Source organism: Lactobacillus rodentium, assembly GCF_003423665.1.
Taxonomy (GTDB): Bacteria; Bacillota; Bacilli; order Lactobacillales; family Lactobacillaceae; genus Lactobacillus; species Lactobacillus rodentium.
In genome coordinates, this window is sequence record NZ_BFBY01000001.1 from 171,083 (window position 1) to 257,325 (window position 86,243).

75 protein-coding genes, 1 other RNA gene and 1 other annotated feature (1 of these 77 cut by a window edge) are annotated in these 86,243 nt (G+C 34.9%); of the genes, 66 read left to right on the plus strand and 10 right to left on the minus strand.

The window, feature by feature from the left end:
• The 13 genes from rplK to LrDSM24759_RS00975 form a co-directional block, all read left to right on the plus strand.
• Positions 1–175, plus strand: the final stretch of a protein-coding gene (gene rplK / locus LrDSM24759_RS00915) for a 50S ribosomal protein L11 (RefSeq protein WP_117117543.1). The gene continues 251 nt to the left of window position 1, outside the view; the window shows 175 of its 426 coding nt (coding positions 252–426); the start codon falls outside the window, past its left edge; its stop codon occupies positions 173–175.
• A 100-nt stretch (positions 176–275) separates the two neighbouring features.
• Positions 276–968 carry a 50S ribosomal protein L1 gene (gene rplA, locus LrDSM24759_RS00920; RefSeq protein ID WP_117117545.1) on the plus strand — a complete coding sequence of 231 codons (693 nt, stop codon included), beginning with the start codon at positions 276–278 and terminating at the stop codon, positions 966–968.
• 134 nt (positions 969–1,102) lie between these two features.
• A complete protein-coding gene (locus LrDSM24759_RS00925) occupies positions 1,103–1,747 on the plus strand; it encodes an amino acid ABC transporter permease (RefSeq protein WP_117117546.1) in 645 nt (214 codons plus the stop codon).
• A 1-nt stretch (position 1,748) separates the two neighbouring features.
• Positions 1,749–2,387, plus strand: a complete 639-nt coding sequence (locus tag LrDSM24759_RS00930; RefSeq protein ID WP_281271446.1) for an amino acid ABC transporter ATP-binding protein — start codon at positions 1,749–1,751, stop codon at positions 2,385–2,387.
• Positions 2,387–3,169 (plus strand): amino acid ABC transporter substrate-binding protein, encoded by a 783-nt coding sequence (locus LrDSM24759_RS00935; RefSeq protein ID WP_117117550.1) that lies wholly within the window; start codon positions 2,387–2,389, stop codon positions 3,167–3,169. Before LrDSM24759_RS00930 ends, LrDSM24759_RS00935 begins: the two co-directional genes overlap by 1 nt.
• Positions 3,170–3,203: 34 nt before the next feature.
• Positions 3,204–3,327, plus strand: a sequence feature (ribosomal protein L10 leader region).
• 41 nt (positions 3,328–3,368) lie between these two features.
• Positions 3,369–3,869 carry a 50S ribosomal protein L10 gene (rplJ, locus tag LrDSM24759_RS00940; protein ID WP_117117551.1) on the plus strand — a complete coding sequence of 167 codons (501 nt, stop codon included), beginning with the start codon at positions 3,369–3,371 and terminating at the stop codon, positions 3,867–3,869.
• Between the two features lie 42 nt (positions 3,870–3,911).
• Positions 3,912–4,274, plus strand: a complete 363-nt coding sequence (rplL, locus tag LrDSM24759_RS00945) for a 50S ribosomal protein L7/L12 (RefSeq protein WP_117117553.1) — start codon at positions 3,912–3,914, stop codon at positions 4,272–4,274.
• 110 nt (positions 4,275–4,384) lie between these two features.
• A complete protein-coding gene (locus tag LrDSM24759_RS00950; protein ID WP_117117555.1) occupies positions 4,385–5,215 on the plus strand; it encodes an Rpn family recombination-promoting nuclease/putative transposase in 831 nt (276 codons plus the stop codon).
• Positions 5,216–5,295: 80 nt separating this feature from the next.
• Positions 5,296–5,535 (plus strand): hypothetical protein, encoded by a 240-nt coding sequence (locus tag LrDSM24759_RS00955; RefSeq protein ID WP_117117557.1) that lies wholly within the window; start codon positions 5,296–5,298, stop codon positions 5,533–5,535.
• A gap of 414 nt (positions 5,536–5,949) precedes the next feature.
• A complete protein-coding gene (locus tag LrDSM24759_RS00960) occupies positions 5,950–10,155 on the plus strand; it encodes a mucin-binding protein (protein WP_117117559.1) in 4,206 nt (1,401 codons plus the stop codon).
• 364 nt (positions 10,156–10,519) lie between these two features.
• A complete protein-coding gene (locus tag LrDSM24759_RS00965; protein WP_117117561.1) occupies positions 10,520–12,712 on the plus strand; it encodes a mucin-binding protein in 2,193 nt (730 codons plus the stop codon).
• Positions 12,713–13,050: 338 nt separating this feature from the next.
• Positions 13,051–16,086 (plus strand): mucin-binding protein, encoded by a 3,036-nt coding sequence (locus LrDSM24759_RS00970; RefSeq protein ID WP_117117563.1) that lies wholly within the window; start codon positions 13,051–13,053, stop codon positions 16,084–16,086.
• 92 nt (positions 16,087–16,178) lie between these two features.
• A complete protein-coding gene (locus LrDSM24759_RS00975) occupies positions 16,179–17,042 on the plus strand; it encodes an ion transporter (RefSeq protein WP_117117565.1) in 864 nt (287 codons plus the stop codon).
• A gap of 45 nt (positions 17,043–17,087) precedes the next feature.
• Here the strand turns inward: LrDSM24759_RS00975 and LrDSM24759_RS00980 are convergent, their stop codons facing one another.
• A complete protein-coding gene (locus tag LrDSM24759_RS00980) occupies positions 17,088–17,315 on the minus strand; it encodes a hypothetical protein (RefSeq protein ID WP_117117567.1) in 228 nt (75 codons plus the stop codon).
• A gap of 104 nt (positions 17,316–17,419) precedes the next feature.
• Between LrDSM24759_RS00980 and LrDSM24759_RS00985 the strand changes: the two genes are divergently transcribed.
• From LrDSM24759_RS00985 to LrDSM24759_RS01090, 22 genes are all read left to right on the plus strand, one after another.
• Positions 17,420–18,034 carry a class I SAM-dependent methyltransferase gene (locus tag LrDSM24759_RS00985; protein ID WP_117117569.1) on the plus strand — a complete coding sequence of 205 codons (615 nt, stop codon included), beginning with the start codon at positions 17,420–17,422 and terminating at the stop codon, positions 18,032–18,034.
• 15 nt (positions 18,035–18,049) lie between these two features.
• A complete protein-coding gene (tadA, locus tag LrDSM24759_RS00990) occupies positions 18,050–18,559 on the plus strand; it encodes a tRNA adenosine(34) deaminase TadA (protein ID WP_117117571.1) in 510 nt (169 codons plus the stop codon).
• A gap of 12 nt (positions 18,560–18,571) precedes the next feature.
• Positions 18,572–18,666, plus strand: an RNA gene (ffs, locus tag LrDSM24759_RS00995) — signal recognition particle sRNA small type.
• Between the two features lie 54 nt (positions 18,667–18,720).
• Positions 18,721–20,568, plus strand: a complete 1,848-nt coding sequence (gene dnaX / locus LrDSM24759_RS01000; RefSeq protein WP_117117573.1) for a DNA polymerase III subunit gamma/tau — start codon at positions 18,721–18,723, stop codon at positions 20,566–20,568.
• Between the two features lie 27 nt (positions 20,569–20,595).
• Positions 20,596–20,925: a YbaB/EbfC family nucleoid-associated protein gene (locus LrDSM24759_RS01005; protein ID WP_117117575.1), complete on the plus strand. Its 330-nt coding sequence runs from the start codon at positions 20,596–20,598 to the stop codon at positions 20,923–20,925.
• Between the two features lies 1 nt (position 20,926).
• Positions 20,927–21,526 (plus strand): recombination mediator RecR, encoded by a 600-nt coding sequence (recR, locus tag LrDSM24759_RS01010; protein WP_117117577.1) that lies wholly within the window; start codon positions 20,927–20,929, stop codon positions 21,524–21,526.
• A complete protein-coding gene (locus tag LrDSM24759_RS01015; protein ID WP_117117579.1) occupies positions 21,523–21,762 on the plus strand; it encodes a YaaL family protein in 240 nt (79 codons plus the stop codon). The genes recR and LrDSM24759_RS01015 overlap by 4 nt, the downstream gene beginning before the upstream one ends.
• Before the next feature lie 106 nt (positions 21,763–21,868).
• Positions 21,869–22,507 carry a dTMP kinase gene (gene tmk, locus LrDSM24759_RS01020; RefSeq protein ID WP_117117582.1) on the plus strand — a complete coding sequence of 213 codons (639 nt, stop codon included), beginning with the start codon at positions 21,869–21,871 and terminating at the stop codon, positions 22,505–22,507.
• A gap of 15 nt (positions 22,508–22,522) precedes the next feature.
• Positions 22,523–22,843 (plus strand): cyclic di-AMP receptor DarA, encoded by a 321-nt coding sequence (gene darA, locus LrDSM24759_RS01025; protein ID WP_117117584.1) that lies wholly within the window; start codon positions 22,523–22,525, stop codon positions 22,841–22,843.
• Positions 22,843–23,691, plus strand: a complete 849-nt coding sequence (locus LrDSM24759_RS01030; RefSeq protein ID WP_117117586.1) for a DNA polymerase III delta subunit-related protein — start codon at positions 22,843–22,845, stop codon at positions 23,689–23,691. Before darA ends, LrDSM24759_RS01030 begins: the two co-directional genes overlap by 1 nt.
• A 32-nt stretch (positions 23,692–23,723) precedes the next feature.
• Entirely contained in the window at positions 23,724–24,071 is a 348-nt protein-coding gene (gene yabA, locus LrDSM24759_RS01035) for a DNA replication initiation control protein YabA (protein WP_117117588.1), read from the plus strand.
• Between the two features lie 2 nt (positions 24,072–24,073).
• Entirely contained in the window at positions 24,074–24,931 is an 858-nt protein-coding gene (gene rsmI, locus LrDSM24759_RS01040) for a 16S rRNA (cytidine(1402)-2'-O)-methyltransferase (protein WP_117117590.1), read from the plus strand.
• A 9-nt stretch (positions 24,932–24,940) separates the two neighbouring features.
• Entirely contained in the window at positions 24,941–25,672 is a 732-nt protein-coding gene (locus LrDSM24759_RS01045) for an acyl-[acyl-carrier-protein] thioesterase (RefSeq protein ID WP_117117593.1), read from the plus strand.
• A 42-nt stretch (positions 25,673–25,714) separates the two neighbouring features.
• Positions 25,715–26,230 carry a folate family ECF transporter S component gene (locus tag LrDSM24759_RS01050; RefSeq protein WP_117117595.1) on the plus strand — a complete coding sequence of 172 codons (516 nt, stop codon included), beginning with the start codon at positions 25,715–25,717 and terminating at the stop codon, positions 26,228–26,230.
• 16 nt (positions 26,231–26,246) lie between these two features.
• Positions 26,247–26,990 carry a tRNA (adenosine(37)-N6)-threonylcarbamoyltransferase complex dimerization subunit type 1 TsaB gene (gene tsaB, locus LrDSM24759_RS01055; RefSeq protein WP_117117597.1) on the plus strand — a complete coding sequence of 248 codons (744 nt, stop codon included), beginning with the start codon at positions 26,247–26,249 and terminating at the stop codon, positions 26,988–26,990.
• Positions 26,974–27,528: a ribosomal protein S18-alanine N-acetyltransferase gene (gene rimI, locus LrDSM24759_RS01060; protein ID WP_117117599.1), complete on the plus strand. Its 555-nt coding sequence runs from the start codon at positions 26,974–26,976 to the stop codon at positions 27,526–27,528. Before tsaB ends, rimI begins: the two co-directional genes overlap by 17 nt.
• A 1-nt stretch (position 27,529) precedes the next feature.
• Entirely contained in the window at positions 27,530–28,582 is a 1,053-nt protein-coding gene (gene tsaD, locus LrDSM24759_RS01065) for a tRNA (adenosine(37)-N6)-threonylcarbamoyltransferase complex transferase subunit TsaD (protein ID WP_117117601.1), read from the plus strand.
• A gap of 109 nt (positions 28,583–28,691) precedes the next feature.
• The gene (locus tag LrDSM24759_RS01070) at positions 28,692–29,324 is read left to right on the plus strand and encodes a hypothetical protein (RefSeq protein WP_117117603.1); all 633 of its coding nucleotides are present in this window, start codon (positions 28,692–28,694) and stop codon (positions 29,322–29,324) included.
• A 237-nt stretch (positions 29,325–29,561) separates the two neighbouring features.
• On the plus strand, positions 29,562–30,851 hold the full coding sequence (locus LrDSM24759_RS01075; protein ID WP_117117605.1) for an adenylosuccinate synthase: 1,290 nt from the start codon (positions 29,562–29,564) through the stop codon (positions 30,849–30,851).
• Positions 30,852–30,854: 3 nt separating this feature from the next.
• Positions 30,855–32,150, plus strand: coding sequence for an adenylosuccinate lyase (purB, locus tag LrDSM24759_RS01080; protein WP_117117606.1), 1,296 nt, complete (start codon positions 30,855–30,857; stop codon positions 32,148–32,150).
• Between the two features lie 104 nt (positions 32,151–32,254).
• On the plus strand, positions 32,255–33,592 hold the full coding sequence (locus tag LrDSM24759_RS01085) for a ClC family H(+)/Cl(-) exchange transporter (protein WP_117117608.1): 1,338 nt from the start codon (positions 32,255–32,257) through the stop codon (positions 33,590–33,592).
• Positions 33,593–33,693: 101 nt separating this feature from the next.
• Positions 33,694–43,431 carry a mucin-binding protein gene (locus tag LrDSM24759_RS01090; RefSeq protein ID WP_117117610.1) on the plus strand — a complete coding sequence of 3,246 codons (9,738 nt, stop codon included), beginning with the start codon at positions 33,694–33,696 and terminating at the stop codon, positions 43,429–43,431.
• A 90-nt stretch (positions 43,432–43,521) separates the two neighbouring features.
• Here LrDSM24759_RS01090 and LrDSM24759_RS01095 read toward each other — a convergent pair whose 3' ends face one another.
• Entirely contained in the window at positions 43,522–45,450 is a 1,929-nt protein-coding gene (locus LrDSM24759_RS01095; protein WP_117117612.1) for an ABC-F family ATP-binding cassette domain-containing protein, read from the minus strand.
• A 199-nt stretch (positions 45,451–45,649) separates the two neighbouring features.
• Here LrDSM24759_RS01095 and LrDSM24759_RS01100 point away from each other — a divergent pair, with 199 nt between their 5' ends.
• The 20 genes from LrDSM24759_RS01100 to trxA all read left to right on the plus strand — a co-directional run bounded on the left by LrDSM24759_RS01100 (position 45,650) and on the right by trxA (position 68,098).
• A complete protein-coding gene (locus tag LrDSM24759_RS01100; RefSeq protein WP_117117614.1) occupies positions 45,650–46,285 on the plus strand; it encodes a redox-sensing transcriptional repressor Rex in 636 nt (211 codons plus the stop codon).
• Between the two features lie 212 nt (positions 46,286–46,497).
• The gene (gene groES, locus LrDSM24759_RS01105; protein ID WP_117117616.1) at positions 46,498–46,782 is read left to right on the plus strand and encodes a co-chaperone GroES; all 285 of its coding nucleotides are present in this window, start codon (positions 46,498–46,500) and stop codon (positions 46,780–46,782) included.
• A gap of 25 nt (positions 46,783–46,807) precedes the next feature.
• Positions 46,808–48,439 carry a chaperonin GroEL gene (gene groL, locus LrDSM24759_RS01110; RefSeq protein WP_117117618.1) on the plus strand — a complete coding sequence of 544 codons (1,632 nt, stop codon included), beginning with the start codon at positions 46,808–46,810 and terminating at the stop codon, positions 48,437–48,439.
• A 148-nt stretch (positions 48,440–48,587) separates the two neighbouring features.
• Positions 48,588–49,025: a GNAT family N-acetyltransferase gene (locus LrDSM24759_RS01115; protein WP_117117620.1), complete on the plus strand. Its 438-nt coding sequence runs from the start codon at positions 48,588–48,590 to the stop codon at positions 49,023–49,025.
• A 98-nt stretch (positions 49,026–49,123) separates the two neighbouring features.
• On the plus strand, positions 49,124–51,709 hold the full coding sequence (gene mutS / locus LrDSM24759_RS01120; protein ID WP_117117622.1) for a DNA mismatch repair protein MutS: 2,586 nt from the start codon (positions 49,124–49,126) through the stop codon (positions 51,707–51,709).
• On the plus strand, positions 51,709–53,604 hold the full coding sequence (gene mutL, locus LrDSM24759_RS01125) for a DNA mismatch repair endonuclease MutL (RefSeq protein ID WP_117117624.1): 1,896 nt from the start codon (positions 51,709–51,711) through the stop codon (positions 53,602–53,604). Before mutS ends, mutL begins: the two co-directional genes overlap by 1 nt.
• A gap of 4 nt (positions 53,605–53,608) precedes the next feature.
• Positions 53,609–54,187, plus strand: coding sequence for a Holliday junction branch migration protein RuvA (gene ruvA, locus LrDSM24759_RS01130; RefSeq protein WP_117117626.1), 579 nt, complete (start codon positions 53,609–53,611; stop codon positions 54,185–54,187).
• A gap of 55 nt (positions 54,188–54,242) precedes the next feature.
• Positions 54,243–55,232, plus strand: coding sequence for a Holliday junction branch migration DNA helicase RuvB (gene ruvB, locus LrDSM24759_RS01135; protein ID WP_117117693.1), 990 nt, complete (start codon positions 54,243–54,245; stop codon positions 55,230–55,232).
• A 63-nt stretch (positions 55,233–55,295) separates the two neighbouring features.
• Entirely contained in the window at positions 55,296–55,700 is a 405-nt protein-coding gene (gene yajC, locus LrDSM24759_RS01140) for a preprotein translocase subunit YajC (protein WP_117117628.1), read from the plus strand.
• A gap of 96 nt (positions 55,701–55,796) precedes the next feature.
• Positions 55,797–57,245, plus strand: coding sequence for a glucose-6-phosphate dehydrogenase (gene zwf, locus LrDSM24759_RS01145; protein ID WP_117117629.1), 1,449 nt, complete (start codon positions 55,797–55,799; stop codon positions 57,243–57,245).
• Entirely contained in the window at positions 57,245–58,363 is a 1,119-nt protein-coding gene (gene dinB, locus LrDSM24759_RS01150; protein WP_117117631.1) for a DNA polymerase IV, read from the plus strand. Before zwf ends, dinB begins: the two co-directional genes overlap by 1 nt.
• 58 nt (positions 58,364–58,421) lie before the next feature.
• Complete coding sequence (locus LrDSM24759_RS01155) at positions 58,422–59,387, plus strand: DHH family phosphoesterase (RefSeq protein ID WP_117117633.1); 966 nt, start codon at positions 58,422–58,424, stop codon at positions 59,385–59,387.
• Positions 59,371–60,750 carry a DEAD/DEAH box helicase gene (locus tag LrDSM24759_RS01160; protein WP_117117635.1) on the plus strand — a complete coding sequence of 460 codons (1,380 nt, stop codon included), beginning with the start codon at positions 59,371–59,373 and terminating at the stop codon, positions 60,748–60,750. Before LrDSM24759_RS01155 ends, LrDSM24759_RS01160 begins: the two co-directional genes overlap by 17 nt.
• 240 nt (positions 60,751–60,990) lie before the next feature.
• Positions 60,991–63,639 (plus strand): alanine--tRNA ligase, encoded by a 2,649-nt coding sequence (gene alaS / locus LrDSM24759_RS01165; RefSeq protein WP_117117637.1) that lies wholly within the window; start codon positions 60,991–60,993, stop codon positions 63,637–63,639.
• 60 nt (positions 63,640–63,699) lie between these two features.
• On the plus strand, positions 63,700–63,957 hold the full coding sequence (locus tag LrDSM24759_RS01170; protein WP_117117639.1) for an IreB family regulatory phosphoprotein: 258 nt from the start codon (positions 63,700–63,702) through the stop codon (positions 63,955–63,957).
• A complete protein-coding gene (gene ruvX / locus LrDSM24759_RS01175) occupies positions 63,957–64,391 on the plus strand; it encodes a Holliday junction resolvase RuvX (protein WP_117117641.1) in 435 nt (144 codons plus the stop codon). The genes LrDSM24759_RS01170 and ruvX overlap by 1 nt, the downstream gene beginning before the upstream one ends.
• Positions 64,388–64,699, plus strand: a complete 312-nt coding sequence (locus LrDSM24759_RS01180; protein ID WP_117117643.1) for a DUF1292 domain-containing protein — start codon at positions 64,388–64,390, stop codon at positions 64,697–64,699. Before ruvX ends, LrDSM24759_RS01180 begins: the two co-directional genes overlap by 4 nt.
• Before the next feature lie 51 nt (positions 64,700–64,750).
• Entirely contained in the window at positions 64,751–65,293 is a 543-nt protein-coding gene (locus tag LrDSM24759_RS01185) for a CvpA family protein (RefSeq protein WP_117117645.1), read from the plus strand.
• A 45-nt stretch (positions 65,294–65,338) separates the two neighbouring features.
• Complete coding sequence (locus LrDSM24759_RS01190) at positions 65,339–67,702, plus strand: endonuclease MutS2 (protein WP_117117648.1); 2,364 nt, start codon at positions 65,339–65,341, stop codon at positions 67,700–67,702.
• Between the two features lie 84 nt (positions 67,703–67,786).
• Positions 67,787–68,098, plus strand: a complete 312-nt coding sequence (trxA, locus tag LrDSM24759_RS01195) for a thioredoxin (protein WP_117117649.1) — start codon at positions 67,787–67,789, stop codon at positions 68,096–68,098.
• A 34-nt stretch (positions 68,099–68,132) separates the two neighbouring features.
• Here the strand turns inward: trxA and LrDSM24759_RS01200 are convergent, their stop codons facing one another.
• Positions 68,133–68,531, minus strand: a complete 399-nt coding sequence (locus tag LrDSM24759_RS01200) for a YslB family protein (RefSeq protein ID WP_117117651.1) — start codon at positions 68,529–68,531, stop codon at positions 68,133–68,135.
• 96 nt (positions 68,532–68,627) lie between these two features.
• On the opposite strand from LrDSM24759_RS01200, the gene murI reads away from it, so the two are divergent.
• Together murI and LrDSM24759_RS01210 are read left to right on the plus strand one after the other, a co-directional pair.
• Positions 68,628–69,419 carry a glutamate racemase gene (gene murI, locus LrDSM24759_RS01205; RefSeq protein ID WP_117117653.1) on the plus strand — a complete coding sequence of 264 codons (792 nt, stop codon included), beginning with the start codon at positions 68,628–68,630 and terminating at the stop codon, positions 69,417–69,419.
• Between the two features lie 11 nt (positions 69,420–69,430).
• Positions 69,431–70,066 carry an XTP/dITP diphosphatase gene (locus LrDSM24759_RS01210; protein ID WP_117117655.1) on the plus strand — a complete coding sequence of 212 codons (636 nt, stop codon included), beginning with the start codon at positions 69,431–69,433 and terminating at the stop codon, positions 70,064–70,066.
• 44 nt (positions 70,067–70,110) lie between these two features.
• Here LrDSM24759_RS01210 and LrDSM24759_RS01215 read toward each other — a convergent pair whose 3' ends face one another.
• On the minus strand, positions 70,111–70,953 hold the full coding sequence (locus tag LrDSM24759_RS01215; protein ID WP_117117656.1) for a mechanosensitive ion channel family protein: 843 nt from the start codon (positions 70,951–70,953) through the stop codon (positions 70,111–70,113).
• A 121-nt stretch (positions 70,954–71,074) separates the two neighbouring features.
• Here LrDSM24759_RS01215 and LrDSM24759_RS01220 point away from each other — a divergent pair, with 121 nt between their 5' ends.
• Positions 71,075–71,506, plus strand: coding sequence for a DUF948 domain-containing protein (locus LrDSM24759_RS01220; RefSeq protein WP_117117658.1), 432 nt, complete (start codon positions 71,075–71,077; stop codon positions 71,504–71,506).
• A 23-nt stretch (positions 71,507–71,529) separates the two neighbouring features.
• The gene (locus LrDSM24759_RS01225) at positions 71,530–71,868 is read left to right on the plus strand and encodes a DUF1269 domain-containing family protein (protein WP_117117660.1); all 339 of its coding nucleotides are present in this window, start codon (positions 71,530–71,532) and stop codon (positions 71,866–71,868) included.
• Between the two features lie 81 nt (positions 71,869–71,949).
• Here LrDSM24759_RS01225 and LrDSM24759_RS01230 read toward each other — a convergent pair whose 3' ends face one another.
• Positions 71,950–73,059, minus strand: a complete 1,110-nt coding sequence (locus LrDSM24759_RS01230; protein WP_117117662.1) for a M24 family metallopeptidase — start codon at positions 73,057–73,059, stop codon at positions 71,950–71,952.
• Positions 73,060–73,197: 138 nt separating this feature from the next.
• On the opposite strand from LrDSM24759_RS01230, the gene LrDSM24759_RS01235 reads away from it, so the two are divergent.
• Positions 73,198–74,196 (plus strand): substrate-binding domain-containing protein, encoded by a 999-nt coding sequence (locus tag LrDSM24759_RS01235; protein ID WP_117117664.1) that lies wholly within the window; start codon positions 73,198–73,200, stop codon positions 74,194–74,196.
• Positions 74,197–74,245: 49 nt separating this feature from the next.
• Here LrDSM24759_RS01235 and LrDSM24759_RS01240 read toward each other — a convergent pair whose 3' ends face one another.
• The 3 genes from LrDSM24759_RS01240 to LrDSM24759_RS01250 all read right to left on the minus strand — a co-directional run bounded on the left by LrDSM24759_RS01240 (position 74,246) and on the right by LrDSM24759_RS01250 (position 79,865).
• A complete protein-coding gene (locus LrDSM24759_RS01240) occupies positions 74,246–76,969 on the minus strand; it encodes a transglycosylase domain-containing protein (RefSeq protein ID WP_117117666.1) in 2,724 nt (907 codons plus the stop codon).
• A 94-nt stretch (positions 76,970–77,063) separates the two neighbouring features.
• Complete coding sequence (pepV, locus tag LrDSM24759_RS01245) at positions 77,064–78,461, minus strand: dipeptidase PepV (protein ID WP_170133345.1); 1,398 nt, start codon at positions 78,459–78,461, stop codon at positions 77,064–77,066.
• Positions 78,462–78,479: 18 nt separating this feature from the next.
• On the minus strand, positions 78,480–79,865 hold the full coding sequence (locus LrDSM24759_RS01250; RefSeq protein WP_117117670.1) for a glycerophosphodiester phosphodiesterase: 1,386 nt from the start codon (positions 79,863–79,865) through the stop codon (positions 78,480–78,482).
• Positions 79,866–79,967: 102 nt separating this feature from the next.
• Here LrDSM24759_RS01250 and LrDSM24759_RS01255 point away from each other — a divergent pair, with 102 nt between their 5' ends.
• Genes LrDSM24759_RS01255 through LrDSM24759_RS01275 form a run of 5 tightly spaced genes read left to right on the plus strand, consistent with a single transcriptional unit; the run spans position 79,968 to position 83,627 of the window.
• On the plus strand, positions 79,968–80,300 hold the full coding sequence (locus tag LrDSM24759_RS01255) for a hypothetical protein (RefSeq protein ID WP_117117672.1): 333 nt from the start codon (positions 79,968–79,970) through the stop codon (positions 80,298–80,300).
• A complete protein-coding gene (locus LrDSM24759_RS01260; RefSeq protein WP_117117674.1) occupies positions 80,293–81,684 on the plus strand; it encodes a bifunctional metallophosphatase/5'-nucleotidase in 1,392 nt (463 codons plus the stop codon). The genes LrDSM24759_RS01255 and LrDSM24759_RS01260 overlap by 8 nt, the downstream gene beginning before the upstream one ends.
• Complete coding sequence (locus LrDSM24759_RS01265) at positions 81,677–82,249, plus strand: YutD family protein (protein ID WP_117117676.1); 573 nt, start codon at positions 81,677–81,679, stop codon at positions 82,247–82,249. Before LrDSM24759_RS01260 ends, LrDSM24759_RS01265 begins: the two co-directional genes overlap by 8 nt.
• A complete protein-coding gene (locus LrDSM24759_RS01270) occupies positions 82,249–83,025 on the plus strand; it encodes a TIGR01457 family HAD-type hydrolase (protein WP_117117678.1) in 777 nt (258 codons plus the stop codon). Before LrDSM24759_RS01265 ends, LrDSM24759_RS01270 begins: the two co-directional genes overlap by 1 nt.
• Positions 83,022–83,627 (plus strand): TIGR01906 family membrane protein, encoded by a 606-nt coding sequence (locus LrDSM24759_RS01275; RefSeq protein WP_117117680.1) that lies wholly within the window; start codon positions 83,022–83,024, stop codon positions 83,625–83,627. The genes LrDSM24759_RS01270 and LrDSM24759_RS01275 overlap by 4 nt, the downstream gene beginning before the upstream one ends.
• Positions 83,628–83,638: 11 nt before the next feature.
• Here LrDSM24759_RS01275 and LrDSM24759_RS01280 read toward each other — a convergent pair whose 3' ends face one another.
• Together LrDSM24759_RS01280 and LrDSM24759_RS01285 are read right to left on the minus strand one after the other, a co-directional pair.
• Positions 83,639–84,289 carry a VTT domain-containing protein gene (locus LrDSM24759_RS01280; protein ID WP_117117682.1) on the minus strand — a complete coding sequence of 217 codons (651 nt, stop codon included), beginning with the start codon at positions 84,287–84,289 and terminating at the stop codon, positions 83,639–83,641.
• Between the two features lie 30 nt (positions 84,290–84,319).
• A complete protein-coding gene (locus LrDSM24759_RS01285; protein ID WP_117117684.1) occupies positions 84,320–85,270 on the minus strand; it encodes an NAD(P)/FAD-dependent oxidoreductase in 951 nt (316 codons plus the stop codon).
• A gap of 102 nt (positions 85,271–85,372) precedes the next feature.
• Between LrDSM24759_RS01285 and LrDSM24759_RS01290 the strand changes: the two genes are divergently transcribed.
• Positions 85,373–85,738, plus strand: coding sequence for a S1 RNA-binding domain-containing protein (locus LrDSM24759_RS01290; protein WP_117117694.1), 366 nt, complete (start codon positions 85,373–85,375; stop codon positions 85,736–85,738).
• The last annotated feature ends 505 nt before the right edge of the window (positions 85,739–86,243 follow it).

The window sequence follows — 86,243 nt, forward strand, 5'->3', positions numbered from 1 at the left end:
GGTTGACAAGGGTTCTGGTGAACCTAACACCAAGAAGGTTGCTAAGGTTACTAAGGCTCAAGTTAAGGAAATCGCAGAAACCAAGATGCAAGATCTAAACGCTGCAGATGTTGAAGCTGCTATGCGCATGATTGAAGGTACTGCTAGAAGCATGGGCTTCGAAGTAGAAGACTAAAAAAGTTTCTAGGAACGTCGGATCGTTAATCAAAGTTAACGAATCAAGGTGGGAGAGTTTGAGAGAACTTGTTTGACCACATTTGCAAGGAGGAAATCACATGCCAAAGCATGGTAAAAAATATTTAGAAGCAGCAAAAAAAGTTGATCCAACTAAATTTTATTCAGTAGATGAAGCAATGAAGTTAGCTAAAGAAACTTCATACGCAGACTTTGACGCAACTATTGAAGTTGCATACAACTTATCAGTTGACCCTAAGCAAGCTGACCAACAAATTCGTGGTTCACTTGTTTTACCTAACGGTACTGGTAAGACTCAAAAGGTTATTGTATTTGCTGAAGGTCCACAAGCAGAAGCTGCTAAGAACGCAGGTGCTGACGAAGTTGGTTCAGATGAATTAGTAGAAAAAGTTCAAAACGGTTACTTAGACTTTGACGTTGTTGTTGCAACTCCAATGATGATGGCTAAAGTTGGTCGTTTAGGTCGTGTATTAGGACCTAAGGGTTTAATGCCTAACCCTAAGACTGGTACTGTTACTATGGACGTTGAAAAGGCAGTTAACGATATTAAGGCTGGTCAAGTTGAATACCGTGTTGATAAACAAGGTTTAATTCATGCACCAATCGGTAAGGCTTCATTTGAAGCTGACAAGTTAGCTGAAAACTTTAACGCTTTACGTGACGTTATTGTACGTGCACGTCCTGCATCAGCTAAGGGTCAATACATTAAGAGTGTTGCCGTATCAGCAACCTTTGGCCCTGGTATCCACTTGGATCCATTAAACTTAGACTAATTAAGTTTAAAGAATATTTAAAAGAACTCGCTTTTGCGGGTTCTTTTTTATTTGAGATAGGTTGCCAAGTTTTGCTAGCTTATAATAAAATATTATCTTAGTTGTATTACTATTTGATTTTTGAAGAGGTTCCAGTGATTAATTATATTATTAGTATATTGCCATCACTTTTTTCCGGTGCATGGCTAACATTAGAAATCTTTTTTTGGACTACAGTTTTGGCAATCCCTTTGGGAATTGTTGTAGCCCTTGGTTTATTATCTAAAATAAAACCTCTCGAAGTAATTCTGCGCTTCTATATTTGGATTATGCGGGGGACACCACTCTTATTACAATTAATTTTTATTTTTTATGGTTTACCAACAATTGGAATCGTTTTTCCCCGTTATGAATCAGCTTTAATCGCTTTTGTTATAAATTATGCAGCCTATTTCGCTGAAATTTTTCGTGGTGGGTTACAAGCTATTCCTAAAGGTCAAGTTGAAGCGGGCCAAGTTCTGGGCCTATCATCTTGGCAAAGGTTCCACCGCATTATCCAGCCGCAATTATTTAAGATTGTTTTACCTTCAATAGGTAATGAATTAATTAATTTAGTGAAAGACTCAAGTTTAGTGTATGTAATTGGACTATGGGATTTATTACGAGCTGGTAATGTTGCTACTGCTCGCGATGTTTCATTAGTTCCCCTGGTTTTAGTTGGTATCTTATATCTTGTTTTAACAGGACTACTCACTTATATTTTGGGCGTAGTGGAGAAGAAGTATAATGTCTGGAAATAAAATTTTAGAATTAAAAAATATCAATAAATCATTTGGCTCACGTAAAATCATTCAAGATTTGAATTTAGAGCTAGATAAGGGTGATATTTTAAGTATTATTGGACCATCTGGGGCTGGAAAGACAACCTTATTACGTATGATCGCAGGTCTAGAGACAGCGGATAGTGGTCATTTTTACCATGATGGTCAAGAATTTGATCCTACTGATCGGAGTAAGCATGTAGTAGGAATGGTTTTTCAGGATTTTAATCTTTTTCCCAATTTGACAGTAATGGATAATATTACTCTGGCTCCTGTTAATGTGAAAGGGTTAAGTAAAAAAGATGCTGAAGTTGCAGCACAAAGAATTATTGACGAACTTGATTTAAATGAAGTGGTCAATTTATATCCTTATCAGCTTTCCGGTGGTCAAAAACAGCGGGTTGCCATTGCACGAGCACTAGAAATGCAACCAGCAATCCTTTGCTATGATGAGCCTACATCTGCACTTGATCCAGAACTAGTGGGTAAAGTTAAAGAAATCTTTTTCAAGTTAAAACAAAATGGGATTACCCAAATAGTAATTACTCATGACCACCAATTTGGTAAAGAAGTTGCAGATAAAATTTTGGAAGTAAGTAAGTTTAAAGGGGAGCAATAATGAAGAAGAAATTCCTCTACTTAATTTTATTTTTCTGTAGCTTAACCTTATTAACAGCTTGTAGTGAAAGAACTAATTCCTGGCAGGCAATTAAGGAACGTAAAACTTTGGTTATCGGAATAGATGATAGTTTTGTACCCATGGATTTTCGCGAAAAAAATGGCACCTTAGTGGGATTTGATGTTGATCTCGCAAAGGCGGCTTGCAAGAAGTTAGGCTTAAAGGCACAATTTCAACCGATTGACTGGGATATGAAAGAAACGGAATTACGTAATGGTACGATTGATGTAATTTGGAATGGTTATACCAAAACAAAAGCGCGCGCTAAGAAAGAGAACTTTACAAGACCGTATTTAACTAATGAGCAAATCTTGGTAACACGGAAGAATGAGGGCATCTCAACTTACAAAGAGATGAAAGGAAAAATTTTAGGAATGCAAACGGGCTCTTCTGGAGCCGATGATTTTGACGCTTATCCTAAAGTACTTAAAAGCCGTGTGAAAAATACAGTCCAATATGATAACTATAATGATGCCTTTCTGGACCTCAAGGCAGGAAGAATTAACGGTCTCTTAATAGATAGTGTATATGGTGATTATTACTTAAAGCATACCAAAAATGGTCAAGATTTTAGTAAAACAGCACTACCTTATCCTAATGAAGAATTTGCGGTTGGTGTTAGCAAGAAAAATACAACTTTAACTAAAAAGCTAAATCAGGTTCTTGATCAATTAGAAAAAGATGGGACTATCAAACGTTTAGAAAAGAAATGGTTCAATTAGTTATTGACTTTTATCCTGATCCCTAGTAAAGTAGTTATCGAAGTAAATTCTACCTAAGACTCGGGTGGCGAAAGCCTCAATATCCCGCCGAGGCCAGAAAAAGAATGAGTTTTATAACTCTACGTCTCTTTTTGGCGTAGAGTTTTTTTATTTCGGCAGATAGAATTTATCTGAATAATTAATTTTGGAGGTGAATTCATTGAGTAAAGCTGCTATTGCTGCAAAAGAAAAACTTGTCAACGATTTCGCTGAAGAACTTAAGACTGCTAAGGCTATCTTAGTAATTGATTACTTAGGTTTGACTGTTGATCAAGTTACTAACTTGCGTAAGGATCTTCGTGATTCAAACGTTAAGATGAAGGTTATGAAGAACACTTACTTGAGACGTGCTGCTGAAAAGGCTGGTATCGAAGGATTAGAAGATACTTTTGTAGGTCCAACTGCTATTGTCTACACTGATGATGCAGATGACATTACTGAACCTGCTCGTATTGTTTCTAAGTACGAAGATGATATCGACGTATTATCAATTAAAGGTGGTATGCTCGAAGGCAAGGTTGCAAGCCAAGACGAAATCAAGAAGCTTGCTTCTATCCCAGGTCGCGAAGGTTTACTTTCAATGCTTCTTTCTGTATTGCAAGCACCTGTTCGCAACGTTGCATATGCTGTTAAGGCTGTTGCAGATTCTAAAGACGAATAATAATTTCGTAAATTTAAACTATATTTTTGGAGGAAACTTATAATGGCTTTAGATACTGAAAAGATTATCGATGCTTTAAAAGATGCATCAATTCTTGAATTAAACGACTTAGTAAAGGCTATCGAAGATGAATTTGGCGTTTCAGCTGCTGCTCCAGTTGCAGCTGCAGGTGCTGCTGGTGGTGACGCTGGTAAGACTGAATTTGACGTTGAATTAACTGACGTTGGTCAAGAAAAAGTTAAGGTTATCAAGGTTGTACGTGACATCACTGGCCTTGGTCTTAAGGATTCAAAGGACCTTGTTGATGGTGCTCCTAAGAATCTTAAGGAAGGCGTTTCTGAAGACGAAGCTAACGACATCAAGGCAAAACTTGAAGAAGTTGGTGCTACTGTAACTGTTAAATAGTTATAGCCTTTCTGATAAAAGCTCCCCGTTTGGGGAGCTTTTTTTTGTTTTGAAATAAAACCACCTTATTTTTCGTAATTATTATTAGTAATTATGAAAAGGAGAGTTTTATGGTTAAACCTTATTACGGTTTTACTAATGATGTTGTCTTTGGTTGGGTTATGGATAATAAAGAGTTTTGTATGTATTTAATTCAGATTATTATTCCAGAACTCAAGATTAAAGATATTGAATGTGTAAATCGTCAACATGATGTTAGCACACCAGATGCTAGTAGAGATGTCCGCTTAGATATTTTAGTAAAGGACACAGAAGATAGGCTATATGATATTGAGATGCAAGTGGCTAAGGAACAGGATTTAGGAGCCAGAATGCGATATTATCAGTCTAAAATTGATAGTTATGCATTACGCAAGGGAAAAAGCTTCCATGAATTAAAAGAAAGCTATGTTATTTTCTTGTGTGATTTTGATCCTTTCGGCTTTGGTAAATTGCGTTATAGTTTCTCTAATTATGAAGATGAATTAGGTAAAGAATGTAAGTTGAATGATAAAAGCCAGCGTATTATTATTAATTCAAAGGGAAATAATCAGAAGATTAGTAAAGATCTACAGGCTTTAGTAGATTTGATGAATGGTAGACCGAAGAAATTAAATAAGCATTTTGATTATGCGATTAAGGAAATAGAGAAAATCAATGCAAGTTCGGAGAAAAGGAGAACGATCATGACGTTTGAAGAAAAGCTGAATGAAGTAAGATATGAAGGGATGGAAAAAGGTATAGCTGTAGGTGAAAGAAAAGGTAAAGCTGATGCAACTGTAGAAGCTTATTTCAAACTAGGACAAGATAGACAAGCAGCCCTCTCTGCAGTTAAAAAGCTAAATTTGATTTCAGATCAAGAAGCAGAAGAACTAGTGAATAAAGTTTATGGTGACAATTAACTTCTATTTAAGAGGAATTTGATTATGCTATTAAGGAAATAGCAAAAATCAATGCAAGTTCGGAGAAAAGGAGAACGATCATGACGTTTGAAGAAAAGCTGAATGAAGTAAGATACGAAGGGATGGAAAAAGGTAAGGCAGAAGGTATAGCTGTAGGTGAAAGAAAAGGTAAAGCTTTAGGCAAAACCGAAGCAGTTGTGGAAACATATTATGATCTAGGACAGGATAGACAAGCAGCCCTGTCTGCAGTTAAAAAGCTAAATTTAATCTCAGATCAAGAAGCCGAAGCACTAGTGAATAAAGTTTATGGCGAAGAGTAAATCTTAATTTAAATAAATATTTTAATTAATCAACTTATATATTGGAATAAAACAAGTACGAGAAGTAGAGTTATGAATTACTTCTCGTTTTTTTATGGATGTATTTATGCAGTAATGCGTAAAAGATGTAATTTAATAACATATATATTTAAAATAATTGCTATTATTAAAAAATAAAAAACAACGTAAAATAAATAAATTTTAAAAGATTATTTAGGGTTATTTTGGGGTGATGTTATGTTAGCCCGGCGCTGTAATAATAAATAAAAAAAGGTAACTTAAATTACACTTACTGATTTCATAATATTTAAGACTTTAAAAGCCGTTATTTTAAAAATGTTGCTATAAAAAATAACGTGAGTTATATTTAAATAGCTTATTAAATTATTAGACATTATAAATCGGAGGATAAAAATGGTTTCAAAAAATAATAAAGTGAAAAAATTTGAACAAAGTGCTCAACGTCAAAATCACTTTAGTATTAGAAAACTAACTGTAGGTGCTGCCTCAGTATTATTAGGTACCTCATTATACTTTGGTACCCAAACTAGCCAAGCACATGCTGCAGTTAATAGTGAAAGTGATGTTAAGGCTACTCAAGTTGCAAAGAGCGCAGCTACCGAAAGTTCAGCAGCTGCAGCTAAATCTAGCGCTGCAAACTCAGTTACTACTTCAAGTGCAGCAAGTTCAGCAGTATCAAGCGCAGCTAGCTCAGCAGTATCTAGCGCAGCAAGTCAAGCAAGTTCAGCAGCTTTAAGTAGCGCTGCAAACTCAGTTGCCACTTCAAGTGCTGCAAGCAAAGATACTGAAACTACTACTTTAAAAATTGAAACTAAAAAGGATGCAAATAAAGTTGATGCTAAGAAGCTTGTAAAGGCTGTAAAAGAAAGTAAAGCAGCAACTACAGATTCAACTTCAGGAGTAAACCCACTTAGTGTGTTAGAAGATTACGATGATGATAACTGGGATGGTACAGAAGATCCAGGTCAACCAGGTGAAGATGGTATTCCAGATGTATGGCAAAAGAACTATCACGTTAAAGTTACGATGATTAATGCTTTAACTGGTGAAGTGATGGATCCGATGACAAGTGGAGATCCAAACTTCTTCGAAGGTCTATCATTTAATAAAGATAATTGGAACAACACGCATTTAACTCCTGATCAAATTACTAAAATAGCAAAACCTGAGAACAACACAGGGATTTATAATGACGAGGGATTGGCAATTAAAGCTTGGACTAACTTTTCTAATTTTGCACCAAGTGGTTGGAAATTATTAAATCCTGAAGAAGTTACGAAATATTTCCAAGTTACTCCAAAAAATATTGTTGCTCCAGAAGATATTCAAGATATGTTGAACTGGGGTCAGGCTCCGGGAGAGAATTCAGCATATATCACTGCTAAGAAGGATGAACTCATCCTGAAAACGATGAATGATGTCGATATGACACTCTATTATGCCCCAATTTCTCCAATTGAAATTAAATATGTTGCTGAAGAACAAGATGAAGCTGGTAATCCTGTTGAAAAAACTTTAGTAACGTATAATGTTGATTCTAGTCAATTAAATATTGATACTAATCAATTTGGCGATTTACAATTCTACCCAATCAATGAAGATTATGAACAAGCATCAAAAGAATACTCTGGGCTTATCAATGAAGATGGGTATCCTGCGGCTAAGATAACTAGCGCAACTTCTCCAATTAATGCTTATGCCCTAGATATTCCAGGTTTTGAAATCGTTGGCAATCCAACATGGTCTGGTGTGGATACTCAAACCGTTACAAAGGATGGTACTAACCCATTAGTAGTTACCTTTAAATACAAGAAAACAAGTCAAAATGAAGACTCTAAGAGTTTGAACGGTGGAACCCTACTTCCTGATGATGAAAGTGTAAACTTTGAGGGCACTTTGGGCTCTATTAGCTATGACAAGTATGAGAATTATAAAGAGAAGTTCAATTCATCTGCAACTTTAAACGAAAAATATCCTGGCTTAGAAGAAGCTCTGCAATCTCAAGTTGAGACATGGAAAAATCAGGGGTATTCTGTATTGGCTAATACAGGTTCCTCTGCCTACAAGGGTACTGATGTTATTCCAAGTAGTATAGGGAAGGGAAACACTTATGTAGTACCTAATCGGGGTGTTAAAGTTCGCTATGTAGATCAAGATGGTAACCAGTTAGCAGATGATGTCATTTTAGCAAGTAATCCACATAACCCAGATCAAACTAATCAAGGTGTAAATCCAACTGAATACTGGTATCCAGAAGGTGACTGGACTGCTCCTAAGAAGAATATCACTGGCTATCACTTATCAAAGACTTATGGTGAAGATCACGGTAAATTCATGCCATGGGCTTACGAAGTAACTTTTGAATATGCAAAAAATGAAAGCAATGTTCCAGGAGACGCACCTACTGTCACTAATCCAGAAGCTGCAGTAATCACTGTAAATTACATTGATCAGAGTGATAATAATAAGGTTTTAGCTTCTGAAAAATTAGCCGGTGCAGATGGCTCAGCTATTGATACCAATAGTGTAGACACTAAGATTACTGATTACGAAAACCAAGGTTATGTATTAGTATCAAATGGCCTTACTGAAGCAGGTAAGGACTTTACTGCAGATAACAATGGTAAGACTTACGATGTTATCTTCAAGCATGGAACTACTCCTATTAATCCAAATCACCCAGGTATCCCAGGTGAACCAATCACCACTCCAGAAGGTCCTAAGTACCCAGAAGGTACTTCAAAAGAAGACCTTGAAAAGACAGTAACTCGTACTATTACCTATGTAGTTAATGGTGAAGCACAAGATAAACCATTTGTTGCACCTGAGACAGTAACTCAAAATATTAAGTTTACTGCTGAAGGAACTATTGATAATGTAACTGGTAACTTAGTAACTGTTGATGCAGCAGGTAATATCACAAGCCAAGATGGTAAGTTAACTTGGACTCCAGAAGAAGGTACTTTAAAAGCTGTAAACTCACCAGTAGTAAATTACTACCACGTAGTGAGCGTTAGTGCAGATTCTAAAGACAACGTAAATGTTGATGCAGCTACTGTTAACCATGATAGTAATAACATCAATGTTGTTGTAACTTACGCACCAAATGGACACATTATTCCAGTAGATCCAAATGGACATGAAATTCCAGATGTACCACCTACTGATTTACCACCATATCCAACTGATCCAACTAACCCATCAAAGGTTGTACCAAATGTGCCAATTCCAGAAGTTCCTGGATATGTACCAGACAAGCCAAATAAGGATCACAATGTACCAACTCCACCAAACCCAGGTGATAATGTAAAAGTTCCTTACATTAAGAAGGAAACTGCAACAGTACCACCATTAGAAGAAAATAAACCAGAAGCAGTAATCGGAAGCGTAACTTACATTGACGATACTACTGGCAAGACTTTATCAACTGCAACTATTGCAGGTGGAATTGGTGAAAAGATTACTTACACCACTACTGCAACTATTACTAAGTATGAAAACGAAGGTTATGACTTTGTATCAAGCAACTTCGTTAATGGTGATGAAGTATTTGAAAAGACTGGTAATAAATTTGAAGTCCACTTCAAGCACGGTATTGAACCAATTAATCCTAACCATCCAGGTAAGCCGGGTGAACCATTGAATCCTGATGATCCAAATGGTAACGGACCTAAGTACCCAGCTGGTACTGATGAAAAGAGTCTTAACAAGACAGTAACTCGTACTATTACCTATGTAGGTGCTGGGGATAAGACTCCTAAAGAAGTTGTTCAAAGTGTTAACTTTACTGCAAGTGGTGAATTAGATAAAGTAACTGGTAAATGGATTAAAGAATTAACTTGGACTCCAGACCAAAGCACTTTAGCTAGTGTAAGTACTCCGGTAGTAGCTAGTTATCATGTGGTGAGTGTGAGTGCAGATTCTAAAGATGGTGTAAATGTAGATAGCATTTCTGTTAACCATGATAGTAAAGACAGTAAAGTGATTGTTGTTTATGCTGAAAATGGACATATTATCCCAGTAGATCCAAATGGTAAGCCAATCAAGAATGTACCAACTCCACCATACACAACTGATCCACATAACCCAGCAAAGGTTGTACCAAATGAACCGGTTCCAGAAATTCCTGGTTACACTCCAACTCAATCAACTGTAACTCCACCAAATCCAGGCGAAGATACTCCGGTAATTTACGTACCAACTACTCCAACAACTCCAACTGATCCAAATCCAACTCCGGAACCACATCCAGAACCAAACCCAGATACTGATGTTCCAGATATTCCAGCTCCAGAAGTACCAAGTGTAGATGTACCAATGCCACATCCACAAACTCCTGAAGTACCAGAAGAACCAGATGAAACCCCAGCACCACACGCAACTACTCCAGAAACTCCAGTTTCAGAAGACGAAGGTGAAGTACCAGTAGTTCACGCAAGTGAAGTGAAGGATAATGACGATGTGCCAATGCCACACGCAGCACAAGAAACATTACCACAAACTGGTGAAAAGACTTCAGTCATGGCAGTAATTGCCGGAGCATTTGCTTCAGTATTAGGTATCTTCGGTTTAGCTAGCCGCAGAAAAGAAGATAAATAATTAAGCTAATTAAATAAATAGATCTAATCATCTAAAAAAAGAGATTCCTAGAGGGAATCTCTTTTTTTGATCGTATAAATATATTCTACATAATTTAATTTTATGAAAAAATAAAAAACTACGCGATTTTGATATTTTTTAAAAAAATCATATCAATGAGGTTATATCTATGTTATCTAAAATTGGTTTTAAAGTCCTTTATCAATAAAGATTATGGTTATATAACTTATCAACCCAGCTTAAACATATTGATATATAAATAAAGTAGCCGTTATTTTAAGACTATTGCGTTTCAAATAACTAATGTTATATTTAATATATGCTTATTAAACTATTAGATATCGATTAAGACGGAGGATAAAGAATGTTATCAAAGAATAATAAAGTTAAGAAAATGGAACAGGCCGCACAACGTAATAATCACTTTAGTATTAGAAAGTTAACTGTTGGCGCTGCTTCAGTATTATTAGGTACTTCATTATATTTTGGTGCACAAACAAGTCAAGTTCACGCTGATACGGTCAAGAACGATGATCAAGTTACCGCAGTAGTTGATAAGGCTAATGAAGATAAAGTAGAAGACAACAAAGACAACACTTCTACTAAAGAAGTTGTATCTGATCAAAAAGATGTGGTTAAGGATAATACTGCCGCTCAAGAAAACAAAAATCAAGATCAACCAAAGGCTGATAATCAAAAGTCTCAGGATTCTCAAGACTCAAAAAAGACAGAAACTAAATTACAAGATCAAACTAAAACTTTAGTTGATACAAATAAAAAAGAAACCGAAACAACTGCTCAAACTAATCAAAACCAAACTTATCATATTAAGGTTACAGCATGGAATGATGCTACTGATTCTCTTTTAACCTCTATTCCTTCTGATCGTAGTTGGAATTACTATTTTAAAGATGGGGTTTATGAAGTAGATGCTAAGAAGAAAACTATTCTTTATAACGTTAGTGCTGCACCAACAGGTTATAAATTAATGAATCCTGATGAAGTCCTTCAAAACTTTACTTTGGATAAGACTATCTTATATCCAGCTGGTCATGATGTAGATATTACTTTGCATTATGCACCACTTTCTCCAGTGCAAGTTCAATATGTAGATGAAGATAATAACGAAGTTTTATCAACAACAAGTTTCACTGCAACTTCATCATCTAGTGAAAGTCTTGCCCACGCTAACGGAGTTATTTCATCTGCTGCAACTTCAAGATTTACAGTTGATGCTATCGATATTCCTGGTTATGAATTGGTTTCTGAACCTGAATATGTAGGTTACTTTGATCAAACTCAAACAAAAGGTAATAAGAATCCAATTATTGTTCAATTTAAATATAAAAAAGTCTCTAAAAATGATAATCCTAAGAAGATTTCTTCAGGTGCTAATGTAGACGGCCAATGGTTTGGACCAAACTGGGAAAGTTTACCAGGTGGTTTTAAACTTCCATTCCATTTTGAAAATGGAGTTGCTTACTATAACGCCGATCTTGATCAAAAGGTTCAAAATTTAATTAGTGGATATGAAAAACAAGGCTATTCATATGTAGGAACTGTTAATTATCATAAGAGCAATGAAGTTTATAACTCAGGTGAAACTGGAACCTTTTATAATTTGATTCCAAATAAACCGGTTACTGTTCATTACGTAGACGAAGCTGGTAATAAATTACATGATCCAACTGTGGTTGAAAGCAATGTAAACAATCCAGATCAAACTAATAACGGGATTGACTACAAGAATTATTGGCATGCAGCAGGACAATGGACTGTGACTCCTATGGATATTGATGGTTATGCATTGACTAAGACTTATGGTGCAACAACTGGTAAGTATACTGCATATAATTATGATGTAACCTTTGTTTATACTAAGAAAGAATCTGCAACAGTGCCACCACTAGAAGAAACTAAGCCAGAAGCTGCAATTGATGTCATTAAATATATTAATGATACTACTAAGGAAACTATGGCAGAAGTTAAGGTTGCAGGCAAAGTAGGAACTAAGGTTGATTACTCAACTGAAGCAACTATTGCTCAATACGAAAAAGATGGTTACAAGCTTGTTTCAAGCAACTTTGAAAACGGTAAAGAAGTATATGTAAAGGGTGGTCAAACATTTGAAGTACACTTTACTAAAGCTGCTGAACCAGTTGTACCAACCACACCAACTGATCCAAATCCAACTCCGGAACCACATCCAGAACCAAATCCGGATACTGATGTTCCAGATATTCCAGCTCCAGAAGTACCAAGTGTAGATGTGCCAATGCCACATCCACAAACTCCTGAAGTTCCAGAAGAACCAGATGAAACACCAGCACCACACGCAACTACTCCAGAAACACCAGTTTCAGGAGATGAAGGCGAACTACCAGTAGTTCACGCAAGTGAAGTGAAGGATAATGAAGATGTGCCAATGCCACATGCAGCACAAGAAACATTACCACAAACTGGTGAAAAGACTTCAGTCATGGCAGTAATTGCGGGAGCATTTGCTTCAGTATTAGGTATCTTCGGTTTAGCTAACCGTCGTAAAGAAGATAAGTAATTAATAAAGTAGTTAGAAAAAAGAGATTCTTAGAGGAATCTCTTTTTTATTTTGTAAAAATCTAAAATTCACAATCAAAAATAAAAAAATAAGAAATGACACTAATTTAAAATTTTTTATAAAAATATTTTTAAGTTTAAATGACTATGTTATTTAAAACTTACCATTAGTACATGCATAAAACGGAATATATGTTATCAAAACAAAAAAAGCAGTCCATAATGGGTATTAGCTCAACATTAATGATGTTATTTTAAAAGCGTTGCTTTACTAATTTTGAATGTTATATTAAATATATGCTTATTAAATTATTAGACATTATAAATCGGAGGACAAAGATGGTTTCAAAAAATAATAAGGTGAAAAAGTTTGAACAAAGTGCTCAACGTAACAATCACTTTAGTATTAGAAAATTAACAGTTGGGGCTGCTTCAGTATTGTTGGGAACTTCCCTTTACTTGGGTACCCAAACAAGTCAAGCTCATGCAGCTGAAGTTAAAAAAGATGAACAAGTTACAGCTGTAACTAATAATGAAGTTGATAAGGATCAACTGGATGCTGCAGAAACTACTGCACAATCATCTGCCGCCAATACTTCAACTCTTAGTGAGACTTCTACTAAGCTTAATAAGGTAAGTCAATCTACTAATGAAAAGAGTACTAAGGATGTTGCTCAGTCTGAAACTTCACATGATGATAATGCAGTAGCCGCTGCCAAGGCAGCTCAAAATAATAATGATGAAGATAAAACTTCAACTAATAAAGCTCCTGAAAAGCAATCATATCAAGTTAATATTAGCTTTTGGAATGATGTAACCAATGCACCATTAACTTATACTGGAAAATTACCTGCAACTAACGGTAGTTTTAATCAAGAAGTAAAAGTTAGTGATCCGGTAGGTATTTTGGGAATGGCCCCAACTGGATATAAGTTATTGAACCCAGAAGCTATTACCTCTAACTTTAAGATGAAAGGTAATGTGGCTTATTTAGATGGTCATGATGTTGATATTACTTTACACTACGCACCACTTTCACCAGTTTATGTAGAATATGTAAATGAAGAAAACGGTAAAGTTTTATCTACTACAGGAGTAGGTTCAAATACTTCAAGTAGTCAAAGTATTGCTAATGCTGCGGGCGATATTATGTATCCAGGAACTTCAAAATTCTTAGTTCATGCTATTGATATTCCTGGCTATGAATTAGTTTCTGATCCTGAATATCTTGGTTACTATGATCAAGTTCAATCAGCAGATAATGCAAATCCTATTATTGTCCAATTTAAATATAAGAAGATCACTAATAATGAAGATCCCAAAGATATTAAGGATGGAGCAAGTGTAGATGGCCAATGGTTTGGCCCAGTGTGGGAAAAATTACCTGGTGGAGTTAATGCTACCGGTATATATGGTGTAACTTACGGAGAAGAAAATGGTGATCTTGAAGCTAAATTTCAAGCTATGATTGATCGCTATCAAAGACAAGGTTATACCTATGTTGGAACTTTTAATTATCATAAGAATAGTGATTACTTCAACTTTAACGAAGCTGGAATTTCAGTTAACTTAATTCCTAATAAACCTGTCAAAGTTCATTATGTTGATGAAAATAACAACGAAATTCAACCTTCAATAGAAGTTGCTCAAAATCCTAATAATCCAGATCAAACTAATAATGGTATTGATGAATCAAATCACTGGCATCCAGAAGGACATTGGTCAGTAGAAGCTAAAGATATTCCTGGCTATGTTTTAACCAAAACTTATGGTGCTACTAGTGGTAGTTTTGTTCCTTATGAGTATAATGTGACTTTTGTTTATACTAAGAAAGAAACCAAGGTTCCAACTACTCCACCTGTAGATAACAAAGAAGTAGCCGGCACAGTATTGTATATCGATGATACTCTTCCTAAAGATAAACAAATTTTGTCAAGTGATACTTTTACTGGTGAAGTAGGTCAAAAGATTGACTATAGTACTGCAGCAACAATCAAAGACTATGAAAATCAAGGCTATAAATTAGTTTCAAGCGATTACAAAAACGGTGATGAAACATTCACTAATGGCAGCAATGTCTTTAAAGTGATTTTCACGCATGACATTGTACCAGTAAATCCAAATAATCCAGGTAAACCGGGCCAACCACTTAATCCAGATGATCCTAATGGTAACGGTCCTAAGTACCCAGAAGGCACTTCAAAGGCAGACCTTGAAAAGACAGTAACTCGTACTATTACATATGTAGGTGCTGGAGATAAAACTCCTAAAGAAGTTGTTCAAAGCATTAACTTTACTGCAAGTGGTGAATTAGATAAAGTAACTGGTAAATGGATCAAGAATTTAACTTGGACACCAGATAAAGGCACTTTAGCTAGTGTAACTACTCCAGTAATTGAGGGCTATCACGTAGTAAGTGTAAGTGCAGATTCTAAAGATGGTGTAAATGTTGACAGCATTGCAATTACTCGTAAGAGTACTGATAGCAAAGTAGTTGTAATTTATGCCGAAAATGGACATATTATCCCCGTTGATCCAAATGGTCATAAGATTCCAAATGCACCAACTCCACAATATCCAACGGATCCAACCAATCCGTCAAAGGTAACCCCTAATGAACCTGTACCAGAAATTCCTGGTTACATTCCTAACACTCCTACTGTTACTCCTGAAAACCCAGGTAAAGATACTGAAGTAACTTATACTAAGAAAGAAACTGCAACAGTTCCACCATTAGTAGAAAACCAACCAGAAGCAGCCGTTGATACAATTAAATATATCGATGACACTACTGGTAAGACAATGTCAGAAGTAAAAGTAGGTGGTGCCGTAGGTTCTAATGTGACATATACCACTACTGCAACTATTGCAGATTATGAAGCTCAAGGTTATAAGTTTGTCTCAAGCAACTTTGAAAACGGTAAAGAAGTATATGTAAAAGGTGGTCAAACCTTTGAAGTTCACTTTACTAAAGGAACTGAACCAGTTGTACCAACCACACCAACTGATCCAAACCCAACTCCAGAACCACATCCACAACCAAACCCAGATACTGATGTTCCAGATATTCCATCTCCAGAAGTACCAAGTGTAGATGTACCAATGCCACACCCACAAACTCCTGAAGTTCCAGAAGAACCAGATGAAACACCGGCCCCACACGCAACTACTCCAGAAACTCCAGTTTCAGAAGCCGAAGGCGAAGTACCAGTAGTTCACGCAAGTGATAATGACGATGTGCCAATGCCACACGCAGCACAAGAAACATTACCACAAACTGGCGAAAAGACCTCAGTCATGGCAGTAATTGCCGGAGCATTTGCTTCAGTATTAGGTATCTTCGGTTTAGCTAGCCGCAGAAAAGAAGATAAGTAGTTAGAAAAAGAGATTCTTAGAAGAATCTCTTTTTTACATTATTAATAGATTATTTTTTTGAATAAAATAGGTGGATTTGTTTAAATAAAAGTATGATTAAGAAATATTTGAATAGACAGATGATCTATAAGTGGATCATTGCGATTCTAGCAATTTGGGATATCCTCTTAATCTTCATGGATTTTGCGGGATTTGTTAATATTAATTCGCCCGATTCTAAATGGTTCTGGGTAAATAATTTAATTTTAATTATTTTTGCAATTGATTATTTTATTGGCTTAGCTAAAGCAAAAGACAAAAAGCATTTTGTTGCAACTCATATTTTTGATTTATTAGCAATTATTCCAGTAGGTCTTGTTTTTAGTGGAATGCAATTAGCCAAGTTAGGAGATGTGGGACTTTATTTTCGGCTGTTAAGACTTATTCGTTTAGCTGGGTTAATGGGCAAATTAAGAGAAATTTGGCATACTAACGGTATCTTGTATATCCTTTATTTTGCGATGGCCTTTATTATGTTGGGTGCGGTTGCTATTTCAATTACTGAACATGTAAGTTTAGATACAGCTTTTTGGTGGGCTGTTACAACTGCAAGTACAGTTGGTTATGGTGATATTTCCAGTCGCACCTTAACTCCTGATTCCTTAATTGGAAAAGGCGTTGTCTTAATTATGATCTTAGTGGGAGTCGGTGTAATGGGGCTGGTAACAAGTTCGCTCACTGCTTACTTAATGCGTAGAGATCGTAAACAAGTGCAAGAGCCACTTAAACCAAAATCAGAAACTGATAACTTAAATCTGATCTTGGATAAATTAGATAAGCTTGAAAAACAAAACCAAGATTTGATGAAGGCTAATCAAAAAATGCAAGTTCAAATTGATGCCTTACAAGATCAACCTCATCATTCAGATTGGAAGAAGTTTAAGGCTTGGCTTAAAGAACGTAAAGAGGATAAATAAAAGGGCATCCCTAGTGAGGATGCCCTTTGTATTTTGTAGCTCAAATTAATATAATCTTAAGTACAAGTGTAAAATGATGCCGAAGATAAAGTAAACTACGGAAAGGAGTAATACTGTCCAACCAGCAGTAATCCAAAATCTAGCCCAGGTTTGACGACTAGTTTGTAATTCTTGACCGAAAACTTTATCTTTACCTTTAATTGCAAAACCAATAATTAAGGCAGCAACTGCAATAACAAGTAAAACTATAAAAATTGGAATTGAAAGATCCATTTTTCTTCTCCTATATCTTTATTCTTTATCTCTAGGTTACCACACTTAGGGTGAAAGAAGATATATTAAGATAAGATAATATTAGATAGAAATCGAGATTTATGATGAAGCAAGAAAAAAATCAAATGTATTTTGCAACTGATCCTACCGCCAAACATGATGAACATCTTGTTGATTATCATGTAGACAATATTGATTTAAAATTTACCACTGATGCAGGAGTATTTTCTAAGCTCAGAATTGATTATGGTTCGGGAGTTTTAATTAAGGAAATGAAAGAGCAAACCTTTCCAGCATGTGGTATTTTGGATGTTGGCTGTGGTTATGGACCAATTGGATTGTTTGCAGCTAAGTTTTGGCCTAACCAAGAAGTAACAATGGTGGATGTCAACGAACGTGCATTAAATCTGGCGAAACGAAATGCTAGTTTAAATGATATTAATAATGTAAAAATTTTAGATTCTAATGGCTATGAAAATGTATCTGGAAGTTATGGCTTAATTGTTACTAATCCTCCTATCAGGGCAGGTAAAAAAGTAGTTGATGAAATTTTAAGGGGTGCCAAAGAATATTTAGTAGATGAAGGACTTTTATTAGCGGTACTTCAAAAAAAGCAGGGTGCACCAAGTGCCAAGAAATTAATGACCCAAACTTTTGGTAATTGTGAAATCCTTAAACGAGATAAGGGTTATTATATTTTGGCTAGTCGCAAACAATAAGAAAGGAAGCTATTTTTGCTAAGTAAGGCTGAAAAAGAAAAAGGAATGGATTTGGCATTTGCCCAAGCAGAACTTGCCCAAGCTCAAAACGAAGTTCCAATTGGAGCAGTGATATTAGATCAAAATGGAAAATTAATTGGCGCGGGTTATAATCGCCGTGAATTAGATGGAGATGCAACCCAACATGCTGAAATGATTGCAATTCGTGAAGCTTGTAAAAAACTCAACTCTTGGCGTCTAAATGATTGTAGTTTGTTTGTGACGCTAGAACCGTGTCCGATGTGTGCAGGTGCAATTATTAATTCTCGTTTGGCCAATGTTTTTTATGGTGCCTTTGACCCTAAAGCTGGAGCTGCTGGGAGTACCATTGATTTATTTTCAGTAGAGAAATTTAACCATCATCCGCAAGTTTATGGTGGCTTATATAAAGAACATGCTAGTCAACTATTAAAAGATTTCTTTAGACAAATAAGACAAAAACAAAAGCAAGCAAAAACGACAGATAATGGTGGAAAAAATTCTTAAAATACGCTATTATATCTGTAGGCAATATCCATCTTCTGAATCGTGTCAGGACCGGAAGGTAGCAGCACTAAGGTTGCTTGGGTATGTGCCTTTTTTTGTAGTAACCAACAACTCTTGGCTCTTATTTGAGAGTTAGGAGTTTTTTAGTTAAGAGGTGCAAAATGGCTTATCAAGCGCTTTATCGCAAATGGCGACCAAGAACCTTTGACGATGTAGTAGGTCAAGGTGCGATCACTGATACTTTAAAAAATGCTATTAAGCGTAATAAAATTTCTCATGCGTTTTTATTTGCAGGTCCGCGTGGAACAGGTAAAACTTCCTGTGCTAAAATTTTTGCTAAAGCTTTAAATTGTACTAATCTTCAAGACGGTGAGCCATGTAATGAATGTGCAAATTGTCTTGCTGCAGATAAAGGCTCAATGAACGATATTATTGAAATTGATGCAGCTTCAAATAATGGAGTTGACGAGATTCGGGATATTCGTGATAAGGTCAAATATGCTCCAACCCAAGGAAAGTACAAAGTCTATATTATCGATGAGGTTCATATGCTTTCAATGGGTGCTTTTAATGCTTTACTTAAGACACTCGAAGAGCCACCGGAACATGTAGTATTTATCTTAGCAACTACTGAATTACAAAAAGTTCCTGCGACAATTATTTCACGAACACAGCGTTATAACTTTAAGCGGATTAGTGAAAATGATTTAGTAACTAGAATGCAGTATATTTTGGGTCAAGAAAAAATTGATTTTGAGCCAAAGGCACTTGAAGTAATTGCTCAAATCGCTGATGGAGGGATGCGTGATTCTTTAAGTATCTTGGATCAGATTTTATCTTATGATCAAGATAAGGTGAAATATGAAGATGCGCTCAAAATCACGGGCTATGCTGACCAGGCTAAGATAGAAGAGCTTCTTTTACAATTGCTACAAGAACAAACACAAACAGCCTTAGGTTTAGTTAAAGAATTAATTCAAAATGGCTCTTCAAGTCAAAATATCTTGGATGGACTTATTCAATTAACTGTTCGCGTAATGTTAGCAGTTAAGGGGCAGCAAGAAGAACATTTTCTGACAGATAATTATTTAGAAGAAGTTAAGGAAATAAAACAAACTAAGTTTTCTCAACTTGTTAATCAGGCAAACGATGCACTGAATGATTTACGTTTTACTAACCAGCAACAAATACCGCTGTATGTATTTATTGTAAAGGCAGCGCAAAAACAAAGTAATGAAGTAGTTAATCCAGTTCAAGCAGAATCGACACCTGTTCAGACGACTAATAGCAGTAATGCTGATTTTGCTAAACTACAAGCACAAGTTGCCGAACTAAAAAAGCAAGTTGCTGCTTTGGGAAAACCGTCACGGACAACTACTAATAATGATTTTTCTGGCAAAATTACTGATAACTACCAACCGAAAAAATTAGCCAATGAGCCAGAGCAAAATCAACAAGCTGATGTGCAAGAACCTAAGAAGAAAAAGACTACTAAACGTCCAAATAATACCCAAGCGGCCCAAGAAAATAATCGTCGTAAAGTTTACCATGTTTTAGAAAATGCCACTAAGCAAGACATTACGGCTATTAAAGATGTTTGGCCTGATTTATTAACAATGCTTGAGGTATCTCAAAGAGCAGTTTTAGAAGTTTTGGAACCTGTGGCTGCTAGTTCAAGTCAAGTTGTTTTAAAATGTAAGTATGAATTATGGTTCGAACGGGCAAATAAAGATAACGATCTAGTAAATCAATTAGAAAGTAATATTGCTCGGCTAACTCAACATAATTATGATATTGTTTTAGTAGCTGATTCAGCTTGGGCACAGGTTAGAAAGGACTTTGTAGCCAGTCATAAAGAAGAGCTACTAGCTAAAAAACTTAAAAAAATGGAGGCTAGTGAGCAAGAAGAAAAAGATGATGGTCAAGTCCATGCAAGTGCTGAAGAGCAAAAAGAAGTAGTAGAAAAAGCCAAAGACCTATTTGGTGATTTAGCACAAATTAAAGATTAAAATACAAATGTAAAAGGAGATAATATTATGAGTAAAGGTCCAAATTTTGGTGGTATGAATATGGGAAATATGCAAAGCTTGATGAAACAAGCCAAAAAAATGCAAAAGCAAATGGCTGAAGAACAAGCTAATCTAGCTCAACAAGAATTCATTGGTAAATCAGCTGATGATTTAGTCATTGCAACTTTTAATGGTGATCGTAAGTTAAAGGATCTTAAGATTGAAGCAGAAGCAATTGATCCTGATGATCCAGATATGTTACAAGATTTGATTATTGATGCCGTCAATAAGGGTATTAAAGAAGTTGAAGATGCTACGCAAGCATCAATGGGAAAATATACTAAAGGATTTATGTAAAATGCAATATCCATTGCCAATCGCGCGTTTAATTGAAAGTTACATGAAATTACCTGGTATTGGAGAAAAAACCGCAACACGATTAGCTTTTTATACTTTAGATATGCCTAAAGAAGATGTGGAAGATTTTTCTACTTCCTTGCGGGATGTTAAAGTGAATTTACACACTTGTTCAATTTGTGGCAATATCACAGAAAATGATCCCTGTGATATTTGTAAAGATAAAAGTCGTGATCAAACTACCATTATGGTGGTCGAACAACCAAAAGATGTTATGGCTTTTGAAGAAATGGGTGAATATAATGGCTTGTATCACGTGTTACACGGTGTTTTATCCCCAATGGATGGTATTGGACCAGAAGAAGTTAATATCAAGAGTTTAATCACCCGTTTGCAGAAAAATGATCAAGTAAAAGAAGTTATTCTGGCACTTAATTCCACTCCTGAAGGTGAATCAACTGCCATGTATATTGGAAAGCTGATCAAGCCGGCAGGAATCAAAGTTTCTCGTTTGGCAGCAGGTTTAGCAGTCGGAAGTGACATTGAATATGCAAACTCGATTACCTTGAAAAGAGCTGTTCAAGGGAGAACAACATTATGAGTCTATTAAATAAAAATCGCATTAAGAAGTTAGGCGACGACCAATTAATCGAAACAATTGCTCGATTGCAAACGCAATTAGCGAATCAAAAGATGTTTGATCAAACTACGATCGATTTATCAGATGATAATCGAATTGCTGATCGCATCTTACAAGCAAAATATAATTTTTTGTATGAAGAAGCTAAACGGAGAAACACAAAATCTAGTGGCTTAGGAAGTGTGATTACACAATAAAATGTACCCATTTTGATGGGTATTTTTTTTACAAAAATATTTGTTTTAAAAAAGCAAGACTGTTTTTAACTAATTCTTTCCAGTAAAATTAGTTTGGAGGCTAATCATGAAAGGACATTTTATTACTTTTGAAGGCCCAGATGGCGCTGGAAAAACAACAATTATTAATGAGATCTTTAAACAAATTCCCCAAGATAAGCAAACAAAGATCTTAGTCACGCGTGAACCAGGTGGTTCAAAAATTTCAGAAACGATCAGACAAATAATTTTAGATCCTGCAAATAAGGAGATGGATGATCGGACCGAAGCATTATTATATGCCGCACAACGTGGACAACACGTTAATGAAACAATCTTACCCGCTCTTAGTACGGGTAAAACTGTGTTTTCCGATCGTTACATTGATAGTTCGCTGGCATATCAAGGCGTAGGCCGCGATTTAGGTATTGATGACGTGAAGGAAATTAATAATTTTGCGACTAACAATTTGACGCCCGATTTAACCCTGTTTTTTGATTTACCACCAGAAGTGGGTCTAGCAAGAATTCAAAAATTACGCCCTGATCAAGAAGATCGGTTGGAACAAGAAAAGCTTACTTTCCACCAAAAGGTTTATGAAGGCTATCAAGAATTAGTAAAAAGATATCCTGACCGAATTCAAGTTGTTGATGCTAGTCAAACAATTCCTGAAGTAACAGCTCAAAGTGTTAAAATATTAAAAAGAAAATTTCCTGACCTATTTTAAAGGACTGACTACTAAATGAAATTAATTATTGCAATTGTACAAAATAAAGATGCTGACGAATTGGCCAAACACTTTATTGAAAATGATATTCGTGCGACAAAGCTTGCCACAAGTGGCGGTTTCTTAAAGGCTGGTAATACAACCTTTATGATTGGAATTAGCGATGAACGAGTAGAGCAAGTAATTGATCTAATAAAGGAATACTCGCATAAACGGGAACAATATTTAGCCCCTAATATGAGTATGGGATCAACAATGTTTGCTAAGGGTGTCGAAGTTGAGGTAGGCGGTGCAACTGTTTTTGTATTGCCAGTTGAAAGTTTTGTACAATTCTAATGATTGATTTAAAAAAGGCTGATGCAGCTCAAGTTACATTTTTAAATGATGCTTATCAACATAACAAAGTGGCTCATGCATATTTGTTCGTTGATCCGATTCAAGAAGCGGGAATTGCCACCGCTTATTGGCTGGCTTGTCGTTTCTTGTGTAGTGGTGAAAATAAACCTGATGGAACTTGTAATAATTGTCAAAGGATTTTATCAGGCAATCATCCTGACGTATTCTTAGTCAAATTAGATGGAAAACAATCCTTGTCAATTGACCAAATTCGTCCCTTGAAGGCTGAACTTGCTAAAAGTCCAATTGAAGGAAGTCGCAGATTTTTTATTATTGAAAATGCTGAGAAATTAACATTAGCAGCTAATAATGCGCTACTTAATTTGCTCGAAGAACCAGTTGCACCGGTGGTAACGATTCTGGTTACTAATAACGAAAATCAAATTTTACCAACTGTACGATCACGTACGCAAATACTCCATTTTGAAGAAGAAGTGCAAAATAATCGGGCAGTTGAACTGTTAGAGTATGGATTAAATAGTAATGAAATTGCCGAATTAACTAACAGCGAAAAAATCGAACAAGAAACTAAATATTTTTATCAAGAAATTAAAGAAAAAGATAATTTAGCTTTAGTAAGAGCACACCATTTAGCCGAAACAAATAGTACAGCGGAACAAAAATTTATCTTTTTTATTTTAAAAAAATTAGCACTAGCAGAATTACAAAAAGATACGACAAGATTAGCCGCAACTAAATTATTAGACTTATTAATGCAATGTGATCAAATGCGTGCTAGTAATGTAAGCTTTCGTAATTGTTTAGACTATTTAGTCTTAAAATATTAAGCGGTATGATGTAATAAGGGTAGGTGAAGGAAATGGATCCATTTTCACAATTAGCGCAACTACAAGAAGGTCTTGATGAGATGACCAAAACAGTTGCTGGGCTTAAAAATGATCTCTTAGATGTTTTAAAAGAAAATACTGAGTTAAAAGTTGAAAATCAATTATTGCGAGAAAAGATTAATAAATTAGATAAGAAAGAAGCAAGTGCTGCTTCAAAATCACAGGCTGGTTTAAAGTCTTTGCGTAATATTTATAATTCAGGCTATCATATTTGTAATATGTATTACGGTTCTCATCGTGATGAGGGAGAAGACTGCATGTTTTGTTTAGATATTCTAGATAATTTTGAAAATCATGCCCAACCACCAAAGAAGGATTAATTATGCAAGTTCAAAGTAGTTTTAAAGATGACAAAGTTGGTCATCTTTATTTAGTACCAACACCCATTGGTAATTTAGAAGATATAACTTTAAGAGCTAAGCGGATTTTAAGTGAAGCTGATTATGTTGCTGCTGAAGATACTCGAACAAGTGGAATATTATTAGAAAAAATTGGTGTGCATAACCATATGCTTTCTTTTCACAAGTATAATTCTAAAGAGCGTGCTCCCGAATTAATAAAGCTTTTGAAAGCAGGGAAAAATATTGCTGAAATTTCCGATGCAGGGATGCCAGTAATTTCTGATCCTGGTTATATTTTAGTGCAAGAATGTATCAAAAATGATATTCCAGTTGTTCCCTTACCAGGTCCTTCAGCTTTTGCAACGGCCTTAATTGCATCTGGTTTTGATGCTCAACCATTTACTTATTATGGCTTTTTACCGCGCAAAAGTAGCGAACAAAAAGAATTTTTTGAGCAAATGAAACCAGCACATGCAACCTCGATTTTTTATGAAGCACCACACCGCCTGAAAAAAACACTTAAAACTTTAGGTGAAGTAATGGGTGACAGCCGAAAAATTGTTTGTGCTAGAGAACTAACTAAAATTCATGAAGAATTTATTCGTGGAACAGTTAAAGAAGTAAATGAATATTTTGCTGAGCACGATCCTCGGGGAGAGTTTGTTGTTTTAGTTTCTCCTAATGAAGAACAAGAAGAAGTTCTTTCTTGGCAAGAATTGATTAAAGAAGTTGATGCTTTGGTTGCTCAAAATATTTCTAAAAAAGATGCAATTAAACAAGTGGCTAAATCAAATAAAGTTTCAAAAAATGAACTTTATGATCAATATCATCAACAATGAGGTGAATAAATGAGTGCTTATAAATTGAAACATAAAATCACCTTTTCCGATGCTGATGAACAAGGTCGCATTAGATTATCGGTGTTAATTAATTATTTAATGGAAACTTCTAATCGACAGTTAGCAAAGGAAAATGCTAGTGTAGAAGATTTTATTAAAAGAGGAATCGGCTGGGTAGTACTTGATTATCATTTTGAAATTGAACGTTTACCACTGGCTAATGAAACGGTAACTTTTTTGGCCGACGTTGCAGGTTACAACCGCTTTTTTGCCTATCGTGATTTTAAGGTAATTGATGAGCAAGGACATGATATTATTGTAGCTCATAGTCAGTGGGTCATTTTAGATCTTAAAGAACGCAAAATTAAAGAGGCAGATCCTAAATTGATGGAGAGTTTTGATAATTATGAACTTAAAAAGATGCCTCGTTTTAAACGTGTGCGACCTTTAAAAGAATTTGATGTAGAAGCAGATCAAACCTATCGCGTTAATTATTATGATCTGGATACTAATCATCATTTGACCAATTCACGCTATTTTGATTGGATTATTGATTCATTACCACGAGAGTTTCTCGATAAACATCAACCACGAGTTTTAGATATTTGCTTTAAAAAAGAAATTCATTATGGCGAAGATGCCTTAGCTCACGTTAAATTAGATCCAGAAAAATTGGTTTCAAAACATGAAATAGTTCATGGGAATGACATTGCTACTCTAGCAGAAATCACCTGGACTTAAGTCAATATCCGCATTTATCATGTTTTTAGGAGGCTTGCTTTATTGAATAAAAGAAACCTTACCTTAAAAAGATTAGTGTTATTAGCTGTTTTGGTAGCTATTAATATAATCTTTCAAAAAATATCCTTTGGGCCGGCCTATCTAAAAATTGGTCTTGGTTTCATTGGTCTAACACTATTGGGATATTACTTTGGCCCTTTTTGGGGTGGAATTGGAGCAGGAATAAGTGATTTGGTAATGGCGTCAATTTTTGGCGTTGAGGGAGGCTTTTTTCCGGGATTTACGATTTCGGCAATTATTTCCGGGGTAATATATGGTTTTTTCTTTTATCATAAGCCCGTAAAAGTTTGGCGAATTGTTGTAGCAAGCTTATTAGTAACTATAATTGTTAATATCTTACTGAATACTTATTGGCTACACTTGCTCTACGGCTTAAATTTAAAGGCAGCATTTGCACAAAGGCTAATAAAAGAATTAATAGTACCTTGGATTCAAATGATAGTTATTTATCTAGTTTTAAATGCCCTTCAACGTGTTAAAATAATAGATAAATTCTAAAGAGAAAGAATATGTTATGAAAATATTAAGTATGACAACTGCAACCAATCACCTTAGTGTGGCGCTAACGGATGGACAAAAAGTGATTGCAGAAAAAAATGAAGAAGATCAAAGAAACCATAGTGAGCATCTCGATCCGATGATTACGGCAATTTTAAAAGAAAATAAACTTAAACTTGCTGATATCGACCGTTTTGCAGTCGCCCAAGGACCTGGTTCTTATACAGGCTTGAGAATTGGTATTACTACAGCTAAAATGTTTAGTTCAATTTTGCAAAAAGATTTGGTGGGAATCTCAACTTTAGCTGCTTTGGCTAATGGAATTCCAGAAAAAAATGCCGTCATAGTAGCAGAGATAGACGCACGTAATAACAATTTCTTTGCTGGCGCTTATCTTAAAACAGAAAATGGTGTCGAGAATATTATTCCCGATGGACACTATGCACTCGATGAACTTTTGAAACAAGTTCATAATTATGCAGTAAAAAATCAGCAAGAGGTTATTTTTGTTGGTAGTGATATGACGCCTTATGATGAGCAGGTAAAAAGTCAATTGGATAATCTACAGTATCGGCAATTGACTGGAGAAGTAAATCAAGTGCATGCAAAAAATATTGGTTTACTTGCACAAAATGCACCTGCAGTAGATCCAGATAAAATGGTTCCTCAATATTTGAGAAGAACCCAAGCGGAATTAGATTGGCATAAAAAGACAGGAAAGGCATATGGCTCTGATAGCGACTATGTTGAAGAAGTTTAATTACTTCTTTCACCAGCCAGAAATAGATCTCACTTTTCCTTCATATGCATTACGTTTGAATGGTCAAACATTGCAAATTATGAAAGCAAGTGATGAAAATATTTCAGATCTCTTAATTTTAGAAGAACAAGTTTATTCTGGAAAAACCCCCTGGAATAAATTTTCATTTGAAAGTGAATTAAAAAAACATTCAAATTCTATTTATTTAGTTGTTTATGAAAGCTCTACTCTAGTGGCTTTCGTTGGCATGCGCCTGCAAGCTCAAGAAGGCCATATTACCAATATTGCTGTCAAACCTTCTTATCAACATCAAGGAATTGGGACATATTTACTCAATGCGATGATTGAACTTGCGCGCAAGAATCATGCTGTCCAAATGACATTAGAAGTTAGAGTAGATAATGATAATGCAAAAAGTGTCTATCAAGGCTTAGGGTTTAAGCCGAATTTTGTAAGAAAAAATTATTATGTTAGTGAACATGTTGATGCTTTAAGTATGATCAAAAAATTAACTGACCGGGAAGGAGAGGAGTGTTAAATTGACGACAAAAAAGAAAAACGTTAGAATTTTAGCATTTGAAAGTTCATGTGATGAAACTTCAACGGCTGTAATTAAAAATGGACGTGAAATTGAAAGTTTAATTGTAGCCACTCAAATTAAAAGCCACCAACGATTTGGGGGAGTAGTGCCCGAAGTCGCTAGTCGTCACCATATTGAAGTAATTACCCAAATTACCAAGGAGGCTTTAGCTGAAGCAAAAGTTAATTGGGATGACATCGATGCAATTGCGGTTACTTATGGACCAGGTTTAGCTGGTGCGCTTTTGGTTGGTGTAAGTGCAGCCAAGGCTACTTCAATGGCTACTGGTATTCCTCTAATTGGGGTTGATCACATCATGGGACATATTATGGCAGCGCAATTAAAAGATGAAATTGAATACCCTGCTTTAGCTTTACAAGTCTCTGGTGGTCATACTGAAATTGTTTTGCTTAAAGATCCAACTCATTTTGAAATTATTGGTGATACGCGGGATGATGCAGCTGGAGAAGCTTATGACAAAATTGGACGTGTGCTTGGGGTAAATTATCCTGCAGGTAAAACGATTGATGAATGGGCACACAAAGGGAAGGATACCTTTAATTTTCCACGGGCAATGATGGAAGATGATGATTATGATTTTTCATTTTCAGGATTAAAGAGTGCCTTTATCAATACTTGTCATCATGCAGATCAAATTCATCAAGAATTAAATAAATATGATTTAGCTGCAAGCTTCCAAGCATCTGTAATTGATGTCTTGGCCCATAAAACTATGCGAGCAATTAAGGAATACCAACCTAAGACTTTTATTTTGGGTGGTGGGGTTGCAGCTAATCAAGGATTGCGTGACCGCTTGAACCAAGAAATTAACAAGCTCCCAGCCGAGCAGAAACCAAAAGTTATTTTACCTGAACTTAAATTGTGTGGGGATAATGCGGCAATGATTGGAGCTGCAGCCTACAATTTATACAAGGAAGGAAAATTTAGTGATGAACATCTAAATGCTGATCCATCACTTGAACTCCCATATGCTGAGCACATGTTAAAATGACATCCAAGAACTTCTAAGTAATTTAGAAGTTCTTTTTTTAGTATTTAAAGGGTTAAAGTTTATAATAGAGTTGAAAGAAAAAGTGGAAACGCTTTTAGGAGGCTATATTATGGATAATGATCAAAAATCGACGAAATTAAGTTATTGGAGATGGATGGTTGAATCATGGCGTCATCCGATGGGAATGGAAGCAAATGCAAGTCATGGTTTTGGAATTTGGACTTTGATTTGGGAAGATATTATTTTGTTCTGGGGCTTTGAAGTAGCAGGCGCAAGCATTATTAATGCTGTTTTTCCTGGTGCAATTGCTCAACAACTAAGTACAGAAGTAAATAAATTCTTATTTACTTTGATGATCTTGATTTTCTGTTTTCAAATTGTAACTGTGCTCTGTTCTATGGTGGGACATTTATTTGTTTTTGGCTCAGGATCAATTGGTAACTTTTGGGGTTACGTTAACAAAGTAATGCAAGCAAGTAACTGGAATATTTGGATTTCAATTGTTGGTTTTATTTGCTTACTATTTACTTCAAACCTTGGTTTTGTCACAGTGGGATATTATTTAACTTTGCTATTCTGTGCATTCTTTGGTCTTGCTGCTTTTGTTAATGTATTACGTGGTGAGCCTGAAAATAAGCCAGTAAAACATGATACCTTTTATGGAGCTTTAATTTATGTAGTACTTTTGGGATTTGCTTATGCTATCTTAATTGCATTATTTAGAGTTGTTTTAAGCTTCTAAAGTTAAGTTAACAATATTTTTGGAAGAACTATTCTTACTTTTGGAATAGTTCTTTTTTAATGTTCGTATTTTTGAAATTATAACTATAAATAGTAATTATTAATTTATAGAAATCACAAAATAAGAACTATCAAGTTCAATATCTTTAAAAATGTTCGTAAATTCCATTGACTTAAGTATATCGTCTTGTTACACTAGGAATCGGTTTTAGAAATAGTTTAAATGAGGAGAAGTTCAATGACATCAGTTGCAGTTGTAGGAAGTCAATGGGGAGACGAAGGTAAAGGTAAAATTACCGACTTTTTGAGTAAAGAAGCTACCATGGCGGTTCGTTCAAATGGCGGTAATAATGCTGGTCATACTATCGAAATTGATGGTAAAGATTTTAAAATGCGTTTAATTCCATCAGGAATTTTTGCAGCAAGTAAAGGAGCTGTAATTGGTAATGGTACAGTTATCAATCCTGAAGTTATGTTTGAAGAATTAGATAATCTTGAAAAAAATGGGATAGATACTAGTAAATTAAGAATTTCTAATCGTGCTCATATCATCATGCCCTATCACATTAAACAGGATGAATACCAAGAAGAGGCTAAAGGTGCAAATAAGATTGGAACTACTAAGAATGGTATTGGACCAACTTATATGGATAAGGCTTCTCGTGTAGGTATTCGCGTTTGTGATCTTTTAGAAAAAGATACTTTTGAGGAAAAGTTACGTACTAATTTAAAAGAAAAGAATGCTTTATTTACTAAAGTATATGGAAAACCAGCACTTAAGTTTGAGGATATCTTTGATAAATATTTAGAGTATGGTCAGAGAATGAAAAAGTATGTAACTGATACTTCTGTATTAGTTAATGAAGCACTTGATAATAATGAAAAAGTACTTTTTGAAGGGGCACAAGGTATCATGCTTGATATTGATGAAGGTACCTATCCTTTTGTTACTTCTTCAAATACTATTTCAGGAGGAATTGCAGCTGGAATCGGTATTGGTGCAAACCGTATCGATAATGTTATTGGAGTATGTAAGGCTTATACAACTCGTGTAGGTGCTGGCCCATTTCCAACTGAATTGACTGATGCTACTGGTGATAAGATTCGTGATATTGCTCATGAATATGGTACAGTTACTGGTCGTCCACGTCGTGTTGGCTGGTTTGATTCAGTAGCTTTGCGCCATGCTAAACGCGTATCAGGTTTAAATGCCTTAAGTTTAAACTTACTTGATGTCTTTTCTGGTTTTGATACTATTAAAATTTGTACTGCTTATGAATTAGATGGTGAAAAGATTGATTACTATCCAGCTAGTTTGAAAGAGTTAGATCGTTGTAAACCAGTTTATGAAGAGCTTCCAGCATGGGAAGAAGATATTACTCAAATAAAGAACTATGAAGATCTTCCTGAAAATGCCAAGAAGTTCTTGAAGCGTATTGAAGAGGTTACTGGCTTGCCACTTGTGACTGTGTCAGTAGGACCAGATCGTGAACAAACTATCGTTATTAAGAATCCATGGGAAATGTAATAAATGCTTGAACGTTATACTCGCCCGGAAATGGGCAAAGTTTGGACAGATGAAAATCGTTATCATGCTTGGTTAAAAGTTGAAATTGCGGCAACCAATGCTTGGGCAGAACTGGGTGAAGTACCAGCAGAAGATGCTAAAAAAATTGCCGAAAATGCTAGTTTTACAGCGGAAAGAGTGGCCGAGTTAGAGGCAATTACGCATCATGATGTGGTAGCATTTACCCGTACTGTGTCTGAAAGTCTTGGTGAAGAAAAGAAGTGGGTTCACTTCGGTTTAACTTCTACTGATGTAGTAGATACAGCCCAAGGTGTACTTTTAAAAGAGGCTGATGAAATTATTCGTAAAGATCTAGCCGAGTTAAAAGAGACGATTGCACAAAAGGCTCGTAAATATAAAGATACAGTTATGATGGGTAGAACTCATGGTGTGCAAGCAGAACCAACTACTTTTGGGTTAAAGCTTGCACGTTGGTATACCGAACTTGAACGCGATATTGAGCGTTTTGAACATGCGGCTAAGGGAGTAGAATCAGGTAAGATTTCTGGTGCTGTAGGAACTTTTGCTAATGTTCCACCAGAAGTTGAAACCAGCGTTTTAAAACAATTAGGTTTAACCCAGCAACCGGTTACTTCACAAGTTTTACCACGTGATTTACATGCTGAATATATTGCTATGCTTGCTTTGATCGCTACAAGTATTGAGAACTGGGCTACTGAAATTCGTTCTTTACAGCGTTCAGAAATTCATGAAGTTGAAGAACACTTTAGAGCTGGGCAAAAAGGTTCCTCTGCAATGCCTCACAAGCGTAACCCAATTGGCTCAGAGAACTTATGTGGCATGGCCCGAGTAGTGCGTGGTAATATCGTAACTGCTTATGAGGATGTGGCGTTATGGCATGAAAGAGATATTTCTCACTCAAGTGCAGAAAGAGTAATTTTACCGGATACTACGATTGCGATTGACTATATGCTCCATCGTTTCAACAATATTTTGACTAATTTGGATGTCTTTCCAGAAACGATGCTTAAGAATATGAATCGAACTTATGGTTTGATTTATTCACAAAGAGTTTTATTGAAGTTAATTGATGAAGCAGGATTATCACGTGAAAAAGCATATGATATGGTACAAAAATTAACTGCTAAATCATGGAATGAGCAATTACAATTTAGAGATTTAGTTGAAAATAGTGAAATTATGAACTATTTGTCTAAAACAGATATTGATGATGCCTTTGATTATCATTATCATTTACGACATGTGGATGAAATTTTTAAAAAATGTGGTTTAAATTAGGATCAGGCCGAAAGGGTCTGGTCCTTTTTGTTGTATTAACCGGAAAAAAAGGAATAAAATCAGGGTGAGAGAACAATTAATATTAGAGATGAGTAATTAAAAAAATGGTAAAAACCGCGAAACAAATTTTACGTAAACCTTTTACCTCCGAAATCACTTATATATTATTGGGAGCGATTATTACTGGGCTAGCAACTGGCTTTGTAGTAAGTATATTTCGTTGGTTAATTGACCGTACGATGGAAGGTTTATTTATTATTTATCCAATTATGGGACATCATCTATGGCTATTGGTACCATATGTGGGTTTGATGTTTGTAATTAGCTGGTTAATTAGTAGGGTAATTAAGTCCCATATTGATAACTTGGTAGGTTCAGGTGTACCACAAATTGAAGCTGTTTTCTTAAATGAAAATAAGATGTCCTGGTGGACAATCTTATGGCGAAAATTCGTTGGTGGCCTATTAGCTATTTGCCCAGGATTAATGCTTGGTCGTGAAGGTCCTTGTATCCAAATGGGAGCCATGATTGGTCAAGGCGTCGACAAGAATTTCATGCATACTAAAAAAGAATTAAGTCACCATTTATTATTTCAATGTGGAATTGCAGCTGGCTTATCGGCAGCTTTTTCTGCACCTTTGGCTGGGGTCTTATTTTTAGTTGAAGAGATTACTTTTCGGTTTAAGCCTATCGAAGTAATTGCCGGCTTAATTGCTAGTTTTTGTTCGGACTGGGTTACCTTACTGTTTTTTGGAACAACACCGTGTTTATATTTGCCGGTTAAAGGAACATTACCTTTGAAATATTATTGGATTATTTTAATTTTAGGAATTGCTTTAGGTTTATTTGGTTATCTTTACCAATATTGCTTGTTAAGTTTGAAGCCACTTTATAGCAAGATTACTAAAATCCCAAGAATCTACCATAGTATTATTCCCTTACTATTAATTATTCCAATAGGATTATGGGATGCGAAGATTTTAGGCGGTTCACATGTTTTTATCAGTAGTTTATCGACTACGAAGTTTATGAGCTTAATGATTAATAATTCCTGGGAAATAATTTTTCTACCCTTAGCATTCTTTGTAATTAGATTTATCTTTTCGATGATCTCTTATGGTAGTTCTGTTCCAGGCGGTATTTTTATGCCAATTTTAGCTTTAGGAGCTTTACTAGGGGCTTTTACAGCAACTTTATTAATTCATCTCAATGTATTACCTACGATTTACTATCCTCACCTAATTGTAATCGCGATGGCGGCTTACTTTGGCTCAATTGAAAAAGCTCCTTTTACCGCAATTTTATTATTAACAGAAATGGTTGGTAGTGTTGAACAAATTTTACCGATGGTAATCACTACTTTTATTGCTTATTACGTTGTTGATCTTTTAGGTGGTCGTCCAATATATGAAGCTTTGCGCTTGCAAATGAACTATAAATAAAGCTAGTAAATAAAATGTAAAGAATTTATGCAAAAAGAACAATGTGTTAAAATTTAAATAATAAAAAACAACAAAATATAGTATAGATTTAGGGGAAAATTATGAAGAAATTATCTCGTAAAAATACTTTAGAAAGAGAAAAAAGTACTGGCCAAGTACGTCAACATTTTTCTTTTAGAAAACTTAATTCTGGTTTATTAGTATCAGCTGCAATTGGTGCCTTTTTAATTTTTGATAATAATACTGCACAGGCGGCTACTGTCTCTGAGAAAGGAGCAAATGATGCTGCTTCAACTGCAGAAAATCAAAATTCTGCAAGTCAAAAGCTTCAACAAAAAGAAGTAGCTTTATCAGCTAATAATAGCCAAAGAGAAAATAGCAATGCTCAAAATAATAAGACTAAGTCTGAAAATAGTACAGTAACTTCTAATAAGCAAAATCAACCAGTTGCTACAAATACGGTTCAAAATTCTGGTATAGATGTTGCTCAAAGTAAGAAAACAGAAGATAATCTTGAAACTAAGGAAGTAAAGGTTTCAAATTTGACTTCAGAAAGTACAAAAGAAGATAAAACTTTAACTAATTTAAAAGCTTCTTTAGCGCAAAAGTCTACTTCTTCACTTCCAACTCCTACAGTGCCAGATGATATGTATGTTTCTACTTCCGATGGTCGAGCAGAAATGATCATAAATAATAATAAAGTAGGGAATGTTGAAGGAAAGAAAGATATTACACTTCAACTTAATACTAATGGTGCTGGGAAATACGTTATAACTATTCCTGATGGAATCTACGACATAACAACTGATCCCTTAGATCCAAATTATGGAACAAAGACTGTTAGTGGAAATACCTATACATACGATATTACTTACGATGGTCTTGTTCAGATACCTATTACTATTAAAACTAAATCTAATTATGCGGGTGAACCAACTCCACTAGCTGATATTGGTGAAACACAAAAAAAGATTACTTGGTCAGTTGATGGTGTTGAACAAACGCCGCTTACATTTACTCAAACAATTAAACCTGAATGGAACCCTCAATCACCTGTTCGAACTAATCCTAATCCGACAAATGTAAAAGGGGTACCAGTAAATACAAATGTTACCTATACTTTTAAAGTAAATGAAACATCTGGAGTAAATTCAGATGGTTATACTTCAAATATCGTTAATAGTGCTGTTAATTATGGAACTACAATCACTATTCCAGTACCCGATGGATTTATTTTGGATCAAGATGCCACTAGGTCATTAAATGGCTTCACAGAACAGTACAAAACAACTATTACTCAGCCAAATGGTAAGGGAACCGATATTATTATTGAAGTACTTAAAGGAGCAGGAAAACAATACTGGAATCAAGGTAGTATTCCTGGATATCAATTAGTAGGAAGATATGATATTCCTCAACCAGAAAAAGATTTAATTGTTTCAGCAGATAAACCAATTACTATTGTGCAGAAATTGGGTGATGGCGCTGATGCACAAACAATGGAAGCAACAGTCCCATCGTTTACTGATACTATTATTGGAAAAGAAACTAGTATTCCACTTGGAGATTTTAGTCCGACAATTGCGGAGGCTTATGGAGCTAATAACAATATTTTACCAGTAACAAAAAATGATATAGTTGTAAACTACTTTGGCTTTACAAATAGTACTATCTTTTCATATAACGATGATATGAAAATCAAAGTAGATTTTCCTGATGGGTTAACAGTAAATAAAATCAGTACACCTCATACTTCTGATAATTTACCTGGTACAACAAGTTATGCTTACACACTTACTTTAACCGATGGAACTAGATTAAGTGGAACAGTAGCAGCTGGTGAAAGTGTAAGTGTACCAGAAGGCGGTAATATTCAATCAGCAGTCTTTACTCCTAACGCGGTTGCTATTGGTGCACAAACTGCGGCTTTACCGGCAAATGATCTTAGAAGTCAAGATACCAATGTAAATGCCTTTATTGCCTATGGTCATGCGAATGAAAAATATCAAAATGGGGATGCAATTACCAATGGAGCACAATTAGAAACTACAGTTTCTATTACCAGTACTGCGACTGGAGATAAAACTTGGATAGCTAAGCAGAGTCAGCAGATTGTATTACCCGAGAATCTAACAAGTTATTTAAATACTTTTGCTTGGCAAGGTCAAACGAATAGTGGGCAGCAAAATTCAGGATATCTTGCTGTTTATTATGGTACAAGTAATGCAAATACACTTAATATTTATGAGCCAATATTCTACTACGTAATTCCTGCTACTACTAATGTAACGTCACCACTTTCTTTACAAGTACCTAATGTGAATGGAGATACTACTGCCACGCCGAAAGTTACTTCATTTTTAGCTGATGATGGAAGAACCGTTGTCAAAATAGATTACACTGGCACTAAGTATTACTTTAATGCCGGTATGAATGCAAATACAGAGGTTGCGTTAAATAATAATGCTGATGCTACAAATGGCTCTTCTCCATGGGATATTTATGTAGTTAGTCCAACAACTAAGTTGTTAAATACTGAATATTCTGATAGTACAAAAAATAACTTTTCAACTAATTCAGCTACTAATCCATTTGATACTTCTTGGGTGCAAGGTAATGTCAATGATCTTTATCACCTTGGTGGAGGAACCTGGACTATTCAACAGATTGCAGGAATTACAACTGCTCCAATGATTAAAGGTAATCAAAATCCAGATTATACCAACCAAGGATCATCAAATGATAAAGGCTCGCCTAAGATGGATATATCAGTATCAATTCCTAATGGATTAACTAGCAGTGTATCAAACGGAAATGCTTATATTTCTGTACCTCAAACATCTCTTGGCTCTGGTTTTGACTTTGAATTAAGTGGTCCAGCTACTTTTGACAAGTATCCGGGAGATGTACAAGTACCTTATACTATTACTTATTCTGACGAATCATTTGATCTCTATAGTGGTAGTGAACCAAATGCAGATGCCTTTGAGACAGAAGATCAAGTCACTGATTGGTCTAAAATTAAAACCATCAAGGTTTCCATTCCAAATCTTGCTCCAAATTCTGTTTTAGGGAGAATCATTATCCCGGGAACTGATCCTACGATTGCAGAAGATGCACAAAAGAATGGCTATGTCCAAACTTCTTTGTACATTCCAAATTTTGCTACCTATACTAATAAAGCCACTAAACTTCCAAGTATAAGTATTAATGGTACTGCAAATATCACATCCCGTTATAGTTACGTAGATCAAGATGGAACTACTAAGACAATTGATATTCCGGATCTAACTTATAATTTAAATGATAATCAGGCTACAATGCCTACTGAAGCACAAGTTTTAGCCAATTTAACGGCTGCTGATAAGGCTTTAATTCCAGATGGTTACGTGGTTGGTAGTGTACAGTTAATTGGACCAACTGAGAAGAGTTGGCAAACTGATGCTCCTATGGGAACACCTGAATTTGGTCAACAAGTGAAGTATTACTACAATAATGCTATTGTTCAATACAACTTGGTCAAGAGATATAGTACTGAAACTTCTACTAAAGATGTTACTAGAACAATTAATTATGTAGATCAGACTACTAACACTGCTATGCCAACTGACTTAGTGAAGGATCAAACTCAATCTGTAACTTTAACTCAAGTGGCAGTGAAAAATGATGCTGGCGAAATAATTGGATACAACATTTCTGGAACTTGGACCAACGGAGTTTATACTCCAAGTACAGCTGCTAATGGTCAAATTAAGGTTGATGTAACCGATGCTGCAAATTCATGGATGAATGGTTCTAATGCAAAATGGGCAGCTGTAACTAATCCTAACTTAACGGTTGATGGTTATAATGGACCATTTGATTCAGATGGTACTGCTTATCCTACTGTTAGTGAAGTAGCAGTAAATGGTACAAACACAGACAGCAATATCACTGTTTACTACACTGAGAATACTATTGAAGTACCACCAACTGATCCCAAGAATCCTAGTGATCCAATTACAGGTACTAATAAGGATTATCCAAATGGTGTATCTGAGGATGATCTTAATAAGACCATTACTAGAACTATTAATGTAATTGATGCTAGTGGTCAATCTGTAAGCCAGGAAGTTCAAACTGTTAAGTACACTCGCACAGCTACTGTAAATGTTGTAACTGGCAAGGTTGTTAAGTATACTGACTGGAAGGCTGAAAACAGTGATTGGGCTGCTTATGCACCAACTTTGAAAACTGGTGAAGGTATTCAAGCTATCTTAGATGCTAATGGTCAAGCCTATAGCAACGTAACTAAAGATGGCGATACACTTACAGGAGTAGGATCATATACGGTACCTACTACTGATACCAAAGATAATGATGAAACAGTAAACATTTACTTGAATAAGGTAATTACTCTTAACGGAACTAGAACAATTACCTACAAGACTTACGATCATAACAATCAGCTTACAGATACTACGGTAGATGACGCACAAAAAGTGACTCTTACTGGGAGTCAAACCTTTGATCCAGCTACCAATAAGGTTATTTACTCATTTGATCAAACAAGTGCAACTTACCCAAGTCTTAAAGTACCAGTAAAAACTGGCTACTTTGCTTCAACTAGTGATATTGCAGCTAAAACTGTAAGTATCAATAACTCAGATCCAATTCATAGTAATTTGGATGATAGTGTTACTGTAAACTATTATCCAATGGGTGAATTGATTCAAGTGGATCAAGATGGTAATCAAATAGAAGGTACTACTCCGGTAATTTATCCAAATGATCCAAATGATGCTACTAAGGTAGGAGAAGTAACGGTTCCTGCAGCACCAGAAGGTTGGGTAATTGTAGATCCAGAAAAAGGTTATCCATTTACTCCAACTGATCCTGGTCATGATACTAAGATCTACTATGAAAAATTAGATAAAGTATCTGAAAATGAAAAACAAGTTACCAGAACAATTACTTATATTGATAAAGATACTGGAAAAGCAATTCCAACTAGTGTAGTTGTTCCAACAACCCAAAAGGCAACTCAATATCAATTTGAAGTACGCGACGCAGATGGTAAGTTACTTGGCTACAATACTCAAGGAACTTGGGATGAAAATGGTAATTATATTCCAAGTACGCAAAGAAATGGTCAGTACAAAGTAGATACCACTGATCCAGCAGAATCATGGATAGTAAAACCAGGCACAAACTTCCCTGAATTAACTAATCCTGATCTAAAAGAATATGGTTATTCAGGTCCATTTGAAGCAGATGGTACAACTGCTTATCCAACGGTTAATAAAGTAGAAGTAACTGGAAAGACTACTAATAGTGAAGTAAAAGTTTACTACACTGAAGATATAGTAACTGTTCCACCAACTGAACCACACCAACCAGGTGAACCAATTACAGGTACTAAGAAAGATTATCCAGATGGTGTAAAGGATAGTGATCTTAACAAGACCATTACTCGTACTATTAAGATTGTTGATGCTGATGGCAATCCAGTTGGAGATCCAATTGTTCAAAAAGTTACCTACAACCGTACGGCCAAAGTTAATGTCGTAACTGGACATGTAGATTATGAAGATTGGACTTCTGATAAGAAAAATTGGGATAGTTACGCACCAACTTTACAAACTGGTGAAGGTATCCAAACAGTAACTGATAGTAATGGTCAACCATACTCAAATCTTACTAAGAACGGTAATGTAATTACTGGTGTAGGTGCACGAGATATTACTTATAGTGCTACTGATAAAGATGATCAAACAGTAATTATTTACTTGAATAAGGCAGTGTCATTTACTGGAACTAGAACTATTACTTATAGTTTCTATGACAAAGATGGTCAAAAGACATCAACTGAAGATGGTGAACCACAAACTGTCACAGTTTCAGGAAGTCAAACTTTCGATCCAGCAACTAATAAAGTTGTTTACACATTTGAAAATCCAAGTGTAACTTATCCAGCTGTAAATGCACCAGTAAAAACTGGATACTATGCTTCAACTAGTGCAATTAACGATGATACAGTAAGTATTAATCAAACTAACCCACAAAATAGTGACTTGGATGCACAAGCTAATGTAAATTACTACCCAATGGGTGAAGTGATTCAAGTTGATGGTGATGGAAATCAAATTCCTGGTACAACCCCAGTAACTTATCCAAATAATCCTACTGATCCAACTAAAGCAGGCGAAGTCACTGTACCTAAGGCACCAGAAGGCTGGGTAATTGTTACTCCTAGTGATAGTAATCCATTTACGCCAACTGATCCTGGTAAAGATACCAAGGTTGTTTATGAAAAATTGAATGAAGTAACTGAAAATACTAAAGAAGTTACAAGAACAATCAATTATATCGATAAGACCACTGGTCAACCAATGCCAACGAATTTTGCTCCAACAGTAGAACAAAAGTTAACTTTGACGCAATATATCGTTAAAGATGCCAGTGGCAAGGTTCTTGGTTACAACACTACTGGAACTTGGGAAGATGGTAAATACACTCCAAGTACAGAAGACAATGGTCAAATCAAGGTAGATACGACTGATGAAAATCAATCATGGATGAATAATACTAATGCAAAATGGGCAGCAGTAACTAATCCAAACTTAGCAATCGCTGGTTATTCAGGTCCGTTTGAAGAAAATGGAACTACTCCATATCCAACTATTGCGCAAGAAACGATAACTGGTACAACCCAAAATAGTACCTTAACTGTTTACTACACTGAAGATACTGTAACTGTGCCTCCAACTGAACCACATCAACCTGGTGAACCAATTGGTAATACCCATAAACAATATCCTCAGGGTGTGGAAGAAAATGATTTAAACAAGATCATTACTCGTACTATTAATATATACGATGCAAATGGTAATGTTGTTGGAGACCCAGTATTACAAACCGTTAAGTACACTCGTACTGCTACAATAAATGTAGTAACCGGGGACGTTAAATATAGTGAGTGGACAGCTGAAAACGATAAAGCTAACTGGGATGAATACGCACCAACTTTACAAACAGGTGAAGGAATTCAAACCATAACTGATGCTGATGGTCAAAATTATGACAATGTTACTAAAGAGGGTAATAAGATTACTGGAATAGGTGCACAAGATATTTCAAATACTGCTACGGCTAAAGATAATGATGAAACAGTAAATATCTACTTGAATAAGGAAGTTACATTTACTGGAACTAGAACTATCACTTACGTCACTTATGAAAAGGATGGTCAAACTAGTTCAACTGAAACCAAACAAAATGTGACAGTTTCAGGAATCCAAAGTTACGATCCAACAACTGATAAAGTTGTTTACACATTTGAAGATCCAAGTGCAACTTATAGCAAAGTTGATACGCCTGTTAAGGATGGATACTATGCATCAGCTAGTCAAGTAGGAGAAGAAACTAAGACCATTAGTCAAACTAATCCACAAGACGGTGATTTAAATGCACAGGCCAGTGTAGATTACTACCCAATGGGTGAAGTGGTCCAAGTAGATGGTGATGGTAATCGGATTCCAGGTACTACTCCAGTGCCATATCCCAATGATCCTTCTGATCCAACTAAGGCTGGAAAAGTAACTGTGCCACCTGCACCAGAAGGCTGGGTAATTGTTACCCCTAGTGATGGTGATCCATTTATCCCAACTAATCCTGGTGAAAACAAGAAGATTGTTTATGAAAAATTAGATCAGGTAACTGAAAATACTAAAGAAGTTACAAGAACAATCAACTATGTTGATAAGACTACTGGTCAACCAATGCCAACTAATTTGGTTTCACCAGTAGAACAATCAGTAACGTTGAAGCAATACATCGTTAAAGATGCAAGTGGCAAGGTTCTTGGTTACAATACTTCAGGAACTTGGACAAATGGTAAATACACTCCAAGTAAAGAAGCTGATGGTCAAATTAAGGTAGATACGACTGATGAAGCTAAGTCTTGGATGAATGGTTCTAATAAGAACTTTGATAAAATAACTAATCCAAACTTGACTGTAGATGGTTACAGCGGTCCATTTGATAATGAAGACAAGGATTATCCAACTGTAGATGAAATGACCGTAGATGGAGAGACTCCTGATAAGACAACTATTACTGTTTACTACACAGAAAATTCTGTCACTGTTCCACCAGATAAACCAATAGTTCCAGGTGGTGACGGTAAGATTCCAAATATCCCAGGTACCAAGATTCCATATCCAAATGGAGTAAGTGATAGTGATTTGAACAAGACTATCACCAGAACTATTAATGTTTATGATGCAGATGGTAAACTTGTTGGTACTTCAGTAGTTCAAGAAGTTAAGTACAGTCGCCTAGCTACAGTAAATGTAGTAACTGGAGACGTTAAATATAGTGATTGGACAGCTGAAAAAGATAAAAGTAACTGGGATGAATACACACCAACTTTACAAACTGGTGAAAGTATTCAATCTATCTTAGAAAATGGTCAAGCTTACGACCATGTCACAAAAGATGGTAATAAGCTCACTGGCGTAGCCGAATTTAATGTGCCAGCACCAGATAAAAGCACCGGTGACACTATCAAGAATGAAACAGTAAATATCTACTTGAATAAAGAAGTCACATTTACTGGAACTAGAACTATTACTTACATCACTCATGAAAAGGATGGCCAAACTAGTTCAACTGAAACCAAACAAAATGTAACAGTTTCAGGAATCCAAAGTTACGATCCAGCAAGTGGAAAAGTTGTTTATACATTTGAAAATCCAAGTGCAACTTATGGCGTTGAAAAAGTACCAGTAAAAACTGGTTACTATGCATCAGTTAGTCAACTGGGAGAAGAAACTAAGACCATTAGTGAAACTAATCCACAAGACAGTGACTTGAATGCTACCGCTATAGTAGATTACTACCCAATGGGGAATGTAATCCAAGTAGACGGTGATGGTAATCCAATTCCCGGAACAACCCCAGTACCATATCCAAATGATCCAAACGATCCAACTAAGGCTGGTAAGGTAAACGTGCCACCAACACCAAAGGGTTGGAAGATTGTTACTTCAGTAGATGGAGGATCAATTATTCCAACCAAACCTGGTGAAGATACTCCAATTAAGTACGAACCAATCATTGATGAAACTACTGAATCTAAGGAAGTTACTAGAAAGATTGTTGTTACCACCCCAGATGGTAAGACAAAGACAATCACTCAAACCGCCAAAGTAACTCGTACAGTAACAACTAATGAAGTTACAGGTGATACAAAATATGGTGAATGGAGCAAAGCAGACTTCCCAGACTTTGTACCAGATAAGATTGATGGGTACACTATATTAATTGATGGTAAAGAGGGAGAGTCGGTAACTGCTATTCCAGTGATATTTAAAGATGGTATGCCAGAAGATGGAGTAACTGTTTATGTAACTTATCGTGAAATACCAGTTACGCCACCAATCAAACCAACTGAACCAAGTAAGCCGGAAAAACCAACCATTCCAACCGAGCCAAATAAGCCAGAAAGACCGACTAAGCCGGGTGAGCCGAATAAGCCAAGTAGGCCAACCAAGCCGGGTAAACCTAATGTAGAAAAACCATCGAAAGACCATAATTTTACAACTGGTCCTAGAGGTGAAGATCTTACACCCGGTCCTAAGGGTAGAGATAATCTTTCTCAAGCCGACAATGGCAAAGACTACATATCACAACCAAAGGCTATTAGTAGCAATAGTAAACAAGAATTACCACAGACTGGAAGCAAAGATAATAGTGCTTTAGCTACAGTTTTAGGTTTAGGTAGTATGCTTAGTGCGTTAATTACATCTTCTTGGACTTCAAAGAAGAGAAGAAAAAAGATGAAAAATAATCATTAAGGTTATTTAAAGAAAAGGAGTTCTCGAATGAGAATTCCTTTTTTGATACAAAAAAGCTCTAAAAAGATATTATCTTTTAGAGCTTTTGCTTTATTCAAATTCATCTAAGGCTTCAATTGCTTTTTCCCAATCGTTATTTGCTTGTTCAAGTTTGTCTTGAACTTCCGTAAGCTTTTCTTGTAGCGGACCTAATTTTTCAAAAGAAGCGGCAATTTCTGGATTAGCCATTTCAGTTTGAATTTCTTTTTCTTGGTTTTCCAATTCTTCAATTTGCTTTTCAGCATCTTTAATTGCGCGTTCTAGTTTACGCTTTTGGGAATCACGAGCTTTTTGTTCTTGATAAGAAAGTTTAGTTTTGCTTTCAGAAGAAGGAGCAGACGTAGTATTAGTAGAAGTAGCAGTGACTTCACTTCTAGCTGCGCGCTCTTTTTCTCTTTCATTAAGATAATAAGAATAATTACCTTCATAAATTTTGGCATGACCATCACGTACGGAAATAATCTTATTAGCTAATTCATTAATAAAGTAACGATCGTGTGAGACAAATAGTAAAGTACCATCATAATCAGATAGAGCCGATTCTAAAACTTCTTTAGCTTCAATATCTAGGTGGTTTGTCGGTTCATCCATGAGTAAGAAATTATCATGTTCAAGTGAAAGTACAGTTAAAGTTAACCGGGCTTTTTGACCACCAGATAACTGACCAACAGTTTTATCTATATCTTTAGCAGTAAACAAGAAACTTGCTAGAATTGAACGAACATCTTTTTCAGGCATCGTCTTATGACGATCCCAAATGGTATCTAAAACGGTTTTAGACGGATCAAGAGTTTGTAATTCCTGATCATAGTAACCTAAATCAAGACTAGCTCCTAATTTAATGGAACCAGCTTTTGGCTTAAGTTTATCAACAACAGTTTTTAGCAATGTGGATTTTCCAATCCCGTTTGGACCAATAATAGCCACCCGATCGTCTTTATTAACTTGAAAATTAATATCTTCAACCATGGTTTTATCGGGATAGCCAATTGAAAGATTATTAGCAATTAGAACTTCCTTACCCGAAGGTCGATCACTTGAAAAATGAATTCGGACCTTATTTTTATGTTTAGGTGGATTGATTCGTTCTAATTTTTCAAGTTGCTTACGTCTACTTTGCGCACGTTTAGTAGTTGAAGCTCTCACTAAGTTCTTTTGAATGAATTCTTCTTCCTTTTTAATGTGTTCTTGCTGTTTTTCATAAGCAGCCTCTTGTTGAGAATCCATTAATTTGCGCTCTTTAGTGTATTGGGTGTAATTACCTTTAAAAGTAGTAAGTTTACCAAAGTTTAATTCAAAAATTTCGTTAGTTAAATTATCTAAAAAGTATTGGTCGTGTGAGACAGTTACAATGGCACCTTGATAGTTTTTAAGAAATCCTTCTAACCAATCTAAGGTATCTAGATCTAAGTGGTTAGTGGGTTCGTCTAGTAAAAGTAAAGGGGGTTTTTGTAAAAGTAGTTTCACAAATGCTAGTCTAGTCTTTTCTCCACCAGACAAAGTACCAATTACTTTAGACCAGCTATCTTCTTTGAAATTAAAACCATTTAAAACACTTTTGATTTCAGCTTGGTAGGTGAAACCACCGGCTTGTTCAAAGTCATAAGAAACTTGGTCATAGCGTTTTAAAAGCTTTTCATCTTCGGGATGTTCAGCAATTTGTTCTTGCATTTTAGTAATGCGATTATTTGTTTCAATTAAATCAGCAAAAACAGAAAGCATTTCTTCCCAGATGGTTTTATTTTCATCAAGTCCATTTTCCTGGGCGATATAACCAACATCAATATTTTTATTTACGGTGAACTCACCAGCAGTTGGATTTTGTTCACCCGTCATAATTTTTAATAAAGTAGTTTTACCGGCACCGTTAGGTCCAACCAGACCAATCCGGGCATTATCAGGAATTGAAAAAGTAACTCCTGAAAAAATTGTATTAGCGCCAAAACGCTGTTCAAGATTTTGTCCTTGTGCAATTATCATAATTCAATTTCTCCTAGCAAATATTGTAACATAGGGCATTATATAGGAATGAGTAATAGTTTGTGAAATAAGATGAATAAATTGAAATATATTGTATTTGTGAAGTTGTTTACTTGATTTTTTATGATAATATCGCTTATTATTTAAGTGACAAGTAAAAACATTCACATTCACAAACTATAACGAGGAAAATGAGAAGATGGAAACAATTAAAATTCCTAAAGCAACAGCAAAACGGTTGCCTCTATATTATCGCTATTTAATTTTTCTAAATGATGAAGGAAAAGAAAAAGTATCTTCGACTGAATTATCTGAAGCAGTTCAAGTAGATAGTGCTTCGATCAGAAGAGATTTTTCTTATTTTGGTGCCTTAGGTAAACGCGGATATGGTTATGATGTCAAAAGTTTATTGAATTTTTTTAAGAAGATCCTGAACCAAGATACTTTGACTAATGTAGCCTTAGTCGGAGTAGGTAATATGGGACATGCGCTTTTGAATTATAACTTCAAGCGTACCAATAATATCCGTATTTCAGCAGCTTTTGATATTAATCCTAAAATTACTGGTACTATTATGAGCGGAGTACCGGTTTATGATATGAGTGAAATGAAAAAGCAGTTGCAAGAACAACAGATTTCGATTGCGATTTTATCAGTACCACAGTCGGCGGCTCAAAAAACAGCAGATGAAATGATTGAAGCAGGAATAAAAGGAATTATGAATTTCACTCCTTTACGTTTATCTGCTCCAGCAGATGTACGCGTACAAAATGTTGATTTGGCAACAGAATTGCAAACTCTAATTTACTTTTTGGATTCGGATAAGAAAGATTAAAAAATAAATTAGTAAAGAAAAAATAATTTTTAAGGACCAACCTCTTATGTAGGTTGGTCTTTTTAGCCTTTTAGCACTCTTTGATAAAAAGTGCTAAATTTTTGGGTGCAAATCCTTGCATTCCCCTCCTAAAGAGGTTAATATTTTAATTGTGAGTTAGCACTAGATAAAAACGAGTGCTAAATATTGTTATGTAATAGGAGGCATGCATCATGTTACAACCAATCGGTGATCGCGTGATCGTAAAAGTTGAAGAAGAGGAAGAACAAAAGGTTGGAGGCATTGTCCTTGCTTCTAACGCTAAAGAAAAACCTCAAGAAGGACAAATCGTATCTGTCGGTGAAGGCAGACGTAGTGCAAATGGCGAATTAATTCCAATGTCAGTTCAAAAGGGCGAAACAGTATTCTTTGATAAGTATGCTGGTACTAAGTTGAACTACGAAGGTGAAGATTACTTAGTTCTTCACGAAGGCGACATTATCGCTGTCATTAAGTAATTTTAATTAAAAGGTGGCTAGAATTATGGCAAAAGATATTAAATTTAGCGAAGACGCAAGACGTTCATTATTAAAGGGTGTAGATAAATTAGCTGACACCGTTAAGACTACTCTTGGACCTAAGGGTAGAAATGTTGTTTTGGAAAAGAGCTACGGCAACCCTGATATTACTAATGATGGTGTTACTATTGCTAAGAACATTGAATTAAAGAACAACTTTGAAAATATGGGTGCAAAGCTTGTTGCAGAAGCTGCTCAAAAGACTAATGATATTGCTGGTGACGGTACTACTACTGCAACTGTTTTAACTCAAGCAATTACTCAAGAAGGTATGAAGAACGTTACTGCTGGTGCTAACCCTGTAGGAATTCGTCGCGGTATTGAAACTGCAACTAAGGCAGCCGTTGATGAATTACACAAGATTAGCCACAAGGTAAGTACTAAGGAAGAAATTGCCCAAGTTGCTTCTGTTTCTTCAGCAAGTAAAGAAGTTGGTAAGTTAATTGCTGACGCTATGGAAAAAGTTGGTAACGATGGTGTTATCACTATTGAAGAATCAAAGGGTATTAACACTGAATTATCAGTAGTTGAAGGTATGCAATTTGATCGTGGTTACTTATCACAATACATGGTAACTGATGACAACAAGATGGAAGCTGATCTTGATAATCCTTACATCTTAATTACTGATAAGAAGATTTCTAATATTCAAGATATCTTGCCATTATTACAAGATATTGTTCAACAAGGTAAGTCATTATTGATCATTGCTGATGATGTTGATGGTGAAGCTCTTCCAACTCTTGTATTGAACAAGATTCGTGGTACTTTCAACGTTGTTGCTGTTAAGGCTCCTGGCTTTGGTGACCGTCGTAAGGAAATGCTTCAAGATATCGCTGTTTTAACTGGTGGTACTGTAATTTCTTCAGATCTTGGTCTTGAATTAAAGGACACTAAGATTGATCAATTAGGTACTGCTGGCAAGGTTACTGTAACCAAGGACTCAACTACTATTGTTGAAGGTGGCGGTTCTAAAGAAGCAATTGAAGAAAGAGTTGACCAAATCAAGGCTCAAATCAAGGATACTACTTCAGACTTTGACCGTGAAAAATTACAAGAACGTCTTGCAAAACTTGCTGGTGGTGTAGCTGTAATCAAGGTCGGTGCTGCTACTGAAACTGAATTAAAGGAAAAGAAATACAGAATCGAAGATGCCTTGAACGCAACTCGTGCCGCTGTTGAAGAAGGTTACGTTGCTGGTGGTGGTACTGCTTTAGTTGATGTTAAGAAAGCCATTCAAGATAGCGTAAAGGGCGACAGTGAAGATGCTGAAACTGGTGTAAAGATCGTTATGAGAGCCTTAGGTGCTCCAGTTCGTCAAATTGCTGAAAATGCTGGTAAAGATGGTTCAGTAATCTTAGACCACTTAGAACACGAAAAGCCAGAAGTTGGTTACAACGCAGCTACTGATGAATGGGAAAACATGATCGATGCTGGTATTATTGACCCAACTAAGGTAACTCGTTCAGCCCTTCAAAATGCTGCTTCAATCGCTGCATTGTTATTAACTACTGAAGCAGTTGTTGCTGATGATCCAGATGATTCAAAGAATGATGGACCAGCTGCTCCAGCTAACCCAGGTATGGGCATGATGTAATAAACTCACTCCTATAATAAAAGAGCTTATTAATCTTAAATATATAAAAATGCTGATGATAATTAACTCATCAGCATTTTTTGTTGCTCTTTTAAAGTTAAATTGCATAAAATAAAAGAAAAAAAGAGCAAGAAGGGAAAGATGAAAGATGAGTAATATTCGTAAAGCAAATATAGAAGATATTAATAGAGTAATGGATATCTGGCTTCAGGCTAATTTAGAAGCTCATAATTTTGTTGATCCCAATTATTGGAAAGATAATTTTGCAGTGGTAAAACAGGAGATTCAAAATGCCGATGTTTTTGTTGTTGAAATAAAAAATGAAATTGTAGGTTTTGCTGGCCTAAAAGAAGATTACTTAGCAGGAATCTTTTTTGACCAAAAAGTACGTCATCAAGGACTAGGTACTGAATTATTAAACTATTTAAAAAACCGTTATCCACAATTAATTCTAGATGTGTATCAAAAAAATCGAGCTGCTGTTAATTTTTATCAAAAAAATGGTTTTAAAACTATTCAGGAAAAAGAATATCAAAATCAAAATTTAAATGAATATCAAATGATGTGGAAAAGTGGAGAAAAATAATATTCTTCTAAGATAGTTTCCACAGCTATGAAGTATTTTTAAGTTCTATACGTTATAATATAGAACGTAGGTTTGCAAGAAAGGATTTTGAGTTAAGTATGGCCAAAAAAGACACCACTCCGATGATGAAACAATATTATGAGATCAAGGACCAATATCCTGATGCTTTCTTATTCTATCGGGTGGGAGATTTTTACGAATTATTCGAAGATGATGCAGTTAAAGGGGCTCAACTTTTAGAATTAACCTTGACTCATCGTTCTAATAAAACTGAGAATCCTATTCCAATGGCAGGAGTTCCTCACATGGCTGTGGATTCATATGTGAATACTTTGGTGGAAAAAGGATATAAAGTAGCACTTTGTGAACAACTTGAAGATCCTAAACATGCTAAAGGGATGGTTAAGCGGGGAATCGTTCAGTTAGTTACGCCCGGAACCATGATGGCTGATCGTCCTGATCAAGCTAAAGAAAGCAATTATTTAACTTCAGTTGTTTCTACAAGTAGTGGCTTTGGTTTAGCTTATAGTGACTTATCCACTGGGGAAACTTTTGCGACTCATCTACAGGACTGGGAATCAGTTGCCAATGAATTATTATCGCTTCAAACAAAAGAAGTGGTTTATGATGGTCCTTTAACTTCAACTAATAAGGACTTTTTAGATAAGGCTAATATTACTTTATCTACTCCCGTTCAGCTTGATGAAGAACATGCTGAAATTTCTTATGTAATGCAAAACTTAACTAATATGGTAGAAAAATTAGCCACGAGACAATTAGTAGCCTACCTTTTATCTACCCAAAAACGTAGTTTGGCTCACTTACAAATTGCCCAAAGTTACGAACCAAACCAATACTTGCAAATGTCGCATACTGTTCAAACCAACCTTGAATTAACTCATTCAGCCAAAACTGGTAAAAAAATGGGTTCTTTATTCTGGCTTTTAGATAAAACCAGTACGGCGATGGGGGGACGTTTATTAAAGTCATGGATTGAACGTCCGTTACTTTCACTTAGTGAAATTAAACAGCGCCAAGAAATGGTGCAAGCACTTTTTGACGACTACTTTACGCGTGAAAATGTGATTGACAATCTTAAAGGAGTTTATGACCTCGAAAGATTAACTGGGCGCATTGCCTTTGGTTCAGTTAATGCTCGGGAAATGCTCCAATTATCTAATTCTTTAGGTGCAGTTCCAGTAATTTTAGATACTTTAAAGAATTCTGGTAATCAATATTTAGTAGATTTTGCCAAACAAATTGATCCTTTAACTGGAATTCAAAAATTAATTGAGGAAACGATTGTTGAAGCACCGCCTCTATCCACAACTGAGGGTGGAATTATTCGCAGCGGCGTGTCTGATCAATTAGATCGTTATCGGGATGCTATGACTAATGGTAAAAAGTGGCTTTCAGAAATGGAAACTCATGAAAGAGAAGCTACGGGAATTAATAATTTAAAGGTCGGTTACAATAAAGTTTTTGGTTACTACATTGAAGTAACTAACTCTAATAAGAATAAGGTACCAACTGATCGTTATACTCGTAAGCAAACTTTGACTAATGCTGAACGTTACATTACTCCAGAATTAAAGGAGCATGAAGCATTAATTTTAGAAGCAGAAACTAAGTCTACTGATTTAGAATATGATTTATTTGTTAAATTAAGAGAAAATATTAAGACCTATATTCCTGCTTTACAGACCTTAGGAAAACAATTAGCAAGTCTTGATGTATTAGTTTCATTGGCGACTGTTGCTGAACAAAATAATTATATTCGTCCGGTAATGACCAATGAGACCCATGAAATAAAAATTACCAACGGACGCCACCCAGTTGTGGAAAAGGTATTGACAGCTGGAAGTTATATCCCAAATGATGTAATTATGGATAACAATGTGGATATCTTCCTGATTACTGGACCTAACATGTCAGGTAAGTCTACTTATATGCGACAAATGGCTTTAATTGCTATCATGGCTCAAATTGGTAGTTTTGTGCCAGCAGATAAAGCTGAATTGCCAATTTTTGATCAGATTTTTACTAGAATTGGTGCAGCTGATGATTTAATTTCTGGACAAAGTACTTTTATGGTGGAAATGAGTGAAGCTAACGATGCACTTCAGCATGCTACTGAACGTTCTTTGATTTTATTTGATGAAATTGGACGTGGAACAGCTACTTATGATGGGATGGCTTTAGCTGGGGCCATCGTTAAGTATTTACATGACAAAGTAGGTGCCAAGACTTTATTTGCAACTCACTATCATGAATTAACTGATCTATCAGAAACTTTAGCTCATTTAGAGAATATTCATGTTGGTGCAACTGAGGAAAATGGTAAATTGATTTTCTTACACAAGATTCTTAGCGGACCAGCCGACCAATCGTACGGTATTCATGTTGCGCAGTTAGCGGGTTTACCTAAACGAGTATTGCGTGAGGCTACCAGTATGTTGCATCGCCTAGAAGCTCAAGGAGCACAACCTACTAGTGAACAACTTGATTTATTCACAACCCCTGTTGAAGACCAACCGGTACCTACAAGTCCTACTTTAACCGATGATGAAGAAGATGTACTAGATGAAATTAAGGATATTTATTTGGCTGATAAAACTCCTTTAGAAGTAATGCAATTAGTAGCACAATGGCAAAATGAGTTAAAAGATAAGAAGAAGGACTAATGGCAGTAATTCACGAATTATCACCAGAATTAACTAATCAAATTGCGGCCGGCGAAGTTATTGAACGACCGGCAAGTGTGGTCAAAGAACTATGTGAAAATGCAATTGATGCAGGTAGTACGAGAATTAGGATAAATTTTGTTGAAGCTGGTTTAGCAGAAATTAGTGTGCAAGATAATGGAAGCGGAATTGCCAGTGATCAAATTGATTTAGCTTTTACACGTCATGCTACAAGTAAGATAAGTACACAAAGAGATCTTTTTAATATCTCGACTTTAGGTTTTCGCGGTGAAGCGCTAGCCTCAATTGCGGCAGTAGCTCACGTTGATCTTTTGACTAATGATGGAAGTGCAGTAGGAACTAAAGCGAGTTTTGCTGGTGGGCAAAAAATGCATCAAGAAGATGCCGCTGCTCCTCAAGGTACAAAAATTACAGTTCGCGATTTGTTTTACAATACACCAGCTCGGTTAAAGTATTTAAAATCAGAACGAACAGAAATTTTAAAAATTGTGGATATTGTTGATCGTTTGGCCTTAGGTCATCCTGAAATTGCTTTTACTTTGACAAACAATAATAAGCCACTTTTAAAAACTGTTGGTCGCGATAATTTAAAATTAGATGTGGCTAACATTTATGGTCGTCATTTAGCTGAAAAAATGATTCCGGTTGAGGGAAAAAGTTCAGATTTTAAAATTAGTGGTCTTATTTCTAGCATAGAAGATACCCGTTCTAATCGTAATTTTATTTCGTTATTATTAAATGGCCGTTATGTGCGTAATAATCAATTAACACAGAGTATCATGGCCGGTTATGGTAGTAAATTACGTCCTCGTCGTTACCCAATTGCCGTGATTAATATTGAGCTTGATCCTTTATTGGTCGATGTTAATGTCCATCCTACTAAGCAAGAAGTGCGTTTATCTAAAGATAAAGAGTTGGCGCGTCTGTTAACAGAAACTATTTCTAAGGCTTTAATCACAAATGAACATGAAAGTTCTGGCCTCGATAATCTTTTAGATCAAAGCAAAAAAGAGGATCAAGTTGATCAATTACAATTTGATTTAAATAAAAATGCAGTTAATACAAAACGCCCCGTCTTGTTTGATCATAATGAGTTAAAAGAAGGTCCACATGATGAAGATCTAGAGGTTAATGATTCAGGTTACGTAAACTTAGATATCCCACGTAGCGATGATCAATATATCATTACGGAAACGTGGGCCAAAAATGTTAGCGAACAAACCCAATTAACTCCTTTTGGTAAAGAAAATAAAAAAGATCAGCAAGGGCTTATTTCCCAAGGTGATGAAGTTGTTAATAGTCACTTGGCAGAATTAAGTTTGATTGGACAAATGGAAGGTTATCTCTTAGCACAAAATCAGGGTGATTTATATCTGGTTGATCAATTAGCTGCTCAAAGAAGATTAAAATTTGACCAGATTTATCAAGAGCTTGCCCAAGAGGATACTCCCCAACAAGGGCTTTTAGAGCCAATCTTATTGGATTTTTCTAATGTCGATTATTTAAAAATTAAAGAAAATCTAGAAAAAATTAAACAATTTGGCCTCTATTTAGCAGATTTTGGCCAAAATAGTTTTATTTTAAGGACATATCCTACTTGGTTAAATCGAGACGTGGAACGTGAAGTGCGTAATTTATTAGATATTTTTCTTAATGGCGTTAATTCAGATAATGCTAAACTGAAGAGTAAGATTGCAGCACAAATGGCTAACAAGGCGATCAGAAATCGTAAAAAATTGTCATCGATAGAGGCTCAGAGTCTACTCAAGCACTTGCGCTATAGTTCTGATCCCTATCAAGATAGTAATGGAAAAATTGTAATTGTTCGTTTAAGTGCGAATGATTTAAATAAAATGTTTAAAAAGAATGAGTAATTAAATGTACGAATATTTAAAGGGAATAGTTACCAAGATTGAACCGAGTTATATTGTTTTAGAAGTAAATGGAGTGGGCTACAAGCTTTATTCTCCAACGCCATATTCTTATACAGAAAATAAAGAAGCTACAGTGTATGTTGAACAAATTGTGCGTGATACTGGAATAACACTTTATGGCTTTTTAAAAGCTGAAGATAAAGAATTATTTTTAAAATTGTTATCTGTTTCTGGTATTGGACCCAAATCTGCATTAGCTATTATGGCCGCAGAAGATTCTGATTCACTTGCAAGTGCTATCCAAGAAGGAGAAGTTAAGTACTTAACTCGTTTTCCTGGTGTAGGGAAAAAGACAGCTTCACAAATCGTTTTGGACTTGAAAGGTAAATTGGGCGATTATGTGAAAAAGACTGCTCAAACTGCAGATTTACCGGCAAGTTTACAAGATGCATTATTGGCTTTGGTTGCTTTGGGTTATACTCAAAAAGAAGTTGATCGTATAACTCCTAAATTGGCTCAATTACCTGAAAATACGGCGGATGGCTATATTAAAGAAGCGTTAGGGCTTTTATTAAAGAAATAATTAATTAAAAATTTAGTTAAGGAAGTGAAACAAAGTGTCTGATGAAGAAAGACTAATGGATGGACAAAGTAATGACGATGAAGAAAATACAGAATTATCTTTGCGTCCTCAATTCTTAAATCAGTATATTGGGCAAGACAAGGTTAAGTCGGAAATGAAGGTTTATATTCAGGCTGCCAAGCAAAGAGATGAAGCTTTAGACCATGTTTTACTTTATGGACCACCTGGGCTAGGTAAGACTACTCTAGCCTTTGTAATTACTAATGAAATGCAAGTACATTTAAAAAGTACTTCAGGACCAGCAATTGAAAAGGCTGGCGATTTAGTAGCTCTTTTATCAGAGCTTGATCCAGGGGATGTTTTATTTATCGATGAAATTCATCGTTTGGCTAAGCCAGTTGAAGAAGTACTTTATTCGGCTATGGAAGATTATTATATTGATATTGTAGTCGGCGAAGGACAAACGACACATGCTGTTCATGTTCCTCTTCCTCCTTTTACTTTAATTGGTGCGACAACGCGAGCTGGACAATTATCAGCGCCCTTGCGTGATCGTTTCGGGATAGTAGAACATATGCAATATTATGAAATTGCTGACCTAGAAAAAATAATATTGCGTTCAAGTGAAGTGTTTAATACACAAATAAATGAAGATGCAGCTTTAGAACTTGCTAGAAGATCACGTGGTACGCCAAGAATTGCTAATAGACTATTAAAACGTGTGCGTGACTTTGCTGAAGTTAAAGGTGAAAATTCAATTTCTTTGACAACCACACAGCATGCCTTAACCCAATTAGAAGTTGATAATGAAGGTCTAGATCAAACTGATCGAAAATTATTAGCAACGATGATTGAATCATATTCTGGCGGTCCTGTTGGAATTAAAACTTTAGCAGCAAATATTGGAGAAGATACAGATACGATTGAATCTGTCTATGAACCATATTTATTGCAAAAAGGTTTTATTATTAGAACGCCACGCGGAAGAGTGGCTACAGATAAGGCTTATTTACAATTGGGCTTACCACCTAAAAATAGTAACTGAAACTGAATATAAATTAAGGTATAATTAACAATTAAGATATAAATTAATTATGAGGTGACAATTTTGAATTTATTTTATTTAGCAAATACAAGTAAAGCCAATGGTGGCAATGGTTGGTCAATGTGGCTTATGATCATTGTCTTATTAGTCTTCATGTACTTTTTTGTAATGCGTCCTCAAAAGAAGATGCAACAAAAACAACAACAAAGAGAAGCAGGCCTTAAAAAAGGCGATCGCGTAATGATGTCAAGTGGTCTTTATGGTAAGGTTGACAAAGTTAACAGAGAAGACCAAACAGTTGTGATTGATGCAGATGGTTTATTTTTAACCTACAATATTCGCGCTATCGCAAAGGTAATCAAAGATGAAAACCCAGTAACAAAGACTGAATTAAAAGAAAACGAAACTAAAGAAGAAAATAATACTGAGGAATCATCTTCATCCGATTCTGATAAAAAAGATGAATAATTTTTACAAAAGCGCAACAAGCGCTTTTTATTTTTACGATAAGGTTGATATATTATAAAATAAATGTGTAGTAGGTAGCTAAAGGGGGATAATAAAATGGATAATATACCTGTAATTATGATTATTTTTGGCGGGTCAGGTGATTTAGCACACCGTAAATTATATCCAGCTTTATTTAATTTATACGAAAAAGGTTTAATTAAGAAAAACTTTGCTGTAATTGGTACTGCACGTCGTCCTTGGAGTCATGAATATTTAAGAGGTCAGGTTCAAGAAGCAATTAGTGAATCCATTGATAATTATGATAAAAAAGATGCTGAAGAATTTGCTTCACATTTTTATTATCAATCTCATGATGTTACTGATGTTGATCACTATATAGCTTTAAAACACTTGGCTGAAGACTTAGATAAAAAGTATGATGCACAAGGTAATAGAATATTTTACATGGCAATGGCACCAAGATTTTTCGGCACGATTGCTTCTCACATCAATGACCAACATTTAGTAGGACCTGGATTTAATCGTTTAGTTGTTGAAAAGCCATTTGGTCATGATTTAGCTTCAGCAGAAGAATTAAATAAGACCATTCAAGAAAGTTTTAAAGAAGAAAACGTTTATCGTATTGACCATTATCTTGGTAAGGAAATGGTCTTGAATATTACACCATTTAGAGCAGCTAATCCATTAGTAAGAAGTGTCTGGAATAAAGATTTAATTGAAAATATTCAGATTACTGTTGGGGAAAGTTTGGGAGTAGGTACTCGAGGTGGATATTATGATACTTCTGGTGCTTTAAGAGATATGGTACAGAATCATATTTTTCAAATTATTACACTTTTGGCAATGCCAGAACCAGAAAAATTAAATTCAAAAGAAATTCACCAAGCAAAGCAAGAATTACTTGCTAGTTTACACATCCCTACACTTGAAGATGTGGAAAAATATTTTGTTCGTGGGCAATATGCGGCAGCAAATGATAAACCAGCATATTTACAAGAAGATCAAGTTGCTCCTGATTCAATGACAGAAACTTATGCTGCAGGTCGAGTTGTATTTGGCAAAGGGCCAATTGCTAATGTTCCTATTTACTACCGAACTGGTAAGGAAATGAAGGAAAAGAAAACTCGCATTGATATTGTTTTAAAAACACAAGATAATCCATATGGTGAAGTTAAACCGAATGTTTTAACAATAATTGTTGATCCTGAAAAAGAAATTCATTTTACAATTAATGGTAAAGAAGTGTCTGGCAACAGTTTACGTTTAGAAGAATTAGATTTTGGTTATTCTAAGAAAGAACTTTCAGAAATTCCAGATGGTTATGAGCGATTAATTCATGACATTTTGATTGGTGATAACACCAACTTTACTCACTGGGCTGAATTAAAACAATATTGGAAGTACATTGATGCAGTTGAGCAGGCTTGGGAAACAATGAATCAAGCAGGTAAAAAGCCAGAAACTTATCAACCAATGAGTTTTGGACCTGAAAAAGCAAATGACATATTTGCAAATAAAAAAGATTATTGGATTTACCAGTAATGGAAAATCTTTTACCACAAAATAATACCAAAAGAAAAGTCATCCATTTAGATATGGATGCTTTTTATGCTTCGGTAGAAATTCGGGATAACCCTGAGCTTGCAAATAAGGCCTTAATTATTGGACAAGATCCGCGACAATCCAATGGACATGGAGTGGTGGCAACTGCCAATTATTTGGCTCGTCAATATGGCGTCCATTCGGCCATGTCAACGATGAAGGCTTTAAAATTAATTCCTGAAAGTAAGATTGTGTTTGTAAATCCTAATTTTGAAAAATATCGTAGAGTTTCCGCTCAAATTCATGAATTTATGCATGAATTGACTGATCAGGTCGAATCAGTAGCGCTTGATGAGGCCTATTTAGATGTAACTCATAATAAATTAGGTTCTTATTCCGCGATTGAATTGGCTGCACAGTTGCAAGAAAAAATTTTTAAAGAAACTAAACTAACCTCTTCTTTTGGGGTTAGCTATAATAAATTTTTAGCTAAAATGGGTTCAGAATATGCTAAACCTTTTGGCCGAACCTTAATTTTGCCCCAAGAAGCAATGGATTTTTTAGCACAACAACCTATATCGGCCTTTCCAGGAATTGGTAAAAAAACACAAGAACAGTTTCATGAAATGAACATTTTTACTGGTGCAGATTTACAAAAACTAGATGTAAGATTTTTATTAGAACGATTTAAGAAAATGGGTTATTTTATCGCCCAACATGCACATGGTATTGATTTGCGCCCAGTTATTAGTGAACGACAGCGTAAGTCTAGTGGCATAGAACGAACCTTTGAGCCAAATATATTTGTCGAAAATACCGCCTTAACTAATTTAAGAAAATATAGCAATCAACTTAGTGAAAAACTTAAACGTAAAAGTTTTACTGCTCAAACTTTAGTAATCAAAGTTAGAAATAATAATTTTGAAACGATTACTAAACGGCAAAAACTGCCACATGCTACTAATAATGGAATTGAAATTTATCAAGCCGCTAAAGAATTATTTGCACAAGTTAATGGGTTTCTAAATCAAGGAATTCGGTTATTAGGACTATCAGTAACAGATTTACAGGCAAGTAATTATGAGGAAATTAGCCTTGATCTTTTTACAACTGAGTAAGGATTCTATAAAATAAAAGTTAAAGAATTAATTTGAAGAGGTTAAAGGAGTTTATTGCATGGCAACTTTTGATGAAATCTATGAAAAAATAAAAAAATATCCAACCATTATTTTGCATCGTCACACTAGTCCGGATCCTGATGCATTGGGATCACAGGCAGGGTTAGGCCGTGCTTTAAAAGCAACATTTCCTGAAAAGAAAATTTTATTTGCTGGGGAAAATGATGAAGGAGATCTTGCCTGGATCAATACTATGGATGATGTAACTGAAGATGACTACCAAGGAGCTTTGGTTATTACTACTGATACCGCTAATACCCCTCGGATCTCTAATAAAAATTATGATAAGGGTGATTTCCTAATTAAAATTGATCACCACCCAGATGTAGATCCTTATGCTGATATGAGCTATGTTGATCCTGATTCTCCAGCTGCTTCTCAAATTATTGCAGATTTTTTGAATGCTGAGGGAATTGAAATAACTCCTGATATTGCCTATCCACTTTATGCGGGTATTGTCGGTGATACGGGGCGTTTTATGTATCCTGAAACTTCGGCTAAAACTTTTGAAATAGTGGCTCAATTGGCCAAGACCGGAATCAATATTAATGAAATTGCTCGTAATATTAGTGATGTAACTTTTGAACAGGCAAAATTACAAGCTAAGGCAATGGATGAAATGGTAGTTGACCCATCTGGTGCAGCCTATGCAGTATTAACTCAGCAAGATTTGAAAGACTTAGGTGTAACTGGAGATCAAGCTTCAGTAACGGTTTCTACTCCTGGTAGAATTAAAGATGTAATTGCCTGGAATGTTTTTGTAGAAAAGCCAGATGGAACCTACCGCGTTCACTATCGTTCAAAGGGACCTGTAATTAATGAATTAGCTGCAAAACATGATGGTGGAGGTCATGCCTTAGCTAGTGGAGCTAATGCCAAGGATATGGATGAAGTAAAACAAGTTTTTGCAGAACTTGTAGAAGTTACTAGAAAGTATCAAAAAGAAAATGGCACAAACAAATAATATTTTTAACAATGAAAAATTAAGACCTGAGCTAAAAACCGCCTTAGAAAAAATTGATTTTAAACAACCAACTGAAGTGCAAGAAAAAGTAATTCCCGAGATGTTGATTGGAAATAAAGTTGTAGTGCAAGCAGCAACTGGATCAGGTAAAACGCATGCATATTTATTGCCAATATTTAATCAAATTGATGAATCTGCTCCGGTTACGCAAGCAGTAATTACGGCGCCAAGTCGTGAACTTGCTAATCAACTTTATAAAGTAGCTCGTCAATTAAAAGACGCTTCTGGCTTAAATATTTCAATAGAATATCTTGGGGGTGGTAATGACCGTAATCGTCAAATAGAAAAAGCCTCAAATAAAGCACCACAATTAGTAATTGCGACTCCAGGAAGATTACATGATTTTGTTTCAAAAAAGATTATTAATCTTGAAAATGTCAAAGTCTTTGTCATCGACGAGGCAGACATGACTTTAGATATGGGATTTTTGGGACAAATGGATGAGGTAATGTCAAAACTCCCCAAAAATACACTATTAAGTGCTTTTTCTGCTACGATTCCGGTTAAATTAGAAAACTTTTTACGTAAGTATATGGCTAAACCAGAATTTATTGTGATTGATAATCCAACTGTTATCGCGCCAACAATTCAAAATGATTTAATTGATGTTGGATCAGGTGATAAAAAAGAACTTCTTTACAAGCTTTTAACTATGGGTCAACCATATTTGGCTGTTACTTTTGCTAATACTAAAAAGACGGTTGATGAATTAGCAGATTATTTAGAAAATCAGGGTCTTAAAGTAGCAAAAATTCATGGTGGCATTACTGAACGTGAGAGAAAGAGAACCATTCGCCAAGTACGCGAAGGACAATATCAGTATGTTGTAGCAAGTGATTTGGCAGCACGTGGAATTGATATTCCCGGGGTGAGTTTAGTAGTTAACTATGAAATTCCTAAAGATCTCGAATTTGTGATTCACCGTATTGGACGTACTGGTAGAAATAATTTGCCAGGTCATGCGATTACACTGATTTATGATGATGAAATGGCTGATATTGAAGATCTTGAAAAATTAGGTATTCATTTTGACTTTAAAGAATTAAAAAATGGCGAGTTAGTTGAACGTACTCACTATCATCGTCGTGATAATCGACGTGTACGTACCCAAAAACTAGATAATAACATTCGTGGAATGGTTAAAAAGGCTAAAGTTAAACGTAAACCTGGGTATAAGAAGAAGATTCAAAAAGCTATTCAAGAAGATCGGCGTCAAAAGCGTAAATTAGAAGAGCGTCATGAAATGCGAAAGGCCAAACGTAGACGTAAACGTGAACGTGAGCAGGCGCGTGAAAATAATTAATTTGGTCAGACTTTTTATTTTGTAGTAAAATAGAAAAAGCTTAGGATATATCCCAAAGTTTAGCTTTTCAAAGAGAGAGTTTGATGGTGAGAAAACTTAAAGCAAACTTATGGGATGCTCCCTATCCTTTAATAATGAAATAATCGAGAGGTAACAAACACTGTTGCAATCAAGGTGGTACCGCGCATTAAGCGTCCTTGGCATGCAAGCAGTGTTTTTTATTATTTAGGAGAATGATTTATGAAAGAATTAACTAGTTCTCAAGTTCGTCAAATGTTCTTAGATTTCTTTAAAGAACACGGACATACAATTATGCCTAGTGCATCATTAATTCCACAAGACGATCCAACTTTATTGTGGATTAATTCAGGTGTTGCAACCATGAAGAAGTATTTTGACGGTTCAGTTGTTCCTAAGAACCACAGATTAACTTCATCACAAAAATCAATTAGAACTAATGATATTGAAAATGTTGGTAAAACTGCTCGTCACCAAACCTTCTTTGAAATGCTAGGTAACTTCTCAGTTGGTGATTACTTTAAAAAAGAAGTAATTCCATGGGCATGGGAATTTTTAACTAGTCCAAAATGGTTAGGCTTAGATCCTAATAAACTTTATGTAACAGTTTATCCAAAGGATACCGAAGCTTACCATATGTGGCATGATGTAGTTGGTTTACCAGATGATCATATTGTTAAATTAGAAGAAAACTTCTGGGATATTGGTGAAGGACCTTGTGGTCCTGACTCAGAAATTTTCTATGATCGTGGCCAAGAAAACAACGATGTTGCCGAAGATGATCCAGAAAACTTCCCTGGTGGTGAAAATGCTCGTTATCTTGAAATTTGGAATATCGTATTCTCTCAATACAATCACTTACCAAATGGAAAATATGTTGATCAACCACATAAAAATATTGATACCGGTATGGGATTAGAACGTGTTGTATCAATTATTCAAGATGCACCAACTAACTTTGAGACTGACTTATTCATGCCAATTATTCGTGAAACCGAGAAGTTAAGCGATGGTAAGAAATATGGTGCAAATAAGGAAGACGATATTTCATTTAAGATAATTGCTGATCACGTACGTACAGTTTCATTTGCGATTGGTGATGGTGCATTACCATCTAACTCAGGACGTGGCTATGTTTTACGTCGTTTAATTAGACGTGCTGATTTAAATGGTCAACGCTTAGGTATTAAGGGTGCATTTTTGTACAAGCTTGTCCCAGTAGTGGGCGAAATTATGAAGAGCCACTATCCAGAAGTAGTAGAACAACAAGACTTTATTCAAAAAGTAATTAAGAATGAAGAAGAAAGATTCCAAGAAACACTTTCATCTGGTCTTAACTTACTTGATAATTTAATTGCTCAAGCAAAAGAAAATGATGACAAGACTATTTCCGGTAAAGATGCTTTTAAGTTATTTGATACTTATGGCTTCCCATATGAATTAACTGTTGAAGCTGCTGAAGATGCTGGCTTAAAGGTAGATAAAGCTGGCTTTGATGCTGAAATGAAGGCGCAAAAAGAACGTGCACGTAATGCTCGTGGTAATTTACAATCAATGGGTTCACAAGATGTCACTTTGATGAACATCAAAGATAAGAGTGAATTTGAATACGGTACCCTTGAAGAAGACCACGCCAAGTTAATCGATATTGTCGTTGATGATAAGTTGGTAGATAGTGCCGATAGTGAAACAGCAACCTTAATTTTTGATAAAACCCCATTTTATGCTGAACGTGGTGGTCAAGTTGCCGATCATGGTGATATTTATAACCAGGCTGGTGAATTGGTCGCAAAAGTAACTGATGTTCAACATGCACCTAATGATCAAAACTTACACTTTGTGGATGTAATTTTGCCACTTAAGAAGGGTGAAGAATACGTTCTTAAAGTAGATCAAAAGCGTCGTCGTGGTCTTAAACATAACCACACTGCTACTCACTTACTTCACGCAGCACTTCGTCAAGTTTTGGGTGAACATACTCACCAAGCTGGTTCATTAGTAGAACCTGATTACTTAAGATTTGACTTTTCAAGTTTAGAACCAATGACTAAACGTGAAATTGATAACGTTGAACGCTTAGTAAACGAAAAGATTTGGGAAGAAATTCCAGTAGAAACAACTGTTACTGATCCAGAAACTGGTAAAAAGATGGGTGCACTAGCATTATTTGGTGAAAAGTATGGCGATACTGTACGTGTAGTTAAGATCGATGACTTTTCAACTGAATTTTGTGGTGGTACTCACAGTGAAAATACTGCTCAAATTGGTATGTTTAAGATTGTTTCTGAATCTGCTGTTGGTGCTGGTACCCGTAGAATTATTGCTGTAACTGGTCCAGAAGCTTACCAATATATGACTGATCATGATGAAATCTTGAAAGAGATTCAAAATGATGTTAAGGCAACTAAGGTTGAAGATGTTAAAACTAAGATTGACTCAATTGAAGATGATTTGCGTGCAAGTCAAAAAGAAGTTGAACAATTAAAAGCCAAAATTAATCAAGCCAAGGCTGGCGATTTGTTTAGTGATGTAAAGCAAGTTAAAGATCTTACTGTAATTGCTCAAGTGGCTGATGTTGAAGGAATGAACGATTTGCGTGATTTGGCTGACAATTGGAAAAATTCAGACAAATCAGATATCTTAGTTTTAGCTGCCGAAGTAAATGGTAAGGCTAACATGGTAATCAGTTTAGACGATGAGGCTATAAAGGCTGGTCTTAAAGCAGGAGACTTAATTAAGCAAGCAGCTCCATTATTTGGTGGTGGCGGTGGTGGTCGTCCTAATATGGCCCAAGCAGGTGGTAAAAATCCAGCTGGTTTGAACGATGCCATTGCTCAAGTATTAAAAGATATTGAAGAAAAACAAAATTAATTGAGTTACGTTTTAATATCAAGTAAAATTAATGTTGACTAGATAGATGGGAGGAGTTTTATGAGTTCGCTAGATAAAACAATGCATTTTGATTTTAATCAAAATAAAGGTAAAAATGTATATGACACTTTACAAGATGTCTATGCGGCTTTGGAAGAAAAGGGCTATAGCCCAATTAATCAAATTGTAGGTTATTTACTTTCAGGCGATCCCGCTTATATTCCTCGTCACAATGATGCACGTAATTTAATCTTGAAACACGAACGTGATGAGATTATTGAGGAATTGGTTAAAAGTTATTTAGGTAAAGATAAATAATGCGCCTTCTGGGATTAGATGTAGGAAGTAAAACTGTAGGAGTAGCAGTCAGTGACCCTTTAGGAATTACAGCCCAAGAAGTTGAGACTATCCCGATTGATGAAACTAAGCAGAATTATGGAATGAAACGAATTAGAAAATTAGTTCGTAAATTTGAAATTGAGGGTTTTGTCTTAGGTTTACCTAGAAAAATGGATGGTAGCAGCGGTGAATCAGTTCAAAGAAGTAAAAATTATGGTAAAAGACTATCAGAAAAATTTTCTTTACCTGTTTACTATGAGGATGAAAGATTAACCACTAAAGTTGCTGATCGGGTACTGATACAAGAAGCTGGTATCCACGATCGAAATGAACGAAAAAAAGTAATCGATCAAATGGCAGCCGTGCTTATTTTACAAAACTATTTGGAAAGAACCAGAAAGGATAAAAAATGAGTGAAAAAATAAATAATCAAGATGCTGAACGTCAAATAACCCTTGTTGATGAACAAGGAAATGAAGAATTATTTGAAGTATTATTTACTTTTACTTCAGAAGACTATCATAAATCATATGTTTTACTTTACCCAGCTGCAGTTGGAGAAGATGATGATGTAGAAGTACAAGCATTTTCATATAATGCAGATAGTGAAGGTGATGTAACAAGTTCTGATCTTCATGAAATTACTAATGATGATGAATGGGATATGGTACAAGGAGTATTAAATACCTTTTTGTCTGATGATCGTTTAAGTGGAGAATAAAGTGCTAGAGAAGGCTAGCTAGGCTAGTCTTTTTTGGTAAAAGGAATAAATATGTTTTCATTTTTTATTTTATTAATCTATATATACTGTCTTTACGTTGGTTATCGTCGTGGATTAGTATATGAGGGAGTTAGCGCCTTAGGCTATTTTATTAGTTTGGTGCTTGCCATATTCTTATATAAACCCTTTAGCTCATTTTTAACCTTATGGATTCCATATCCTTCGGCAAATGATCGCAGTAAATTTGCATTTTTTGATCAAACCACCGGGTTAACTTTAGATAAATCATTTTATGCCGCTATAGCTTTTGTGATTATATTGCTCTTTTTCTATTGTATCTGGCGTATTATTATGCATGGTTTTACCCAACTAAAGTATGTAGAAATAAATAAAGAAATTAATATTTGGGGTAGCATTTTAATTGCTTTAATTGTGACTCAAATTGGACTTTATTTATTCTTATTTATCTTGGCTACAATTGCTTCACCTGGATTACAAAGTGCTTTAAGCAAATCTATTTTGGCTAATAGTATTTTACGGTATACGCCAGTCTTATCGAATTTCTTTATTAATTTATTTATTAATGCAGTTTAAAATAGGGGTCCCTTTGAGGGACCTCTTTTGATAGGTAATTTTAAAATGAATCCAAAAATAATTGAAAAATTAGAATATAAAAGAATTACAAATGAATTAAGTAATTTTGCAATAACTGAACCAGCAAAAAAGGCGGCTCGTCAATTGTTGCCTAGTTCAGATTATGATGAAGTTAAACGAATGATTGCGCAAACGCAAACTTTAAGTAATATTTTGCGTATTAAAGGTCCACTACCAATTACAGATTTTAATGATGTTCAAACAAGTTTGAAACGTTTGAAAATAAAAGCTGACTTAAATAGTACAGAATTAGGAAATATCTTTTTAGTACTAGATTTAACGCAAGATGTAAATAATTTTATTGCTGATTTTGAAGATCGGGAAATTGATAGTAGTGCCATTAGCGAATACTTAAATAAGTTAATTGTACCTACAGAGCTATATCAACGGTTGACCAGAGCTATTAGTAGTGATGGTGAAATTTTAGATTCTGCTTCCCCGGAACTTAGTCGGATTAGAAAAGCAATTAAGGCCAACGAAGCTGAAATAAAAAATAAGATGAATAGTTTTATCAAAGGTAAAAATTCCCAATATTTATCAGAACAAATTATAACTATTCGTGATGGTCGCTATGTTGTACCAGTTAAACAAGCTTATAAAAATAAGTTTGGGGGAGTAATCCATGATCAAAGTGCCAGTGGCCAGACAATTTTTGTTGAACCGGAAACAGTTTTAACAATTAATAATCGCCAACAAAATTTGCAAGCTGAAGAACGTCAAGAAGTGCATCGAATTTTAAAAGAACTTTCAGATTTTTCAGCTAATTATATCGAAGAGATTGAGGGAGATGCTGTCGCTTTAACGCAATTAGACTTCTTAAGTGCTAAGAGCAAATTAGCTAAAGAGATGAAAGCAACTGAGCCACTTTTAACTCAAAACCAAGTTTTAAATTTACGTCAGGCACGTCATCCTTTAATTGATCCTCAAAAAGTTGTTGCTAATGATATGCAACTGGGAGAAGAATTTGATACCATGCTCATTACTGGACCCAATACTGGTGGTAAAACTATCACTTTGAAAACAATGGGATTACTCCAGTTGATGGCTCAATCAGGACTTTTTATTACTGCAGCAGAGGGAAGCAAAGTAGGAGTTTTTAACGAAATTTATGCTGATATTGGTGATGAACAATCTATTGAACAGTCACTCAGTACTTTCTCATCTCATATGGATCAAATTATTAAAATTATGAAGGAAGTTAATAATGAAGATCTAGTTTTAATTGACGAATTGGGAGCTGGAACGGATCCAGAAGAAGGTGCAAGTTTGGCAATTGCTATTTTAGATGATTTACAGGCCAAAGGCTGTAAAATTGCCGTAACTACCCACTATCCTGAATTAAAACTATATGGATATAATCGTCTTCGAACCGTTAATGCGTCAATGGAATTTGATTTAGAGTCATTGTCTCCAACCTATAAACTAAGAATTGGGGTACCAGGTCAAAGTAATGCATTTGCGATTGCTAGGCAACTTGGAATGGATGCCCAAGTAGTAGAAAATGCCCAAAACTTAGTTAAAGATGAAAACAGTGATATTAATCATATGATTGATCGTTTAACAGATCAAACTAAACAAGCAGAAGATTTACGAGAACGTTTGGCCACTGATGTTGCTCAAAGTGAAAATCTCCAAAAACAACTTCAAGACGGTCTAGATTGGTATCAACAACAGGTTGAACGTCAGCTTGAAAGAGCTCAAGAAAAAGCCAATGAAATAGTGGCTAAAAAGAGACAACAGGCTGATAAAATTATTGCTAACTTAGAACAGCAACAAAAATCAGGGGCTTTAGTTAGAACTAATAAAGTAATTGAAGCCAAAGGAGCTTTAAATAGTTTGGAACGTGAAAGCTCTAATTTGGCAAAAAATAAGGTGTTACAACGAGAAAAACGTCGTCACCATGTAAATGTTGGCGATACAGTTAAAGTTCTTTCTTACGGTCAAATGGGCCAAATTACTAAAAAATTAAGTGATCATGAATATGAAGTTCAAATTGGAATCTTAAAACTTAAAGTTAGTGATCGTGATATTGAAAAAACAGGTACCACTAAGAAAAAGAAGCCTGAGGTTGCAGTTAGATCAAGTAGGGGATTAAGGGCAAATAATGCTAGTTCTGAATTAGATTTGCGCGGTCAACGTTATGAAGAAGCAATGACGAACCTTGATCGTTATATTGATTCTGCTCTTTTAGGTGGTTTAAATACGGTAACAATTATTCACGGTATTGGTACTGGCGCAATTAGAAATGGAGTACAGCAGTATCTTAAACGTAATAAACATGTTAAATCATTTAATTATGCCAATGCTAACGAAGGTGGAACTGGGGCAACTATCGTTCAATTTAAATAAAACTTTTTACTTGCAAAAAGTAAGTAAAGGGATAAAATATAAGTATAATATTTTAGAAGTTTAAAAGAAGAGAGGTATTGTCTTATGGTTGAAGAAATTAATGACAAATCTTTTGAAAATGAAACTAGTGAAGGCGTTGTCTTAACAGATTTTTGGGCAACTTGGTGTGGACCATGTAAGATGCAATCTCCTGTAATTGACCAATTATCTCAAGAAATGGATGATGTAAAGTTCACCTCAGTTGATGTTGATCAAAATCAAGACCTTGCTAAGGATCTTGGAATTATGGCTATCCCAACTTTAATTATTAAAAAGGATGGTAAGATTGTTGACCGCCTAACTGGTTACACTCCAAAAGAAAAATTGGAAGAAATCTTAGATCAATATACTGATTAATATAAAAAGCACTGGTGATTTTACCAGTGCTTTTTTAATCGGTTTGAACAGTAATTTCAACTGTTTGTTTTTTTTCATTAACGCTTGCTGCTGCTTCGGTTGGATTACCATTTTGTCTTTCAATACATTCAGCAATGATTCCGCATTCAAGTGAAAACTCATCACTGCCACTTGCAATTCGATCTTGAACTACTTGTCCTGAAAGCTCAAATGCAGCAGAGCGTTTACGTTCTTTAAGAATTTCTAATTTACCGAATTCAGCCATATCGAAAAATTCTGGAAGCTCAGCTACGTTAGAAAGATCGTATTTACGACTAACGTGTTTACCAGCCCAATAAAGAATTTGCTCAGTATCTTGACCAAGAATTTGCGGTAAAATAGTATCTCGATAAAGTGAATTTAAAAAATATAAATGTTCTTGATTATCAGCCATAATTTCATTTCCTTTTTGTCTTCTTTAGTATTTTAACCTAAAATAAGTAAAGTAGAAAATATTTTTCTCTTCAATATATAGTGAAGGAGTTAACTAATGGATAATCGTCCAATTGGAGTATTAGATTCAGGTTTAGGTGGATTAACCGTTTTAAAAAAGGTGATCGAAAAATTACCTAATGAATCCACTATTTTTATCGGTGATCAGGCTCATATGCCTTATGGTGACCGGAGTGAAGAAGAAATAATTAAGTTAACAAGAGCTAGTGTTAATTTTTTACTTAAGCAAGATGTAAAATTAATCATTTTTGGCTGTAATACTGCTACTGCAGTTGCAATGCCAAAAATTCAAAAAGAGGTACCAGTTCAGTTAATTGGAGTAATTCAATCAGGAGCCCTTGCAGCATCTCAAAAAACTCGCAATAAAAAAGTTGCAGTTTTAGGAACAACTGTTACTCAAGAAAGTCATGCTTACCAAAAAGAAATTCAGGCTCGCGACGCAGCGATTCAGGTAAAAGAATATGCCGAACCGCTTTGGGCCCCGTTAGTTGAATCGAATCCAGAGGAAGAAAAAAAGCTAGAAGTAGTTAAAGAAGGGCTGGCTGAAATAAAAGATCAAGATTTTGATACTTTAATTTTAGGCTGTACGCATTATCCACTTTTAACAAAGGAAATTAGAGCTAATTTGGCACCATCTAAGCAGATTTTAGATCCTGCCGATCAAGTCGCCACTTATACTTATAATGTTCTCAAACGCGATCATATGCTTGCTCAAGGACCTGCAAAGCATGAATATTTTACAACAGCTACTAATACAGCAAAATTTAATCAAATTGCCAGGAACTGGATGGAAGATGCGACGATTGAGTCTAAACATGTAAATGATTAAGGAAGAACAAAATGAAATACGATACATTATTATTTGCAACCAGTAATCAAAATAAGGCCAAAGAAGTAGCTGAAGCCTTAAAAAAGGCCAATTTTCCGTTAAAAGTAATTACTAATCAAGACTTAACTGATCCACCCAAAGTCATTGAGAGTGGAACAACGTTTTTAGCTAATGCTAAATTAAAAGCGCATGCTCTAGCAGACTTTAGTCACTTACCAACCTTGGCAGATGATTCTGGCCTTAAAGTAGATAAATTAAATGGTGCACCTGGAGTACATTCTGCACGGTATGCAGGTGAGGACCATAATGATGCTTTGAATAATGCCAAATTATTGGCTGAATTGGGAGGAGTACCAGAGAAAGAAAGGACCGCAACCTTTCATACTACTATGGTAGTTTCTTGGCCTAATCATTTTGAAGATGATTTGGTTACCGAGGGTGAAATTAAGGGACGTATTTTAACGTATCCTCAAGGAGAAGGTACGTTTGGATATGATCCGTTATTTTTTGTACCTGATAAAGGGAAGACATTTGCAGAAATGACTACGACTGAGAAAAATAGTATTTCTCATCGTGGCCAAGCTTTAAATAATTTATTAGCTGCCTTACCTTCCTGGTGGAAAAAAATGGAAGATTTAGTAGAGTAAAAAAAGAGGAAGAATTTAATTCTTCCTCTTTTTTGATCATTATTCTAACTGAAGTTAATCCCATTATCCTTCATAGCCTTAATGTATTCACTAAGATAGGAATTTTTAACTTTAGCTTCCCAACCAGATACAACTTGGAAATGAATATTATAGGTTAAAGTATTTCCATTTTGTCCTGTAAGCCCCACAATAGTTGGCCCTCTCTTAATTTTACGTTTAAAAGAGCCCTTTAGTTTTTCATTAGCAGATTCAATTGCTAGATTGAGCTTATGGAGGTCAGTTGTAGTACTTACTTGTAAGTTAATATCTACTCCAATTCCACCACGAGTTACATTCTCAACTACCGTAATATTACGATTTGGGATATATGTAATCGTGCCATCATAGTTTTTCAAACGGGTAGTGCGTAGACCAAGAGCCTGAACTGTACCGGTGTAATTACCAATTTTTACGATATCACCAACATCAAATTGACCTTCACTTAATATTACCAGCCCATTGACCATGTCACTAACAAAGCCTTGGGCTCCCATCCCTAAAGCAAGAGAAACAATTCCGGCACTGGCAACTAAGGTGCCCACAGGTAGCCCTAAAATTGAAAGGATACTATATAAATAAAATAGTAAAAGCGTATATTGAAAGACATTAATTGAAAGTTCAGATAAAGTTCTTTTACGTCCAGTAATTTTTGTTTGTAGTTTAGAATTATTAATTACATAGCGGTTGATCAAGGTTTTCCCAATTCGCCAAATTAGTAAAAAGATAATAGTGGTAATGGCCAATTGGACAATTTTACCTAATAAGTTATGTGAAATTGTATTCCAATCAATTGGTTCGATATTTTTAGTAACTGTTTTACTTTTTGCTAAAAATGAAGAAAAGTTCATATACTGCTCCTTAGGGTATAATAACTGTAGTATAACAAATTATCAGAGGCTATTCATTGCTTGCTTAAATAAATAATGCTAGACTTTTAATGAATAGGAAATTATAAAGTGGAGGAAATTTATGACTATTTCATTTGGCGCTTTAGCTGGTTTAATTGCTGCTATTGCTTTTCTTATTTTGGTTTTATTTACACTTCCAATTTTGGTTAAGTCAGTTAAAACAATTAATAAGGTAAATATCACTTTAGATAGTACAAATAAAACTATTAATGATCTCAATGATCAAGTTTCAGTTTTGATGAAACAAACAGAGGATTTACTTGATAAAAGTAATGATTTGCTAGCAGATGTTAATCAAAAAGTTGAAGATCTTGATCCTGTAGTTCAAGCTGCTGCAGATGTAGGTCGTAGCGTTTCCGGAATCAATGAATCTTCAAAGAATTTGATTGATCGGATGGCCAAAAATCATGCTCGTAAAAGAAGTCTGGGTATTTTGGGCTCATTAACTAGTCGTATTTTTGCTAGACGTAAACGTCAAAATGGTGAAGATTAGTAATTTAAAGGAGATCTTACATTATGAAAAAAGTATTTAGTTTTGCATTAGGTAGTATTGTTGGTCTTGGTGCTGGTTTAATTGCAGCATCAATGTTGCTTCCAGATGATACTGAAGATGAATTAAAAAAGAAAATTTCAGAAAACGATAAGATTCAAAATTTAAAAGAAAAATATAATAAAGGAACTGAAGTACTTAGAACACAATTAAAGTCATTCCCTAAGAGTGTAGACGATGATTCAGAATTAAAAGATTTTGATGATATTGTAATTGATGGATCTGCAGATGACTTAGGTGAAGATGAAAAAGAAGATAGAGATGCTATTTCTGATTTATCTAATGCTGAAACAGATAAGAATTAATAATTTTATTATTTTCATCAAAAAAAGGGCTGTAGCTTAAGCTACAGCCCTTTTTATATTAAGTATCTTAAGGTGTGAGCCTTAATCTTTAACCGGGATATATTTTAAATCTTTAGAAGTATGTGTAAATGTTTCAAAACCGTGATCAGTAACAACACCACAATCTTCGATTCTTACTCCACCTAATCCAGGAATATAAATCCCTGGTTCAATTGAAAAGCACATTCCTTCTTGAAGGACAATATCATTTCCTTCCATAATTTGAGGTTCTTCATGAACATTTAATCCAATTCCATGGCCCAGACGATGGATAAAGTATTCACCATAGCCAGCCTTAGTTATGATATCACGAGCAACCGCATCAAGTTCAGCTGCAGTAATACCAGGACGAGCTGCATCAATTGCTGCTTGTTGTGCTTCACGATCAACTTCATAAATTTCTTTTTCTTTAGCAGAAGGTTCACCATAGGCAACAGTTCTACTTGAATCAGAGGCATAACCATTGTGCATAGTTCCCAAGTCAAATAAAACTAATTCATTAGGTTCTATTTTGTTCATTGTTGGTCCTAAGTGAGGGTTAGCAGCGTTCATACCTGCTTGAACAATAGTTTCAAAGCTTGTATGCATAACACCCTTTTGCAGTTTTAGTTGATAATCAATTTGACCCGCAACATAGCGTTCAGTTACACCATTTCTTAAAGCATCAAAACCAACTGTAAAAGCAAAATCAGCTTCTTCACCGGCTGCTTTTAGTTGTTTTATTTCGTCTTCAGTTTTAACTAGGCGAGCTTTAGCAATAAAAGGAGAAACATCTGAAGCAAAGATTGAGTTAGGGAAGGCAATTTTTAATTGTTCACTACGATCAACTGAAAGATGATTCTTTTCAATCGCAATATTGGCCACTGTATTTATTTTGTTTTTGACTAAGTTAGCAATTTTTTGCCAAGGATTTTCATGATCAAGATAGCCATAAACATCTCCATCCCAAGCAGATGCTTTAGCTTCTTCGACATTAAGTTCAGGAGCAAAGATAAATGCTGGGGCATCTTTAAATGCAACAAGCGCAAAAATTCTTTCATGTGGTTCCATACTATAACCGGTGAAATAATTGATGCTCAGTGGATCAGAAATATATGCAACATCATTATTGGTATCAATTAACCATTGTTGTAATTTATCAAGATTTTTCATAAAATAGCTCCTTTAAAGAATAATTTACTTAACGTGAGTATAGCACAGTTTTATTAAAAGAAGGTTGTAAATCTTTGATAAAACTTGCAATGAAATCGTTTTATTGATAAGTTAAGTAAGAATGGAGTGTGAAAACGTATGCAGAAACAAGAAATAACGATTTATGATGTGGCTCGTGAGGCCAAAGTTTCAATGGCTACAGTGTCTCGTGTTGTTAACGGCAATAATAATGTCCGCAAAGAAACACGAGATCGTGTACTTGAAGTAATTGATCGACTCCACTACCAACCCAATGCAGTAGCTCAAGGATTAGCTTCGAAAAAGACCACTACGGTAGGATTAATCGTACCTGACTTTTCCAATTTACATTTTGCGGAATTATCGCAGGGAATCAATGATATTGCTACACTCTACAAATATAATATTCTTTTATCGAGTGTCGGAAATACTTTAGTCGGGGATGAACGAGTCATCCAAAATTTACTTAATAAACAAGTTGATGGCATAATCTATATGGCAGATCAAATATCTGAAAAGGGAAAAGAAACCTTAATTAGGTCCAATGTACCAGTAGTATTAGCTGGTACTCTCTCAGAAAATAAAGCTGACTTTGGTAGTGTAGCAATTGATTATGCAAAGGCTATAAAAGAGGCACTTGAGATTTTTTATGAGAATAGCAAAAGAAACTTTGCTCTTGTGTTAGATAATGAAGAAACTTACTTAAGTGAAGAATTAGAACATACATTTAATAATTATATTAATGAGCATAATTTAAGTAATTATCATGTATATGGGAATATTTCTACTTATGAAGAGGGATATGACTTAGTAGAACAATTTGAAAAAGATAAAATTGATGCTGTTATTACTCTTAAGGATATGCCAGCTGGTGGTATTGTAAATGGTGCCCTCAATAAAAATATTTCTATTCCTGAACAACTCGAGATAATTTCAGCAGGATCCACTAATGTAGCTAAGTTAGTGCGTCCGCAATTAACCATTATTCAACAACCTTTATATGATATTGGTGCTATGGCAATGAGAATGTTAACTAAATTAATGAATAATGAAGAAGTTGAGGATAAGAATATTACGATGCCTTATGATTTAAAGGCAGGCAAAACTACTCTGGGATAAATCATTAATTTTTAAATAGAAAAAAAGCGGAATTTGAATTCCGCTTTTTTTATTGATTAGTGTCGCCAGTGACTTGTTCGTTACCAGCGTTAGTCTGATTATTATTAGGACTAGTTGCCGCTGGTTCTTCTGGTGTTGTAGAAGTTGAATTATTATCACTAGTTGATTTATCATCGTTGCCATTTCCTGAACTACCTTGACCAGAATTTGCTTGTTGATCATTAGCACCAACATTTTGTTCTGAGGTAGAGGAGCCCTTATTATTTACATTATTTTCTTTCCCATAATATTCATCATTAGAAGGATTACCATTGGCTACGGTAAAGAGATCATCTAAATTACGCTTTTTGGAGATGGTCTTACCGGTGTAAAGTAAAGTTTTGCCATAATCATTATCAATATCGTCAAGATAATCATAGAATAAGCGATAATCTTTATGCGATGCACCAATACCAAATTCACTATTGGCTTCTGGGGCTGGTGATAGACTGAGAGCAGTTACTTTTTTACCTGAAATACGATAATCTTCACCATCAAAGTTAACAGTTCCCGGTAGGGTTCCTGTCTTTTTTACAACTCTATTTTCGTAGACGCTCTTAGGTTTAGTCATCTTTTTATTGAGATCGAAAATTGTTGGATCTTCTTGATAAAGAGCATTGGCGATGTTTGCCCAGAGTTGCAGGTTAGTTTCGCTGGAATTAGTATCCAAAGTATAAGAGTGACCATAGAAATTGTCATAACCAATCCAACTAGAAATGGTTACTCCTGGAGTAGCACCGTTAAACCAAATATCACGATAATCATTACTGGTTCCAGTTTTACCAATTAAGCTCTTTGTACTAAATTGAAGAGAACTCTTAAGGCTAGATGCAGTACCATTTTTAACAACTTGGTGAAGCATCTTTTGCATAATATAGGTTGTTCCTTGAGAGAAAACTTTAGTCTTCTTAGTATGATGTTGATAAATTACGCGACCGGTTGGATCAGTAATTTTATCAATATAATAAGCAGAACTGCGATTGCCATTATTATAAAAGTTTGAAAAGGCACTTGCATTATCAGCAACTGAAAAACCATAATCAGTACCCCCAAGAGCTAAACCAAGATTTTGATACTCACTCTTGCTTAAATTAAATCCTAGTTTTTTCATGGTTGCTTGCTCGTTAGTTCCACGAGTATGTAACAATTTATTGTAAATATTTACAGCAGGTAAATTATATGACTTTGCTAGAGCCTCCTGTGCCGGAATAAATCGGTTCTCAATCGTCATATTGTAGTCAGTTGGAATATAATTTCCATAATTCTTAGGGAAGTCAGCAATAGCTGTTTGGCTTGAGATGATCTTATGTTCAATCGCTGGTGCATATACCAGGTAAGGTTTAATAGATGAACCAGGTGAACGATAAGTATCAAAAGCATGGTTTATTTGTGAATTTTTAAAATCGACACCACCAGAAAAGGCTAACACCGCACCTGTTTCATTATCAATTGCAACACTACCATTTTCGACATTTTCAGTCGTGTTAACGTATTTGTTGGTTGATTGATCATAATCTTGACTGGTGTGACTTTCACCAAGAGAAGATTGCGCAACTGCAGTTTGCATTGCCTTATAAAGAGGCTTCCGAATTGTAGTATGAACCGTATAACCTTTTTCATGCAAAAGTTGAGTAGCAGATGCTAAGTACTGGTTATATTGGTTGGTATCTTTTTTTACATCAGTTGGATTCAAACCATCTTGTTCAATTAAATTATTTGCAATAATTTCAGAACTCTTATTCATTACCAAATTAAATAAGTAAGAATTTTGCTTTTTCTGTTTCTTTGGAGTACCTGGATCTAAGAAATCCTTAGTTAAATCATATTTTTTAGCCGATTCATATTGTGCTTTAGTAATGTCTCCATTTCGGTACATTCTAAACAAGACAATATCTTTACGTCTCATCCCTAAAGAAAGATCTTTCTTTAGTTTTCCCTTCACAGTGTAAGGAGTATAAACTGAAGGACTTTGAGGTAAACCAGCAATAAAAGCAGCTTCAGGAAGAGTTAAATCTTTGATGTCTTTGCCAAAAATTCCCTTTGCGGCTGTTTTAATTCCATTAATGTTTTCACCATTATTATTTTTACCGTAGGGAGCAGAATTTAAATAGGCTCTTAAAATTGTTTCTTTAGAAAAGTTTTGTTCTAGTTTGTGAGCATAAAACATTTCAGTAATCTTACGCCGCCAGGTGGTTTGACTAGTTAAAAATTGCATTTTAACTAATTGCTGAGTCAAAGTAGATCCACCAGTTTGCACACCAATTCCAGTAAACTCTGAAAGAACAGCCCTTACTAAAGATTTAGGTAAGACACCTTTATGTTCATAAAAAGTTTCGTCTTCAGTAGCGGTTACTGCTTTTTTAACTAAAGGAGTTAATTCAGCATCAGTTGCCTTATCAATTGTGATATCAGAATTTACTTTAGCAATTTTTTGACTACCTGAATAATATAAAGTAGCAGAATTTTGCGAATGATTAATTGGGCGATCAAGTTGAGTTACGGTTGGGATTGGCGTTTGGCGCACAATACCAACAGCATACCCACTACCAAATCCAACTAATAAGAAAATAAGAAAAGCTAGAATGGCAATCGCATAACGAAAAACACGGTGTAAAGTCAAATAGATTACACCAGCATAAAAAGTCAGTTTGTTTTCATGAGATTCTTGAGCTAAATCTCTAACTTTTGGGCCATCAGTCAAAAAGTTAATAAATTTTTCTTTTAAATTTTTCACAATAGTTTCCTTTTTATAATATGCTTTTCCTTATTATAGCAAAAAGGACAGCCCTTAGACCGTCCTTTTTTAATTTGTAGTAATATTATAAAAATTATTTAGTTAATTCATATAAAGCTTGTGCATAAATAGCAATTGAATTTATTAAGTCATCGACTTTCATATATTCGTTAGGCTGGTGCATTACTAATGGGGCACCTTCAGGTTGAGCACCAAATGCTACACCATGTTCGAATAAGCGTCCGTAAGTACCACCACCAATAACAACTTCATGTCCTTTTTTACCAGTTTGTTCTTCGTAAACTGAAAGAAGAGTTTGTACTAATGGATCAGTAACAGGTACGTAGTGTGGAACTTCATTTTTGCCGTGTACACGAGCAACTAAAATAGCACCATATTTTTCATTGATTTGTTGGCACATTTTTTCTGGATCAGTACCTTGTGGGTAACGCACATTGTTTAAAATATAGGCATCTTGTCCTTCAACTTTAAAAATAGAAGGAGAGCTGGCAATATCACCCATTAAATCATCATGATGAGCAATTCCCAATTTTTCACCATGGAAATCTTTGTGTTCAACGGTAGCGATAAAATGAAGGAAGTTCTTAACTTGTCCACCAAAATCTAATGAATCAAGGAATAATGCTAAGTAGGTTGCAGCATTGCGTCCAGTTTCGGGAGCAGAAGCATGAGCACCTTGTCCTGTTAAGGTTAAGAGTGCACGACCACTAGCCATTTCGAATTTCCCTTCAAGATTATGTTCTTTGAGGAATAAGTCATACTTAGGTTTAATACTTTCTAAGTCTTCACCGTTTAATTGAGCAGTAGCGGTTTGAGGAATGACATTAGCAGCAATTCCAGAATTAAAGGTCCAAAGCTTTACGCTACCTTCATTAAAATCGTCTTTAAAATCAAGTTTTAAAGTTACAATTCCTTGTTCACCATTAATAATTGGAAATTCAGCATCAGGTGAAAAAGCAACATCTGGAGCAGGTTGGTGCTTGAGATAGTATTCAATTCCAACCCAATCGGTTTCTTCATTAGTACCGACTACAAAGTCAATTTTTTTCTTTGGTTTAAAACCGTGTTCTTTTAAAATTAACATCCCATAGTAGGCAGCAAGAAAAGGTCCCTTATCATCAGCACTACCACGTCCATAAATTTTGCCATCTTTGATTGTCATCTTAAAAGGATCAGTTTTCCAGCCATCTCCGGCAGGAACAACATCCATGTGACCAATTACCCCAACACGTTTATCGCCTTCACCATAATTAATACGGCCGGCGTAATTATCAAAGTTTTCAGTGTCAAAGCCATCACGTTTAGCAAATGATAAGAATTTTTTCATTGCCTTAACTGGACCAGGTCCTACAGGATATTCTTTACTTGCTTCATCTAAATTTTCGGATGAATCAATAGCAATTAATTCGCCTAAATCTTTTAAGATATCGTCCTTTTTTTCTTCAGCTAATTTTTTATAATCTAGTTCCATAATTAACTCCTTTATTAATTATTGTCTATCATTATATATTATTGCATTTTCTGCACGATAAGTGTTCCAAAAAGTACAATTTACTACTCTATTGTGGGTTAAAGTTGGCAAAAGCGCAATATTTGTAACTCGAGAACTTACGGGTAATTTTTGATAAGCCTTAAAGTTAGCAGATTTTTGATTGAATAAACCATAATACAAAATATCATCTGCTGAAACCCATCCCTGATTAGTAAGAATCCAATTGATTTTAGCACCACCATTAACAGCTAAAATCTGATATTTGTGATTGGGATGCAAATATGAAACTTGTTTAGCATCAGATGTGGGACTTTGATAAGTTTTAACAAATTTATTAGGTTTGGAAATAATGTTCAAATTCCAGTACGGTAAAACTGTTTCGGGTGTTAAATCAAAGCTAATTGCATCGGCGGGAACAAAATCATGCTCTCCAATTTGATAAAAGGTTTTGTCATCATTAACTACTACTGCACTAATATGAACTGGATCAAGAAACTTGAGTGAAGTTTTAGTTTGAACTTGAATATAGGGATTTTCAGTAGCTCTAAGGGGTTGTTTGCCAAAATAATAACCAGATTTATTAAGAGTAAATTTTTTCGTACCATTTTTCGCTAATTTATATTTATAACCCGTGGCAGGGAAATTAGTCACTACCCCATCAATATCATTATTAATTAACCAATTCCATAGTTTGGGAGATTCGTTCATTTCAGCCCAGACTAATACTTTTTTATTAAGTTTATGAAGTTGATTGATTAAATCGGGATTGTCAGTAATTAAATCATAGGAAATATTTACTCCCGTAACATAGGAGAGCACTTCGAAATTAATTCGTTTTAGTGAACCAACAATAAAAAATCGGGGTACACTAGGAAGTAATTTGCTCATTTTTTCTAAACTGTCAGCTGAAAAAGAATGAATCATAACCCGATTTTGCATATGATACTTCTTGATACTTTGAGCCAAAAGTTTTTCCATGTTTTTGGGGTAACCATGAGAAGTTTTTTTAGTTTCTATTAGAAACTTGGTATTTGGTTTATTTTGATAATATTGAAATAATTCGTCAAGTGAGATAATATTTTCACCATTCGACTGTTTTAGAGAGTGTAAATAGGAAAAATTATTTTGTGATACAATAACCGATGATCCGACTACTCTTGATAAATCGCGATCATGCGACACGACTAAAACGTTATCCTTGGAAACATGCAGATCAAGTTCAACATAATCTGCACCGTTTTCAAACGCTGAATTATCACTTTGGATAGTTTCTTCAGGATATTTTGAAGGATCACCACGGTGACCAATAACTAAGAAACCAGAATTAAATATAAAAATAGCACTTAATAGTAAAGTAAAAAAAGATAAATTTTTGACCTTCATAGATTCACCTCTATCTTTTTTAAGATAGCATGGTTAGAGTAATTTTTCTATATATAGAAAGTAAATGAAGATAAAATAGATTTAATAAGGTGAGTAGATTTTATGGCAAGTAAGTATCAACAATTAAATTTAATTGAAGAAATTACCCGTAATGATGGTAGTAAGTATTATGAAATTTCCAATGTTGATCAAAATGGAATTGCTGAATTAGCTGTTGATCAAGGAAAAATAAAAAGAGTTAGAATTTTACAATTAAATCTTGCTCGTACCAAGGCTCTGCAAACATATGAAAAGTATATTAATGAGACTTATGAACTTGAAACTTTATTAAATGAAGATAATTGGAAGCATCCAGAATGGATTGAATGGGAAAAACCAAAAGGAAAGATTCTTGATGCTTATCACAGTATTTTAAAGGCAAATCGAATTGGATAAAAAAAGAGAAAAGTTACGTATCATTCACACGAATGATTTGCATTCACATTTTGAACAATTTCCCAAAATTAGACGTTTTATTAAGCAAGCACAAGATGATCCCACGGTTGATCAAACATTTACATTTGATGCTGGCGATTTTATGGACCGCTCACATCCCTTATCAGATGCGACTAAAGGTCAAGCAAATATTGGATTAATGAATCAGTTTCATTATGATGCTGTCACTATCGGAAATAATGAAGGTATATCTAATTCACATCAAGTTTTAGAAAATTTATTTGATCAAGCAAATTTTCCGGTTGTGTTAGCTAATTTATTTGAAGAAGATCAAAGTAAACCGGACTGGTCACAGCCATATAAAATATTTCAAACTTCCAAAAAAACTCGAATTGCTGTGATTGGCTTAACTGCTGCTTATCCACTAACTTATGAACCAAATCATTGGCAGGTAAAGCAGATATCAAAAACTTTAGATAGTTTATTACCTAAATTAAAAGGAAGATACGATCTTTTGATTGTATTAAGTCATATTGGAATTAGAGAAGATCGGCTAATTGCAAAGAATTATCCTGAAGTTGACTTAATTATTGGTGGGCATAGTCATACGCTTTTACCAAAGGGAGAAAAAGTAAACCGAACTTGGATTACACAGACAGGTAAATGGGGAAAGTATGTGGGTGATATTTATTTAGAAATTAATGAACAGCACCAGTTAGTTAAGGTTGAACCAACAACGCATTTAGTGGATAAAATGCCAGAAAAGTCTGAAGATCAAGATGAAGTAGAGGAACTGTTTGAACGTGGAAGTACGTTACTTGCTCAACGTAAAATTGCCAACTTACCAACAAAATTTTTGCATAATAAAAAAGAAGCAATTAAAGTAAGTTTAGATGCTATTTGTGACTATACAAATACTGATTTAGGAATTTTGAGTAGCGGCTTGTTTTTAACACCGTTTAATTCGGAAATTATTACTGCTAAAGATCTTCATCAAAGTCTTCCTCACCCAATGCACCTTGTAAAAACAAAATTAAAGGGAAAAGATTTGTGGCGGTTAGTAATGGAAATTGAAAAAAATAGACATTATCTAAAAGAATTTCCACTACAAGGGATGAGCTTTAGAGGTAAAATTTTCGGAGAAATGTATTATAAAGGAATTCAGGTGAATCCAGAAACTAAACAAGTATTAGTGAATGGAGAAAAAATTAAGCCAAACCAGGAATATACTCTAGCTAATCTTGATCATTATGTTTTAATTCCTTTCTTCCCAACTCTTGCAATTGCCGGAAAGAATCAATTTATTTTTCCTGATTATTTGCGTACTGTAGTTGGAAAGTATTTAGCTAAAAAGTACCCAGTGGATAAGATAAAAGATGAATAAAATAAAAAGTAATAATAATAAAAAGATAGAGAACTCGGTAAAAGATGAAACCGACCTTCTCAAAAAATACCATCCTGATGCGCATATTGTCTTAGGAGAAAATGTTTTATTAATTGAAGGTCGTAAATATGAAATTCTTGCAAATGAAAAAGATGCTTTGGATATTGAACTTTTAAAAGAAAAATACGATCCTTTTTTAAATCAATATGACTATCTTGTCGGAGATATTGCTAGTGAGCATTTAAGGCTTAAAGGATTTTACGATAGTAAAGAACATGTAGCCATTGATAAAAAGGCTTTAACAATTGTCGATTATTTAGATGAGTATTCTAATCCCGGTAGTCCTTATTTTATTCTTCATCTTTTAGGGGAGAATCAGGTAAAACGAGTTACATTAGGACGTAAAAATAAGCGCAAAAAGCGTACTGGTCGAACTGAAAGAAATAATAGGAATAATTTTAAAGAACGAAAAGTACATAAAACATCTTTCAAAGCTCATAAAACTAAAGTAGTAAAGAAAAATAAACACAAGGGTTTTGTAATTAAGAAAAGAAGGGATAAGTAATGAAACAATATGGGGCTTATTTAATTGATTTAGACGGCACTATTTATCGTGGAAAAGAAAAAATTGAATCAGGAGTACGTTTTGTAAAAAGACTCCAAGAAAAAAATATCCCTTATCTTTTTTTAACCAATAATACAACACGCACCCCAGAAATGGCTGTCACTAACTTAAAAAAGCATGGGGTTGAAACTGATGTATCACATATTTATACGCCTGTGCTAGCTACAAAAACTTATTTAAAGGAATTAAATCCAGATCTAAATAAGATTCCAGTTTATCTCATTGGGCAACAGGGAGTGATGGAAGGGATAATTTCTGATCCACATTTTTATTTAGAAGAGCAAAAACCTAAATACGTTATTGTGGGAATGGATACAGATTTAACCTATAAAAAAATTCGTACTGCTTGTCGAGCAATACGAAATGGGGCTACCTTTGTAAGCACTAATGCTGATAAAGTTTTACCTACGGCTAACGAGTTACTTCCAGGTAATGGCTCACAATGTAAGATGATTGAAGTAGCCACTGGACAAAAACCTGTTTATATTGGTAAACCTGCAACTCCAATTATTAAATATGCTTTGAAATTATTAAAAATGGATAAGGATGATGTGGTAATGGTTGGTGATAACTACAATACTGATATTATGGCTGGTATTAATAATGGTTTAGATACTATTTTAACTTTGACTGGTGTTACTGGCTTAGAGGAAGTCAAGCAGGAAAAAATTCAACCTACTCATATCGTTGATAATTTGGATAATTGGAAATTATGAAAAATAAACCTATAATTGCGATAATTTATAATTTTTTTAATGCAATTTCAATTGCAACTGTTGGTACTCTGATTATAAGTTGGCCACTATTGATGACTTTTACTGTGATACAAAAAACTTACTTACTTGTTCACCAATCACCGGCTTCAATTATGCATGTCTACAGTCAATTATTATTATATTTATGTTGGCCTTTTACTACGAAACTAAAAATGGATAAGTTTCCTACTTCTACTTCGGCAGCTGAACATTTTTATGAATGTAAATTATTATTTGAGTTAGCTATTATTATTTTTGTCGTAGGGTTAATCATTTATCTTTATTTGAAGAGAAGAAAAAAATTAAACTATATTTCTTTAACAAAGACTGAAGCATTAGTATTTATGATTTTACCAGTCGTTGTTTTACCATTTGCATTAGCAAATTTTGATACATTTTTTATTACATTTCATAAAATAATATTTAATAATAATAATTGGCTCTTTGATCCTACAACTGATCCGATTATCAATATTTTAACTGAAGACTTCTTTGCTGCTTGTTTTGCAGTGGCTGGAATGATATATGAACTTTATTTTGCTCATTTTCTTGTAAGAAAATAAAAAAGGAACTTCTAACGAAGTTCCTTTTTTAATGTAATTTTCTTTTGGAGCCACATAATAAGAGGAGGAAGAACTGAAATCACAATAATTCCAATGACAATTAATGAAAAATGTTCTTGAACAATAGGGATGTTACCAAAAAAGTAACCTAAGATAGAAAAGAGACTTACCCAACATAAGGCACCTAAAATATTATAAAAAATAAAGGTACGATAATGCATTTTACTTGCTCCTGCAACAAACGGTACAAAAGTTCTAATAAAAGGAATAAATCTTCCTAAAAGGATTGTAATCCCCCCGTGACTATCGAAAAAGTTTTCAGCTGCTTTACGGTGTTCTTGATTAATTAGCTTATTAAACCAATTATGATCACTACTTTTTGATTCAGACCAATGCCCAATTTCATAGTTCGAAGAATCGCCAAGGATTGCTGCTATTAAAAATAAAAAGTAGCATACCCAAATATTTAAACTATATTTTGGAGAGGCAGCCATTGCACAGGCAGCAAAGACTAGTGAATCACCTGGTAAAAACGGGAAAATTACAACGCCAGTTTCAATAAAAATAATGGCAAACAAAATTAAGTATGACCAGTTACCAAAAGTATTTACTAAGGTAACAAGGTGATCATCAATGTGTAAGATGAAATCGATTAAATTCATTAGTAAATGAAAACCTTTCTAAGAGAAAAATTAAATGCTAGTAGAATGTAATGTGATTTTTTTATCAGGAAATAATTTAGCTATAATATTAGTAATAGCTATCTGTGCTTCACCAAATCCTAGAGCAATCATTGGAACGCGTCCTTCATATTCTACGCTGTCTCCGATTGCATATATACCCGGAATATTGGTTGCCATTGTTCTGTCTACTTGAATTCCTCTTCCAGAAAGTTCAAGTCCCCAATTGCGTAAAATACGATTATCAGATTTAAAGCCGTAAGCGACAAAAATATTATCAAAGCTCTGTTTACTTTGCTCATTACTTCCAATTTTGTTAAGAGTGAGTTCTAATAAATTATCCTTTATTTGTAATCCTTTCGGAAGATAAGGGGTTGAAATTTTTACATTACTTAAACATTTTAATTGATTAAGAGAACTTTCTAAACCACGAAATTGTGGTCGACGATGAATTAAAGTTAAAGAGTTGACCATAGGAGCTAGTTGTAAAGCCCAATCTAAAGCTGTATCACCTCCGCCTAAAACAGCGACTTTTTGATTCTTATAATTAGTGGGGTCTGTCATAAAATAATTAATAAATTTTTCTTCTGTTTTTGTGACTTTAATAGGTAATGTTTTTGGATGAAAGGCTCCTAATCCAGTGGTAATTAAAATTGTCTTTGCCTGATATTCATCATTGATGAAAAAGTATCCATCTTCCTTTTTGATAGTTTCAACCCGATAGTTTGGTTGAAGGGTATTAGTAAGAGGAGTTTTAAGTTTTTTTATAAGGTCTTTACCACTAAGAGACTCATAGGAAGGAATATCTTTAATTTCCTTATTAGGAAATAGCCATTCAACCTGGCCGCCAAAACGATTGAGTGCTTCAAAAGTTATGGTATTTAAGTTATGAAGTTGGGCAAACTGGGTAGCAAATAAACCTACGGGTCCACCACCAATGATTGCTAAATCAAATTTATTCATTTTATTGCTCCTTAATGATATAGAGGAAGAAAAGGTTAAATATTAGCATTTACAGTTATCTAGCTTACAATAAAGCTAGAAGAAGAGAAAGGGATGCTTAAAATGAACTTTCAAATCGGACAAGTAGTTAAAGGTGTGATAAATGGTATTCAACAGTATGGAATTTTTGTACGGTTGGACAAAATGAATGAGGGTTTACTACATATTTCAGAAATTAATAAAACGAATCCCTCTGTACACTATAAAGTGGGAAACGAAATTAAGGTAATGATTTTAGATATTGATCCTTTTTCAGATCAAATTAGCTTATCTCAACGAGGTTTGTTAGCAACACCGATTAATATTAGACGTAAAAGGAGACACTTTTGGACATCAAGAAGTGTTAAAACTGGTTTTAAACCTTTGAAAGATGCATTACCACAAGAGATAAGAATAGGAATAAAAAAATATAAAAAATATCTTGCATAAGTAAAATGAATCCTGTAATATATTTATTGCTGTCAGGGGATGACAGTTTGAGATAACAAGAAAAAAGCTCTTGCAAAATTCTGTTATCTCTGTATAATAATAAACTGTTGTTACGAAAGTAATAACAAAATAGATAAAATTAATGCTTGACATTAAGAAGATATCTATAGTATAATTAATAAGCTTCGCTGGTCGAAGCAAACAAAAATGTTTTAAAAAAGAAATGAAAAAAGTTCTTGACAAAAGTATTACATTTTTGTTACAATTATAAAGCACTAATTCAACTGCAAGTTTTAAACTTCTTTTGAAAAATAATTCAAAAAAGTTCTTGCATAATGAAAATATATGTGTTATAATTATTGAGCTGACTTAGTCAGCTGGTAGTACCTTGAAAACTGAACAAAGTTTCGCTGAAAAGTGTGCGGGGTTTTTAACCCCAATCAATAAGCGAAGTCAATTCGCAAGCAATAAATTTGTGATAACAAATTAAAAAATATCATGAGCT

Excerpts from the sequence above, each read along its gene's own strand:
- rplA (WP_117117545.1), top strand. The coding sequence starts at position 276 with ATGCCAAAGCATGGTAAAAAATATTTAGAAGCAGCAAAAAAAGTTGAT.
- LrDSM24759_RS00935 (WP_117117550.1), top strand. The coding sequence starts at position 2,387 with ATGAAGAAGAAATTCCTCTACTTAATTTTATTTTTCTGTAGCTTAACC.
- rplL (WP_117117553.1), top strand. The coding sequence starts at position 3,912 with ATGGCTTTAGATACTGAAAAGATTATCGATGCTTTAAAAGATGCATCA.
- LrDSM24759_RS00950 (WP_117117555.1), top strand. The coding sequence starts at position 4,385 with ATGGTTAAACCTTATTACGGTTTTACTAATGATGTTGTCTTTGGTTGG.
- LrDSM24759_RS00955 (WP_117117557.1), top strand. The coding sequence starts at position 5,296 with ATGACGTTTGAAGAAAAGCTGAATGAAGTAAGATACGAAGGGATGGAA.
- LrDSM24759_RS00960 (WP_117117559.1), top strand. The coding sequence starts at position 5,950 with ATGGTTTCAAAAAATAATAAAGTGAAAAAATTTGAACAAAGTGCTCAA.
- LrDSM24759_RS00965 (WP_117117561.1), top strand. The coding sequence starts at position 10,520 with ATGTTATCAAAGAATAATAAAGTTAAGAAAATGGAACAGGCCGCACAA.
- LrDSM24759_RS00970 (WP_117117563.1), top strand. The coding sequence starts at position 13,051 with ATGGTTTCAAAAAATAATAAGGTGAAAAAGTTTGAACAAAGTGCTCAA.
- LrDSM24759_RS00975 (WP_117117565.1), top strand. The coding sequence starts at position 16,179 with ATGATTAAGAAATATTTGAATAGACAGATGATCTATAAGTGGATCATT.
- LrDSM24759_RS00980 (WP_117117567.1), bottom strand. The coding sequence starts at position 17,315 with ATGGATCTTTCAATTCCAATTTTTATAGTTTTACTTGTTATTGCAGTT.
- LrDSM24759_RS00985 (WP_117117569.1), top strand. The coding sequence starts at position 17,420 with ATGAAGCAAGAAAAAAATCAAATGTATTTTGCAACTGATCCTACCGCC.
- dnaX (WP_117117573.1), top strand. The coding sequence starts at position 18,721 with ATGGCTTATCAAGCGCTTTATCGCAAATGGCGACCAAGAACCTTTGAC.
- LrDSM24759_RS01005 (WP_117117575.1), top strand. The coding sequence starts at position 20,596 with ATGAGTAAAGGTCCAAATTTTGGTGGTATGAATATGGGAAATATGCAA.
- recR (WP_117117577.1), top strand. The coding sequence starts at position 20,927 with ATGCAATATCCATTGCCAATCGCGCGTTTAATTGAAAGTTACATGAAA.
- LrDSM24759_RS01015 (WP_117117579.1), top strand. The coding sequence starts at position 21,523 with ATGAGTCTATTAAATAAAAATCGCATTAAGAAGTTAGGCGACGACCAA.
- tmk (WP_117117582.1), top strand. The coding sequence starts at position 21,869 with ATGAAAGGACATTTTATTACTTTTGAAGGCCCAGATGGCGCTGGAAAA.
- darA (WP_117117584.1), top strand. The coding sequence starts at position 22,523 with ATGAAATTAATTATTGCAATTGTACAAAATAAAGATGCTGACGAATTG.
- LrDSM24759_RS01030 (WP_117117586.1), top strand. The coding sequence starts at position 22,843 with ATGATTGATTTAAAAAAGGCTGATGCAGCTCAAGTTACATTTTTAAAT.
- yabA (WP_117117588.1), top strand. The coding sequence starts at position 23,724 with ATGGATCCATTTTCACAATTAGCGCAACTACAAGAAGGTCTTGATGAG.
- rsmI (WP_117117590.1), top strand. The coding sequence starts at position 24,074 with ATGCAAGTTCAAAGTAGTTTTAAAGATGACAAAGTTGGTCATCTTTAT.
- LrDSM24759_RS01045 (WP_117117593.1), top strand. The coding sequence starts at position 24,941 with ATGAGTGCTTATAAATTGAAACATAAAATCACCTTTTCCGATGCTGAT.
- tsaB (WP_117117597.1), top strand. The coding sequence starts at position 26,247 with ATGAAAATATTAAGTATGACAACTGCAACCAATCACCTTAGTGTGGCG.
- rimI (WP_117117599.1), top strand. The coding sequence starts at position 26,974 with ATGTTGAAGAAGTTTAATTACTTCTTTCACCAGCCAGAAATAGATCTC.
- LrDSM24759_RS01070 (WP_117117603.1), top strand. The coding sequence starts at position 28,692 with ATGGATAATGATCAAAAATCGACGAAATTAAGTTATTGGAGATGGATG.
- LrDSM24759_RS01075 (WP_117117605.1), top strand. The coding sequence starts at position 29,562 with ATGACATCAGTTGCAGTTGTAGGAAGTCAATGGGGAGACGAAGGTAAA.
- purB (WP_117117606.1), top strand. The coding sequence starts at position 30,855 with ATGCTTGAACGTTATACTCGCCCGGAAATGGGCAAAGTTTGGACAGAT.
- LrDSM24759_RS01085 (WP_117117608.1), top strand. The coding sequence starts at position 32,255 with ATGGTAAAAACCGCGAAACAAATTTTACGTAAACCTTTTACCTCCGAA.
- LrDSM24759_RS01090 (WP_117117610.1), top strand. The coding sequence starts at position 33,694 with ATGAAGAAATTATCTCGTAAAAATACTTTAGAAAGAGAAAAAAGTACT.
- LrDSM24759_RS01095 (WP_117117612.1), bottom strand. The coding sequence starts at position 45,450 with ATGATAATTGCACAAGGACAAAATCTTGAACAGCGTTTTGGCGCTAAT.
- LrDSM24759_RS01100 (WP_117117614.1), top strand. The coding sequence starts at position 45,650 with ATGGAAACAATTAAAATTCCTAAAGCAACAGCAAAACGGTTGCCTCTA.
- groES (WP_117117616.1), top strand. The coding sequence starts at position 46,498 with ATGTTACAACCAATCGGTGATCGCGTGATCGTAAAAGTTGAAGAAGAG.
- groL (WP_117117618.1), top strand. The coding sequence starts at position 46,808 with ATGGCAAAAGATATTAAATTTAGCGAAGACGCAAGACGTTCATTATTA.
- LrDSM24759_RS01115 (WP_117117620.1), top strand. The coding sequence starts at position 48,588 with ATGAGTAATATTCGTAAAGCAAATATAGAAGATATTAATAGAGTAATG.
- mutS (WP_117117622.1), top strand. The coding sequence starts at position 49,124 with ATGGCCAAAAAAGACACCACTCCGATGATGAAACAATATTATGAGATC.
- mutL (WP_117117624.1), top strand. The coding sequence starts at position 51,709 with ATGGCAGTAATTCACGAATTATCACCAGAATTAACTAATCAAATTGCG.
- ruvA (WP_117117626.1), top strand. The coding sequence starts at position 53,609 with ATGTACGAATATTTAAAGGGAATAGTTACCAAGATTGAACCGAGTTAT.
- ruvB (WP_117117693.1), top strand. The coding sequence starts at position 54,243 with ATGGATGGACAAAGTAATGACGATGAAGAAAATACAGAATTATCTTTG.
- zwf (WP_117117629.1), top strand. The coding sequence starts at position 55,797 with ATGGATAATATACCTGTAATTATGATTATTTTTGGCGGGTCAGGTGAT.
- dinB (WP_117117631.1), top strand. The coding sequence starts at position 57,245 with ATGGAAAATCTTTTACCACAAAATAATACCAAAAGAAAAGTCATCCAT.
- LrDSM24759_RS01155 (WP_117117633.1), top strand. The coding sequence starts at position 58,422 with ATGGCAACTTTTGATGAAATCTATGAAAAAATAAAAAAATATCCAACC.
- LrDSM24759_RS01160 (WP_117117635.1), top strand. The coding sequence starts at position 59,371 with ATGGCACAAACAAATAATATTTTTAACAATGAAAAATTAAGACCTGAG.
- alaS (WP_117117637.1), top strand. The coding sequence starts at position 60,991 with ATGAAAGAATTAACTAGTTCTCAAGTTCGTCAAATGTTCTTAGATTTC.
- LrDSM24759_RS01170 (WP_117117639.1), top strand. The coding sequence starts at position 63,700 with ATGAGTTCGCTAGATAAAACAATGCATTTTGATTTTAATCAAAATAAA.
- ruvX (WP_117117641.1), top strand. The coding sequence starts at position 63,957 with ATGCGCCTTCTGGGATTAGATGTAGGAAGTAAAACTGTAGGAGTAGCA.
- LrDSM24759_RS01180 (WP_117117643.1), top strand. The coding sequence starts at position 64,388 with ATGAGTGAAAAAATAAATAATCAAGATGCTGAACGTCAAATAACCCTT.
- LrDSM24759_RS01185 (WP_117117645.1), top strand. The coding sequence starts at position 64,751 with ATGTTTTCATTTTTTATTTTATTAATCTATATATACTGTCTTTACGTT.
- LrDSM24759_RS01190 (WP_117117648.1), top strand. The coding sequence starts at position 65,339 with ATGAATCCAAAAATAATTGAAAAATTAGAATATAAAAGAATTACAAAT.
- trxA (WP_117117649.1), top strand. The coding sequence starts at position 67,787 with ATGGTTGAAGAAATTAATGACAAATCTTTTGAAAATGAAACTAGTGAA.
- LrDSM24759_RS01200 (WP_117117651.1), bottom strand. The coding sequence starts at position 68,531 with ATGGCTGATAATCAAGAACATTTATATTTTTTAAATTCACTTTATCGA.
- murI (WP_117117653.1), top strand. The coding sequence starts at position 68,628 with ATGGATAATCGTCCAATTGGAGTATTAGATTCAGGTTTAGGTGGATTA.
- LrDSM24759_RS01210 (WP_117117655.1), top strand. The coding sequence starts at position 69,431 with ATGAAATACGATACATTATTATTTGCAACCAGTAATCAAAATAAGGCC.
- LrDSM24759_RS01215 (WP_117117656.1), bottom strand. The coding sequence starts at position 70,953 with ATGAACTTTTCTTCATTTTTAGCAAAAAGTAAAACAGTTACTAAAAAT.
- LrDSM24759_RS01220 (WP_117117658.1), top strand. The coding sequence starts at position 71,075 with ATGACTATTTCATTTGGCGCTTTAGCTGGTTTAATTGCTGCTATTGCT.
- LrDSM24759_RS01225 (WP_117117660.1), top strand. The coding sequence starts at position 71,530 with ATGAAAAAAGTATTTAGTTTTGCATTAGGTAGTATTGTTGGTCTTGGT.
- LrDSM24759_RS01230 (WP_117117662.1), bottom strand. The coding sequence starts at position 73,059 with ATGAAAAATCTTGATAAATTACAACAATGGTTAATTGATACCAATAAT.
- LrDSM24759_RS01235 (WP_117117664.1), top strand. The coding sequence starts at position 73,198 with ATGCAGAAACAAGAAATAACGATTTATGATGTGGCTCGTGAGGCCAAA.
- pepV (WP_170133345.1), bottom strand. The coding sequence starts at position 78,461 with ATGGAACTAGATTATAAAAAATTAGCTGAAGAAAAAAAGGACGATATC.
- LrDSM24759_RS01250 (WP_117117670.1), bottom strand. The coding sequence starts at position 79,865 with ATGAAGGTCAAAAATTTATCTTTTTTTACTTTACTATTAAGTGCTATT.
- LrDSM24759_RS01255 (WP_117117672.1), top strand. The coding sequence starts at position 79,968 with ATGGCAAGTAAGTATCAACAATTAAATTTAATTGAAGAAATTACCCGT.
- LrDSM24759_RS01265 (WP_117117676.1), top strand. The coding sequence starts at position 81,677 with ATGAATAAAATAAAAAGTAATAATAATAAAAAGATAGAGAACTCGGTA.
- LrDSM24759_RS01270 (WP_117117678.1), top strand. The coding sequence starts at position 82,249 with ATGAAACAATATGGGGCTTATTTAATTGATTTAGACGGCACTATTTAT.
- LrDSM24759_RS01275 (WP_117117680.1), top strand. The coding sequence starts at position 83,022 with ATGAAAAATAAACCTATAATTGCGATAATTTATAATTTTTTTAATGCA.
- LrDSM24759_RS01280 (WP_117117682.1), bottom strand. The coding sequence starts at position 84,289 with ATGAATTTAATCGATTTCATCTTACACATTGATGATCACCTTGTTACC.
- LrDSM24759_RS01285 (WP_117117684.1), bottom strand. The coding sequence starts at position 85,270 with ATGAATAAATTTGATTTAGCAATCATTGGTGGTGGACCCGTAGGTTTA.
- LrDSM24759_RS01290 (WP_117117694.1), top strand. The coding sequence starts at position 85,373 with ATGAACTTTCAAATCGGACAAGTAGTTAAAGGTGTGATAAATGGTATT.